Below are 115,343 nucleotides of genomic sequence, written 5' to 3'. Positions count from 1 at the left end.
TCGGTCAGTACCGCGCCAAGCGGAACCTGGCGGTTGCGGTCCATAACCACTACAAGCGCCTGCACCACGCAGCCAAGAACCAGGACGTGGAACTTTCCAAGTCCAACATTCTGCTCATCGGCCCGACCGGTACCGGCAAGACCCTGCTGGCCCAGACGCTGGCGCGCATCCTCGATGTGCCTTTCACAATGGCCGATGCCACCACGCTCACCGAAGCTGGCTATGTCGGCGAGGACGTTGAAAATATCATCCTTAAGCTGCTGCAGTCGGCCGACTACAATGTCGAAAAGGCGCAGCGCGGCATCGTCTATATCGACGAGGTCGACAAGATTTCCCGCAAGTCGGACAATCCTTCGATAACCCGTGACGTTTCGGGCGAAGGCGTGCAGCAGGCGCTCCTCAAGATCATGGAAGGCACCGTTGCCTCCGTGCCCCCGCAGGGCGGCCGCAAGCATCCACAGCAGGAATTCCTGCAGGTCGACACGACGAACATTCTGTTCATCTGCGGCGGCGCCTTTGCCGGGCTCGAAAAGATCATCGCCGCGCGCGGTGAAGGTTCGGGCATCGGCTTTTCGGCCACCGTCAAGGACCCGAACGACCGTCGCGTCGGTCAGGTGCTGGCCGATGTCGAGCCCGAAGACTTGGTCCGTTTTGGCCTGATCCCGGAATTCATCGGTCGTCTGCCGGTTTTGGCAACGCTGGAGGATCTCGACATTCCGGCGCTGATCGAAATTCTGACCTCGCCCAAGAATGCTCTGGTGCGTCAGTACCAGCGCCTCTTCCAGATGGAAGATATCGAGCTGACCTTCCACGAGGACGCCCTCAAGGCCATCGCCGAGAAGGCCATCGAGCGCAAGACAGGCGCTCGCGGTCTGCGCTCCATCATGGAAGCCATCCTGCTCGACACCATGTTCGACCTGCCCTCGCTCGAAGGCGTCGAGGAAGTGGTGATCTCGGAAGAGGTGGTAAAGGGCAAGGACGTCCGTCCGCTCTATATCTACTCCGAGCGCAAGAAGGACGAGACTCCGGCGACCGCCTGATCGAAGCCAGGCAAACCAATCGTTTACGGCCTCCGGTTTAAAAACCCGGGGGCCGTTGCTTTTGATGGCCGTCAGGAGGCGCTGTGGACGCAGCACTGGTTCTGGACATGCCGACGCTCGTGATGGCGCGAGTCGTCAGCATCGTCGTGTTCGCCATTGGCGTGCCCATCATGACTCTACGCAAGGATCGGCCGGAAACGGCAGTCTTTTGCTGGTCTCTGCTTATGGCAATCCTGAGCTGGATTACCGTGATCGCGGCGGTCTTCACGCGGAACCTCTATGTTGTCGCGCTCTATGCCGGCTGCATCAGCGCGACGGTCTCCCTGCAATGGGCGGCGATCGTCATCATGACTGGCCGCAAGGTTCATTCCGCATGGTTTGTGGTGCCGCCGGTCGGCGTGGCGGTTGTGATCATGGCGCTGAGGGTGCCGTCGCCTGAGGCGGCGATTCTGAGTTGCATTGTACTCAGCCTGCAACTGGCTGCTGCATCGGCCTTTGTAATGGTCTGTGGCCGGCAGGTGGTGCGCCCGAGCACGGCGGTCCTTATGGCGCTCGGCTATGCCTTTTCTTTTTGCAGCGCCATTTCCAGGCCCCTCGAGGTGCTGTTCTCTGGCCGCGTCGACCTCTACGCACTATCAGGCGACGCCAGCAACACGCTCCCCTTCTTCGCCAGCTATATCGGGACGACGCTGATTATCCTGTCTTGGCTGGCAGCCCTAAAGGATCGCGCCGAGGCACGATTGGCCCTCCTGGCGTTCCGGGATGAACTGACCGGCTTGGCCAATCGGCGTGCACTCCATGAGCAGGGGCGAAAGCTGTGGTCCCAATCGAGGTGGCAGGGCACTGTTTTTACCCTGGTGGCGCTGGATCTGGACTTCTTCAAAAAGGTCAACGACCGCTGGGGCCATGAAGAAGGCGACCGCGTGTTGGCGGCATTCGGGGACACCATCATGCGGTCCCTGCCAGCGCCCGAGATCGCTGCGCGCATGGGCGGAGAGGAGTTCTGCCTCATCTATGCCGGCGCGGATGCGCGGACCGTACATGACTTTGTGGAGCAATTGCGTGACGACTTTGCGCATCGCCTGCAATTGCCTGATGGAAGCGCGGTGCGTTTCAGCGCCGGAGTTGCCCAGTCTGCTCCGGATGATGACGGCATCCGCTCGGTCTATCGGCGCGCCGACAACGCACTTTACCAAGCCAAAGCCAGCGGTCGCGACTGCGCCATCATCGGCTCCGCCCTGGCTGCCTGATGCGGGCAGCGATTAGGAGGATTTGCTTCTAAATCTTCAAAGGGTCAGCGTTCGCTGTCCGTAACAAACTCCATCGGCCCAGGCTCTTCCCCCATGATTGACCGGCCAAAGAGACTGGCGACAAGGTCGACCATCAAAGTGGCACTCTTGCCGCCATGATCCAGGAAGGGATTCAGTTCCACCACATCGAGCGAACCCACCACGCCGCTATCGTGAAGCATTTCCATCACCAGATGCGCCTCCCGATAGGTGAGGCCGCCCGGCACCAGTGTTCCGCCCCCGGGGGCAATTGCGGGGTCTATGGAGTCGACATCAAAACTGACATGCAGATGCGCGCCATCGGCCTTGGCCTTGTCGATGACCTTTTGCATTGTCGCGACCACACCCATCTGGTCGAGTTTGCGCATATCGATCACCTCGACGCCGCGCGCCTGCACCAGTCGGCGCTCCTCCCGATCAATTGATCGCGCGCCAAAGATCGTCACGTTGCGCGGGTCGATTCGGCCCAGCCATGGCCCCTTGTAGCTCTCGTCGAATTCCGGTTCGCCGCACAGCAGGGCCAGCGGCATGCCATGCAGATTGCCGGACGGCGAGGTTTCAGGGGTGTTGTAGTCGGCATGGGCATCGATCCACAGCACATGCACAGGCGTGTTTTGCGTCGCGCAGTGCCGCGCCACGGCTGATACAGTGCCTATGGCAATCGAATGGTCACCGCCCAGAAATACAGGGAAGTTGCCTTCTGACAGGATGTCCAGACCCGCGTCGCTGGCCCGCGCAGCTAGGTCAAGCACATCGGCCTTGCGCTCTTCTGGCAGGCGGGTGCTGGCAGGATTAGTGGACATCTCCGGGTGCTGCCGCCTGAGGTCACCATGGTCTGCAATGGCATGATCAAGCTCAATCAACGCCTCCACAAGCCCGGCAACCCGCAGCGCCTCAGGTCCCATGCCGCAGCCGCGCACGGAAGCGCCCGATGCCGTCGCAATACCCAGAATGTCGATACGCCTTGGGCGGGGAAGGGGTGTCATGCGAGGCTCCCTGTAGGTCAAGTCCGAGTCGGAGCATATGCGATCATGCGCGAACGGCCCACTGGACGTATTCATTGTGAAGCCAAGGCACACTGGTGTTGCTGGCTTGGGCACATATCTCCTGTGCGAAGTAACCGTATCAGTCACAAAAGCGCAAAGGTTGACTTGCGGCTCGGGTGGTCCACCCTATTTATTAACCTGAATCGCCCAGCCTTTTCGGATTGGGCAGTCGCAATACGGGCGCGCTACCAAGTCCTCCCTCCGGCGCGCCCCGGAAAGGAAACGTGATGTCGGAAGTTACCTCCACCGGCGAAACAAGCCGGGATCGGGTTTACCCGGTCCTCCCCCTGCGCGACATCGTCGTCTTCCCCGGCATGATTGTGCCGCTGTTCGTTGGCCGCGAGAAATCGGTCAAGGCGCTGGAAGAGGTCATGCGCGACGACAAGCACATTCTCGTCGTGACGCAGAAGAACGCACAGGATGATGATCCGGCGCCGGATCAGATCTATCCCACGGGCACCATTGCCACCGTTCTGCAACTGCTGAAGCTTCCCGATGGCACCGTAAAAGTGCTTGTCGAAGGGCTTAACCGCGCAACCATCGACCAGTATCTTCAGACTGACGACTATTTCGAGGCCGAAGCCTCGATCCTGCCCGAGCCTGAAGAAGACGCCACGGAAACCGAGGCGCTTGCCCGCTCGGCTCAGTCCGAGTTCGAAAATTACGTCAAGCTCAACAAGAAGATTTCGGCTGAGGTAGTTGCTGCCGTCGGTCAGATCGACAATGCCAGCAAGCTAGCAGACACCATTGCCAGCCATCTCGTTATCAAGATTCCCGAGAAGGAAGATCTCCTGCTCACCGTCTCGGTCATCGAGCGGTTGCAGAAGGTCATCGGTCTCATGGAAGGTGAGATCGGCGTGTTGCAGGTGGAAAAGCGCATCCGCTCCCGCGTCAAGCGTCAGATGGAAAAGACGCAGCGCGAGTATTATCTCAATGAGCAGATGAAGGCGATCCAGCGCGAGCTGGGCGACGGCGAAGACGGCGCCAACGAGATCACCGAACTCGAAGAGCGCGTCGCCAAGACCAAGCTGTCCAAGGAAGCCAAGACTAAGGCCGAAGGCGAGATCAAGAAGCTCAAGGGCATGAGCCCAATGTCGGCCGAAGCCACGGTCGTGCGCAACTATCTTGATACGCTTCTCGGCCTGCCATGGGGTAAGAAAAGCAAGGTCAAGCGCGATTTGGCCCTGGCCGAAAAGGTGCTCGATGCCGACCACTACGGCCTCGAAAAGGTCAAGGAACGCATCCTCGAATACCTGGCGGTGCAGGCCCGGACCGGCACGCTCAAGGGCCCGATCCTCTGCCTCGTTGGCCCTCCAGGCGTCGGCAAGACCTCGCTCGGCAAGTCTATCGCCAAGGCGACTGGACGCGAGTTCGTGCGCATGGCGCTCGGCGGCGTTCGTGACGAAGCCGAAATCCGTGGCCATCGCCGCACCTATATCGGCTCCATGCCTGGAAAGATCATCCAGTCACTCAAGAAGGTGGGCAAGAACAACCCATTGTTCCTGCTCGACGAAATCGACAAGATGGGCCAGGATTTCCGAGGCGATCCGTCGTCGGCGCTGCTCGAAGTGCTCGACCCGGAACAGAACAACACGTTCAACGATCACTATCTGGAAGTCGACTTCGACCTCTCGGATGTGATGTTCGTCACGACCTCGAACACGCTCAACATTCCCGGCCCGCTGATGGACCGCATGGAGATCATTCGCCTTTCGGGTTACACCGAGGAGGAGAAGCACGCGATTGCCAAGCAGCACCTGATGCCCGAGACCGCCAAGGAAAACGGCCTGGCGCACGGCGAGTTCGTGCTGTCCGATGAGATGCTGATGAAGGTTGTGCGCGGCTATACCCGCGAGGCCGGCGTCCGCAACCTCAAGCGCGAAATCTCCAAACTGATGCGCAAGGCGGTTACCGAACTCGTCCGCACCAAGGCGAAGTCGATTGAGATCACTGAAGAAAAGCTCGCCGAATATCTCGGCCCGATGATCTTCAAGCATGGTGAGATCGAAGCCGAGGCCCAGGTTGGCCTGGTCACAGGTCTGGCATGGACGTCGGTTGGCGGCGAGATGCTGACTATCGAAGGCGTGATGACGCCGGGCAAGGGCCGTATGTCGGTCACCGGCAACATCAAGGAAGTGATGAAGGAATCACTGACGGCCGCCCAGGCCTATGTGAAGTCCCGTTGCATCGACTTCGGCATCAAGCCGCCCATGTTCGACACGCGCGACATCCACGTTCACCTGCCCGAAGGCGCTACGCCCAAGGATGGTCCCTCGGCGGGCATTGGCCTGGCGACCGCCATCGTCTCGGTAATGACCGGTATCCCGGTGCGCAATGATGTTGCCATGACTGGCGAAATCACGCTGCGGGGCAGGGTACTGCCCATTGGCGGCCTCAAGGAAAAGCTCCTCGCGGCCCTGCGTGGCGGCATCAAGACGGTGCTGATCCCGGAAGAGAACGTGCGCGATCTCCAGGAAATCCCGGATATCGTCAAGCAGGGCATGGAAATCGTGCCGGTCAGCCGCATGGATCAGGTGATCGAGCGCGCCCTGGTGCGTAAGCCCGAGGCCATCGAGTGGAACTTCGACGCTGAGCCTGCGGTGGCGGCCAAGGTCGATCCTGCTGACGATGCCGGCGTTAGCGTCACGCACTGATTGCCGGGCGAATGAACTAAAATGGCGGCCTTCGGGTCGCCATTTTTGTTTAGGGCTGAGCCAGTCGTGGGTCCTGGGCGCGCGCGATGAACAGATGCTGAACACCAACCCATGCCGGCACATATTTGCCCCGATGCAGCCAGAAAGACTCGCCGCAGACGTCATGGGCCATCTCGATCATGGCGTGCATCTGCGCGGCGTTGCGCGAGGTCATCTCCACCCACACGAACCCCCGGTTGGTCTCCGGTTCACGGGTGAAGCGCACGCCGATCCCCTGGCCAGGATGAATGTTCATGTCGGGCAGGCCGCGGCGTAGCCGCTCGAAAAACTCCGGCGCCAGGGTGTCTGGCAAACAAAGCTCCATATTGCGGATTCGCCGCTTGCCGTTCCTGAACAGATTGCCCACCAGATGCTTGGCGGGAACACCCTTCCACGGTGCCAGAACCTGCTCCGTTGTGCCTACGATGCGAAGGCGTCCACGTAGTCTGAGGCTGAGCAGCAGTTTCTGGATAGGGGCGGGTGAACCGCGCATCGGCGCAAATGGTCCGCGATCCTTGGGGTGATGTTCACCCACCGGATTGACGTTGTAGACCATGAGCTCGCGTCCGCGCGGATACCAATGCACCGTAGTGCTGAAATTGGCGCGATAGCCGCCCTCGATATAGGGACGCAGGTGGCTGTCGGGGTGCCATTCGATGACATTGGCCAACCGCTGGTCCGGCACGCAGCGAAAGGTGACTTCCGTGACCACGATGCTACTGTCGGCCCGCAGTCTGTCCCAGGCTGCATCATCCCGCCGCGAGAAGACCTCGTCGCCATGTCGGTCGACATAGCGGATTGCGGAGATCAAATCGTAGAGCGAAATATATTCGCTGCTGCTGCCATGGACCTCTGCGAAAAAGCAGGCCCCCGCCGAGATATCGACGAACTCGGGCAAGGTCGCGAGGGTAAGCCCCTTGGGCTGCAGATAATCGAGAATGGCGCGGAGGGTCGTGCCCGAGCGAACACTCAATTCTGTCCCTTCAAGTCCGACCACCCCGGCATAGTGCTCCATCACCAACTGATCTGTGCTCAGTTGGTCATTGAACCAAAGGAAATAGCCTCGCCCGATGGTGTGGAAGGGGCGTCCGGCGCTCGCGATGCCTCGAATGACAGTGAGATCGTCGGCCGCCACGGCGCGCGCCGGCGCTTCAAAAAACTCACCCAAAGCTCGATTTGGGGCGATGCCGCTAAGCCGGCGGACCTTTTCCGTATTGACCCGCACATCATGCGCCAGAAACCAGAGCGTCGATGGAATGGCCTTGCCGGCAAAGCCAGCCAGCCAGTTCGGGACGAGGAATATTGGGCGTCTGGCAAGCCCAGCGGCGTGACGGAAATAGTCGCCCGAGGACACGTCGAGGTCACCCAGATTGACCACCTCATTGGCGACGCCGCTTTCGATCAGCGTCAGTAATTGGCGGCTGAGATCTTCGACATGGACGAGATTGAAGGTCCGGCCCTTGAGGCCAACCGGCGCCCAGCGCATTGCATCGACAATGCCGCTGGACCATTGCATGTGCGGCCCCATCACGACGGTCGGGCGAACGATGAGGTAGTCCACGCCCTTGTCTAGGCAAACCGACTTGACCCTCTGCTCGTCGGCCAGCTTCAGCCGCGTATAGGCGTCCAGCCGGCCGCTTTCCGACAAGGGGAGGTCTTCGGCCTGCACCGGGTGTTCGACTGGGTCGAGCGCCGAATAGACAACCTGCGAGCTAAAATAGACGAAGAGCCGGCATGTCTCTGGCTGGATGAGCGCCAGCAGCGTCTCCGTCATGGACCGGTTCGCGTCGATAAAGGCCTGTCCACCCACCTTCGTATTGAGCGCTGCGTGAACCACCACGTCCGACTGGCCAATGACCCGCGCCAGGCCTTCTGCGTCGCTGAAAGCCAGGACGTTGGTCGCTGCAAGGGGCGGCAGGCTGCGGTAGACGGCGCTGACTGTGTGGTTGGCAGAGAACGTCTTCAGCAATTGGCGGCCGATGCCGCCTCCTGCTCCAACCAGGCAGATATTCACCGCGCTATCCCCTTCTCGGTCTTGTGCCGGGTGAATCTACCGACGTTCAATCTGGATGATGCGACATCAGATCGTTGCTGAATAGCGCCGTGCCCCGGCCTTGGCCGCATCGATGGTTGTTTCGATGAAATTGACTGCCGTGGTCAGCCCGTCTTCGGCCGTCAGAGCCTCGCCGATCCTGGCAGCATTGGCGGCCATGGCTGGATTGGTCGTAAGCTCATGTAGGGCATGGGCCAGAATTTCCGGCGTTACGGCACGAAGCCGCACAGGTGCAGGACCGCAACCAAGCGCGCGCACACGGCGGCCCCAATAGCGCTGGTCATAGGCCTGGGGCAGGGTGAATGTCGGCTTGCCAGCCCTCAGACCGGCCGCTGTCGTGCCGGCGCCGCCGTGATGGATCACCGCAGCGCACAGCGGGAAGAGCTTGTCATGCGGCGTATCGGATACGGCGAAGACTGTGTCAGGCAGCTCGTCGACATTGATGCCGCCCCAACCGCGCGAGACAATGGCTCGGCCACCCCACATTTCCAGAGCTTCGCGGAGAATCTGGGTGTTGCGATCAGCCCCGAAAGGCATTGAGCCAAAGCCGATATAGACCGGCGCAGGACCGGCATCGAGGAAGCGCTGCAAGTCGTCAGGCGGAACCCAGCCCGAATCGTTATCGAGGAACCAGAACCCTGTGACCACCGCCGTCTGCGGCCAGTCACGCGGTCGCGGCGAGACAATCGAGGAGAAATTGTAGAGTGTCGGCAGGTTGTTGCCGTGGCTGTCCTTGAACAGGCCGCCGCGCTTGCGCGGCCCCAGTCCCATGAGCTCCTTGCGCACACGGTCGCGCGGCAGGTCGTAATAGCCCTGCTGGATGTTCATTGCGATATAGCTGAGCTTGTTGAAGGTCGGCCCGAGATCGGGCACCTCATAAGCGCAGATGGGGAATTCCCGCGTGGGATTGAGTGGCTGCATCGCGGTCATGATGACCGGAATGTCCAGCGCTTCGGCGATATCGATGCCAAAACTAGTATTGATATTGACCACCACCGCATCGGCGCCCTGCGACATGACCCAGGCATTGCGCGCCGCCCGCTCAACCAGCGCCTGGCCCTGGCGCAGCAATTGCGGGAAGTGGTGAATTTTCATCTGGCTGATGGCGGTATCGAAGCGCGATTCCTGCAGCCAGGTCTGGATATTGGTCCCCAGAGTATGGAATTCGATTCCGTGCGCGGTGACCAGATCTTCAAAGTCGGAATTGGTGCCCAGGACAACGTCATGCCCACGGTTCTTGAGCGCGATGGCGAGTGCCAGATAGGGTCTGACATCACCCGCAGTACCGATTGTGGCGATTGCGACGCGTTTGCTCATGCACCTATCCGAGGAAGCGATACTGCCGCGGCAGCGAACCCACTACATGTAAAGGCGCAGCGGCATTTACAAGCTTGATCAGAAAACATATTAGGGGTTTGGCCACGCTCGCGTGTGGTAGCAGAAGTCAATTCGCAAGGGCAAGAGACATGGCGTCCCCGTTCACTGTTGCATGGTTTGGAGCACTGCTCGCCGGCAATCGCGTGGCGGCCCGTTTGGCAGCGGCGGCAAGCGCCCGATAGCTCTTCCCATTTGGCCGCAGCGGGCCGGGAAGAGCCGAAAAAATACTGTCACCGGCCCCATTAGTGCGGCCGCTTAACCCGTATAAAACCATAATTCCGCGATAATCAGCCTCATACATCGAGGCGTGGCGCTTTGGCGCGTCGCGGCCAGATACAGGCCCAAACGGCCAATCGAGGATCATATGAGCGAAGTCTTCCATCGCATCCGTCGTCTGCCCCCTTACGTGTTCGCCCATATCGATCCGATCAAGGCCAAGGCACGTGCCGAAGGCGTGGATATCATCGACCTGGGCATGGGCAATCCTGACATGCCCACCCCCGAGCACATCGTGGCCAAGCTGCAAGAAACGGTGAAGGACGGTCGCACGCACCGCTACTCCACCTCGCGCGGTATCCCCGGATTGCGCAAGGCCCAGGCCAGCTATTATGGCCGCCGCTTCGGCGTGAAGCTCAACCCCGACACCCAGATTGTCGCCACCCTTGGCTCCAAGGAAGGCTTTGCCAATATGGCTTCGGCCATCACAGCTCCAGGCGATGTGGTGCTGGTGCCCAACCCGACCTACCCGATCCATTCCTTTGGGTTCATCATGTCGGGCGGCGTCGTGCGCTCCATGCCGGCTGATCCCAATGAAGACTTCATGCGCTCGCTGGATCGGGCCGTGCGCCATTCGATCCCGAAGCCGATTGCGCTGGTGCTGAACTATCCGGCCAATCCGACCGCCTACACGGCCGACCTCGATTTTTACACCGAGGTGGTCAAGTACTGTAAGGCCAATGACATCTTCATCCTTTCGGATCTCGCCTACTCCGAGATCTATTTCGATGAAGACCAGCCGCCGCCATCGGTTCTGCAGGTGCCCGGCGCCATCGACATCACTGTGGAGTTCACCTCCATGTCCAAGACCTACTCCATGCCCGGTTGGCGAGTGGGCTTTGCGGTGGGCAATGAGCGGTTGATTGCGGCTCTCGCCCGCGTCAAATCCTATCTCGACTACGGCGCCTTCACGCCGATCCAGGTCGCCGCCGCCGCGGCGCTCAATGGCTCTGATGACGTGATCGACGAGGTCCGCAAGGTCTACAAGCACCGTCGCGATGTCATGGTGGAAAGCTTCGGCCGTTCGGGCTGGAACATACCTGTGCCTAAAGCCACCATGTTCGCCTGGGCGCCCATTCCGCCCCAGTTCGCTGATCTCGGCTCGCTCGAGTTCGCCAAGCTGCTGGTGCAGGAAACCGGCGTGGCCGTCGCGCCGGGCGTCGGCTTTGGCGAATATGGCGACCAGTACATCCGCCTCGCCTTTGTCGAGAACGAACAGCGCATTCGTCAGGCGGCCCGCAATATCAAGAAGCTGCTCGGCTCCAAGCCAGGGCAGGGCAATGTAGTGCCGCTTTCCACGGCGACGAAGTAGATCGGCTTGAAGGAGGCGGAGATTCCGCCTCCTTCAGTTATGGGATAGTCCGGGGGATGCAGGTGTGACGACCGCCATGCAGTGCGACTATTTCGATGGGGGTGTTTGCCGCTCCTGCACCCTCATGGGCACCCCATACGACACGCAGCTCATGGCCAAGATGGAGCATGCTCGCGGACTGCTCGCCGCGTGGCCGGATGCACGCTGGCTGCCGGCCATGGCGAGCAGCGACAGGGGCTTTCGCAACCGGGCCAAGATGGTCGTGGGTGGGACCGCCGACAATCCCACTCTGGGCATTCTCGACCAGTCACAGCGCGGCGTTGATCTGACATTGTGCGGCATCATTTCCGCCGGGCTGCGTGCGGCCATGGCGCCCATCGTCTCTTTCATCGCGCTGGCCCGGATTGTCCCCTACGACGTCCCCGCGCGCCGCGGAGAGCTAAAGCACGTCCTCCTGACGGAATCCCCGGACGGCGCCTTGATGCTGCGTTTCGTGCTGCGGTCCACCGAAGCTCTTGGCCGCATTCGCAAGCATTTGCCCAGTTTGCTCGCCGAGCTGCCCCAGCTCAAAGTCATCACCGCCAACTTGCTGCCCGAACACAAGGCGGTGCTCGAGGGCGACGAAGAAATTGCGCTCACCAGCGGTGAGACCCTCACCATGCCCCTCGACGGCGTGCTTCTGCACCTGCGGCCCGGCAGCTTTTTCCAGACCAACACACAAATTGCCATGGGTCTATATGCACAGGCCAGGGAATGGATCGACGAGGTCGCGCCGCGACTTGTGTGGGACCTGTATTGCGGCGTGGGCGGGTTCGCCCTGTATGTCGCCGCACCCGGACGCCGCGTCCATGGCGTGGAAGTGAGCGCACCGGCCGTTGAATCTGCACGGCTGAGCGCATCCGGGGCAGGGCTCAAGGATGTCACCTTTGCGGTGGGTGATGCGACAGCATTGTCCACGGCTGAAACACCAGATGCGATCATCGTGAACCCGCCTCGCCGCGGCCTCGGCGAGAAACTGTGCGCAACGCTGGAGGCCTCCGGCATTCCCACAATAGTTTATTCGAGCTGTAACGCCGTCACTCTCGCCCAGGATATTGCCGCCATGCCCGGCTATGCGCCGCAGCGTATCCGCCTGTTCGACATGTTTCCGCAAACCGACCACTACGAGACGATGGTGCTGCTGACCCGCCGCTGATGTCGGAGGGACCATGCCGATGCTTTACGCCCGGGGCATGAGTATCCGGCCCGCCGAAATATTACATGACATTACAAGTCACCTTTTGTATGGAGAGCTATCTCCAAGCAAAGGGTGACACATGTCCATTCGCTCCCTCGTACTTTCCGCCGCCGTTGGCCTCGCCATGGTGGTCGCCGCGCAGGCGCAATCCTTCCCCGTCACCATCGAGCATGCCTATGGCCAGACGACCATTCCTGCCAAGCCGCAACGTATCGTTACCTGGGGCTGGGCCGCGCAGGACGCCGTCATCGCGCTGGGCGAAGTCCCGGTCGGCATCCCCCATTTCAGCTATGGTGGCGACGAGAACGGCGCTCTGACCTGGACCAAGGATGCCGTGGCGGCACTTGGTGCTGACTTCCCCACCATATTGCCAGATGGATTTGAAGCGCCTGTCGAAGCCATCGCCGCATTGGAGCCAGACCTCATCATTGCTGTCTATTCCGGCCTTACTGCCGAGGAATACGACGTTCTGAGCGGGATCGCGCCGGTGGTCGCATTCCCGGAGACCGCCTGGAGTACGCCCTGGCAACAGACCATCACCATCACCGGCCAAGCCATGGGCAAAAAGGCCGAAGGCGAGGCGCTGGTGGCCGAGCTTGAGCAGTTCATTGCCGATGAAACGGCCAAATACCCCGAGTTGGCCGGGGCCAGCTTCGCGACCGTGGCGGAATACAATGGCGAGGTCGCCGTCTATGCCAATCTCGACAGCCGCGTGAAGTTCCTGGTCGATGCCGGCATGGTGTCGTCTCCGGCAGTCACCGAACTGGCGCAGGGCGAGAGCTTCTATTTCTCGCTCAGCTACGAAAGCTTCGAGCAGCTGACGGCCGACGTCCTTGTCTCCTATTTCGAGACCGCCGACGCCGACGCCAGCTTCTTCGGCAATCCGGTCATTGCCCTTCATCCGCAGGTGCAGGAGGGCGCAGTGGCGCATGTGGTCGGCGCCGAGCTGATCAATTCGATCTCGCCACCGAGCGCCCTGTCGCTGAAATGGGGCTATCCCCAATACATCAAGCTGATTGCCGATGCGGTCAAAGCCGGCAAGGCAGAATGACCTGAAATGGGTCGGCCCTTGGGTCGACCCATTTTCCTTTGCAAACTCCTATTGACGGCTAGGCGAATTCCTATGCACATGTCGCCACCATGAGCGATATCCAGTCTTTCCGCCAAGCCGTCGAAACCTTCATCTCCGCAAGAGGTTGGACCCCAACACGTTTTGGCCGCATCGTTGCGGGCGATCCGCTGTTCGTGTTCGACCTGCGCGATGGCCGCGAGCCGCGGAGCGAGACCCGCGCGCGCATCATGAAGGCCATGGCCGAATTCGGCGATGCCGACCGGCAGGCGCCACTGCGCGTCGGGGTAGCCGGACTGGGCAATGTTGGCGCCACGCTGGTGCGCATCCTGCAGAAGGATGGAGCCGAACTGACGCGAAAATTGGGGCGGCAGCTGGAAGTGGTGGCCGTCGCCGCCCGTTCCCGCTCCCGCGACCGTGGCATTGATATTTCGGGCCTTGAATGGTTCGACGACCCGGTGGCGCTGGCCAAGTGGGACGGCATCGACCTTTTCGTTGAACTGATCGGCGGCGAAGACGGCCCGGCCTTTGCCGCCGTCAAGGCCGCCCTCGAAATCGGTCGCCCGGTGGTTACGGCCAACAAGGCGCTGCTGGCCAAGCACGGCGTCACCCTGGCGCGGCTGGCCGAAGAATCAGGCGCCCAGCTCGGGTTTGAAGCGGCGGTTGCGGGCGGAATTCCCGTAATCAAAACGCTTCGCGAAGGTCTTGGCACGGCCCGGATTGCCAAGGTCTTTGGCATCATGAACGGCACCTGCAATTACATCCTGACGCGCATGGGCAATGAAGGAATTTCCTTTGCCGATTGCCTCAAGGACGCGCAGGCGCTCGGATATGCCGAAGCCGACCCCACATTCGACGTGGAGGGTTTTGATACCGCCCACAAGCTGTCCATTCTCTCGACGCTCTGCTTCGGCTACGAGATTGCGCCCGACAAGATGCGTGTCGAGGGCATTTCCAACATCACCCAGCACGATATCCAGGTCGCCGCCGATCTCGGATACAAGATCAAGCTGCTCGGCATTGCCGAGCGCACCGACGATGGCATCGAACAGCGCGTCCACCCCACCTTCGTACCAAAGGGCAGCGCCATTGCCGGGGTCGATGGGGTGATGAACGCGGTAGCGCTCGAAACCGACCATGTGCATGAACTGCTGCTGGCTGGTCCCGGCGCGGGTGGCCCGCCCACCGCGTCCTCTGTGCTGTCAGACATTCTGGACATCGCCCGCGGAACCCGCGTGCCGCCGCTTGGCGTGCCCAGCGATGAACTGCTCCCCTATCGTGAGGCGCCCCACCGCCCCCATGAGGGCGGCTTCTACATTCGCCTCAGCGCCAAGGATGTGGCTGGTGCCCTGGCTGCCATTGCCACCCGCATGGGGGAAAAGTCGATTTCTATCGACAGTGTCATCCAGCGGTCGGATCTGAGTGCAAAAGCTGTGGCGCCCGACGGGTCGCCCACGCGTACGGTGGTGATGATTACTCAACAGACTTTGGAATCATCGGTGCGCGAAGCGCTTGCACAGATCGCCGCAGATGGGTTCATAGTCGGCGAACCACAATTGATCCGCATAGAAAAGCTCTGACCGTTGCAGGGCTTCGGGGGGAACCATGAAGCTCAGCAAAGTCGAAATCGGTAAGGACCCGGCCAATCTGCATCGTACCCTGACGCTGGAGATGGTCCGTGTCACCGAGCGGGCGGCCATTGCAGCCGCCGAATGGCGCGGCAAGGGCAATGAAAAAGCCGCCGACGAAGCGGCGGTCGCCGCCATGAAGGCCGAGCTGGATCACCTGTCCATTTCCGGCCGCATCGTCATTGGTGAGGGCGAGCAGTTCGAGTGCGACGATCTCTATGTCGGCCAGGCGGTTGGCGAAGGGGAGGGGCCGGAGGTCGACATCGCCGTCGACCCGCTCGAGGGCGTAACCCTTGCGGCCAAGAACCAGCCCGATTCTCTGGTGGTGCTGGCCATGGCCGAGCGCGGTGGCCTGCTCAACGTTGCCCGCAACGTCTATATGCACAAGATCGCCATCGGCTCTGAATATGCCCCCGAGACGGTCCATATCGAGTGGTCGGCCACGGAAAATGTGACCGCACTGGCCAAGGCCAAGGGCGTCCCGATCTCGGAAATAACCGCAATAGTGCTGGATCGCCCGCGACATGGGGGCCTGCTCGAAGAGCTGCGGACGGCCGGCGTGTCGGTTAAGCTGCTCAGTGACGGCGACATTGCCGGCGTCATCCATGCGGTCAATACAGCAGACACTGGCGTGGACATCTATCTGGGCTCCGGCGGCGCCCCGGAAGGCGTGCTGGCGGCGGCTGCACTGCGCTGCATTGGCGGCCACATGCAGGGCAAACTTATCCTCGATACCCCCGACAAACGCCTTCGCGCCAAGGAAATGGGCATTACCGATGCCAACCGCATCTATGACGTCACCGAACTGGCTGCCGGCGATGTCCTTTTTTCCGCCACCGGCGTTACCGATGGTTCTCTGGTCGAGGGTGTGAAATTGCGCCGGGGCACGGTTGAAACCTCCACTGTCGTGATGCGCAGCTGGAGCCAGACCACCCGCTGGATCAGGGCCCGGCACGCACGGTAGCGGCCAAGTTCCTTTCCCCTTTTTGGGTTAGATTTCGGCGTTCAGCAGAAAACCAGTGCTCGTGAGCGCCACGCGCGCATCCCATGCCGTGCAGCAGGTGTCGAAGAAGGGCGTGGACTCTCGGTGCCCCTTCCCACCCCGCGCAAAATCCCCTAACCCTCACTCATGCCCGAAACCCCGCGCGCCTTTCTCGACATCAGCAACTCGGTCACCGGTCGAGGCTGGGTAGATCGGCTGGACGTGGTTGCGGCCCGCAATGCCACGGCCATCGGCCAGCGGACGGGTATTTCGGACATTCTGGCGCGCATCATGGCGGCGCGCGGCGTGGGGCTTGAGGACGCGGAAGGCTATCTTGAGCCCAGTATTCGCAACCTCATGCCGGACCCATCAACGCTGACGGCTATGGACGAACTGGCCGAGCGACTGGCCAAAGCCATCGCTGACAACGAATCCATCGCCCTGTTTGGCGATTATGACGTCGATGGCGCCTGCTCCTGTGCCCTGATGACGCGCTACCTCAGGCACTTCGGCATTGAGCCGCAAGTGCATATCCCGGATCGCATTTTTGAAGGCTATGGCCCTAATATTGCGGCCATGGATAAGCTCATCGATGCTGGCGCCACTTTGATCATCACGCTCGACTGCGGCACAACCAGCGATGGCCCCATCGGTCATGCGCGCAGCCGAGGTGCCGATGTGCTGGTCATCGACCACCACCTTTCCGACCATGACCTGCCGCCGGCCAATGCGCTGGTCAATCCCAACCGCCCGGACGACATATCCGGTCTCGGCTATCTCTGCGCGGCTGGTGTTACCTTCATGGTGCTGGTCGCGGTGAACCGTACATTGCGTAACCGCGGCGATACCGGTCTGCCAGATTTGCTCAAGCTCCTCGACCTTGTCGCCCTGGCCACGGTTTGCGACGTGGTGCCTCTCACAGGCCTAAATCGGGCATTTGTTGTCCGCGGGCTTGAAGTGGCGCGGCGCGGCGAAAAGCCGGGTCTGTCGGCTCTGGCATTGGCCGCGCGCGCCTCTGGCCCGCTCAATCCCTATCATTTGGGCTTTCTCATCGGGCCACGCATCAATGCGGGCGGGCGCATCGGAGACGCGGCGCTCGGCACCCGGCTACTGGCCCTCGATGATGAACATCAGGCCATGGTGATCGCCGCCCAGCTCGACGAGCTCAATGGTGAACGTCAGCGCATCGAGGTGGAGGCCGTCGAAGAGGCAACGGCCACTGCGGAGGCGGAAATCGGCTCCGGCGAAGGTCCGCCAGTGCTGGTGCTGGCCTCGGCCAACTGGCACCCCGGCGTTGTGGGTCTCGTTGCGGCGCGGTTGCGCGAGCGCTTCGAGCGCCCGAGCTTTGCCATTGCGCTCAACCCCGACGGCACCGGGACCGGTTCTGGCCGCTCGATGCCGGGCGTCGATCTGGGCAGAGCCGTTATCGAGGCTGTCGAGACCGGGCTGCTGCCAAAGGGCGGCGGCCATGCGATGGCCGCGGGCGTCACACTCCGGTCAGGCGACCTTGGTCCTTTTCGGGCCTTCCTGGTCGATAGGCTCAGCGCCAGTGTCACGACCGCCCGAGCAGCATCTGCTCTCAAGGTGGACGCGGCTCTGACAGCGCGCGGCGCCACCGTTGACTTGCTGCACAATCTTGAAAAGGCAGGGCCCTATGGGGCCGGAAATCCCTCCCCGGTCTTTGCATTTCCGGCGCACCGCGCGCGATATCCGCAGATTGTTGGCAAAGGCGGGCATGTGAGTTTTACCTTGGCATCCGACGATGGCGCCAAGCTCAAGGCCATCGCCTTCCGTGCCGCCGGCACGGCTCTGGGCGATACGCTGATGCGCGACAATGATCAGCCGCTGCACTTCGCCGGTGGCCTGTCGCTTGATCACTATCAGGGGCGGGAACAGGTCCAGTTCCGCCTCATCGATATTGCTCGACCGCCACGCTGAAATAATCTGAGATCCAATTCTTGCCTTGATCCGTAGTACCTTGGCGTTGGCCGTTGCGGGATGAGGCCGCTTGCATATCCAATTGTGAGCGCTAAACTATCCAGCGGTGTCCTGTGGGAGGCGACGCCTCGCCGGCAGGACCTATCTGACGCTCCGTGTTTGGCGGCAGGCTCAAGCCGTACCGCCGTTTCTTGCGATAGTTGGACCAAGCGGCACAATGACAAAAACAGCCGTCGAACAGACACAGACTGGCGCTTCGGCGTGGACGCATTTCACCTCTTGGCTCGTCGAGCGGATAGGGGTTTCCCTGATTGGCAAGCCGCGTCACGGTTCGCTGACAGTGGTCTTTCCCAATGGACGGACGCGGACGGTCGGACAGGGGAATGCCGGCGAGCATGCGACGCTCCGACTAAACAATTTCAAGGTCATCTCCGAGGCCATGCAGCGAGGGACCGTTGGCTTCGCCGCGGCCTATATGAATGGCGATTTCGATTCCGATGACCTGACGGCGCTGTTTCGGTTTTTCCTGCAAAACCGCGATATGTTCGACGCCGCCGGGCAGGGGTTTTTCCGCCGCGCCGCTGGCGATCTCCATTACCATATCTCGCGCCGCAACACGCTCGAAGGCGCCAAGAAGAACATTGCCGAGCACTATGACCTTGGTAACGATTTCTACGGCCAGTGGCTCGACCCATCCATGACCTATTCCTCGGCTGTGTTCACCTCGGGGGACCAGAGTCTGGAGGAAGCCCAGCTGGCCAAATATCGGCGCGTCGCCGATATGGCGGGCATCACCGAGGGCGCCTCAGTTCTGGAAATCGGCTGTGGCTGGGGCGGTTTTGCCGAGACCGTGGCCCGTGACTACAAGGCAAACCTGCGCGGCATCACCCTTTCGGCCGAGCAACTCAGGTTCGGGCTGGAACGCCTGTCGCGCCAGGGGTTGGATCAATATGCGACGCTGGTCTTCGAGGACTACCGCCATACAGAGGGCCAGTTTGACCACATCGGCTCCATCGAGATGATCGAGGCGGTGGGCGAGGATAATTGGCCGAGCTATTTCCAGACCCTGCATGACCGCCTGAAGCCGGGAGGCACCGCCGCCATTCAGGCCATCACCATCCAGGAGCGGGATTTTGACCATTATCGCGCCGGCCCCGATTTCATCCAGCGCTACATATTCCCGGGTGGGATGCTGCTGACCAAGACCGTGATGAAGGATTTCGGCGAGCGCTATGGCTTGGTTCTCGAACAGGTGGAAACCTTCGGGCTGTCCTATGCGCGCACCCTGCGCCTTTGGCGCGAACGCTTCCTTGAACGCTGGCCCATGATTGCGCCGCTTGGCTATGACGAGGTCTTCAAGCGCAAATGGGTTTACTACCTCTCATATTGCGAGGCTGGCTTTGCGGAGGGCGCAATCGACGTCGGTATCTACCAGTACCGCCGCCCTGCCTGATCGGATGCCCACAGGGTGGGCTCAAGAATAGTCGGCGTTGCCAATAACATGACTTGACCACTCACCTTAGCGGGTCTAGGGAACGGAAAATTTCCCGTTCCCGGAAGGTCATTTCATGTTTCGTCCCCTTGCGCTCGCGCTGACCCTTTTGGCGACCACTGCATGGCCTGGCTATGCCCAGGCCTGGGACTATCTTGGTGGCGACGGCGAAACCGTCACGCTCGACGCCGTGCCTTTGCGGATCATCGCAAGCCAGGACGCCGCCGCAGGCCTGATTCCGCTCGGCATCCGTCCCGTCGCCATCTATGCCGATAGCGCCGTATCCGATGCCAAGGCATTGCAGGGGCTCGATCTTTCCGGCATCGAGATCATCGGCCAGGCTTGGGGCGAAGTGGACATCGAAAAAGCCGCTGCCCTTGAACCCGACCTGATCGTGGCTGAATACTGGCCGCTCGAAACAACCTGGTCCGGCGGCAATGACGTTGTTGCGGCCCTGTCGCCGCTGGCACCAATCACCGGGCCGAAACAGGGGGCCTCAATCCTCACGCTGATCGAGGATTATGAGGCCCTGGCGGCCAGCCTCGGCGCCGATTTGACTGCATCTGATATCGCCGCCAGCAAGGCGACCTTCTCGGCCTCGCTGGAAGCCTTCAAGGCCGCAGTCGCAGCCAAGCCTGGCTTGACCGCAATGGCCGTATGGGCCGGCGCTGACGCACTCTATGTGGCCGCCACCGCGGGCTCGTCCGAGCTGATGGATTTTGCCGGCTGGGGCCTCAAGCTCATCGATCCCGAAGTCGCCGACGATCGCGGCTATTGGGAAACGCTTTCGTGGGAAAATGCTGACAAGTACCAACCGGACCTGATCATGGTCGACAATCGCGCCGACGCGACCATGGGTACCGCATTGGCCCAGCCCACATGGACGCTGATGAAGGCCGCCGAGGCCGGTCAGGTGACCGACTGGCCGGCATTCTGGCTGCGCAATTATGGTGCCTATGCCAGCGAACTCGACAAGCTGACCGCTGCCATCAACGCAGCGGACGCCGGCCTGGCTCCGTGACCCGGTTGATGGCCGAGGCGATCAATATTCGCACGCATAAGGCAGTCCGGCTGACAATCGGGCTGCTTGTGCTTGGCGCTGCGCTTCTGGCTATCACCATGCTATCATTGACGACCGGCGCGCGTGCCATTCCGCCTGAACACGTCTGGGCAGCGCTGACAGCCTTCGATCCCAGCTCGACCGAGCACCGCATTGTCCTGGACTTGCGCCTGCCGCGAACCATTGTCGGCCTCATGGTCGGAGCCGCCCTGGGGCTGTCTGGCGCCGTGCTGCAAGGCGCGACCCGCAATCCACTGGCCGACCCGACCATTCTGGGCATCAACGCTGGCGCCTCGCTGGCGGTGGTGCTGGGTGTCGGGCTTATGGGCGTCAGTCAGCTTTCCATTTACGTCTGGCTGGCATTCGCCGGGGCAGGGGTCGCCATGCTGGTGGTTTATGCCGTGGCTTCCCTTGGGCGTGAGGGCGCGACCCCAATCAAGCTGGCGCTCGCAGGCGCCGCCATCACCGCGGTCCTCCATTCCATCATCAACGCCATTCTGCTCACGAGCCCGCGTACGCTCGATGAAGTCCGGTTTTGGCAGGTGGGTTCGCTCTCAGGCCGCACGATCGACATCGCCATCCAGGTTGCGCCGTTCATGGTGTTGGGCATGGTGCTGGCTCTGGCGACCGCGCGCCTGCTCGATGGCCTCTCCATGGGTGACGACGTGGCCCGGGCGCTGGGTCAGCGCATCGGCCTGTCGCGGGGCATGGCCGGTCTGGCCGCTGTCATCCTGGCGGGTGCAAGCACTGCCGCTGCCGGCCCCATCGCCTTTGTAGGCCTCACCGTTCCCCATGTGGCCCGCGCCATCACCGGTCCCGGCTATCGCTGGATTTTGCCCTATTCCATGCTGATGGCGCCGATCCTGCTGCTGGGTGCCGATGTTCTGGGCCGCATCATCGCGCCGCCCGGCGAGGTGCAAGTGGGCATCGTCACAGCCTTCCTCGGCGCCCCCTTCTTCATCGCCCTGGTGCGACGCCGCAAGCTGGCCGCGCTATGACCACCACCACCGCCGACATCACCCGCATTGTTGCGGTACGTCGCGCCGCTGCGACCCGTCGCCAAGGCGTTGCCGCCGGGCTTATCCTGGCGCTGCTCGCGGCCTTCGCGATGGCGCTCTATCTGGGCGATTATCCGGTTGCGGCGCAGGGCATCATCCAGTCGCTGCTGTCGCCCTTGACCGGGCTGGCTGATCGGGGCGTGGATTTCATCGTGTTGCAGGTGCGCTTGCCGCGTGCCGTGCTGGCCATTCTCGCTGGCGCATCCTTTGCGCTGGCCGGAATCATTTTCCAAACTCTTCTGCGTAACCCCTTGGCCAGCCCAGACATTATTGGCATCGCCCATGGCGCCAGCGCCTCGGCGGTGTTTTGCATCATCATTCTGGGCTGGTCCGGTCTGGCCGTGTCCCTGGGCGCCTTCGCGGGTGCCGTTTTGACGGCCCTGACCATCTATCTGCTGGCCTGGCGCAATGGCGTCACAGCCTTTCGCGTGGTGCTCATCGGCATCGGCATGGCGGCGATGTTAGCCGCCGTCATTTCTTACCTCTTCACCCGTGCCCGGCTCAACGAGGTGCAGCAGGCCATGGCCTGGCTGGTGGGCAGCCTCAATGCCGCCCGTCCAGCCGACTCCATCGTGCTGGGCGGCGCCATGCTGGTACTGGTGCCTCTGATGATTGCCCTGTTGCGCGGGCTCGATGCCATGGAACTGGGGGACGATACCGCGCGCGCCCTGGGAGCAAAGGTGGAGACCACGCGTCTGGGGCTCATGCTGGTGGCGGTCGGCTTTGCCGCCTTCGCTACGGCGGCCGTCGGGCCGGTGGGTTTCGTGGCCTTTGTGTCGGGGCCGTTGGCCCGCAGCCTCCTCAAGGGGGCAGGGCGCGGGTTTCTACAGGCGGCCCTCGTTGGGGCCCTGGTCATGTTGGTGTCCGACCTTGTTGCCCAGCATCTGCTGCCGACGGTGCAATTGCCCGTTGGCGTTGTCACCGGTGCCTGCGGCGCCCTGTTCCTGCTATGGCTGCTGATGGCTTCGGGCCGCTCTGGCCGCGTGAATTGATCTCGAGAGAACCGCCGATGTCCGCCCACCACCAATTGCTCGCCGCCGGTCTCGACCTTGCCTATGGTGATCGCCAGATTGTTTCGGCGCTGGACCTGACCCTGCCACCCGGCAAGTTGACGGTGATCGTAGGCGCCAATGCCTGCGGCAAGTCCACGCTGCTGCGCGGCCTGGCGCGGCTGCTGACGCCGACGCGCGGCGCGGTCTATCTCGATGGCAAGCCAATCCACCAGCTGCCGACGCGCGAAGTCGCCACGGTGCTCGGCGTGCTGCCGCAAAGCCCCATTGCGCCGGACGCCATTTCGGTGGTCGATCTGGTGGGGCGCGGCCGCTATCCGCATCAGGGCTGGTTCCGTCGCTGGACGCCAGAGGACGACGCCGCCGTTGCCGATGCCCTTGCCGCCACCGACACGACCGATCTGGCCGACCGCCCGGTCGACGAACTTTCCGGCGGTCAGCGCCGGCGTGTGTGGATCGCCATGGCCCTGGCGCAGGAAACCGACGTGCTGCTGCTCGACGAGCCCACGACCTTTCTTGACATCAACCATCAGGTGGAAGTCCTCGACCTGCTAACCGATTTGGTCAAGCAGCGCGGCCGCACGGTCGTTGTGGTATTGCACGACCTCAACCTTGCCTGCCGCTACGCTGACCACCTCGTGGCCATGAAGAGCGGCAAAATCATCGCCGAAGGTCGCCCCGTCGCAGTGATGACCGAAGAGGTGGTGGAGGACGTCTTTGGCATGACCTCCCGCATCGTTCTCGATCCGGTGTCCAACACCCCCATGATCGTGCCAATCGGCCGACATCATGCCGAGCAGACCGTCACCTAGCGGGCGGCGACCCGCTGCATCCAGCGGACAGTTTCCGTAGCCATTGTCGCCAGATGGTCTTTCGCCGAAAATCCCGACACGGATTTGCGCGGTTTGAGATCGTGGTCACCATCTTCGAGCCACAACAGCTCAATGGAGGGCGACAAAGCATAGCCGCTGACTTCTTCGCGGGTTCCGAATGGATCGCGCGTTCCCTGGACGATCAGTGTCGGCGTCTGCAACGCCGCCAGATGGGCCGTTCGCAGCTGTTCCGGGTTTTTGGGTGGATGAAACGGATAACCGAGACAGAGGAGACCAGCCACTTGCCCGGCCGCGCGGAGTGGGTCGGCAACTATGCTGGCGACCCGCCCACCCAATGACCGGCCGCCGATAAACAGCGGAGCACTCACGGCGCCCAGAGTCTTTAGCGCTGCCAGATATTCGGGCATGAGCTTCTCGGCCTTGGGCGGCGGCTTGCGACCATCCCCGGTTCGCCGCTCAGCCATATAACCAAACTCGAACCGGACCACCCGGACGCCTGCACCGCCAAGCGCCAAAGCAGCTGCATTCATCGATGCCGAATCCATCGGAGCGCCAGCGCCATGCGCCAGAAGCAGCGTCATAGCTGCATCCTCGGGGCCGTCAAAAAGAAACTGTGTTGTCATGACATTCCTCGTCAGCGCTCGGTTCACATGCCGTCACCGTCCGCCGCAACAAAACAGCAGCCGGGATCAAGGTAGTGAGAGGAGACTGGTACGCCCAAGGGGAATCGAACCCCTGTTCCCGCCGTGAGAGGGCGGTGTCCTGACCGCTAGACGATGGGCGCGGAGCAAGGAACTCTATGCTGGACTATCGCGTCCCACCAGCATGGGAAAATGGTACGCCCTAGGGGAATCGAACCCCTCTCTGCACCGTGAAAGGGTGCCGTCCTAACCGATAGACGAAGGGCGCATCAGCGCGATGGCCGTCGTATAATGGGGTGCTTTTGATTGCGCAACCCCGTTTGCATTGAAGCCGTGAGGTTTTTTTGCCGACACCGACTTTTCAACAGCCCTCGAACGTCACTGGACGCCGGTAGCCGCGCGGGCGATCGCGAATGTCCACGTGAATAAAGGTGCGGCCAGGATAGCAGCCCAACCCGCCCACACCGTCAAGGGTCATGGCGAAGGCAATCAGGTCCTGCTTGGGCACCCCGGGAACGTAGAAGTCAGCCGCCATGCACTTGGTGTGGTAGGAATTGTCAGCGCCACCGACCGAGGCATTGTGGAAAGCATTACGATAGCCCGAATTCATCACCACGCGCTTGCCGAAACGCCCCTCAAACTCCCAGATGACAAAACGCAGCTTGGGTGAGATGCACAATGCGTTGACATTGCTGGAGGTGACATAGGTGCCCCAGTCCTGCTTCAGGCCGGAATAGCCAGCACCGCCGCCGCTGGCAAACATGGCCATGGGCAGGCATCCGGCGAGCACCAGAGCGGAAACGGCGGCAGCGGCGAGGGACCGTAGAAATCGAGGCATAGCGACCTTCCCGAGGCTCATGTCGCGCTTTGGCAACAGGCAATGGGGATTGGAGTGTAGTCGCTAAAATTAGAGCGGTTTCGCTAACCCGGTGCTAAGCGGCAAGGTTAGCGAAACCTTAAGCGTGTCAAGCTGTTACCAGCTGCCGGTGTTCGGCATCGAGGCCCAGGGTTCCTGCGGAGGCAGGTGTCCGTCCTGGATCAGTTCGATGGAAATTCCATCGGGGGAGCGCACAAAGGCCATATGGCCGTCGCGGGGCGGGCGGTTGATAACGACGCCCATGTCCGACAGGTGCTGGCACAGGGCATAGATGTCATCGACCCGATAGGCCAGGTGCCCGAAATTGCGGCCGCCGGCGTAGGGTTGGGGATCTGGATCCCAATTGTAGGTCAGTTCGACCTCACCACCCTTGTCCCCGGGAGCGCTGAGGAAGATCAGCGTGAATCGGCCCTTCTCATTGTCGGTGCGGCGCACTTCCTCAAGGCCGAGGCCCTGGCAATAGAATCGGAGGCTTTCCTCGACATTGGTGACGCGCACCATGGTGTGCAGATACTTCAAGGCTGGTCTCCTTTGGCTGTTCGTCGCGCATGGCCTAACAAGCTCAGGGCACCCCTGCAAGAAGTGCGCAATTGAGCTGTCAACAAAATCGCAACACCTTCTTAACTTTTGCCGTTGAATCGGCCAGACTGATTTGGTCTTGTGAGGAGTACCCGCATGCGGCGGGCGAGTGAAAAGGCGTTGGAATTATGGGGGCTAAGGGCAACGGCGATGACGGCGGCGCCGTCAACCTGAACGGACCGGGAGCCGATCTGCACGGCGACTTCGCGCAGAACAGCGCACAGCCGACTGCAGACACCATTGAGGTGGCCGGAACCATCAAGTGGTTCGACGCCGGCAAGGGCTTTGGTTTCATTGTGCCTGACAATGGCATGGCCGATGTTTTGCTGCACGTGACCTGCCTGCGCCGCGATGGCTACCAGACCGCCTACGAGGGCGCGCGGATCGTCGTGGAGGCGTTGAACCGCCCTGGTGGCCTGCAGGCCTTCCGCGTTGTTTCGATGGACGAATCGACCGCGCGACACCCATCGCAAATGCCTGCACCGCGTACCCATGTTACGGTCGAGGCGACCTCTGGCATGGTTCGGCTCGAAGTGAAATGGTTCAACCGCATCCGCGGCTTCGGTTTCCTTTCGGCCGGCGAGGGCACCCCAGACGTTTTCGTGCATATGGAAACTCTGCGTCGCTTTGGCATCACCGAACTGCGTCCGGGCCAATTTGTCCTGGTGCGCTATGGAAATGGTCCCAAGGGCCTCATGGTCGCCGAGATTCGCCCGGATGGTTGGGGCGATGCACCCTCGTCGCACTGAAAGCAGACATTTCATGAATGAAGATCGCTGGTCTGGCGCCAGCTTGCCGCGCCCCGCGCGGGCCACGCTTGCCGCTTTCGCGCTGGTCATCGGGTTGCCACTGGCGGCCTGCAGCAATGAAGCGCAACTGACCATTCGCGCCGCCGGCGGCGATCATGTGTTCACGGTAGAAGTGGTCGATACGCCGGAAACGCGCGCCAAGGGCCTGATGTATGTGCAGGAGTTGGCGGACGACGCCGGCATGCTGTTTGACTTCAAGGAGGAGCGCCCAGTCTCGTTCTGGATGCGCAACACCTATATTCCGCTCGACATGCTCTTCATCGAGGCGGATGGGACAATCCTCAACATCCACGTCAATGCCCGCCCGCATGACACCACGTCCATACCTTCGGCTGGACCGGTGCAGTTCGTTCTGGAGATTCCTGGTGGGCGTTCAGTGGAACTGGGCATCGAGGCCGGCGATCAGGTCGAGCACGCCCGGATTACAGCCGCGCAATAACCATGCAGTCGAGCACGGCCCAAAGGTGAAGGCTCGCGCCCGCCACCACAAACACGTGCCAAAGGGCGTTCTGGAACTTCAGCTTTTCCCACAGATGGAAAATGATGCCGGCGGAATAGGTCACGCCTCCGGCCAGCAACAGCCATAGTGTGGTGGGCGGCAGCGCCTGGCCAAGTGACTGGAACACCAATATGCCGCTCCAGCCGATAGCCAGATAAAGAACAATGGCTACGCGCCCGAAGCGCTGCGGCACAATCAATTTCAGTGCCACACCGACCAGCGACGCACCCCACACGAAACTCATCATAACGACGCCCGCCGACGTGCCGCCAAGCACTGCGAGGAACGGCGTGTAAGATCCGGCGATGAACAGGAATATGGCCGCCTGGTCGAGCCGGGCCAGATATTGCTTGACCGGCGAGGCCGGCCACATGTTGAAGGCCAGCGATACCCCCAGCACCACGATGAGGGTGGCGACATAGACGATGAGGGCAGGGAAGGCCTCGGGGGCCGTGTGAAGCAGCGCCAGCGCCAGGAGCACGGAACCAGCCGCTATCGCGACAACCAGGCCGAAGATGTGGACAGCCGCATCAACCACCAGTTCGGCAGTCGAATAGCGGCGGCGTTCCTGGACCTGGGTCTCTCCCGGCAGCTTGGTGGCGCTTGTCATCATCCGTCCTCCTTGCCGTCATCGTGTGGCGTGGATGTGACCAATACCTTTCTCCGCAATGACTTTTACCACCATCGTGAAGTGTCGCCGAAGATTTCTGGTGAACAAGCTCTTAGCCCAGCCTCATGCGGCTTGACGGGTAACGCTGGCGTTACTTTAACCGCAGTCATGACCCGCAAGCCCAAGCCACCCATCGCCCTCTATTCCGCTCTCGCCGATGCCACGCGGTGTCGGATCATCGAGATCCTGCTGGCCGGGCCCATTCCCGTCCACAAGCTGTCCGATGCCTTTGCCATCAGCCGTCCGGCTATCTCGCGCCACTTGCGGGTGCTAAAAACCGCCGGACTGGTGGCCGAGGTCAAGAAGGGGCGAGAAAATCTGTACGCCCTGCGCGCCGCCAAACTGAGTGGCGCCATGGCCTGGATCGAGACGGTCGTGTCTCCGCAGGCGCCCGAAAGCGCTGCGCAGCCCGTCGCCGAGACAACCTCTGCGCCGCTGCCGGCCGCGGCCCCAAAGACGATCCGCATCCGCCGCAACACTGCAACTGTGCCGGAGGTCGCTGAGGCACTTGCAACGCCACCTGCGGAAATCAAGCCGGAAAAACCCCTGCGGCCTGCCAAGGTGGAGCCACCAGTCAACCAGATGGGTTTTGACTTTTAGAAGGCTACAGCAGCGGCGCGGGCAGGGGATCGATCAGTGATCGCTCGATCCCGTCCGGCTCAAACGCCGCCGCCACGGTGCGCTCAAAATCGAGAGCCGACCACATGATCTGCGCCGGTGCCAGTCGGGCTTCAACTGCGCCCAGGGCTGCGCGCGCACCGAGGGCGATGGGGCGCACGGCATGTCCAATCGCCTGGGACGCCGCCACTGCGGCGCCGATGTCCTTGCGCTGATCGCCGATATACCAAATCACATCATTCCGCCGCAGCTCGCGGCCGATCCCGTCAAGGGCCGCCAGCAAGGAATCCGGCCAAGGCTTGCCCCGAGCCACATCCTCGCGAAACACCGCAGTACTGAAATATTTCTTGAGATCGAATGCCTCGAGCACATCATGCCCGTAGCCGCGGCCGAGCCCATTGCTGACGACGCCCATTGCAACGCCTTCGGAACGCAAGCGCTCGAGAACGCCGCGCATGGTTTCGCAGGGGACCAGCATTTGCTCGACGCTCTTGCGGCGAACCTTGTGGATGGCCTTGTGAACCAGGAGCTTGGGAGCCGGCTTTTGGACAGTCCGGCCTCGGCGGGCCAGCCGGAAGCGCGCTACCAGACGACCGCCGCGGTGCGAGCAATCGTCCAGGAATTCCAGCATCTGCAGCACGCGCGGATTGACGTGATGCACCAATGTTCCATCGAGATCGAAGAGCACGATGGTCGGTCGGTTTGCGGTTTCAGGCAGTGGATCAACCCCCGTTGGTCGACACAAATTGGCCCAATTCGTCCGCCCGTACAAGCCTTGCTCGCCATCGGCACCCAGATGGGGCGGACTTCAGCGCGCAAAAATACGTGCAAAGTTTTGGTCGCTCGGGGAAAAATTGGCGATCCCGACAGGACTCGAACCTGTGACCTTCAGCTTAGAAGGCTGCTGCTCTATCCAGCTGAGCTACGGGACCGCACGGCGCCTGTGTAGCGCATTTTGGCGCCGAATCCATACCCCTCAAAAATCCTGAATGGAGTCAGAACTCGCTGTGAGGGTGGCCTGTGCTTTCGCGCACTATGAGTTCGGAATTGAGCACGATACGGAGCTGCCGCTGTCGTGGCTCGACCTGCTCAAGCAGATCCATCAGGGCCTCGGCCGCCATGCGCCCCAGCATTTCGCGCGGTTGCCGCATGGTGGTCAGGGGTGGCGTATAGTGGGCGGCAACGCCCAGATCGTCAAAACCCACCACCGAGATATCGCGCGGACATTCTATGCCGTGCTGCCGCAAGCCGGACAAAAACCCGATGGCCGATTCGTCATTGGCTGCGAACACGGCGCTCGGGCGTTCGTTCATCGACATGAAATGCGCGGCGGAGGCGAAGCCGCTTTCCATCTCGAAATTGCCCCGCAGCAGCCAGTCCTGCCGCAGCGGCAGGTTGCTCATCCTGAGCGCCGCACTGAACCCGGCAAGCCGGTCGCGGGCGACAACATTGTGCTCCGGGCCGAGCAGATGCCCGATGTTGCGATGACCCAGGTCAATCAGATGGCGCGTTGCGCGCTCGGCGGCCCGGACATTGTCGGTGAGCACTGTGTGAAAGCCTGAGTTCGGAATTTCTTCGCAGGCGACGACCAGCGGCACGGAATAGGGGGGCATTGCCAGGGACTGCAGGGTCGGCACGTCCAGAGACCCATCAAGCAGCAGCAGACCATCGGCCCGGTTCGACAGCATGTATTCCTGCAGCCGTTGTGCCGGCGCCTGCGCCAAAAAGAGGTTGGCCACCAGCACGCCGTAGCCGCGATTCGTCGCCTCGCGCTCCACCGCGTCGAGGATGGATGAGAAGAACGAATTGCGGATGTCAGGCAACGCCACGAGGATCGTTCGGGCGGTTCGCTGGCGGAGCGATCGCGCCGTTTGGTTGAGTGTGTAACCGGTTACACGAACCGCCTCGGAAACGCGCGCACGGGTGCCCTCGCTGACCCTGTCGGGGCTCGACAAGGCGCGGCTAACTGTAGCTGTAGATACATTGGCAAAGCGCGCAACATCTTGAATTGTCGGCGTTTTTCTTATCTCTGTCATCGCTGGCAGCGCCCCCTCTCGCTGTCAGTAACCCAAATGGTCTAAATCGATCTTGACAGGTCCGCAAGGGTTGTATGAAACTCCTGAAATCGATTGCACAACCAATTTGGAACGTGTAGTGCAATCGATTACACACAGTCGTGGCTTGCTCTTTAGGAGGAACTGCTATGCGACTGGTGCATCGCTGGGGCGCAAGCTCCTCGTGTTCGTTGGGAGGACAACTTATGAAGAAATTTGCAGTGGTTGCCGCAATGGCAACCGCTTTCCTCGGCTCCACGTCTGCTTATGCGGTGGATCTGGAAGTGACCCACTGGTGGACTTCGGCTGGTGAAGCTGCGGCCATCGCCGAATTCGCCAAGCTCTTCGAAGAGAAGACCGGCAATACCTGGGTCGACTCGGCTCTGGCAGGTTCGGGCACCGGTGCGAACCCCGTCATCATCAGCCGCATTATCGGTGGTGATCCGATGGGCGCTACCCAGATGAATACTGGCCGCGACGCCGAGGAGCTCATCCAGGCTGGCCTGATGCGCGACCTGACCCCGATCGTGGAAGAAATGGGCGGCCTCGACTTCTACGTCGATCAGTCCCTGCTCGAAGCTTGTAAGTATGAAGGCGGCCTCTACTGCCTCCCGATCAATATTCACTCGTGGGATTGGCTGTGGCTCTCCACCGCTGCTTACGAAAAGATCGGTCAGCCCGTCCCGACCAACTGGGATGAGTATGTCGCATCGTGGCCCGCTCTTGAAGAAGCCGGTATTCTGCCGTTCGGTCTCGCGACCGGTTGGCCGATCTCGGGCGTCCCGGGTGTGCTGATGTCGGGTATCGGTGGTTCGGACCTCGTCCTGGCCGTCAACCGTGACAAGAGCGGCGACGCTGTTCGTGGCCCTGAATTCCGCAAGGTTGCCGAAGCCATGGACTCGCTCCGCAAGGTGATCTCGCCCGAAATGATGGTCCCGTCCTTCGGTGACGTGGGCAACCAGATCCTGTCCGGCGAAGCTGCTGGCAACATCCACGGCGACTGGCTCGCTGGCGATCTGCAGGTTGCAGGTGGTGTTCCGGGCGAAAACTACGAATGTCTCCCCGCTCTCGGCATGGGTGACCAGCTGACCGGTGGCGGCGACTCGTTCTACTTCCCGGTTCTTCCGGAAGGTACCGATCCGGCCGTGATCCAGGCTCAGACCGATCTGGCCAAGATCCTGATCTCGCCCGAAGGCCAGCTGAACTTCAACATGGTCAAGGGCTCCATGCCGATCCGCACCGACATCGATCTGTCGAATGCCAATCCGTGCATGCAGAAGGCCATCAAGATGCTCGGCAATGGTCTGCTGCCGTCGGGTGACTTCGCGCTCTCCAGCGATACCCAGCAGCAGATGCAGGATCTCAACATCGAGTTCCTCGATGACGACAGCATCACCGTCGACGATTACATCGAGCGTTATGCCTCGATCATCGAGTCGGCTGACTGATCCTGACATGTTTGGCGGGGCCATGGCCCCGCCTCTGAAATCCGGTGGTCGGCCTTGCATCGACAAGGTCGGCCACCGTCTTATGGAGAGCCCAAATGGCGGATACTGCCGTTCGGATGGAGGATGGGGCAGGGGTATCGACCCGACCCGGATTCTTGTCCAGAATCTTTTTACACAATCTGTCCGCCAAGTTTGCGGCGCTGCCCATGGTGATCACGGTCCTCGTGGTTTTTGTCGGCTGCACGATCTGGACGATCTATTACTCCTTCACCAATTCCAAGCTTCTGCCCACGGGCAAGTTCATCGGCTTTGACCAGTACGAGCGCCTGTTCGCGACCTCGCGCTGGAATGTTTCGGTGTGGAACCTGTTGGCCTATGGGGCCATGTCCCTGGTCTTTACCCTGGTGATCGGCTTCATCCTGGCCGTCCTCATCGATCAGAAGGTTCGCTTTGAAAGCGCCTTCCGCACGATCATGCTCTATCCCTTCGCTCTCTCGTTCATCGTGACGGGCCTGGTCTGGCAGTGGATCATGAACCCCACCCTGGGTCTGCAGGGAACAATGCGTAAGCTGGGTTGGGACTGGTTCAGCTTCGACTGGATCGCCAATCCCAAGATGGTGCTGTTCGCGCTGCTGATCGCCGGTCTCTGGCATGGCACTGGCTTCTGCATGGTGCTGATGCTGGCGGGTCTGCGCGGCGTTGACGAGGAAGTCTGGAAGGCTGCGCGCGTCGATGGCATTCCCACCTGGCGCACCTACTTATCCATCGTCCTTCCCATGATGCGCGGCGTGCTTGTCACCGCCGTCGTGATCATCGGTTCCGGCATTGTCCGTCTCTATGACCTTGTCGTGGCGCTGACCAATGGCGGCCCCGGCATCTCCTCCGAAGTGCCCGCCAAATACGTGTTCAACTACATGTTCTCGGGCGGCAACATCGGCCAGGGTCTGGCCGGTGCGACCATGATGCTGCTGACGGTTCTGATCATCATGATCCCGTGGGCCTATCTTGAATTTGGTGGAAAGGGTCGTCGCTGATGAGCCAGACAGCAACCATGGCCAGTACTCCTGTAACCGGCAGCCAAGCGGCAGTGGAGCCCAGCGGCCCCCGTCCCAAGCCGTTCTTCACCCCCAAGAAGATCATTCTCTATACCACTCTGGTCTTCTTCTCCCTTTACTACCTGTTTCCGCTCTACGTGATGGTCGTGACTTCGCTCAAGACCATGCCGGAAATCCGCTTTGGCAACATCTTTGCCTTGCCCCAAACGCCAAACCTGGATGCCTGGGTGCGGGCGTGGACCAGCGCCTGTACCGGTTTGACCTGTGAAGGTCTGGCCCCCGGCTTCTGGAACTCGGTAAAGATCACCATTCCCTCCACCATCGTGTCGATTTTCATTGCCGCGGTGAATGGCTATGCGCTGGTCAACTGGCGCTTCAAGGGCTCGGAAGTCTTCTTTGCCATCCTTATCTTCGGCTCGTTCATCCCCTATCAGGTGATGCTCTATCCGCTGGTGATGATCACCCGTGAGCTCAAGATTTTCGGCACCTTGCAGGCCGTCATCCTGATCCACACCGTGTTCGGCATGCCTATCCTCACACTCCTGTTCCGCAATTACTTCGCGTCCTTGCCGCAGGAATTGTTCAAGGCGGCGCGCGTCGATGGGGCAGGGTTCTGGCGCATCTTCTTCGAGATCATGCTGCCCATGTCGCTGCCGATCTTCGTTGTCGCGCTCATCCTGCAGGTTACCGGCATCTGGAACGACTTCCTGTTCGGCGTCGTCTTTGCCGGCACGCAGAATTATCCGATGACCGTCCAGCTCAACAATATTGTCAACTCGGCCCAGGGCACGCCCGAATACAACGTGAACATGGCCGCCACCGTTCTGACTGGCCTCGTGCCGCTCACGGTCTATTTCGTATCCGGCAAGTGGTTTGTCCGCGGCGTTGCCGCCGGTGCGGTGAAGGGGTAACCGAATGCAACACAGCGTTTCCATCCGCGATCTGTCGCTCAATTTCGGCAATGTGAAGGTTCTCGAACATCTGAACCTGGACATCGCCCAGGGTGAATTCATCGTGCTGCTCGGGCCTTCGGGTTGCGGCAAGTCGACCCTGCTCAACTGCATTGCCGGGCTTCTCGATGTCTCCGGGGGCCAGATCTTCATCTCGGGCAAGAACGTCACCTGGGAAGAGCCCAAGGACCGTGGCATCGGCATGGTGTTCCAGTCCTATGCACTCTATCCGCAGATGACGGTTGAGCGGAATCTGAGCTTTGGCCTCCGCGTTGCCGGCATGCCCAAGGCGGAAATCGAACAGCGCGTGAAGCGCGCTGCCGAAATCCTCCAGATTGAGCCCCTTCTGCAGCGCAAGCCGGCCAACCTTTCAGGTGGCCAGCGCCAGCGCGTTGCCATCGGTCGCGCCCTGGTGCGTGATGTGGACGTGTTCCTGTTCGACGAGCCGCTGTCCAACCTCGATGCCAAGCTCCGTTCGGATCTGCGCGTCGAGATCAAGCGCCTGCACCAGCGTCTCAAGAACACCATGATCTACGTGACCCACGACCAGATCGAGGCCCTGACGCTGGCCGACCGCATCGCCATCATGAAGAATGGTGTGATCCAGCAGCTTGCCGATCCGCACACCATCTACAACAAGCCAGTCAATCTCTATGTTGCCGGCTTCATTGGCTCGCCTTCGATGAACTTCATCGAAGGTACGCTTGATGGCGCGAACTTCACCGCCAATGACGGCACAGTCATTCCGGTCGGCTCGTACGAATATGTGGCAGGGGCTCCTGCTGGGGCCGCCAAGGCAGTGCTGGGTGTCCGTCCCGAGCACATCTTCCTCGGCGCCGAGGCTGAAGCCATGCCCTACAAGGCGCAGGCGGAAATCGAAATTGTCGAACCCATGGGTTCCGAAACCCTGGCCTGGACCAAGGTTGCCGGCATTCCTGTGACCTTCCGCTGCAGCAGCGATATCGTGATCAATGCCGGTGACAAGGTCACCGTCGGTTTCGACATTGCCCGCGGCTCCATGTTCGACGCGACCACGGAAGAACGACTCTAAGGTCCAAACTGCATCAAGGGACAGCGCCCAAGGGCGCTGTTCCGCCGTTCCCGGCACCCACATTACTTTCGCGGCAGTCGATCTGCCCGGGCGCGGCGACGCCAGCCCCAGGCCAGGCTATTGCCCTGTCCGACGCGACACCGCATTTCAATTTCCTAGATGAGGCCAATCATGGACTTTTCGTACCAGCTCTATAGCGCACGCAACGAGGCGTCTCTGGACGACACTCTCAAGACCCTCTCGTCCCTGGGCTATACCCAGGTCGAAGGCTGGGGCGGCCAGTTCGCCGATCCCGCCGCCCTGGCGCAGAGCCTGAAGAATGCCGGCCTGACCATGCCGACCGCACATATGGGTTACGGCCAGCTCGAAGACACTGACGCGGCCCTGCGCATTGTAGAGACCGTCGGCATCCAGACCGTTTATTGCCCGGCCCCACCCTCCGAAGCGTTCCGCACCGGCGCTGGAAATTGGCAGGAATTCGCCGAGGGTCTGGCCCGCATCGCCGCGGCCTTCAAGGCAGCCGGCAAGGGCTTTGGCTACCACAACCATCACTGGGAGTTCGGCAAGGACGCCAGCGGCAAGACGCCGATCGAGCTGATCCTCGACGCCTCGCCCGATACACAGTGGGAAATGGATCTGGCCTGGGTCGTTCGTGCCAATGAAGATCCGATCTTCTGGATGGATAAGCTGGGCAGCCGCATCACCGCGGTTCACGTCAAGGACATCGCTCCCGCCGGCGAAAAGGCCGACGAAGATGGCTGGGCCGACGTCGGCACCGGCACCCTGGACTGGCCGAATTATATCGCTCAGATCAAGGCCAAGACAAAGGCGCGCTACTTCGTGGCCGAGCATGACAAGCCGAGCGATGCCATTCGCTTTGCTCGCAATGCCGCGGCTGCACTCAAGGGTTACGGAGTCTAAACCATGGCAAAGACCTATGGCGTCGGCATCATGGGTGCCGGCAATATTTCGGCGGCCTATCTGCGCCTCGCGCCCCTGTTCAAGGGGATCGAAGTGCGTGCTGTGGCCGATATCCTGCCCGAGGCGGCCCAGAGGCGCGCTACCGAGTTCGGTGTCGCCGCACAGACCCCCGACGAGCTGCTCAAAAACAGCGAGATCGACGTGATCGTGAACCTCACGATCCCATCAACCCACTACAAGGTGTCCTCGGACATCATCTCTGCTGGAAAGCACTCTTATTCGGAAAAGCCCTTCGTGCTGAGCGTGGAAGAGGGCCTGGCCCTCAAGAAGGCTGCCGACGAGCGCGGTCTCAAGGTTGGCTCGGCGCCCGATACCTTCCTCGGTGGCGCGCACCAGCAAGCCCGCGAAATCATCGACTCGGGCAAGCTCGGCAAGATCATGAGCGGCACCACCCACGTCATGAGCCGCGGCATGGAGCATTGGCACCCCAACCCGGACTTCTTCTTCCAGCCCGGCGGTGGCCCGATCCTCGACCTCGGACCCTATTACATCACCGACCTTGTGCATCTGCTCGGGCCCGTGAAGCGCCTGTCGGCCTTCACCAATATGGCCCGCACGGAGCGCCTGGTAACGGCCGAAGGTCCGTATAAGGGCACGTCGGTCAAGGTGGGAACGCCCACGACCATCCATGGCGTGCTTGAATTCCACAGCGGCGCCATCATCACGATTGGCGCCAGCTGGGACGTGGCGGCGCATGGCCACCACAATATCGAGCTCTACGGCACCGATGGCTCCATCTTCGTGCCCGATCCGAACTTCTTCGGTGGTGATCTTGTCACCACCGGCATCGAAGGCATCCGCACGCCGGTTTCGCCTTGGGATCACCCGTTTGGCAAGCCCAACCAGGATCTCGACAAGGAGACGCCGCGCGCCAACTATCGCTGCGCAGGCCTCGCCGACATGATGCTGTCCATCGAGAACGGCCAGAACGCACGGTGTGGGCTCGATGTGGCTCTGCACGTCGTGGAAGTGATGACCGGGCTGCTCAAGGCCGGCGAGACTGGCGAAGTGCTGACGCTGACGACCACATGTGAGCGTCCGCTTGCTCTGGGGATCGAAGAAGCACGGGCACTGCTCAAGGCTTGATGAGCGTACCTCATTGACAGGCAATTCTGCCCGGTCAAAACTGGTGCCTAACATGTCAGGGCGGCGAGAGATCGCCGCCCGTGATACATGCGGGACAACATAACCCGCGGAAAAATCATAGGTATTGGCCCTGGCGGTGCGGCCTCTGGGGCCCAAGAGGAGAGACCAAATGGCTACTACGATCAAGGGTCCGGCTATTTTCCTGGCGCAATTCGCCGGAGACGCAGCCCCATTCGATACGCTCGACAACATCTGCAAATGGGCCGCCGGCCTCGGCTATAAGGGCGTGCAGATCCCGACCTGGGTCTCGAGCTTCATCGACCTTGAAAAGGCAGCCACCTCCAAGGCCTATGCCGACGAAATCAAGGGCGTGGTCAACAGCCACGGCCTCGAAATTACCGAGCTGTCGACCCACCTGCAGGGCCAGCTGGTTGCCGTGCATCCCGCCTATGACGCTGCCTTCGACGGGTTCGCGCCGGCCAGCGTCCGGGGCAATCCCAAGGCGCGCCAAGAATGGGCCGTCCAGACCATGATGCATGCCGCCAAGGCCTCGCAAAATCTTGGCCTCAGGGCCCACGCGACCTTCTCGGGCGCGCTCGCCTGGCCCTATCTCTACCCCTGGCCGCAGCGCCCGGCAGGCCTGGTCGAAGAAGCTTTCGACGAACTGGCCCGCCGCTGGACCCCCATCCTTAACGCCTTCGATGACGCCGGTGTCGACGTCTGCTACGAAATCCATCCGGGCGAAGACCTGCACGATGGCATCTCCTACGAGATGTTCCTGGACCGCGTGAAGAACCACCCGCGCGCAAACCTGCTTTATGATCCGAGCCATTTCGTGCTGCAGCAGCTCGATTATCTCGACTACATCGACATCTACAAGGACCGCATCAAGGCCTTCCATGTGAAGGACGCCGAGTTCAACCCGACGGGTCGCCAGGGTGTATATGGCGGCTTCCAATCCTGGGTCGACCGGGCAGGGCGCTTCCGTTCTATCGGCGATGGTCAGGTGGATTTCCCGGCGATTTTTGCCAAGATGGCGGCCAATGACTTCCAGGGCTGGGCCGTGCTCGAATGGGAATGCGCCCTCAAGCACCCCGAGGATGGGGCTCGCGAAGGCGCCGAGCTCATCCAAAGCTACATCATCCGCGTAACCGAAAAGGCCTTTGACGATTTCGCCAGCGGCGGCACCGACAAGGCGGCCAATCGCAAGATGCTTGGCCTGTCGTAACGCCTTCGGATCAGGGAGACTAAAATGGCTGAAAACGGCGCAAAGCGCATTCGCCTGGGCATGGTTGGCGGCGGCACAGGAGCCTTCATTGGCTATGTGCACCGGGTCGCGGCTCGGATTGACGGGGACTTTGAACTCGTGGCTGGCGCGCTGTCGTCGCGCCCCGAGGTCGCCAAGGAGTCAGGCCGCAATCTTGGTCTGGCCGATGATCGCGTCTATACTTCCTACGAGGAAATGGCCCGGGCCGAGGCGGCACGCCCCGACGGTATCCAGGCGGTATCCATCGTCACGCCGAACCACATGCATTTCGGTCCGACCAAGGCGTTCCTCGAGGCCGGTATCCATGTCATCTGCGACAAGCCGATTACTTCGACTTTGGATGATGCGCGCAAGCTGCTCGACATCAAGCCCAAGAATGGCGCTAAATTCCTGCTGACGCATAATTACACCGGTTACCCGCTGATCCGGCAGGCGCGCGAACTCGTGGCCTCGGGTGCCCTCGGCAAAATCCGCGTTGTCCAGGCCGAATACGCCCAGGACTGGCTGACCGAAGCTGCCGACGAAGACAACAAGCAGGCAGCCTGGCGCACCGATCCTGCTCGGTCTGGTGCTGGCGGCTGCATTGGCGACATCGGCACCCATGCCTATAACCTTGCCCGCTTTGTCATCGGCCTCAAGACTGAGGCGGTTTCGGCCGACCTCACGGCCTTTGTGCCAGGTCGCCAACTCGACGACAATGTCCACATCATGCTGCGCTTCGAAGGCGGGGCCAAGGGCATGCTCTGGGCCAGTCAGGTCGCGGTGGGCAAAGAGAACGGCCTGCAATTGCGCGTTTATGGCGACAAGGGCGGGTTGGAGTGGAGTCAGGAGAACCCGAACTACATGTGGTTCAGCGAGTTCGGCAAGCCGCGCCAACTGCTCACGCGCGGCGGATCGATTTCCGTTCCACCGGCGGCATCCATGAACGTGCGTATTCCCGCCGGGCACCCGGAAGGGTATCTGGAGGCGTTCGCAACTCTCTACAGCCAGTTTGCTGCAGTCATTCGCGGCGACGGCACTGAATACGAAGCGCTGCTGCCGACCATGGCTGATGGTATCGAGGGCATGCAGTTCATCACAGCTTCGGTCAAATCGAGCCAGAACGATAGCAAGTGGACGCGCTTCACTGACGTCTGATCGACACCAACAGGGTCGGCTCAATGCCGGCCCACCAATTACCAAAAATAAAAGCGCCGCAATCACTTGCGGCGCCAATTGGATTCAAGATGACAAGGACGTTCAGTGCGTCCAGGGCGTCTTGCGGTCGGACCGGAAATTGTCGGGATAGCTGACGCGCTTGGGGGTCGGCTCATGCGCCGGCTGCACGGAGTAGGGAATGCCATTGCGCTGTGCATAGGCTTCCGCTTCTTCCTGTGTTTCGAACGACAGGCGAACCTGCTGGTTCATGTCGGAGCTGGAAGTGTAGCCCATCAGCGGATCAATGCTGCGCGGCGTGGTCGCTTCGTGAACCAATACCCACTGCTTGGATTTGCCCTTGCCGGATTGCATGGCATTGCGGGCTGGGCGGTAGATACGGGCGGTCATGCAAAGTCCTCAACACGATGCGGGCGATTGGTCGGAGTACAAAGATTCGAACTTTGGACCCCCGGTTCCCAAAACCGGTGCTCTACCAGGCTGAGCTACACTCCGAAATCGCGCCCCTCCGTTAGCCTGTTCGGAAACAAAGGGCAACCCCGCATGCAGTTTGCCCTACGACTTGACGAGACGAATGTGGACGGAGGACAAGATCGCCATGTTTGATCTCGAAAAACCATGGCCTCTTGGCCTTAGTCGCCGGTCATGGCCGCTGTTTTTGGTTGGCATGGCCGCAATTCTTGCGCTGTTCGCAAGCGTGGATGTCGCGGCCTCTCGCGGCGCAATTGCCTGGCCCGACAACTGGCGCGCACCGTTTTTCTTTATCACCGATTACGGCCTGTCTGACTGGGTGCTCATTCCTAGCCTTGTGCTGATGATCCTGCTGCGACTGGCCATGTTTCCTATGCAGGGACTCTGGCGAAAGGCGACTGGGGAGTTGGCCCTGGTGTCCGCTTTCATTTTCCTTGGCGTTGGCGTGCCTGGCCTGCTGACCAATCTACTCAAGCGCGTTGTTGGGCGCGGCCGACCGACGGAATTCGACGCATCAGGGGCGTTCTCCTTCCAGAACCTATTCAACGACTGGACCTTCCAGAGCTTTCCTAGCGGTCATTCTGCAACGGCGACCGCAATGGCGTTCACAATCGGCTTTCTCTGGCCACCGCTGTTCCCGATCCTGCTGGTCGTCGGGATCGTTGTCGCCATGTCCCGCGTGCCCATCGGCATGCATTATCCAACCGACGTTTTTGCCGGCATCGTCGTCGGCATGCTTGGTGCCTATCTGGTGCGCAATTTCTTTGCCCGCCGGAACTGGCTGTTCATGCAAATGCCTGATGGGCGTATGGTTCTCAAGCCGCTCGATGGCTTGCGGCAGTTGGTTCAGCGGGCCAAAGCGTAACGCTCCAGTGCCGCAGCCAGATCAGACTTCAGGTCTTCGACGCCTTCAAGGCCGATATGCAGTCGGAGCAGATTGCCCTCGTCGCTCCATGGCCGAACCGAGCGCGCGTTTCTGATCGCCACGGGCAGGCAGAGGCTTTCGTAGCCACCCCATGAGTAGCCCATGGTAAATAGTTCAAGGTGATCGACAAAGGCCGCCACGGCCGCCCGGGGAGCCGGCTTTAGAACGACGCCAAAGAGGCTACCTGCACCCGTGAAATCGCGCTGCCACAAGGCGTGGTCGGGGTGACTGGGCAGGGCAGGGTGGAGAACCGAAGTTACCTCTTCGTGCTTCTCCAGCCACGCCGCGATTTCGAGAGCTCTCTGCTGATGCTCCTTCATGCGGATGGCCAGCGTCCTGAGGCCTCGCGCCACCAGATAAGCGTCATCGCCCGAGGTGAAGAAGCCGAGGAGTGCGCGCACGCGCTCCACATCGGCCCAGGCCGCCTCGGTGGTGGAAATTGTGCCGGCAAAGGCGTCGGAATGGCCGACGAACATCTTGGTGCCCGCGTGAACTACGATATCAGCGCCCAGCGCCAGCGGGCGGTGATAGAGCGGGCTGGCCCAGCTGTTGTCGACGATCAGGCGGGCGCCACCGGCATGGGCCACCTGGGCCAGCGCGGGAATGTCCTGCACCTCAAAGGTGAGCGATCCCGGACTTTCAGCAAGGACGGCTTTGGTATTGGGCCGCATCAGAGCGGCCAGACCTGCGCCTATGCGCGGATCATAATAGCGCACGCTGACCCCCATGCGCTCCAGGAACCCATCGGCGAATTTGCGGCCGGGCTCATAGGCACTGTCGGTGATGAGGATATCGTCGCCGGCCTTGACGCAGGACATCACCGCTATGGTGATGGCGGCAAGCCCCGAAGGGACCAGCCTAGTCCTGTGGGCGCCCTCCAATTCGGTGACGACTGATTCGACAGAGGCGGTCGTAGGGTTGCCGGCACGGCCATAAAGATAAGGTTGGGCCTGTGCATCCAGATCGGCCAGGGTTTTGAACAGGATCGTGGAGCCACGATAGACCGGGGTGTTGACGAAGCCGAATTGGTCATCAGGCTCCCGCCCCGCATGGGTCAGCAAGGTTTCCAGCGAAAATTGGGGTGTTTTGGTGCGGGAAGCGTCGGACATGGTCTAAAACTGCTCAAAAACGGTTCACGTCAGGCGCTTGGCTAAAAAAGAGACAGACGCGCTGTCCCAACATGCCTTCTGCCCTTGACGTTAGGGACAATAGAAGGTTGCATGCTTACCAGCATCCAAACCGCCAGACAAAGGGTGGTGGTGCTCTCGGGGCCGCGGGAAACTTTGGTCGGTTCCGAAACACAGGGTCAGAAAACAAAAGGCAAAAAAATGCAAAAAGCGCTCGTATCGATCGCAATCGCGGCCTCGCTGGGCCTCGGCGCGACGGCTGCAAACGCAGCTATCCTCGACGATGTGAAGGCGAAGGGTTACGTGCAGTGCGGTGTTACCGGTGGTGTTCCGGGGTTCTCCGCTCCCGATTCCAACAATGTTTGGACCGGTATTGAAGTCGACTACTGCCGTGCTCTGGCCGCAGCGATCTTCAAGGATGCCGATGCCGTCCGCTATACGTCACTGACCAGCCAGGAGCGTTTTACCGCTCTGTCCGCCGGTGAAATTGACGTTCTGTCGCGCACGACCACCTGGACCATGAGCCGCGACACCCAGCTGGGCATCAGCTTCGTCGGCACCATGTTCTATGATGGCCAGGGCTTCATGGTTCGCAAGGAAGACGGCATCGAATCCGCTCTCGACCTGAGCGGCGCCGCCATCTGTATCGAATCCGGTACCACCACCGAACTGAACGCTGCTGACTACTTTGCTGCCAACGGCATGGAATTCAACACTGTCGTGTTTGTGGACCAGGACGAAGTCGTGAAGGCCTATGAAGATGGCCGTTGCGACGTGTACACCACTGACTCGTCCGCTCTGGCTGCTGAACGCTCCAAGTTCGCCAATCCCGATGATCACATCATTCTGCCGGAAATCATCTCCAAGGAGCCCCTTGGGCCGTCCGTCCGCGCTGGTGATACTGCATGGTTCAACATTGCTCGCTGGACCTACTTCGCACTGCTCGAAGCTGAAGAACTGGGCGTGAGCTCCGCCAATGTCGATGAGATGCTTGGTTCGGACAATCCGGCCATCAAGCGCCTGCTCGGCGTTGAAGGCGAGTTCGGTGCTCCGCTCGGCCTTGAAAATGACTGGGCTTACCAGATCGTCAAGCTGGTCGGTAACTACGCCGAGTCCTACGAAAAGAATGTTGGTCCTGCCACGCCGATTGGCCTGGAACGCGGTCTGAACGCTCTGTGGAGCGACGGCGGCATCCAGTACGCCCCGCCGATCCGCTAAACTGATCAAATTGGCCCGGCGCTCCACATTGGAGCGCCGGACTTTTTGCTCTGTCACTGACCGCCCTTTGGCGTGCAGAGGCTCGTTGCGGCCAAGGGACAGCCACACATGACGACATTTGACACGGGGCAAAAAATTGCCCCAAGGGCCAGCTTTTTCAACGATCCGGTGATCCGTGGGATCATCTACCAGATCGTCGTGGCAACACTGCTGATCGGATTCATTCTCTGGATCATCGGAAATACCGCGGCCAATCTGGCGGCTCAAAACAAGACGACCGGCTTTGACTTCCTTTGGAGGACCGCCGGTTTTGACATCAGTTTCTCGCTCCTGCCCTGGACACGCGCTTCTTATTATTGGGAAGCGTTCCTGGTGGGGCTGCTCAACACCTTGCTGGTCGCTGTGATCGGCATTTTCTTTGCCACGATCCTCGGCTTCACGATTGGTATCGCGCGCCTGAGCTCGAATTTCATCATTTCGAGTCTCGCTACCATCTATGTTGAGCTCATTCGCAACATCCCGCTGCTGCTCCAGCTTTTCTTCTGGTACTTCGCCGTTCTCAAGGCGATGCCGGCGGTTCGCGACGCTATCCAGCTGCCATTCGATACGTTTATCAGTCAGCGCGGCATCATGGTGCCAAAGCCACTGCCTGATGAGCAATTTGTCTTTGTCTGGATTGGCCTGGCGCTTGCTATCGTGACGGTCATCGCCCTGCGCTACTGGGCCAAGAAGCGCCTCGAAGCCACCGGCAAGCGCTTCCCGGTCTTCCTGACCTCGATAGTCATCCTGCTCGGCCTCACATCTCTGGTCTATGTGATCAGCGGTGCCAGCGTTTCCTTCGAACTGCCGGTGCTGGAGCGCTTCAACTTCCGGGGTGGCCTGCAATTGCCGCCGGAATTCGTGGCATTGGCCTTTGGCTTGACCATCTACACGGCGTCATTCATCGCCGAAACGGTTCGCGCCGGTATCCTGGCCGTCAACAAGGGGCAGACCGAGGCGGCCCAGTCGCTCGGTCTCAAGGAAAATGACCGTCTTCGCCTGGTGATCGTGCCCCAGGCGATGCGCGTCATTGTCCCACCACTGACCAGCCAATACCTGAACCTGACCAAGAACTCATCTCTGGGCGCCGCCATAGGCTATCCCGAGTTGGTGAACGTGTTTGCCGGAACGTCGCTGAACCAGACCGGCCGAGCCATCGAGTGTATTGCCATTACCATGGCGGTTTATCTGATCTTCTCGCTGCTCACCTCGGCGATCATGAACTGGTACAATGGCCGTGTCCGGCTTGTGGAACGGTAGGGGGTTGCCATGACAGATATTGGTTACGTCCGGTCCGACATAGTGGACGCCCGTCCTGCTCCGAACCGCACCAGCGGCCCGGTAGCGTGGATGCGCACGAACCTGTTTTCGACGCCGTTCGACACAGTGCTGACTGTCCTGGGCATACTGTTTTTGCTCTGGGTGGTTCCGCCGCTCTATGGCTTCTTCTTCGGCAATGCGGTTGGTCCCAACGGCACCGTTGAAGAGTGCCGGATGATCAATGCCGGCGCGTGCTGGGCCTACATCTCATCTGAGATGGAGTTCTTCATCTACGGGTTCTACGACATCCCCGAGCAATGGCGACCAAACATCGTCTTTGCGCTCGGTGCTCTGCTGCTGACGCCGCTGCTGATCCCCAGGATGCCCTTCAAGCGCACAAACATCGTGCTGTTCCTGGTCATCTACCCCATCCTCAGCTATTTCCTGCTGGCAGGCGGGGTCTTTGGGCTCAAGGTAATCCCCACCGAGAAGTGGGGTGGCCTGCTGGTCACGCTGATCATTTCGGTGATCGGCATCACCCTGTCCTTTCCGCTGGGCATCATCCTGGCGCTGGGACGGCAATCCCAGATGCCGATCATCAAGACAGTATGCGTTGGCTTTATCGAGCTGATCCGCGCCGTGCCCCTGATCACCATCCTCTTCATGGCATCGATCATGCTGCCGCTGTTCATGCCGCAGGGCACGACGGTGGACAAGTTCCTCCGGGCGCTCGTGGGTGTGACGCTGTTCACCTCCGCCTATATGGCCGAGGTGGTGCGCGGTGGCCTGCAAGCTATTCCGAGAGGACAATATGAGGCCGCCGAGTCGCTCGGCATGGGCTATTGGCAACGGATGTGGTTCATCATCCTGCCCCAGGCGCTCAAGCACGTCATCCCGGGCATCGTGAACAGCTTCATTGCTTTGTTCAAGGACACGTCGCTCGTCTACATCGTCGGCATGAAAGACCTGCTTGAAGCGGTCAAAACCAAGAACGACTCCGCGCTTGAGTGGCAGTCGGCCAATACGGCGACCACCGGCTATCTGTTCGCCGCGATGGTTTTCTGGGTCTTCTGCTTCGGCATGTCTCGCTACTCCATCTACATGGAGAACCGACTTAACACTGGCTACAAGAGGTAGCTCCATGTCACAGCCTTCTGAAACCACCGTTGAGCGCAGCATCAACACCAGCCACATGCAGATCTCCCAGACCGATGTCGCGATCGATGTGATCAACATGCACAAGTGGTATGGCGACTTCCACGTGCTGCGCGACATCAACCTCAGGGTCATGAGTGGTGAGCGCATCGTCATCGCCGGCCCTTCCGGCTCGGGCAAGTCCACGCTGATCCGCTGCGTTAACCGCCTGGAAGAGCACCAGGAAGGGCAGATCATCGTCAATGGCACCGAGCTGACCGCCGACCTCAAGCGCATCGACGACGTGCGCCGGGAAGTCGGGATGGTGTTCCAGCACTTCAACCTGTTCCCGCACCTGACGATCCTTCAGAACCTGACGCTGGCCCCGATCTGGGTACGCGGCACGCCCAAGGCAGAGGCCGAAGCGACGGCCATGCACTATCTGGAGCGGGTGAAGATCCCCGAGCAGGCCCACAAGTTTCCGGGCCAGCTCTCGGGTGGCCAGCAGCAGCGCGTGGCCATTGCGCGCTCGCTTTGCATGCAGCCCAAGATCATGCTGTTCGATGAGCCAACTTCGGCGCTCGACCCCGAAATGGTCAAGGAAGTGCTGGAGGTCATGATCAGTCTGGCCGAAGAGGGCATGACAATGATCTGCGTGACCCACGAAATGGGCTTTGCACGCCAGGTCGCCAATCGGGTCATCTTCATGGACCAGGGGCAGATCATCGAGCAAAACGAACCAGAGGCGTTCTTCTCCAACCCGCAGCATGAGCGCACAAAGCTGTTCCTGAGCCAGATCCTGCACTAGGGCTGGCAAAGCCAACACAGCGCTTCCCGCGGCGATCTGCGTCGTCGGGCGAATATATGGGGGTCGAGCCGCGCTGCGGCTTGACCCCTTGTTCTTGCCTGCCAATATGGCCCGGGGGAGTGGAAAGTCATTCTGTTGACCAAGCTGCTAAAGCCATTGCTGTTTCTGGCCGCCATGCTGTGCGCCCTGGTGGCGGCGCCTGCTGGCGCCCAGACTTTGGACGCAATGCGGGAGCGCGGTTTCCTCATTTGTGGGTCCAGCAATCCACTTGCGGGCTTTTCCCAGCAAGACATTGACGGTCGCTGGTCGGGCTTTGACGTCGATCTTTGCCGTGCTTTAGCCGCCGCCGTATTCGGCAATCCCGACCTTATCGAGTTTCGCTCCTATCGTGGAGAAGCCCGTTTTGCGCCGCTCGAAACCGGGGCTGTGGATGTGCTGGTCCGCAATGGTGCCTGGACTGCAGGGCGCGACACACGCTACGGCGCACGCTTCGTCACGCCGGCCTTTTTCGACGGACAGGCCATCCTCGTCCCCAATGCGCTGGGCGTCGTCTCGGCCTACGAGCTGGATGACGTCAGCATCTGCGTCACCGATGGCGCTGGTGAGTTGGAAGCGCTCGACGAGTTCTTCTTTTCCAACCAGACTCAGTTCCGCAGCGTCACCTACGAGGATGTTGCCGATCTAGCCACCGCGTACCGGGCGGGCCTCTGTCAGGCGATCTCGGCCTCTGGCCGGCAGCTGCAAGCGATCCGGCGCGAACTGCCCGACCCCAATCTGCACCGCATTCTGCCGGAGCGCATTTCCAAGGAAGTCCTGGGGCCGGTGATCCGAAATGGCGACGACTTGTGGTTCAAGATCGTGCGCTGGACCATTTTCGCACTGATCAACGCTGAGGAAGTCGGGGTCACCAGCCTCAATATCGACTCGCTGTCAGCCGCTCGCACACCGGCAGTGCGGCGCATTCTGGGCGTGGAAGGCGATTTCGGCACCGGCCTGGGCCTGCGCCCGACTTTCCTCGCGGACGCGATCAGAGCTGTTGGGAATTACTCTGAACTCTTTGATCGCCATTTCGGTCCGCAAACGGGCGCCGCCATGCTGCGGGGACAAAATGCCCTTTGGGGCAATGGCGGCCTGCTGTACGCGCCACCGGTCCGCTAGGGCCGCCCTGATCAGGCAAAGTGCAGGCTGACCCGTCGGTTCTGTTTGCCCTTCTTTTCTATCTTTCCCAGAGCGAGCCGGCCGATTTCCGCAGTGCCCGCCACATGCGTGCCGCCGCAGGGCTGCAGATCGACGTCACCAATCCGCACCAGCCGGACTCGCCCCTGACCCATGGGCGGCTTGACCTTCATGGTTTTGATCAGGTCCGCCTGGGCTTCCATTTCGGCGTCGGTGATCCACTCGGTGGTGACGAGATGGTCGGCGTCCACCATGGCGTTGAGTGTCGCTTCGATGGCTTCAAGGTCCTCGGGAACCTCTGGCATGTCGAAGTCGAGGCGCCCCTTATCTTCGCCGATTGAACCGCCGGTCACCGGAAATGGCAGTACCACTGAAAGCAGGTGCAGCGCGCTGTGCATGCGCATGAGCTTGTAGCGCCGGTCCCAGTCAAGTTCGGCCCGCACTTCCTCACCCAGGCGGGGCAGGGACTGGCCTTCCTTGGGAATATGCAGGATAGCCGTCTTGTCGCCGTCAGGATGAATGGCGCTGGAAAGGACAAGAGAGGAGTTGTCCGACAGAACGAGAATGCCCGTGTCCCCTGGTTGCCCGCCTGACGTTGCATAAAACACTGTCCGGTCGAGGACGATTCCGCCCTCTGGGGTGATCGCCACCACCTTTGCCTGCGTTGACTGGAGATAGGCGTCGTCGCGAAACAGGAACTCGGTCATCAGGTCACTCACAATACGGGAGAAAGCAGCCTCGCTGCCTGGCTTGCCAGGTAGAGCGGCCACGGGCGTGTTTCGACTTCAGACAATCCCACCTGCCGGCATGATTCCAGGTCTTTGAGCAGCATGGTCTCAACGGCGCCGATGGGCTCATCGTCGGTGAACCAGAGCGTGATCTCGAAGTTGATGGCAAAAGATCTATTGTCAAAATTGACGCTGCCCACCGTCGCCATCTGGTCGTCCATCAGCACCACCTTTTGGTGCAGGAACCCATCGGTGTAGCGATACACGGCTATGTCATGCTGCACCATGCTGTCAGCATGCGCCATGCTCGCCAGCCAGACCAGCGCGTGGTCGGGATTGTCCGGCAGGACAATGCGCACATCGACTCCGCGCAGCCGCGCCGCGAACAGGGCCGTGCGAATATCGGTGTCCGGTACGAAATAGGGACTGACGATCCACAGGCGCTCGCGCGCCCGCCCGATCAGATCGGTAAAGGCAATGGCGCATTCCTCGAGCTTGTCGGCGGGGCCGCTGCCCATCACCAGTACCGAATTCTCGCCAAAGGTTTCGAGGGCGGCAGGGGGCCTGTTGGGCAGCCGTTCGCCTGTGGCCCATTCCCAATCTTCGCGAAACAGCAAGGCGCATCCCAGCGCCGCTGGCCCGGAAACCTTCACATGGGTGTCGCGCCAGTGCCCAAGCTTTGGATCTTCGCCCAGATATTCGACGCCGACATTGTGGCCACCCACCCAGGCGTGCTTGCCATCGGCAACCACGATCTTGCGATGATTGCGATAGTTGATGCGCGTCGCGCCGAACACTCGCAGGAACTTGTGGCGACGGTTGAAGCTCGACACCTTGATGCCCGCCTCGCGCAATTGCCGCCGATAGCGCCTGGGCATGCCGGTGCTGCCAATATCGTCATAAAGCAAGAACACCGAAACGCCGGCCTTTGCCTTGGCTATTAAACGTTCTGCGAGTGCCTGTCCCAAGCGGTCGTCGCGTACGATGTAGAACTGCACCAACAGATATTCCTCCGCCGCGTCGATCCCGGCAAAGATCGAATCGAAGGTCGCCTGGCCGTCGACCAGCAGTTCCACAGCATTGCCCTTGAGAAAGGGCAGTTCCGAGACGTGCACCTGCACTGGCCATTTGGCATCGGTCTCCCGGTCGATCAGCGCCAGGTCCTTGGCCCGCAACGGCCGGTCAGCGCGACCGTTCTGCATCCGGTCGGTGGCGTAATCATCAAACAGCTTCCAGCCAAATATCAGGTAGAGCAGCACCGTGGGGACGGGTAGCAGCAGCAGCGACAGCAACCAGGCAATCGAGCCCTGCGAAGTACGCGAATTGAGAATCTCCCTGACTGCGCAGACAACCGCCAACAGGTAGATGCCACCCATGATCAGGGCAACGATATGCAGGTCGGCCACGATAGCGCGCAGGATGTCGTCTATGCCGAACACAATAGTCCTTCAGCCTGATGGGAGCCGCACTCTATCAGGCCGCGAGCGGGCGGCAATGCTTGACGGGAAGCGCCATCGGGCTAATCTTGGAGAACGGCTAGCGCAGCCTGCCGCTCGCGCCCGAAGGGGACGGTGAATGTGCGACAAGTTTATCGGTTTGACCCTCACCAGCGGGCAGGCCGTCAGCAATGCGAGCACTGACCCCACACTGTCCGCCTGAAAGGCTCAAACCATGTATAGCTTCATGGATGCAAAGCTCATGGCCAAACAGCTTCGGCAGGGATTGGCAGAGCGCAACATTGCTGTTTCGCACAGTGATTGCCTGGAGTTGGTTGCGCGCCAGTTCGGTGTCGCCAACTGGAATATCCTGAGCGCAAGAATCGACGCGGCCGCCGCCGAGTTGGCACCCTGGGTCATGCCGGAGGGGTGGCTAGATTCCAGCCTTAACCGAGAAGGCTACTTTCGGATGGGTATCGACCCTGAGCGACCCGGTTGCGCCATCATCCAGAGCACACCGTTGGCGGACCATCAGCCACTGGATCAATTCGGGTCCATGGCTCAGATCATTGCAGCCGAACCGTATCGGGGAGGGGCTGTGCGCGTCGCCTGCCAACTGTCCTGCAAGAACCTGGATGGCGCGGCCACGATGTGGCTGCGCTTGGACGATGCGAGAGGCAAGCATCTGCAGTTCGAGAACCTGCTCGATAGGCCCGGAGTTGCCGTCCGCCAGACCGAAGGCTGGAAAGGCTTCGCGATTACCCTGGATGTCCCGAACACTGCTGAAAGCATCTATTTCGGCTTCCTGGTGAGCGGGCGCGGCACAGGTTGGGCCCGCAATTTCACCGTGGAGCGTGTCGATGCAACCGATGCGCCGGATCGCCGCAAACCGTACCGGTTCGACCGTCCGACAAATCTCGGGTTCAGTGCCTGATTGTTAGGCCGGATCTGCTTCCATCACGCTCGAAATGTCGATGGGTGTCCGGCCTTCCATCCACGGTGGGACCGGCAGGTTTTTGCCGCGCAGGAAGTCGGGATTGAAGATCTTGCTGGCATAGCGATTGCCGTAGTCACACAGCACCGTGACGATGGTCTTGCCGGGACCGAGGTCACGCGCCATGCGCACGGCGCCGGCAATATTGATGGCGCTGGAGCCGCCAAGGCACAGGCCCTCGTGCTCGAGCAGGTCGAAGATATAGGGCAGGGCCTCTGCGTCGGAAATGCGGTAGGGCATATCCACCTTCAGTCCTTCAAGATTCGCTGTAATGCGGCCCTGGCCAATGCCCTCGGTGATCGAGTCGCCTGAGGATTTGAGCTCGCCATTGGTGTAGTATTCGTACAGCGCTGCGCCCTCTGGATCGGCCAGCCCGATCTTGATGTCGGGGTTGCGCGCCCGCAGCGCTTCCGCCACCCCGGCCAGCGTTCCACCCGACCCGACCGCGCAGATGAAACCGTCCACGCGGCCATTGGTCTGCTGCCAGATTTCCGGCCCCGTTGTCTCGACATGGGCGCGACGGTTCGAGACGTTGTCAAACTGATTGGCCCAGACCGCGCCATTGGGCAACTCGGCATTGAGCTTTTCGGCGAGGCGCCCGGAGACCTTGATGTAATTATTGGGGTGTCGATAAGGCTTTGCCGGAACTTCTATCAGCTCGGCACCAAAGAGACGCAGGGCGTCCTTTTTTTCCTGGCTCTGGGTCTCGGGGATCACGATTACCGACTTGAAGCCGAGCGAATTGGCCACCAGGGTCAGGCCGATGCCGGTATTGCCCGCGGTGCCTTCAACGATTGTGCCGCCCGGCTTGAGCTTGCCCGATTTAACGGCGTCATGGATGATGAACAGCGCGGCGCGATCCTTGACCGACTGGCCCGGATTGAGAAACTCCGCCTTGCCCCAGATATCGCACCCGGTCAGCGTCGACACGCGGTTGAGGCGAATTAGCGGCGTGTTGCCGATGGCGGAGATGAGGTCTTCGTGCTTGGCCATGCTCAATTTCTGTTGTTGTCGCGCGGGACGGGCGCTGCGGTTTCGCCAAAGGCGGTCGGGCAAAACCAGACAGATCAGACACTTATCGTAGGGTGGCGATAATGGCGCTGCAAGCGATAAGCATGCCGAGCGGCAGCGCTTTTCCCTCTGGTCGATACCGGCGCAAGGGGTGGTCGCGGCGCCCGGCATCAGGAGAATAGTTTTGCGCGGTCAGTCCGTGGATGAAGCGGTGCCGAGCGCCGAATAGGCGTCGAGGGCTTGCTGCCGGGTTGTTTTCAGATCGACCATAGGCTTGGGATATGTGGTGCCAAGCGTGACCCCGGCGTTTGCCAATACGCTCGATGGAGCCGCAAAGGGCTGATGGATGAACTTGTCCGGCAGGCCCGATAGTTCAGGCACCCATGCGCGAACATAGTCGCCACGAGCATCAAAGCGTTCGCCTTGCGTTACCGGATTGAAAATGCGGAAGTACGGCGCCGCGTCGAGCCCACAGCCCGCCACCCACTGCCAGCTGGCCGGATTGTTTGCTGCGTCGGCGTCAACCAAACAATCCCAAAACCAGCGTTCGCCTTGCCGCCAGTCGATCAGCAAGTTCTTGGAAAGAAACGAGGCGACCAGCATGCGCACCCTGTTGTGCATATAGCCAGTCTCCCAAAGTTCGCGCATCCCCGCGTCGATGATCGGGAACCCGGTCTGCCCACGCTGCCACGCCTGGAGGTGCTTCGGCGCGTGTCGCCACCCGAGTTCGGCGAACTTGTCGTGCATCGGTACATTGGCAATGTCATCGCGATGGTAGAGCTGATGATAGCTGAAGTCTCGCCAGGCCAGTTCCGAGAGGAATTTGTCGACGGCGCCAGCCTGCTCAGGATGGACGTGGGCGAACGCCTGCGCTGCGTGCCAGATTTGCCGCGCGCTGATTTCTCCAAACCGCAGATGCGGGGAGAGTTTTGAGGTCAGCGTCTTGGCTGGGAAATCGCGGCCTTCGGGATAATCTCGAACCACCTCCGCAAGAAAGTCGGTCAGGCGCGCCTGAGCGGCCTGTTCCCCGACTTCCCAATAGTGGGCAATTTTGAGGGCCCAACTGGGTGGCGTGTGGTTGTGCCCTTTGGGCTGAGCGATAGATGGCCCCTCGGGCTTGCCGACAGGGCGGGGTATCTCCGTGCCCTTCAGGGTTTTCCAGAACGGCGTAAATACCGAATAGGGCCTATTCTGCCCGGTCTGGATCAGCCACGGCTCGACAAGCACGTTGCCGGGATGGGATTGCGTCGCGATACCGGCGGCGCTGAAGCGCGTCTTAATGCCGGCGTCGACGCTGCGCTCCGCCGGTCCATAGCGGCGGTTCCAATGCAGGGCGCTCGCGCCAGTCGCCTCGATGGCCTTCGCCAAGACCGCCTCGGCGGAGCCGGTCTCCACGCGCAGCGCGATTCCAATCCCTGCCAGGGCCGCGCCCATATCTTCGAGGCTTCGGTCCAGCCACCATCGCCCTGCAGCACCAATGGGGCGCAGGCTCTCATCGGTTTCGTGAATATAGAGTGCGACGACGTGCTCGGCTTGCCCGCACGCGGCGGCAAGGGCGGGATTATCTTGAAGGCGCAGGTCATTTCGCAGCCAGACCAGGGCAGTGGACAAAATGAACCTCCTTGCATTGGCAGCACTACGGCGGCGTGGCGCAAGAGGTTCAGGTCTATTCCATCAATTCTGCCAGTTCTTCGAGCGCGGCGCTCCAGGCCTCCATCGAAAAGATGCGGGTCTGCGGGTCGGCGTGGGCAAGGCCCCGCTCGGTCAGCGTAATGCTGGTGCTGTCATCCCCGATAGCCTTGAAGACGATATCGAGCACGAAGATCAACTCGCTGTCGTCATCTTCATCCTTGTGAACCCAGGAGAGCACCAGCCGTTCGTCCTCCACGAAGTTCAGCACCTCGCCACTGACCTCATGGTCGGTCTCGTCTTCGTCTTCGGCAAAGGTGACGAAGCGATATTGTCCGCCCTCATAGGCATCAAAGTCTGCCTCGTCAGCTTCCCACTGTTCGATGAGCGCCGGGTCGGTCCAGGCTTTGAACACGTCCGACACATGCGCAGCAATGGTCCGCGTCAGCGTGATCTGGCTTTCGTTGTCAGCGTCCATGCCGTTGCTCATGCCGGCGTCCTTTCAGGGTGAAGTTCGGCCGTCTTGGGCAGAAAGATGGTGAGAATACCCAAAATGGGCAGGAAGGCGCAAATTTGGAACACGGCAATCATGCCAATCCAGTCGGCCAGCGCACCCATTGCGGCGGCACCAAGCGCGCCGATGCCAAAAGCGAAACCAAACACGAAACCGGCAACCATGCCGACTTTGCCCGGCACCAGTTCCTGCGCGTAGACCACCATGGCCGAGAAGGCTGATGACAGTATCAGACCGACCATGATGCTCATCACGCAGGTCCAGAACAGGTCGAGATAGGGCAGGGCCAGGGTAAAGGGCAGGGCGCCGAGAATGGACACCCAAATGACCGCAAGACGGCCATAGCGATCCCCGACGGGGCCGCCAATGAATGTTCCGGCCGCGACCGCACCGAGGAAGGCGAATAGGTAGTACTGTGCTTCCTGGGCCGAGAGCGCGAACTTCTCAATCAGAAAGAATGCGTAATAGCTCTTGAGTCCCTCGATATAGATAAATTTGCTCAAGAGCAGGGCGCCGAGCACCGCAAAGGCAATGATCAGGCGCTGCCGCGACAGGGCAGGCTTATTGAGCTGCACAGCGGGCCTGCTTGCCGACATGCGCTGGTGATCCACGAACCAGCGCCCGACATGGGTCATCAGCACGAGGCCCAATGCAGCAACGATGAGAAACCAGAAAACGCTGGTTTGCCCCAGTGGCAGCAGAATCAGCGCTGCGGCCAGCGGACCCAGCGCGGTGCCGGCATTGCCGCCGACCTGAAATAGCGACTGCGCCAAGCCAAAGCGGCCGCCCGAGGCCATACGCGCCACGCGCGACGCTTCGGGATGGAACAGGGCCGACCCTGTGCCCACAACGACGGCCGCCATAAAGAGCAGCCAGAAGCTGTTGGCCGCTGCGAGCAGCGCAACGCCGGCCGCCACTATGGTCATCGACAGGGCCAGCCAATAGGGCTTTGGCTTGCGGTCGCCCGATAGCCCGAAAATCGGCTGCAACAGACACGCCGTGATTTGCTGCCCTAAAGTCAGCAGGCCGATTTGCAGATAGCTCAGGCCATAGGTTTGTTTGAGCAGCGGATAAAGCGCCGGCAGCAGGAACTGCAGCAGATCATTGAGGAAATGCGCGCCGCTGACGGCCAGAATGATGGTCAAAGCGGTGCGCTGCGCATCCGGCGCAGGGGCGGCGGCAATGGTGGTCATGAAAAATCGCTTCAGGAACGGATTGCAGCCGTCCTACGCCACGATATCGGCAAGAGCAATCGCTCGTGCTCAATATTCAGGCATTTGAGGGGAAATGGCTCCGCGAGCTGGACTCGAACCAGCGACCATTCGATTAACAGTCGAACGCTCTACCAACTGAGCTATCGCGGAACACTTTCGTGCGCCCTCTTGCGAAGGCGAGGTCCGTGTAACCAAACTGATCCGCTTTGCCAAGCCCCGAATGACAGGTCTTGTGAATAAGTTGTCATTACTCGTGCGCGTCGGCCCGTTTCGTCAGCCCGATCAGGTCATCAAGGCCGTTGAGATTGGCAAAGGGATCGAGCTCATGGGTGTCGGACCAGTCGACATGGATTGCGCCCAGCGCCCGCAGCAAGCTTCGGGGACTATTGTGTTCGCCTACTTCAAGGTTCGCCAGATCCGACAAGCGCCAGGCGGCATTGGTGGGATAAAAATTGTCCTTCCATCCGGCATGAGCCGCGGCCGCACCGCTGTTCAGTGCGGCGAGCAGTCGCGGCGCGTAATCAACAGGAAGAAATGGCGTGTCCACGGCCACGGAGATCACGATCGTTGCCGGGTCGACCTGCCCGGCAAGGTGGTGCGCGGCCGCCATGAGCCCGGCCAATGGTCCTGCCAATGGCAGGTCAAGATCAGGCACGCTGGTGCCGAATTCGCCGAAGCTGTGGGTGTCGCGCCCTGTTGAGATCAGTATAGGCGGCTCAAGGTCCTCAAGTCGGGCAACAACCCGTTCAATCAGCGATTGTCCGCCGATGCGCAGGGTCGCTTTGCGAACTAGCCCGAGCCGACTGCCCGACCCGCCGGCCAGGATCACGCCAACCGCGCTCACGTCTGGCGGTTCCTTTTGAGCAGAAGCAACAAGACAATACCGCCCACCATGCCCCAAAAGGGCGCGCCGACGCCCACGATGGTGATGCCCGAAGCCGTCGCCACAAACGTCAGGATAGCCGGTAGTCGCGTTTCTTCGTCGGCCAGTGCCGCCGCAAGCGCCGCGGCCAGGCTTGAAAACAGCGCAAGGCCAGCGACTGCCTGGATCAGCAAGGGCGGAGAAGCCGCGATAAAGGCCGCGGCGAGGCTCGCGGTCAGTCCAAACAGAATATAGGTGACCCCAGCTGCAATCGGCGCTGGCCAACGCTTATCCGCATCTGGATGTGCCTCCGGCCCGGCACAGATGGCGGCGGTGATGGCTGCAAGATTGCTGGTCGGCCCGCCAAAGAACGCCGTTGCCGCGCTGGCGACGCCGGTCGCGACAAACAGCGGCGATGGCTGCAGAGTGAACCCGTTACTCTTCATCACGGCGATGCCGGGCAGATTTTGCGAGGCCATGGTGACGATGTAGAGCGGCAGAGCAATGCGAACAATCGCGTCGAGCGAGAACTCGGGCATTACCGGGACGAGCATGGGCCACGCGCCATCGAAGGTGCCTTGCGGCAGTTGTGTGGTGGTCGCCAGGATAATTGCGGTCGTGCAGACGGCAAGCGGCACTGCATAGCGACGCGCGAAGCGCAGGGCCAGCGCCCAGACACACAAAATTGGCAACGTGTGCCAAGGCATTTCGGCGACGGCGTTGATGGGGGCGAGACAAAGCGTCAACAGCATGCCGGCCAGCATGGCATTGGCGATGACCGCTGGTATTGCCGCAATGGCGCGCCCCAACGGGCCAACCATGCCAGTCAGGACAATCATCGCGGCACAGACGAGAAAAGCACCGGCCGCGGCCGGAAACCCGCCCACCGGCTCGCCCACGGTCAATAGAAAGGCCATGCCGGGCGTGGTCCAAGCAAAACTCACCGGAGTTCTGATCCTCCAGGCGACCACCACATTGAGCAGCCCCATGGCGACGCAAACCGAAAGCAGGCCCGATCCAGCCTGCTGCGGCGAAGCTCCCCCGGCGGCCAGGGCCGCAAGGACCAATGTGAATGTACTTGCCGAACCGACCACTGCAGCCAGCATCCCGGCAAAGATCGGCTGGGCATAGTCCCGGCTGGCAAGTGTGGTGACGTCTGCGGACATGCTGATTCCCGAAAACCAAGTTTCGGGACGCTATATCCTGGCAACGCCCGACGCTACCGGCTGGGCGGAATGAGATGCGGGGCTTACCCCCGTCTTCCCGAAGGGCTTGGCCGTTTGAACTGGTCGGTCAGCGCCAGCAATACCACCATGTGCAGGCGTTCGGGTGTGTTCGGCGGCTTGAGGCATTTGACCCGGGACGAAACGGTATATCGGGCGCCGTCCCGTTCCCCCGTGGCGGTGTAGAGCAGATATTTGCTCTCCTCGTCATAGTAGGCCGAGGTCACCTTGAACTGCATTCAGGCTAAGCGCTCCCTGCGCAATTCTCCTACTATCGCACGGCCAGAAGACCGGGCGCGACCAATCGGCCCCCAATTTCAGACGATGGCGACCGCGCAATCAATCTATTCCGGAAGCGATTGCCGTCCAATAGGCGTTTGCGCTCTGAGCGTGGCGGGGTGGTCAGGCGGAGGCTTTCAAACCACCTGCGACTTCACTCTGACGGCGGGAGACTCGCTACCCGTCTGCAAGCCGTCGATATGCATGCTTCACCGTCGTAATGTGGGATCGCATGGACAATTCTGCCCCGGACCGATCGCCACACAGGATGGCTGCAACAACCTTGGAATGCTCTTCGTGGGACTGTCCGAGACGCCCCAGTGTTTCGAACTGCGCGCGGCGAAAGGGCTGCAGGCGCTGGCGCGTGGCACTGGTCAATTCAAACAGGTAGCCGTTGTGAGCGCCATGATAGATCATGGAGTGGAAGAGTTCATTGGCCTCAACATAGGCTTCTGCGTCCCCGTCCCGAACCATGGCCGCCATGGCGGAGTGATGGGTATTCAATGCCTGACGTTCAACCACGCTCATGGTCACCGCCGAAAGTCCGGCGCAGAGGGCCTCGAGATAGGCCATGACCTCGAACATGCCCGCCAGGGTCGCTTCGTCAGGCTTGGCGACCACGGCGCTGGCATGCGGGCGCTGTTCGACCAGGCCACTGGAGCGCAGAAGGCGTAGGGCCTCGCGGATGGGTGTGCGTGACACGGAAAATTCGGTGGCCAGACCCTGCTCATCGAGAGGAGTGCCGGGAGCCAGATCACCATTGATAATGCGCGCCGCAATTGCTTGCCGAATCTGTTCGGCGGACGTGCGGGGAGGACGCTGGAGCAATCGCTAGGTCTTTCTGCTTCAGGTTTTCGGCATCATGCTGACATGGGCAGCGCCGATCTTCCAACCCGCCTCGGTGCGAATCCAGGTTTGTTGCTGGCGACCGACCTGCCCGGGAAAGTCGTTTCGATAGAACATGGTGGAGGCCACCGCAACATCGGGGCCATAAGTAACGATCACCAGCCGTTCCAACCGGCGGTCAAATGGAGACTGCGCCGTGCGAAAGGCGCGCAGCTCATCGATGCCGTATTGCACCTCGCTCACCCCATAGCGGACAATATCGGCGCGATGGAGGAAGAAGGCGTCGAGGACCGCTGTGTCGTTGGACAGCAAGGCCGCCTCATAGGCGTCAAAGGCGGCTTGAACCTCGGAGAGGGTCCGTGGGTCGTTAAAGATCATCACGGGCGGGCACCCGAGACGGCCTGCTCGAGGCTTGCCAATGGCGTTGCCCAGCCCACAATCGCCCCCTGCGCGACGATCATCTCGATGGTCGCAGCCTTGAACTGCGGGAAATAGCTTTCGGTAGCGTCCTCGATAACCAGGCACTCATAGCCCCGGTCGTTGGCCTCGCGCATGGAGGTCTGGACGCAGACTTCGGTGGTGACGCCGGCAAAGACCAGTTGGGTAATGCCCAGTGCCTTCAAGCGCTCGTGAATGCCGGTGGCGTAGAACATCCCCTTTCCGGGCTTGTCGACAACGACTTCGCCGTCGAGAGGGGAAAGTTCGGCAACAATCTGGTTACCGGGTTCACCAGCAATCAGGATACGGCCCATGGCGCCTGCGTCCCCGATGCGCAGGCCCGGTTTGCCGCGATTGCGCTTTGCCGGGGGGCAGTCGGACAGATCGGGCTTGTGGGCCTCGCGGGTGTGGATGATGGGCCAAGCCTGAGCCCGGAACAGTGAAATGAGCGCCGCGGTGGTGGGAATGATGGCTTTGAGGCGCTGCACATCATTGCCCAGCGAATCCCCGAAGCCGCCGCGTTCGATGAAGTCGCGCTGCATGTCGATGACAACCAGGGCTGTGTGCGCCGGATCGAGTTGGAACGGGTAGGGGCGAGCAGGAACGGGTATCATGCAAAGACCCACTCATATGTCACGCGCAGTGCGCTAACCACCTTCTCCCCTTGTGGGAGAAGGTGCCCGAAGCGCGGATAAGGGGGTTGCGATATTTGTATCATCCTCAATGCCCCGCCATGTGCTGACCGATGGTGTTCCGGTCGGTATCTTCGATCTTGCTGACATAGGTGATGGTGCCGCCGCTCATCACCGCCACGCGGTCGGCCAGTTCAAGGATTTCATCAAGATCCTCGGAAACCAAAAGCACGGCCGCCCCCCGATTTCGCTGCTCCATGATCTGGCTGCGAATTTCCGAAACCGAGGCGAAGTCGAGACCGAAGCAGGGATTGGCGACGATCAATACGTCGACATCGCCGCTAAGTTCGCGAGCCAGCACGGCGCGCTGCACATTGCCGCCCGAGAGCGTTTCGATTGGCGCGTCGGGCGAGGTGGTCTTGACGCGATAACGGGCGATCAGTTCCTCTGCCTTGATCCGCAAAGGCCCCGGAGACATCCACCATCCGAATTTTGCCACGGGGGGCTTATCGAACGAGCGGAAAGCAATGTTCTCGGCCACACTCATGCGCGGCACAGTGGCATTCTTGAGCGGTTCCTCGGGCAGGCCAAAGACCTTGTAGCGGTCGAAATCGCCGCGCGTGGGGAAGAAGTTCTGGCCACGGATGCGAATTGCGCCGTCGCTGAGGGCGCGCTGGCCGGCAAGGGCTTCAACCAATGCCGATTGACCATTGCCCGAAACGCCTGCGATGCCGACAATCTCGCCGGCATGAACCTTCAGATTGACTGCCTCGATTGCATTGCCGCCCTCGGCGTGGTCGGCAAAGAGGCCGGCCAGTTCGAGCATTTCCTTTTTGTCATTGTGCTGACGACGCTGGGCGCGCTCGCGGATTTCAGTGTCGCCGATCATCATCTGGCTCATCTCGGCCACGGTCGCGGTTTGTGCGTCGCCAGAGCCGGTGAACCTGCCGCGCCGCAACACGGTGAAACCGTCGCAGAAGGCTTTCACTTCACGGAACTTGTGCGAGATCATGAGCACAGTGATCTCCTTGCGGCTGGCCATGTCGCCCAGGAGGCCAAGCACTTCGTCCGCCTCGCCGGGGGTGAGCACCGAGGTGGGCTCGTCAAGGATCATGAAGCGCTGGTCGAGATAGAGCAGCTTGAGGATTTCCAGCTTCTGCTTTTCGCCGGCCGATAGCGCCGAGACCTGGGCGTCAAGCGGTACCCGGAACGGCATCGTCTCCATGAATTGGGCCAGAGCCTTTTTCTCTTTGCGCCAATCGATCACGGCGGGTGCGTCGGCGCGGGAGATGACAAGATTTTCGGCGGCGGTCAGGCAGGGCACGAGGGTAAAGTGCTGATAGACCATGCCAATACCGTTGGCGCGGGCATCTCTTGGAGTGCGGATGGCGACTTCTTTACCATCGAGCAGCACCTGCCCCTTGTCGGCTGCGTAAAAGCCCATGATCGACTTGACCAGCGTAGACTTACCAGCCCCGTTCTCGCCCAGCAGCGCATGGAATGCACCGGCGGGAACGTTGATGCTGACATCATCGAGGGCGACCAGTGGCCCGAAGATCTTGGTCATGCCGACCGCTTGCAGCGACGGGGCGCGGCCGACGGCAGCAACCGGAGCAATGGCGTTCATGGCAACGCCTCGATCAGGGCTGCCGACGTGGACACGGCGCCGAAAACGCCGCCTTGCATCTTGATCATATCGATGGCGGCGAGGTGGTTCTCGACCTTGGTGGCCGCGCAGCAATCCTCGAGCAGCAGGCATTCATAGCCGCGGTCATTGGCGTCGCGCATGGTGGTGTGGACGCAGACATCGGTGGTGACGCCGGCAAAGATGATGTTGCGAATATTCTTCATGCGCAGCACCAGTTCGAAATCGGTGGCTATGAATGTGCCCTTGCCGGGCTTGTCGATTATCTGTTCGCCGGGCAGGGGCTGGAGTTCGGGGATGATTTCCCAGCCCGGCTCGCCGCGCACCAGGATGCGACCGCAAGGCCCTTGGTCGCCGATACCCGCGCCGATGCGTTGCGAGCGCCAGCGCTTGTTGGCGGGGAGGTCCGAGAGGTCGGGTTTATGGCCCTCGCGTGTATGGATAACGGTGTAGCCCTTGGAGCGAGCAGCGGCGATCATGATGAAGAGCGTGAGGATGTAGGGGGCGGCGTTGAAGAAGTAATAGCCCTGGGAAATGCCGACCGACTGCAGAGACGGTCCGATGGCGCCGGCGGCTCCGAACAAAAGGGCGGCCCAGATGCAGCGGATCGGGTCCCAGCGGGCAAAGATCACGAGGGCCACGGCCATAAGGCCTTGACCGGAACTCAGGCCCTGGTTCCAAGATCCGGGATAGTAGAGCGAGAGGAACGCGCCGCCGATGCCGGCGAGGAAACCGCCGGCCGAAGTGGCAAGCAGGCGAACCAGATCGACCGAGACACCCATGGCTTTGGCCGAGGCGGCACTGTCACCGGTCATGCGGACGATAAGGCCCCAGCGGGTATTGGCAAAAGCCCAACTCATGGCGATGGCGAGCAGGATGCCGACGAAGAACAGTGGATTGACCTGGAGGGCTTGGGCCAACGCCGGGTTGCCAGTCCAGTCACCGAGCGGGATAGCATCGAGCCGGGGCGCGGAGGGCTGAATATAGGGCTTGCCAAAGAAGAAGGCGACGCCGGTGCCAAAGCTCATGATGGCAATGCCCACGGCGATGTCGTTCACCCGCGGCAGCTTGCAGATATAACCATGCAGTGCTCCCAACAGGAGGCCTGATCCGCCAGCGGCGATGACGCCGATCCAGGGATTGCCGGTGTGGAAGCTGATGGCGTAGGCGACCATCGCGCCGAGCACGAGATTGCCTTCGAGCCCCAGATTGATGCGGCCTGATTTTTCAGTCAGGCACTCGCCCAGGGCCACGAACATGAACGGGGTCGAGACGCGAATGGCGCCGCCCAGCATGGCAATGAAGACCGTGAGGATCCCGGCGTCGCTCATGTGCGGTCTCCTCGCAAATCGGCTTGGAAGAATTTTATCCGTCCATAGAGCGTGTCGCTTGCAAGCAGCACCACGAAGATGATGCCTTGAAGCACCAGCACAGTTGCATCGGGCATGCCCATACGGCGCTGCACGAGGCCTCCGGCAGCGGCGAGAGCGCCGAACAGGATGGCGATGGGTATGACCATCAGCGGATTATGACGGGCAAGGAAGGCCACGAGAATGCCGGTGAAGCCATAGCCGGCCACCAGCGAGGCATTGGCCTGTCCGTGAATGGCGGCAACCTCGAAAAACCCGGCAAGCCCGGCGCAGGCCCCCGCAATGACGCAGCAGGTGACCATGAGGAAGCCCACCGGCAGGCCCTGGGCCTGGGCGGCGCGAACATTTCCCCCGGTCATGCGAGCAGCAAAGCCGAAGGTGGTGCGGCTCATCAACACCCAGAGCGCTATTGCCGCCAGAATGCCCGCAGCGAACCCCCAATGCACGTCAGTGCCAGGGATGGCGCCGATGCGGTAGGCATCGCCAATGGGCATGGTGGATGGCTTGTTGGCCGAAGCCGGATCGCGCAAGGCGCCTTCAACGAAAAAGTTCATGATGGCAATGGCGATGTAGGAAAGCAGCAGCGAGGAGATGGTTTCGTTGACGCCGCGATAATGACGCAACCAGCCGGCCAGGCCGATCCAGAAGCCGGAGGCGGCCATGGCGGCCAGCGCCATGAATATCCAGGTGATGGGAACCGGCGCGCCGCCGGAAACCAGTGGAATGGCCATGGCGGCCGCACTCAGGCCACCCAGCACCAGGGCGCCTTCGGCCCCGATGATGGTCAGGCCGATGCGCGCCGGAATGGCAAAGGCAAGACCGGTCAGGATCAGCGGTGCTGCCCTCTGCAATGACTGCTGGAGGGAGAAGGACGAGCCGAACCCTCCGGTCCAGATCAGGGCGAAGAAATCGAGCGGCGATTGGCCAATCACAAGAAGGAAGAGCGAGAAAATCAGCGCCGAAGCAATGAGCGCCACCACAGGCACGAAGATGGCCTCGGCGAGCTTTAGCGTTCGCACGCTCGTCGCGCGGTGAATTGGAACTGAGGGGCTGGCAACGGTCATTCTGGCCTCGCTGAATTCACTGTGATCTCCCCTCTCCGTTTACGGGAGAGGGGAGAGGAGAGTGGTGCGCGATCAGGTGATCGAACCGACGACGCCTTCGAGCAGGTAGCTCATGCCGTCGAGGACCGGATCGTAATTGTCCATTTCGCCTTCAATGACGACATTGCCGGCATTGTCTTTCAGCGGGCCGACATAGATGGGCTTTTTGGCAACCAGATCGGCAATGGCGGCATCCGCTGCCGCGATGGCCTCGGGCGTGGCGCCCGCGCCGTAGGGCGTGTTCTGGATCATGTCGTTGTGGTAGCCGCCGGCGACGAAGTTGGGCAGCGGCTCGCCCTTTGCCAGGAGGTCGGCATACATCGAGTAGATGGTGGCCCATTTGTATTCGGCGCCGGTGATGAAGCCATTGGGTGCCAGCGGGGCCTGCGAAGCGTTGTGGCCGCAGGTTTTGACGCCACGGCCTTCAGCTGTCTCGACCACCACCTTGGGGCCGTCAACGTGGCATGTGATGACGTCGCAACCGGCATCGACCAACGCATTGGTCGCCTCGGCCTCGCGCACCGGCATCGACCATTCACCGGTGAAGATCACCTGCACGGTTGCATTCGGATTGGTCTTCCTGGCGCCGAGCAGGAACGAATTGATGTTGGAAAGTACCGAGGGGATCGGCTTGGCGGCCACAAAGCCGAGCTTGCCGCTTGGCGAGGCGGCACCGGCGGCGACGCCGTCCACATAATGCGCCTGGTTGAGATAGCAAAAATAGGAACCGGCATTGGCGGGGTCTGCATCCGTCCAGAGCGGGGCTGCGTGACGGAATTCGACATCGGGGTATTTCTTGGCCAGTTCGACCACGAAGGGGCTGTAGTAACCGAAGGACGTCGCCAGAATCAGATTGGCGCCATCGAGATTGATCATGGATTCCATCGATTGGCTGACGGCATCGGTCTCGGCGACATTTTCTTCTTCAATGACGGTGACGCCCGGCACCTTCTTGAGAATTTCCATTGCGACCGAGTGTGCCTGGTTCCAGCCGAAATCATCGCGCGGACCGACATAAACAGTACCAATGGTGAGCGGCGATTGCGCCTGGGCCCAGCCGACAGGCAAAGCAGCGGCGGCGAGACCCGCGGCACCGGCTTTAAGCAGCGAACGACGGGACAAATTGATGTGCGACATTGTTTGAGCTCCCTCGATCCACCCTGAGGACGAGTGGCGGAGACAATGTAGCAAACACTGTGCCAGACGGGCCTTTGCTCGTTAAGCTCTTGTTAATAGGATCATTTCACGAAAAATGGACGTGACATCGCCGCGGCACGCTTTGCAATATTGCATACATTACGAACATGAATGCCTATAAATAAGGCAAAAACTTTCAACTGCATACAAAATCCTCGGACGCAAAGCTGGCGGCAAAACAGCCACTGGACTTTTGCCCAGACTGCCATTTTGCCGAACATTGCTGCGCTGCAACGCATTTGCCCCTCCTGGGCTACCGTCGCGACAGTATGCCGAGGATCAGCAGCGGCCTGCGCGGTCCTTGGAATTGCTATTCACCAAGGACGCGCCGACGTTCCTCATAATCGGCCTTGTCGATCTCCCCACGCGCAAAACGCTCTTTGAGGATGTCGAGTGCGGTTCGCCCAGGTGCCTGGGGCGTGCCCTGCCAAGATCCGACTGGCCGACGCACCAGATGGGCTATGGCTGCGACGACCGCGACCACGATCAGCAGCATGAATAGCGGCCCGAAGAACATGCCATCCCAGCCGCCACCCCACCACCCCATGTGTGGTCCGTACTGGTACTGGCCGGGCGTCGTGGGTGCCTGCGCCATGGCCGTGCTGACAAGGGCGGTCGCGGCACCACAGGCGGTGACCGCCCGGACTAGTGATCTGTGCATCTGCTTGCTCCTTCTAATGGCAGCGCCCGGCATCGAACACTGTCGGTTCCTGATTGACCCATCCTACGCCCCCGCGCCGCGCGGCACCTTGTTTCAGATCAAGAACGGCACGTCTCGGCCGGTTCTGTATGCATGGCCGAAGGATCGCTCAGGCCCGCAGTGTGTTTCACTTCTCTCGTGGTGCTCCCGAGGTCCTGTACCGCGCCATTGGCAACGTCATGGAGGGCGGTGAACTGTTATCTCGTCGGGTAAGCCTCACACCTGCCGCAGGTGATTGTCCCAAGCAGCCTCCGTCACCGCCAGGGTGACGCCGCGCAGATCGGGCCAGAAGAAGATTGTTTCGAAGCGGTTGTCCGAAATCAGTGGACCGAAGCGGAGCACCGAAAGGCGCCCCCAACTCTCAACCATCTCTCCGAATTCCGCTTGCGCCTGTTTTAGCGCCAGCGCAGGTCAGCCCGAGAGCGAGATCGCATACGGAGAGCAGGCGCCACAGCTCACGCGCCGGGCAACAGCTCTTATTCGCAACATCACTCCGCCCCGCCGGCCTCAAGACCAGTCCATCCGAATGGACCGCTGGCTGACACCAATTGCCGATGAAGCTCGTCGATCAGCACTGCCTTGGCGCCGGATCGCGACTCGATAAGGCCGATTTGTCGAAAGACCTGCGGATTGCCGAAGGGCGCTGTGACCAGCGGCACGCTGCTTTCAGCAACCGCAATCTGCGGCACGACTGATACGCCCAGCCCATTGATGACACAGGCCGTGATCGAGGAGACCGTGTCCATCTCGGCGACCTCGTTGAGCATCACATTCATCCTGGCCAATTCGCGGTCGATCATATGGGCCAGAGGCACATTGCTGCGGAACCGCACGAAGGGAAATTTCGCCAGCAAGTCAGAGGCCGACCCCGGCGCGGTGCCGGGTGGGGCGATTACCAGCAGGGGTTCGCGCAGAAATGGTCGCCAACGCAAGGTGGATGGAAATTCATTGATCTCGGCCACCATCGCTGCATCGAGCCGACCCACCACCACATCGGACATCAACGACTCGGACATGGAAACGCGCAACTTGGTGCGCACTTGCGGATAAAGTGCGCTCAGGCGCGTGATGGCATTGGGCAGAAGGCCAAGTGCGCTGGTGCGTACCGACCCCAGGGACAAGGTGCCGCTGATGCTTGTCCCGTTGATCGCATCCACTGCTGTGTCTGTGAGGCGGAGCACTTCCTCGGCAAGGCTGACCATCTGCATGCCCGCCGGCGTGAGGCTGGGCGGGCGGCTGGAACGATCAAAAAGAGACGCTCCGACTTCCGCCTCAAGTGACTGTATTTGTTGACTAACCGCTGATGGGGTCAGGTTGACCAGCTCGGCCGCTCTGGCAAAGCTGCCGGTGCGGGCAATGGCCGTCAGGGACTTGAGTTGCCTTGTATCCACATTAAGTTTTCCTAATTTTCTACAAAAGAATTACCCGCTTTGAATTAGATCGTCTATTGATATGTTTCCTCCCAGACCGGCGAAAGGCCGGCTAGGAGGATTTATGGGCAAGACTATCCTGATCACCGGACCGAGCCTGGCCCCGGCGGCGGTGGCGGTGTTGAGCGAGGCGGGCTATGAGCCGGTCTATCTCCCGCCCTACGCAGACGCGGCTGTGCTCATGTCCCATGTGGTCGAGCACCGGCCGGTCGCGATCATCTCCCGTATGGGTCGCATTGAAGCCTCGATCTTCGAGGTCGCGCCGCAACTCAGGATTGTCTCCAAGCATGGCGTGGGCGTCGACAATATCGACATCGACGCAGCAAGTGCCCATGACGTTCCGGTCATCGTCGCCTCCGGGGCCAATGCCGTTTCGGTTGCCGAGCATGCCATGGCCTTGCTGTTCGCCGTGGCCAAACGCGTGGTGCCACTCGACCGGAGCTTGCGGGAAGGGCGCTGGGAGAAACCTAACTTCAAGGGTCGCGAATTGTCGGGATCGACTATGGGTTTGGTTGCCTTTGGTGCCATTGCCCAACATACGGCCCGCCTTGCCAAGGCCTTCGACATGTCCATTATCGCCTACGATCCATTCGCTGCCGACGAGACATTTACGCGATGCGGCGTGCAGCGGGCGTCCTCGCTGGAGGACCTGCTGCGGCAGTGCGACGTCATCAGTCTCCATTGCCCAATGACGGAGCAGACCCGCGGTCTCATCAATCACGAAACGCTGTCCCTGATGCGGGAAGATGCAATCCTCATCAACACTGCGCGGGGCGGGCTCATCGATGAGCCGGCCTTGGTTAAAGCGCTCGATGCCGGTCAAATCGCCGGCGCGGGCCTCGATACCTTTGCCACGGAGCCGCCTGCGGCAGACCATCCGTTCTTTGCCAGCGACCGAGTGGTTCTTACGCCGCATATCGGTGGTGTGACTGCTGCAGCCAATGTCCGTGTCGGCGTCGAGGCTGCGCAGGGCATCGTCGACTATCTCGCCGGCCGCCCGCTGGCTGCCAGTCGCATTGTCAATCGCGCCCAGTTGTCAAAGCTCGCCCAACCCCAATTTGCAGGAGAACTGCATTGATCCCCGGATTCCGAGTTCTCAAGCGCGAACGTCGTGTCTCAGCAGACCTGATCGAGCAGTTTCGTGTCCTGCCCGTGGCTAATGTCAGTGACAGTATGCATCGCATGACCGCTGCTGGTCCGCGTCTCACGATGATGCATCGGGATGGACAAATGGCCGGCCCGGCCCTGACCGTGAAGACGCGTCCAGGCGACAATCTCATGCTTCACAAGGCCATCGATATGGCGGAGGCGGGCGACGTCATAGTCGTTGATGCGGGCGGCGATCTTACCAACTCGCTGATGGGCGAGTTGATGCTGGCCTATGCAGTCCGGCGCGGCGTAGCCGGGTTTGTCATATACGGCGCCATTCGCGACGCCGATGCCTTCCTCAAGGTGAATCTGCCGGTCTTTGCTGCCGGGGTGACCCACCGTGGCCCCTACAAGGATGGCCCAGGTGAGATCAACGTCCCCATCGCTCTTGAAGGCATGGTCATTCATCCGGGCGATCTGGTGATCGGCGACCGCGACGGCGTACTCGGGGTGCCGATGGATGCAGCACAAGCGGTGCTCGCGAAGACCCTGTCCAAGCAGGACGCTGAGGTCCGCCAAATGGCGGCCATCGAAAACGGAACAAACGACCGCTCTTGGGTCGATGAAAGCCTCAAGCGCCTCGGCTGCTCCATGCCGTAGGCGGCCGCTTCGCGCGGAGCCCAGTGATCCGGGGTCAAACGGGTTTTGAAATGGGCCGCAATGCGAGAAACTCGCCGGCCTCAAGGGAGAGAGACTATGAAGAAGATCCTTGCGACATCAGCTCTGGCACTGTTGGCTGCAACAGGCAGTGCACAGGCCGAGTGGCCTACCGACCGTCCGATCGAACTGATCGTGGCCTTTGCTCCGGGTGGTGGCACGGACATCATGCTGCGCACCCTCGCGCCGTATCTGAAAGAAATACTCGGGGCGGAGATTCCCGTCCTCAACCGTCCCGGCGCGTCGGGCGAAATCGCCTACACCGCGCTGGCGCAGTCCAATCCCGACGGCTACACGCTCTCATCGCTCAACACGCCCGGTTTCCTGACGATGCGGATCGGCCGCGAGCTCGGATTTGACCCGGCAGCAATCTGCCCGATTGCCCGCATCGTTGAAGACCCGGGCGCGCTGATCGTACAGGCGAATTCGCCTTACCAGACCATGGAAGAGCTGGTGGCCTACGCCAAGGAAAATCCCGGTGCAGTCTCCATGGGAACCACGGGTGTGGGCACCGACGAGCATCTGGCGATGCTGCAGCTCGAAGAATCCGCAGGCATAGACCTCACCGCCATTCCCTTCGCCGGGGCCAATGAGGCAAAAACCGCGCTGCTTGGCGGGCACGTCACGGCAATCGGCCTCAATGTGGGAGAATACAGCACGGCCGACCAGAATGCGCTCAAGGCCATAGGTCAGTTCGCCGAGGAACGTTCAGTATTGGCGCCAGATCTGCCGACCGCCAAAGAGCAGGGCTTTGACGTGATCCAAAGTTCGGAGCGCGGCCTTGCCACGCGCTGCGATGTGCCAGAGGAGATCCGTGCCAAGCTTTCGGATGCGGTGGATCAAGCCTTGGCCGATCCGGCCTTCCTCGAACAGGCCGGGCAGATGGCTCTGCCGTTGTCTTACCTTTCGGGCGCCGAATGGGTCGAACAGATGCCGGGTCGTCTTGAGCGCTATACCGAGATCTTTTCGCTGATTGAGGCTGGACGCTAATGTCTGGATCCAAGAGCAGCGCCCGGGGCGACCGTCCTGACCTGCTGACGGCGGCGATCTTCGTTGGCGTCGGTGCGCTCGGCCTGTGGGCCGGGCGCACCCTGGACTTCGGATCGCTGGCATCGATGGGCGCCGGCTTCGTGCCGACAATTATCTGCTGGCTTTTGATCGTCGTTGGACTGTGGGTCGGTTTCCTCGGACTGCGCCGTGCCTATGCGCCAATCGAACCTGCCAAGTTGCGACCGATCCTTGTCATCACGGCATCCATTATCGGATTTGCGTTTGTTGCTGCCTGGCTTGGATTCGTTGCAGCAAGCCTCTTTCTCATTGTGACCAGCAGCATTGCTGACCATGAGGTTCGGATGTTCGAGACTTTGCTGCTGGCTGTCGGCCTGAGCATTTTCGGCGCCCTGGTCTTCGTCGTCGGTCTGGGCGTCCAGATCAAGCTTTTGCCGTTCTAGACCCTTTTCGACTTTTTTCTTGCTGGCCGCCCTCGGGCGCGCGGGAGTGTCACCATGGAATTCCTGGATCTTCTAGCCCTCGGCTTCGGTGCCGCCCTTACCCCCGAAAACCTGGCTTTCTGTCTGCTCGGCGCGCTGCTTGGTACTTTGATCGGCGTTCTTCCGGGCATCGGGCCGACGACGACAATTGCTGTCCTGCTGCCAGTGACGTTCTTTCTGCCGCCATTGGCCGGGATCATCATGCTCGCTGGCATTTACTACGGCGCCCAATATGGTGGCTCGACCACTGCGATCCTGGTCAATCTGCCCGGCGAGGCCTCGACCGTGGTTACGGCTATCGACGGCTACAAGATGGCACAGAAGGGCCGCGCCGGCGCAGCCCTTGCTGTCGCGGCGTTGGGATCATTTTTTGCCGGCACCGTTGCAACCTTCGGCCTGGCGATTGCCGGTCCGACCCTGTCCGGTTTCGCGCTGTCTTTCGGTCCCGCCGAATACGTTTCCTTGATGATCTTCGGCCTGCTGGCCGCCACAATCCTCGCCCGGGGCCCCGTTCTCAAGGCAATTGGCATGATCCTGATCGGCCTCCTGCTTGGGACAGTGGGCACGGATTTGAGCACCGGAGCGTCCCGAATGACGTTCGGCGCCATCGAACTGTTTGACGGCATCGACTTCATTGTCATCGCAATTGGTCTTTTCGGCTTCTCGGAAATTATCGAGAACCTGGAAAAGACCGGCGCCAGCGGGGTCAAAGTCGCCAAGATCACCCGGCTCTGGCCGACACGGGAAGATTTCAAGCGCGCCTGGCCGGCCGTCCTTCGCGGCACCGGCGTCGGCACTTTCCTCGGCATTCTCCCGGGCGGTGGAGCTACGTTGGCTTCGTTCAGCGCTTACTCTCTTGAGAAACGTGTCTCGAAGCGCCCAGCCGAATTCGGTGAGGGTGCTGTGGAAGGCGTCGCTGGGCCGGAGGCTGCCAACAACGCTGGCGCCCAATCGTCGTTCATTCCGCTGCTGACATTGGGCATCCCGTCCAACAATATGATGGCGATGATGCTCAGCGCCTTCGTGATTCACGGGCTGACACCCGGGCCGCAGATACTGCAGTCACAGCCGCAGATATTCTGGGGCCTGGTGGCCAGCATGTGGATCGGCAATGCCATGCTTCTCGTGATCAACCTGCCGCTGATCGGTCTGTGGGTTCGGCTGCTGACGATCCCGTACAGACTGCTCTATCCGGCGATCCTGCTGTTCTGCTGCGTCGGCGTCTACAGCCTTAACAATCGCATCTTTGACGTGGCTTTGGCCGCCGGTTTCGGCCTCGTCGGCTACCTCTTCCGCAAGGCCAAGTGCGAACCTGGCCCTCTACTCCTCGGCTTCGTCCTCGGCCCCCTGCTCGAAACCAACCTGCGCAGGACCTTGCTCATCTCGCAGGGCGACGCCAGCGTGTTCGTCGAAAGGCCGATCAGCCTGACGCTGCTCGTTGCCACCGCACTTCTGCTGCTCATGATGATCGTGCCCAATTTCCGCAAGAATCGCGAAGAGGCGTTCAAAGGTGAAGAAGCCTGACATCTGAGGAATACTTCATCAGGTGGGCGGTCATTGGCCGCCCATTATCTTGAAGTCTGCCGGGGCGAGGGGGCTCGGTGGAGGATCGGGCTTTCAGGTGTTTGGCTGTCTGGGCGAACAGCTCAGAACCGGCGCGCTGGCGCGCGACGCTTGACACGACCAGGTGCGGTCATTATCACATTCAATGAAAATATTGAATGTATGGCTTTGGCCATGGTCAAAGAAGGTCCCAGCAATGATTGTTCGTCAGTTCCTGCACACCGATCCAGTCGGTGCCTCCTATCTTCTCGGCTGCGGCGGCAAGGCCTCCGGCGCTGTCATCGACCCCATCGGTCCGATCGCGCCCTATCTGGAGGCTGCCGAGCAGACCGGCATGAAGATCCTTTATGTCATTGACACCCATGTACATGCTGACCACATCTCGACAGGCCGTGAACTGGCCGAGGCGTCGGGCGGCAAATATGTGCTGCATGAAAGTGCCGATGTGACCTTCGACTATCACGGCGTCGCCGATGGCGACGTGCTCGAATTGGGCAATGTCACGCTTGGTGTCATGCATACGCCCGGTCACACGCCCGAACACATCTCCCTGCTTGTCACTGACCGGACGCGCACCAAAGAACCCTGGTTCGTCGTCACCGGCCACACCTTGATGGTCGGCGATCTTGGTCGCACAGAATTGGCCAGCAGCGCCGAGGAAGGTGCACGCGCTCTCTTTGCCAGCGCCCAGCGGCTCAAGTCCCTCCCTGATCATCTCGAAGTGTTGCCGGGTGCCTTTTCCGGCTCGGTCTGTGGGCGCAAGCTGTCCGGCAAGCCCTCTTCGACGATCGGCTTCGAGCGTCGTTTCAATTCCGCCTTTGCCATTGACAACGAGGCCGATTTCATTGCCGCAATGGTCGCTGATATTCCGCCGCCCCCGCCCGGTGCCGCACAGACCCGTGCCCTCAACGCCGGCCGCAGCTAAAGCACAATGACAGCCATCACGCACCAGTTCGGCATTGCCGAAAATCGCCACCAGTTTGTCCACCAGCTCGTCCAGGTGCTTCTGGTCGGCTTTGCCATCGGCATGACCCGAACAGTTGTTCCAGCGCTGGCCGAAAGCGAATTCGGCCTCGAGCGTGGCTCCTTCGTGCTGCTGTCGGCCTTCGTCATCGCCTTCGGGGTGGTCAAGGGCGTTCTTAACTTTGTTGCCGGCCGACTATCCGAGCGGATCGGGCGCAAGAGGGTTCTGGTGCTAGGCTGGCTGGTGGCGCTGCCCATTCCGGTAATGATCGCACTTGCCCCCAATTGGAACTGGATCGTCGCCGCGACCGTGCTGCTCGGCGTCAATCAGGGCCTCTGCTGGTCCATGGCACAAACCTCCAAGCTCGACCTCACGCGGGCCAACCAGCGGGGTGTCGTCATTGGGCTCAACGAGTTTGCCGGCTATGTGGGCGTGGCCCTCGCCGGGATCATTACCGGCTATGCCGCGACCATTATGGGACCGCGAGAGGGTCTGCTGAGCTTCGGTCTGATCGTTATCGGACTGGGTCTTTTCCTCTCGGCGTTCTTTGTCCGCGACACTCTTCCCTGGGCGCATGCTGAAGCCAAGGCCACCGCCGCGACCGCACCCCTCTCGACCTGGGAGGTCTTCGCATTGATGTCCTGGCGGGACCGCAGGCTTGCCGCCATTTCGCAGGCTGGACTCGTTGAAAAATTCGTCGATGCTCTGGTGTGGGTCATTTACCCGGTCTTTTTGTTCTCGCGTGGCCTCAGCCTCCCGGAAATCGGCTGGGTCGTGGGCATGTACGGCATGGTCTGGGGTGGCTCGCAACTCGTCACCGGGCCATTGTCAGACAAGATCGGCCGCCATTGGCTCAATGTTTTGGGCATGTGGGTCTGTGGCGGTGGCGTGGCCATGATGGTCGTTGGAGACGGTATTGTCTGGTGGTCATTCTCGGCGGCTGTCTCTGGCCTGGGGATGGCGATGCTCTATCCCAACCTTTCAGCGGCCGTGGCCGATATCGCCTCGCCGACCTGGCGCGGATCGGCCATTGGCATTTACCGCTTCTGGCGCGATCTCGGCTACGCAATCGGCGCCCTTGGTTTTGCCCTGGCCGCAAACCTCTCCGGCCAGATTGAGGCCGCGTTCTGGTTTGTCGCCATTGCCATGCTCATTTCAGGAGCCGTGTTGCTGGTCTGGGGCGAAGAAACCCGCCCGCACTGAGCGTTCTATTGATGCCGGCCGGCGGTTGGGAACGTGTCACGTTGTCAAGCGGCCGAACGAAGGCTCGACATCGCTCCGCACCAAACGTGCTTCGTCAACAATCACCGGCGGTCAAGATTTAGGCGCCGTTGGAGATTCAGTGACGAGCAAGGTCGAGCGCAGGCGCACCAATTCGCGCACGAGCAGGTCGAGGTCGGACCTTCGCGTGCGATGATTGGTGATAGCCACGCGCAGGCAATGTCGGCCCTTGACGGTTGTGTCGGAAAGGACGGCGATGCCCTCTTCCTGCAGCCGCAGCATGGCTTCGATGTTTACCCGCTTGGCCGCTTCAGAATCGTTTCCGGCTATTTTGATTGCGAAGCAGACAATGTTGATTGTGGTCGGCGCCACGCGTTCCAGGCCCGGCTCGGCGTCGATCAGGCCGCTCAAATAAAGTGCCTGGTCAATGTTCTGGTCAATCAGACGGCCGAATTTTTCGATGCCGTGTTCTTTGATCGCCATCCACACCTTGAGGGCGCGGAAGGCCTTTGTGGTCTGCAAGCCATATTCATGCAGCCAGGGTGCGGCGGCCAGGCCGCGCGGCGACGCTTCGAGATATTCCGGGGTGACGGCAAAGGTCTTGTGCTGTGCCTGAGGGTCTCGCACCAGGGCGCAACCGACCTCGAAAGGGGCATGCAGCCATTTGTGCGGGTCCAGGGCGACCGAGTCAGCCCGTTCGATGCCGGCGACTAGATTGCGGTTACGCGGAGCGATGGCGACGAGGGCGCCAATACACCCATCGACGTGGAACCAGAGGCCTTCCTCGGCGGCCAGGTTGGCCAGCGCCTCAAGATCATCGATGGCGCCCGAGTTGACGGTCCCGGCCGTGCCGATAATGCAGGCCGGGTTAAGTCCCGCGGCTCGGTCTTCGGCAATCGCCCGGCGCAGCGCCTCTATGTCAATGGCCATTGCATCATTGCTGGGAATGCGCCGCAACGCCTGGTTCCCAAGCCCCAGAGCCTCCATCGCCTTGCGGTGGCACGAGTGGGCCTGGTCAGATGCGTAATAGCGCATTGGTCGGGGCAGGGCGGCTACGCCAAGTTCTCGAATATCGGCACCGGCCTTGACGTTCCGCGCCACGGTCAGCCCGATGAAGTTGGCCATGGAGCCACCGCTTTCGAGCGATCCGGTGGCACTGGCCGGAAACCCGAGCATCTGTTTGCACCAGCCCACGACCTGCTGGTCCATCAGGGCGGCGGCGTGATTGCCGCCACCGAGATTGGACCCCTGCACCGCGGCGATAAAATCGCCGAGCGCGCCCGTCAGGTTCGACGACCCCATGTACCAGGACCAGAAGCGGGGATGGATATTGCCCATGGGGTAGGGCATCAGGCTGTCCAGCACCGCCTGATAGACTTCGGCCAGGTCCGTTGGCTCAGATGGCAGAGGTTCCGTGAAGGTTTCACGGACACTGTGCGGCATGTCCGTCCACGGCGCCCGATCCCGCACATCCCGCAGATAGGCGACCGCGTCGCCCACAATGCGGTGTGAGATGGCCTCAGCGGTTGCCCAGTCGTCGGGATCGAGCGTTTCCTCCGGGCCGTGAACCTGGCCGTGCATCACACGGTCTCGAGCTGATAGCCCGGCGTAGAGAGCGAGAGTGCAACCTCCTCCGCACTCATTTCTGCTTCGATTGACTCGAACAGTGGAGTGGACAGGTAGCGCTCTCCCGTGTCGGGCAAGATGCATAGGATGACTGAGCCGGGTTCGGCGCGTTCGGCAACCTGGTGCGCCACGCCGAAGCTGGCCCCACCGGAAATGCCGGTCAGGATACCTTCCTTTTGGGCCAGCTTCTGGGCCCATGCGATGGCGTCGGGACCCGCGATGGGAATGAGTTCATCATAGCCCTTGGTATCGACAGCTTCCTGCAGCACCAATGGGATGAAATCGGGCGTCCAGCCCTGGATGGGGTGCGGCGTGAATGCGGGGTGGCTCGCGGCAGGCGCGCCGCCGGCCCCGCGCACCTGCTGCTCGCCACTCGCCAACAATTGCGCATTTGCCGGCTCGCTGAGCACGATCCGGGTATCGGGACGTTCACGGCGGAGCACACGCGCTATGCCGGTCACGGTGCCGCCAGTCCCATAGCCGGAGACAACGTAGTCGAGCCTTGAGCCTGCGAAGTCATTGATGATCTCGCGTGCCGTGGTGGCCTCGTGAATATCGGCATTGGCCTCGGTTTCAAATTGCCGCGCGAGGAACCAGCCATTGGCCTCAGCCAGCTCGACGGCCTTGTTGTACATGCCGAGGCCTTTCTGGGCCCGCGGTGTGAGCACCACGCGCGCGCCGAGCATCCGCATCAGGCGGCGTCGTTCGATAGAGAAGCTGTCGGCCATGGTCACGACCAGGGGATAGCCCTTCTGGGCACACACTATCGCCAGACCGATACCGGTATTGCCGCTGGTGGCTTCCACAATGGTCTGGCCAGGCTTGAGTGCGCCACTGCGCTCCGCTGCTTCGATAATATTGAGGGCGAGCCGGTCCTTCACCGACGCGCCCGGATTGAAGAACTCTGCCTTCACGTAAAGTGTTACGCCAGGAACGGCGAGATTGTTGACGCGGATTGCGGGCGTATCCCCCACGGTCTCAAGCACACTGTCGAACAGCTTGCCACGACCTTTAGTGGTCCTGATTTTTGGATCATTCATGGTGCGATTCTCCTCGCGGTACTCCGGTAAAGACCCCGGCTGCATGTCTCAGCATTCAATGTTAGACTGTTGCTCGCTCGGCGAACATGGGAGGAAGCGTGGAAATGTCCGTGGAATCCACCATGCTGGATCCTGCTGAACAGTTTTCGGGCCTCGCCATGGCTATGCTCGGACCACTGGCATTGTCACGGGGCGGCGAACCCATTGCCTTGCCGCACTCGCGCAAGACCCGCGCCCTTTTGGCCTATCTGGTACTCAGCCCCCATCCGGTCAGCCGCGACCATCTGTGCGAACTACTCTGGGACGTGCCGAACGATCCGCGCGGCGAGCTGCGTTGGTGCCTTAGCAAGCTCAGGGGCCTGCTCGATGAGCACGGGCTGCGTCGCGTGCAGACCGAGGACGATCGCGTCTGGCTGGACCTGACAGCGTGCCAGGTTGATCTGGCGGTGCTGAAATCGGGTGCCCCGGACGTCCTGCAACATGCCGAGGATCTGTGGACAGGGGAGTTTCTGGAGGGCCTGCACATTGATCATGGTCCGCGGTTTCAAGCCTGGCTGACCGCGCAGCGCTGGCATTGGCGATCGGCCTATATCGATCTCATCGAGCGCATTATTTCCGATCCATCGACCGATGCCGCACGGCGGCGTTGCCTGATCGAACGGTGGGTGACGCTCTCTCCCTTCGATGAGCGGGCTCATGTGCTCCTGCTGACCGAACTGAGGCAATCTGGTGCCGCCGATGCCGCTGCCGCCCACCTGCGCGCCACCATGGACCTGTTTCGGAGCGAAGACCTCGATCTCCAGACGCTGCGGAACTGGCGTGCTTCACACGCTATGTCATCGCCGGCCCGGCCTGCCCAAGAGCCCGTACGCGCTGAGGTGCCGTCTGCCCATGAGAGGGCAGCCCTGGCGGTCATGCCCTTTGTGGAAACGGCCGGCCCCAGCTTTGGTGGTGGCCTGGGGGCAGGGCTCACGCAGGACATTATCACCAGGCTGGCCCGGCTGCGCAGCCTTTCGGTGATCGCCCGAGGCTCCGTCTACGCCCTTTCGGAAGCCGGTTTGGGGGATATGGATGCCGCCCGCAAACTCGGCGTCGCCTACATGGCGGGAGGGACGGTCAACGTGCGTGGCGGGCGCCTCAAGGTGGAGGTCGAACTGGTGGATGTGCGCTCAGGACGCATCGTCTGGAGCGACGTGTTCGAGCGAGCGGCGCTGGCTGCGTTCGACATGCTAGAGGACATCGGCGACCAGATCGTGTCGTCCATCGCCAGCGAAATCGAGACGGTCGAGCGAAACCTTGCCATTCTCAAGCCGCCGAACTCGTTGACGGCATGGGAGGCCTATCACCGCGGGCTCTGGCACATGTATCGCTTTACCAAGGCGGAGAACGAGACGGCGCGCCAGTTTTTCCAACAGTCCGTGACGCTTGACCCGACATATGCCCGGGCCCATGCCGGGCTGTCCTTTACACATTGGCAAAGCGGCTTCCAGCACTGGGGTGACCGCGAGGAGCAACGGGAATTCGCCTATGCAGCAGCGAGCGAAGCCGTGCTGGCTGATGATCATGACCCAGCAGCCCACTGGGCCATGGGGCGCGCGCTCTGGATGCGTGGCCAGGACGATCGGTCCGTGGTGGAACTGGAGCAGGCCATCGCGCTGAGCCCGAACTTTGCGCTCGGTCACTACGCCCTGTCTTTCGTCGGCTCGCAATCTGGTGACCCGCTGGGGGCCATCGTTGCGGCCGATCATGCACGACGCCTGAGCCCCTTTGATCCATTGCTCTTCGGCATGTTGGGGACGCGCGCTATTGCCCATGTGCGGCTGGGTCAGTTCGCAGAGGCCGCTGAATGGGCGGCCAGGGCCGCTGCCAGACCCAATGCCCATTACGCCATCCACGCCATTTTGGCCTATTGCCTGGCGCTGGCCGGACAAATCGACCCGGCACGTGTCGCCATGGCCGGCATTCACGCCGGCCTGCCGGCCTACGGTGTTAACGACTTCCTCCAGACCTTCCGCTTCGCGCCCGAAGCAGAGGCTGAATTTCGGCGCGCTGCCAAGTTGATTGCCGGCTAGGTTCTCGGGAAACGTTCTGGTCGCCAGCGGCCGCCGACTGTAATTCGGCGGTGAGCCAACAATGCAAGACCCCATCATCAAAGCGGCCGTTCCTGCACGCCCCCCTTTTCGACAGGCTTAGTCAGGTCGCTCGCCGCCGCCGTAACGCGTGTGCAGGCTGCCTGCGATCTGATCGACAAACTTTGAAGCAGCCACGGAAAGTGATCGGCCTCGCAGCTGGCCAAGCACCAGTTGGGTCATTGGCAAGTCCCGGTGGTCGATCTCGCGCGCCACCAAGTTGCCGCTTGCTTGCGGGATGCCGGCCCGTATCTGGAAGGAAATGACCTGCTCCCCCCCGGCATAGCTGCGCAGAACCTCGAAGGAGTCCGACTCAACCACGGTATTGACGGGCAGGGCGGCGCGGACAATGGCACCTTGAAGCAGGTGACGGATGGCCAGCGAAGGACCAGGCATGGCGATCGGGTATTCAAGAACTTCCCGCAATCGAAGGGTGCGCGCCGCCGCCAGGGGGTGGTCCTTGCTCATGAGAGCGCAGAGCGGCTGGTGGATGACCAGCAGCGGCTGAAACTCTGGTGCCGGCGGCGGGGCGATGACCAACGCGACGTCGGCCTCGAAGGCGGCAACCGCCTCCACCGCATGGATGTGGTCGCGCACCAGGACCGAAAATGAGACCAGCGCGTGCTGGGCGCGGTAGACAGCGATTTCGTAGGGGATGAGATCGTGGGCGAAAGCCTGGCTGGTCGCGATGGTCACATGGCCGCGGCGAACCCCTGAGAGATCAGCGATCTGCGAGCGCAATCGCTCGAAATCGGAGAGCTGCGCCCGTATGTGGCGCAGCACCAGTTCTCCTGCCGCGTTGAGCCGCATTCCCTGCGGCATGCGCTCGAAGACTGGCGTGCCCAATTCAGCCTCAAAATCCTGAATTCGGCGGGTCAGTGCCGATGGCGTGATCGACAGGCGTTCGGCGCTTCTGCGGATCGAGCCGCTGCCGGCCACATCGTCAATGCACTGCAGTGTCTTGAGGTGCTTCATCTGGTTCGGCCCTATGCCTTGCGTTGACCATATTGCAACACGGCAGTCAAAAACTAGCAATAGACGGCAACGCGCGCTCCGCTACGGTAGGTGCAATACACCGACAGGAACTGCCGCCTTGACCAGTCTTGCAACAACATCATCTGCTCTGTTTTCTGAAATCTGCGAGCAGGTTGCAGCTTATCGCGCCGGTCGCGATGCTTTTCGCGATCTGGACGCCACCCTTGACGCAATAGAGACCGATGGGCGTCCGGTTTGGATATCCGTCATGCCTCGCGACCAGGCCCATGCACTGCTGGCGGCGGCCAAGGCGCGGCTCGATGCGGGTGAGGACTTGCCACTCTTCGGCATCCCGTTCGGCGTCAAGGACAATATCGATGTTGCGGGTCTGGAGACCACAGGTGGCTGCCCCCAGTTTGCCTTTAAGCCCCAGGCCTCTGCATTCGCGGTCGACCGGCTGATCAAGGCCGGGGCGATCCCCGTGGGCAAGACCAATCTCGACCAGTTCGCGACCGGGTTGAATGGCACGCGGTCGCCCTATGGCATTCCGTCCTGTGCCTTCGACGCAAACTATATCTCCGGGGGCTCCAGTTCAGGTTCGGCGGTGGCGGTTGCCAAGGGGTTGGTTCCCTTTGCTCTGGGTACCGATACCGCCGGATCGGGCCGGGTGCCGGCCGGCTTCAACAATATTGTGGGCATGAAGCCGAGCAAGGGCCTGATCAGCACGCGTGGCGTTCTGCCTGCGTGCCGCACACTGGACTGTGTGTCGATCCTGGCTTGCACGACGCAAGATGCCCTTACAGTTCTACGCGCTGTGTCCATCCCGGACGACAAGGACGCCTATTCGCGTGCCAACGATGACGCCGCCGTTGCCAAAAGCCTGAACGCCTTCCGTTTTGGTGTAATAACCCCAACCGTCGTGGCGCGCTGCGCGCCGGGTGTGACCAAGCGCTACGCCGCAGCCGTTTCCAGTCTCCAGGCTTTGGGAGGCAGCCCAGTCGAGATCGACTACGCGCCGTTTGAGGCGGCCGCCTCACTGCTCTATGCCGGCCCCTGGGTGGCCGAGCGCTACGCTGCCATTAGCGATTTTGCAGAGAGTCAGCCCGAGAGCATTCATCCGGTCGTGCGGGAAATAGTGACATCGGGCACCCAATACTCAGCCGTAGATGCCTTCACTGCGCAATACAGCTTGGCGGACCATGCGCTGAAGATACGCACTGCGCTGAACAATATCGATTTTCTTCTGGTTCCTACGGCGCCCGAACACCCGACGATCGAGGACATGCTGGCCGATCCGGTGGCCCTCAACTCAAAACTGGGTCTGTTCACCAACTTCGTGAACCTGATGGATATGGCAGCAATCTCCGTTCCTTTCGGTTGGGGCGATGGCGGGCTGCCTGTCGGCGTTACCCTGATTGGTCCGCAGTTCAGCGATGGTATGCTTGCTCACATCGGGGACCGCCTCCATCGCACGGATCCGGGGGCAAGGCTCGGTGCCGGCTCGACCCCACTCGCGCAGACCAATGCTGTCGTCGCAGCGGCCAGCGAGATGGAAAGCGTTCGTCTCGCTGTGGTCGGCGCGCATCTGCAGGGCCAGCCCCTAAACAGGCAGCTGACGGACCGCGGCGCGAGCTTGGTCCTGACCACGCGCACGTCAGCCGGCTACAGCCTCTATTCACTGCCAAATTCGAGCCCAGCCAAGCCAGGCCTGTCGCGTGATGGTGGGCCTGGAGGCATAGAGATCGAGCTGTGGGACGTGCCGGTGCGGGAATTCGGAAGCTTCGTTGCCGCCATTCCTGCCCCGCTCGGCATCGGCTCGGTGGAGACCGAGGACGGCACCGTCGTCAAGGGTTTCATCTGTGAACACCATGCCCTTGCCGACGCCGAGAACATCACCGCATTCGGAGGCTGGCGGCGCTATCTCGCCGCCCGCTCGGCCAATCAGAACACCCCCGCAATCGCCATTGCCGCTCAGGAGACCAGGCCATGATGAATAGACGCAAATTTCTCGCAACCACCGCCGCTGGTGCCGCTGCCGCCGCCCTTATGCCCATGCCGTTTGTGCGGGCGCAGTCGGAGACGGTGATCAAGATGGGTGCGCTTAAGCTCATCCATTCCATCGCTCCACACTTCTACGACCAGTTTACGCCGGCCGGCTACAAGGTCGAGGTCATTCCCTTTGAAAGCCCGACGGAAGGCAAGAATGCCGTCGTCACCAAGTCGGTCGATTTCGGCATGTTCGGCATTGCGGCGGCAACACTGGGCGCGGCAGCAGGCGAACCGATCGTCGTCATAGGCGGCGCCTGCAACAAGGGCATGGGTGTGGTGGCCGGCAAGGACAGCCCCATTGCGAGCATTGCTGATCTCAAGGGCATGCGGGTTGCGATCTGGCCCGGCTCGACCCAGGAGGTGTTCATCCTCGAGCGCCTGCGCATGGAAGGTCTCTCGATTGCCGACATCACGCCGGTGCGTATCTCGTTCAGCGAAATGCACCTGGCGTTGGCCCGCGGAGATGTCGATGCCTATGTCGGGGCCGAGCCGGCGCCTGGTATCAGCTTGGCGACCGGGGTCGGCAAGATCGTCGAATATCCCTATGGCACCGCTATGGGTGCGCTCAACATGATCTTCGGGGCGCACCGCGACACCCTCAGCGAGCGGCCGGAACTGGTGGAAGTCATCCTCGACATTCACCGCCAGGCTTCTGAATATGCCATGGCCAACCCCGAGGCGATGGTGGCGATGGCCGTGGCGAAGCTGGGCCAGGACCGGGCCGCAATTGAGCTTTCTGCTCCCAATGTGGAACTGACCTGGAAATTCGGAGAAACCGAACTGACCCAGTCAAGGACCTATGCCGAACACATGGTCGAACTCAACCAGATCCAGGCTCTGCCGGATTTTGAGACCCTGTTCGACACCAGCTTTGTCCAATCCCTCGAACAGAAGGTCTAGGCCATGACCATCGCGGCCGACCGGACCCAGACCCCGCCAGCCGCAACCGTCCCTCGGAGGCATTTCGCCTTCGAGGCCGGGCGGCTAAAACAACCCGCCCTGGCCCTAATTCTACCGGCCCTGCTGCTCACGTGGTGGCATTTTGCGACGTCCGGCCAAGTCTACAGCTTGATCCCGCCTCCAGCACAGGTTGGCTTGGCCTTCTATGACCTGGCTGTTGGCGGCATCCGCAACGACTTCTTCAGCGGCACACTGGCGACCCACGTGGTCGCCTCGGTGACGCGTGTCTATAGCGGCTTTTTCCTAGCTGTCATCGTTGCCCTGCCGTTAGCACTGATGATTGGCCGCATCCCGGCTGTTCGGCAGATGTTTGACCCGCTGTTGCAGATTCTTCGGCCCATTCCGGTGACCGCATGGCTGCCGCTGGCCATGATCATCTTCGGCATCGGCCCGACCTCGGCGATTTTTCTGGTATTTCTGGGTGCCTTCTACCCGATCCTGATCAACACCGTTTTCGGGGTGCGCTCGGTGGAGCCGCGCCTGTTTGAAGCGGCCAGCATGCTGGGCTGCTCTCCCTCGGCGCAGTTCGCCCGAGTTGTCCTGCCCGCCGCGCTTCCGGCGATATTCACCGGCCTGAGGCTTGGTCTTGGCTTTTCCTGGATGGTTATCGTCATCGGCGAAATGACGGGCGTGCCGACCGGCTTGGGCGCCATCATCATGGAAGCCCGCCAGCTCTCGCGCACAGAAGTCGTCATCTGCGGCATGATTGCCATCGGCGTTGCCGGCTTCATCTCCGACCGCATCATCCTCCTGATCGGTCGCAAGCTCTTGTCCTGGAGCCCCAACCATGTCTGACGCCCCCACCATTCTGTCCCTGCGCAATGTCGGCAAGACATTTGAAGTGCAGGGCCGCCGTATCGAGGCCCTGCACGACGCCAGTCTCGATGTGAAACGCGGCGAATTCGTCTGTCTGCTCGGTGCCTCAGGTTGCGGCAAATCCACCCTGTTGCGCATCGTCGCCGGGTTCGAGACCGCAACCACGGGCGAGGCGCTGATGTGGAACCGACCCATTGAGGGGCCCGACCCCAGCCGCGGCATGGTGTTTCAGGATTACGGCCTGTTCCCCTGGCTGACGGTGCGCGACAATATCGGCTTCGGGCCCGCGTCGCGTCGCCGCCCGGCCCGGGAGATTCAGGAGACGACGGACCACTACATCGATTTGGTCGGCCTGGGCCGCTTTGCCGATGTTTATCCGCACCAGCTCTCGGGCGGCATGAAGCAGCGTGTTGCCATTGCCCGGGTGCTCGCCAACGAGGCAGAAATGGTGCTGATGGATGAGCCGTTCGGTGCGCTCGACGCCATGACGCGCGAGCGCCTGCAGGATGAGTTGCTGGGCCTTTGGGAACGCACGAAACTCACCGTGCTTTTCGTGACGCACTCCATCGAGGAGGCCGTGGTACTCTCCAACCGGGTGATCGTCATGAGCGCCGGGCCGGGCCGGATTGACAGCGACCTCACCGTCGATCTGCCTCGCCCACGCGATGTGTCCGGCACCGACTTCAACGACCTGCGGCGGTCGCTTTCGAGCAAGCTGCATAGTCACCATGGCAAGGTGGCGGCGTGATTCTGGACGGCTTGGATGCGCCGGCGCCAAAGGCGGTATGGCGGGGCATGGACCGCCCCACACTCGACGCCGCCTATAACAACAGCGGGGCGGTTGCGGCCAGCGCTGGGTATCTGGCTGACTGGACCATGCGCAGCGCCAAGTTGCGGGCGCAGGATGGGCATAGTCTCGATTTGCCCTATGGCCCACGCGAGCGGAACCGGATGGACATCTTCCGCAGCGGTGCGGCCGATGCGCCAATCCTTGTTTTCGTCCATGGCGGATACTGGCAGCGCAATTCCAAGGATGTTTTCTCCTGCATGGCCGAAGGCGCGTTGGCGGCGGGCATCGATGTGGCGGTGCCGGGCTATACGCTGGCGCCGGCCGCGAGCCTGGGCCAGATCATGGACGAAATCGCTGCGGCTCTTGCCTGGCTGCGCCAGGAAGGACCAGCCATGAGCGTTGCGGCTGGACGATTGATCATATCGGGGTGGTCGGCCGGCGGGCAGCTGGCGGCAAGTGCCATGGCGCTGCCCCAGGTCGATGCGGGACTGGCCATTTCGGGCATATTCGATCTGGAACCGATCCGGCTGGGCGAGCTCAACGACAAATTGGGCCTGACCGGTGCTGATGTGCAGCATTTGAGCCCTATCCACACCATCCCGCCCTCGTCGGGACCCCTGGTGATGGCCTATGGCACCGCTGAATTGCCGGAATTGCGGCGCCAGTCGATCGAGTACGAACAGGCCTGGCGGGCGGCGGGCCGCGACGGCGAAATCCTGCCGCTCGCACAGGAAGATCACTTCTCCATCCTCGAACAGCTGGCCCGGCCAGGTGGTGTCCTGTGCGAACAGGTGGTCGAGCTGGCCGGCCGGGCCTGAGAGAGGCACAGGCACTTGAAACGGAATACAGAGCTTTGACAATTGTCAGTTTGCCGCGCGTCCATGTGATTGTTCTGGGCGGCACCATAACCATGATGCCTGAGCCGCACGGCGGGATCGTCCCGGTGCTGGACGGTGCCCGATTGATCGCCGCGGTCCCGCGACTGGCCGAGATTGCCGCCATCACCGTGGAGACACCGTTTCTGGTGCCGGGCGCGTCGCTGAGCTTTGCCCAACTGCGCCATGTGTCCCGATGCGTAGCGGCCGGCATCGCCTCGGGCGCACAAGGTGTGGTGGTGGTCCAGGGCACCGACACGATTGATGAAACCGCTTTTCTGCTGGGCTTGGCTCATGCTGAAGACGCACCGCTGGTGGTCACGGGGGCTATGCGCGGCGCCGCAGCGGCGGGTGCTGACGGCCCGGCAAACCTGCTCGCTGCCATCAGCGTTGCTGCCGCAGAGACTGCTCGGGGGTTGGGTGCCCTGGTGGTGCTCAACGACGAAATCCACGCCGCTGCGCTGGTGGAAAAATCGCACAAAAGCCTGCCATCGGCCTTCACCAGCCCTTCGGCGGGGCCACTGGGCGCGGTGATCGAAGATCGCGTGCGCATCCTGCTCCGGCCGCAGCATCCCCAACCCCTCGGCGCCATGCCGGAACTGGCGCGGGTGGCCATGCTCAAGCCGGGCTTGGGCGATGACGGCGAACTCATCAAGGCGGCTGCCGCGCTTGGCTATGCCGGCCTCGTCATCGAGGGCATGGGCGCCGGGCATGTGCCGGCAGCGCTGTTGGCCGCCTTGGAGGCGCTGCCCGCGTCCCTGCCCATCGTGCTTGCGTCACGCGTGCCGGCTGGTCCGGTTTTTGAGAAGACCTATGGCTTTGCCGGCTCCGAGCGCGACCTGATTGCCCGCGGGCTCATTCCCGCGGGCGTGCTGAGTGCCCCCAAGGCGCGGCTGCTGCTCGCCTTCCTTGTGGCGCAGGGGCGCGACCACCTCGCTATCGCCGAATTTTTTAGCCGCTATGCCTGAGAACAAGATCATGACCGAGCCCGACATCGACCCCGCCATTATCCGTAGCCGGCTCGACTATTCCCCCATCGTCAAACGGCCGAAACTGCGCCTGCCCAAAGGGGAGCGCATCGCGGTCTGGACTATTGTGAACGTCGAGAACTGGTCGCCGGCCGGCGCTATGCCGCGGGCCGTGCTGCCGCCGCCGATGGGACAACCGCTGCTGCCCGACATTCCCAATTGGGCCTGGCATGAATATGGCATGCGGGTAGGCTTCTGGCGGTTTCTCGAGGTGCTGGGGAAGCGCAATCTGCGCGCCAGCTTCGCCGTGAACGGCTCAGCCTGCAGCGTCTATGAAGCGGCCTGCCGCGCCGCCTATGCGGCTGGCTGGGACTTCATCGGCCATGGCTTCGAGCAGCGGCCGATGCACCGCGTCGAAGACCAGGCCAAGGCGATCAGCGATACCATTGCCGCCATCATCGCTTTGACCGGCGCGCCGCCACGGGGCTGGGAAAGCCCCGGACTGACCGAAACGCTCGATACGCTCGACCTGCTGGCGGCGGCCGGCATTGAATATGTCTGTGACTGGTGCCTTGACGACCAGCCGGTGACGCTAAAAACCACAACGGGCCCCATCGTCTCGGTGCCCTATACAGTCGAGATCAATGATGTGGTCATGTCAGCGGTGCAGGGGCACCGGTCAGACGAAATCTACAAGCGCGGCGTCGACCAGTTCGACCGGCTCTATCTCGAGGGGAAGGAACACCCCCGGGTGATGGCCATATCCATTCATCCCTATCTGACAGGCGCCCCACACCGCATCAAATATCTCGAAATGCTCTACGACTACATCCTGAGCCACGAAGGTGTGGCCATGTTGACCGGCTCGGAAATTCTCGATTGGTTCAAGTCCCAAGACCCTCAAGACTAGACCGTTTCACGTTTAGCTGAACGCGCTGCCCTCTTTCCTCCCTCCCCCTTGTGGGGCGGGTAGCGACGCTAGGCCGACAGTCCATAGCCGAGCTGGGGTGGGGGTGACGCGACCTCCCAAGGCTCCGAGCAAGAGGACATGCCGACACCCCCACCCCCGGACCTACTCCCCGCACACCTCTCCCCCGGAGAGGTTTGCCCCTCGCGACGGGTCGAAGCCCACCCGGGGGAGGGAGGCGATGGAACCGCGTCCGCCTGAGTGTGAAATGATCTAGATACTTGGGGCGTCACACTCAGGTGCCGGTGAATGGTCAAGGAAGGATCAGCCTGAACAGTCGCAATTCGCCCCTGGCGACATGCTTAGCGCTCCAGGATCGCCACGAATTCTCCCGCCAGCCGCGCTGCAGGCTCTCCATTAAACACCAGCGCGGCGTTGACCTTGAGCCGCGCCTTGCCGCGACGGTCCAGCGTATGAAGGAAGCTGGCCCAGTCCGCGCCTTCCAGCCGCGCCACGGCCTGCGCCGTCCCGGCAATCGGCTTGAGATATTCCATCTCGGTGCGGTGAATCACCAGTTGATTGGAAATGCCCTCGGCCTCCAATCGCAGATGCAATACCGACCAGGCCGCGAGCAGACCAAGTGTGGCGGCGCTGCCGCCAAACATGGTGCCATGCACATTGATATTAGGCTCGAGCGGCGCCTCAAGCACCACTTCTTCGACGCTGGCCCTGACGGCGGTGACATTCATCGCCCGGGAGAGCGGAATGTGTTCGTGCAGGAAGTCGGCCAGCGCCGCCGGAGTCATGCCCAGGCCTTGAGGTCTTCGAGCGCCCGCCCGGTTATCGCCCGGCGCTTGGCCATGGTCTTTTCCGGGCCCCGCCACCGTGTTGCTCCCTCAGGCTTGGTGATTGTCACCTCGGGAAACAGGCCGAAATTGACATTCATTGGCTGGAAGCTGCGGGCTCCGCTGTAGCTCTCGGCCTCGATATGCCCGCCGGTGATGTGCCCGATGAGAGCGCCCAGTGCCGTTGTGACCGGAGGCGTATCCATCGATCCGCCCAAGGCATCGGCGGCGGTCATGCGGCCGGTTATCAAGCCAACGGCGGCGCTTTCCACATAGCCTTCAACGCCAGTCACCTGACCCGCAAAGCGGATGCGTGGATCAACCTTCAGTTTAAGGTCCGGTGAGAGAACCTTGGGTGAATTGATAAAAGTATTGCGGTGCAGCCCGCCCAAACGCGCGAACTGTGCCTGTTCAAGCCCCGGGATCATGCGGAACACCTCCGCCTGGATGCCGTAGCGCATCTTGGTCTGGAACCCCACCATGTTCCAAAGCGTCCCCAGGGCATTGTCCTGACGCAGCTGCACGATGGCATAGGGTTTGACCGTCGGATTGCGCGGATTAGTCAGGCCTACCGGCTTCATTGGTCCATGGCGCAGCGTTTCGACGCCGCGTTCCGCCATCACTTCGATGGGCAGGCAGCCGTCGAAATAGGGGACCTTTTCCCAATCCTTGAACTCATGCAGCGGCGCGGTCTTCAGGGCTTCGACAAAGGCGAAGTACTGGTCCTTGTCCATCGGCAGATTGAGGTAATCGGCGCCTGTACCGCCAGGACCGGCCTTGTCATAGCGCGATTGCTTCCAGGCAATGTCGTGGTTGATGCTGTCATAGTGCACGATGGGGGCAATGGCGTCGAAGAAGGCCAGCGAATCCTCGCCGGTCTTTTCGAGCACCGCCTCGGCGAGTGCCGGAGAGGTGAGCGGGCCGGTGGCAATGATAACGTGCTTCCAATCAGCCGGAGGCCAGCCGGCCACTTCTTCGCGGACGACCGTGATATTGGGGTGATTGTTGATGGCCTCGGTAACCGCCCCGGAAAAGCCATGGCGATCAACGGCCAGCGCGCCGCCAGCGGGTAGCTGGTGCTGGTCCGCGGCTCGCATGATCAGCGAGTTGCAGCGTCGCATCTCCTCGTGCAGCAGGCCAACGGCGTTCTGTTCGTGGTCGTCGGAACGGAAACTGTTGGAGCAGACCAGCTCGGCAAAGGAGTCGGTCTCATGTGCGTCCGTGCCTTTGACGCCGCGCATCTCATGGAGAATGACGGTGGCACCGGCCTCGGCGGCTTGCCATGCGGCTTCAGAGCCCGCAAGGCCCCCGCCGATGATATGAATGGGTTCTTTTGACATGGGCAGCGAGATACCAAGCCCGCAGCTCGGGAGCAATCGGCGTTTACGTCGCGCGCATCGTCATTAATGCCTAAGAATCAAAACGCCCGCATCTCAGAGAGAGGCGAGCGTTCGGATTGTAGTGATTGGGCAGACGACGCGATTACAGTGCGTCGGCATGATTGCGAGCAACGCGGCTGATGTCGGTGCGCGAAATGCCCAGGTCATTGAGCTGACGGTTGTCGAGAGCGGCGAGCTCACGCACGGTCTGCTGGTAGGCGGCCCATTTCTGGAAAGTCTTGCGGATGTCCATTGGAAGTCTCCTTTCGTTTGCAGGAACACATATAGCCTCCGCTATCCCGAGCGAGCAGATAGAGAATGATCAAACTTGCCATGCGTTTTGTGCAAGGCTTGGGCAATGCCCATTCATTCATCATTCATATCCAGGACAGCAAAGTGGCCGCCGGATGGCATTCCGGCGGCCACGCAGGATCGGTCTAGGATTAAGGTCGGTCAGCGGTCGAACAGCGACCGCGTCATCTTGGAGAAGTCCGGGCCGGAAATCCCCAGAATATCGGCATCGCGCGTTGAGGGAACGTCCATTTCCCGCAACGTCTGCTTGATGTCGACCAGGCGCTTCAGGCGCCAGACGGCACGAACAAACATGGGCATAGTCCCTTTGCGGTTTTCATAGAGCCATTTGACGATGCGCTGATTTCCGCAGCCGAGCTATCCCCGATCCGGAAGGCGGATCATGCGTTGGCAGCATGGATGTTTCATCATAATGACGCAAATGATGCCCCCATCGCGCCGGCGCTGAGACTGGCAACAGCATTCTTGCCAGGCTCTATCGCAGAGCTGCCATGTTTTTCCTTGTGCGACGCGTGCCAAATCAACACACTCCGGCCAACTGATTTGGGGAGTCGACTGTGCGGCAAGGCGCGCATGTCATTGTTGTTGGCAATGAGAAGGGTGGTTCGGGCAAATCGACCACGGCCTTCCACCTGGCTATTTACCTCCTCTACCAGGGACACAAGGTGGCCTCTATCGATGTCGACAGCCGCCAGCAAACACTGACTCACTATGTCCGCAACCGGCGTGACTGGGCGCGTTCCAAGGGGCTCAGCCTGCCGCATACCACGCATTATCATCTGCCGCTGGCCCGCGGTGATTCCATGCGGGAAAACCACCGCATCGAGTTTGACCTGTTTCGCCAGGCTATAAGCGAAGTCGAAGGTCGCTCCGATTTCATCATCATCGATACACCCGGTTTCGACACCAACCTCGCGCGTCTCGCCCATTCGTTGGCGGATACGCTGGTGACGCCGGTCAATGACAGTCTGATCGATCTCAGTGTCATGGCGCAGATAGATCCGGTTACCGGTGAGCCGCGCGAGTTGAGCCACTATGCGCGGCTGGTGCAGCGCGCGCGATCCGAGCGCCTGTCGATTGACGGCAAGAACATCGACTGGGTTCTGGTCCGTAACCGCATCTCCATGCTGTCATCGCGCAACATGCGCCAGGTGCAGACCATGCTCGAGCGGATCGCCATGCGCCTAGGTTGCCGGGTGGCAGATGGCATAGCCGAGCGCGTCATCTTCCGTTCGCTGTTCGCCACCGGCATGACCGTGTTCGATCCGCTGGATGATGAACTGCTCGGTGGCGTGCCTTCCATGTCTCATATGAGCGCGCGTCAGGAATACCGGGCCCTGGTCAATGCCCTGAACCTGCCGTCCAGCCAACGCACCGAGGCGCGCGCAGCTGTCCTGGCGACCCCGCCCAGGGACGTCAATCGCTTCGCCCATATGGCGCACAACGATTCCTGATTGCCGATCTAGCCGCGCGCGTAGGCGACTTTGCGTGTCGTTTCGGCCGTGATTGCGTCTTCCCTTGCGTCATAGACGGCCCGTGCATCGACGATGGCGTGATGATTCTCCGCCGACCAATCCCACAAGGCGCTGATGGGCTCCTGCAAGGTCTTTCCCAGTTCGGTCAGCCGATATTCCACTCGCGGCGGAACTTCTGGGTAAATGGTTCTGGTTACGAGGCCATCCCGCTCCAGATTGCGCAGGGTCAGCGTCAGCATGCGCTGCGAAACGCCGTTAATCAGGCGCTTGAGCTCGTTGAAGCGCAACGTTCCATTCCGGCCCAGCATGCCGACCACCATGACGCTCCATTTGTCGCCGATGCGGTTGAGCACATCGGACATAGCCGAGCAATTGGCGTGCTGCGATGTATCGGACAGTGACATGGGTGTGCCTCCTTGCATGCGTAACTCAGTCACTAATATAGAGGCAGTTACTTGTTGTGCCTAGTGTGGCAGGCAGTCACGGGGAGGGGGGAAGCCATGAGCCAAACGAATAGCGTCAAGGGATGGAACATTGCCTTGTGGGGAGGGCAGCTGGTGCTGGCCGTTTTTTACGGAATGGCGGGCTTCATGAAGCTCTCCCAGACCATTGAGGCCCTGGTCGCTTCCGGCATGAGCTACGCCGGCGACTACCCCGAATTGTTGACGCGCTTCATCGGCACCATGGAAATTCTGGGCGCAATCGGCATCATTCTGCCTGCGGCCACTCGCATCATGCCCCGCTTGACGCCGCTGGCAGCGCTGGGTTTTGCGGCCATTCAGGTTCTGGCCATGGGCCTGCATACCATGCGCGGCGAATATGGCATCCTGCCCTTCAATGCCGTCCTGCTGGCACTCTCTTTATTTGTGCTCTGGGGCCGTACGCGCAAGGCGCCCATTGCACCGAGGTAAAGCCGTTCTGCCGTTGTAAAACGGTTGACAGTTTGCGGCTGGACTGGCCATCTCCGGCAAAAATCTTTGCCGGAGGAAGCACCCCATGAGCAGCCGTATTGAGCAACTGCTTGCCGAGCTGACGCCTGAAGAGAAGGTCTCGCTGCTGTCCGGTGAAGACTTCTGGTCGGTTCCAGCGGTTGAACGCCTGGGCATCGGCAAATTGCGGGTAACCGACGGTCCGAATGGCGCACGCGGCGGCGGGTCGCTGATCGGCGGTGTCAAATCAGCCAGCTTTCCTGTCGGCATCGCCTTGGGCGCCACGTGGAATGTTGGTCTTGTCACCGAGATCGGTGCGGCTCTGGCCGACGAGGTCAAATCGAAGGGCGCACATGTGCTGCTCGCCCCGACGGTCAATATCCATCGCTCCGTAACCAATGGCCGCAACTTCGAGTGCTACGCCGAAGACCCGATCCTCTCGGCCGAACTCGCCGTCGGTTATATCAAAGGTCTCCAGGGGCAGGGGGTCAGCGCCACTATCAAGCACTTTGTCGGCAATGAAAGCGAGATCGAGCGCACCACGATCTCCAGCGAGATCGGTGAACGAGCCCTGCGCGAAATCTACCTCATTCCCTTCGAATGGGCGGTGAAGAAGGCAGGCACGTGGGGCGTCATGAGCTCTTACAACCGTCTCAATGGCACCTTCACGTCCGAGCATAACTGGCTGCTGTCCACGGTCTTGCGCCAGGAGTGGGGCTATGACGGCATCGTCATGTCCGACTGGTTTGGTTCACACTCGACCGCGGCCACGGTCAATGCTGGTCTCGACCTGGAAATGCCCGGCCCGGCGCGTGATCGTGGCCAGAAGCTTGTTGCTGCTGTCAACGCCGGTGAGGTCTCGGTGGCTATGCTCGATCAGCGGGTGCTGGCCATGCTCCGGCTGATGGAGCGCGTGGGTTCTCTTGATGATCATCGGACATTCCAGGAGCACGCCAATGACCGCCCCGAGCACCGCGCCCTGATCAGGCGCGCCGGTTCGGAAGCGGCGGTGTTGCTCAAGAACGACGGCATTCTACCCCTGGCCGGTTCGGGCAAGATTGCGGTGATCGGCCCGAATGCAAAGACGGCTCAGATCATGGGTGGCGGCTCCGCACAGCTTAATGCGCATTATCGGATCTCGCCGTGGGAGGGCCTTGCGACGGCGCTCGGTGAGGATCGCCTCTCCTTTGCGCCCGGCTGCACCAATCATCGTTTCGAGCCGGTGCTGCGAGGGACGTTCAAGGTCGAATATTTTGCCAATCAAACTCTGGCGGGCGAACCGGCACATATCGGATCGATGGACGACGCCCAGGCCTTCTGGGTGGGCCATGTTGCCGATGGCAAGGTTGACCCGCTGCACTTCTCGGCACGCATATCCGGCGTGTTCACACCCGAGGAAACCGGCGAACACCGCGTCGGCATCTACGCCGCGGGATTTGGGCGTGTTTTCATCGACGGCAAGCTGATCGCTGACGCCTGGACCGGCTGGACCAAGGGGCGCACCTTTTTCGAGGAAGGCTGTGATGAAGTTGTCGGAACGATCAACCTCGAGGCAGGCCGCGCCCATCAGGTTGCGATCGAGTTCTCAACCAAGGAATTCGCAACTCTTGGCCTCGCCGCATTCGCGGTCGGAATTGGCCTGCCTCTGGGCGATGCCGCAATCGCCCAGGCGGTCGACGCGGCCCGTGACGCCGAAACTGCGGTGTTGTTCATAGGGCGTAATGGCGAGTGGGACACCGAAGGCAGCGATCTGCCGGGCATTCTCCTGCCGGGGCGCCAGAACGAGCTGGTCGAGGCCGTTGCCGCTGCCAACCCGCGCACCGTGGTTGTTCTGCAAACAGGCGGACCCATTGAAATGCCATGGGCCGATAAGGTCGCCGCGGTGCTGGAGGCCTGGTATCCGGGGCAGGAGGCCGGCAATGCCATTGCCGACGTTTTGACCGGCGCCGCCGAGCCGGGCGGCCGCCTGCCGCAGACCTTTCCGGTGCGCTGGGCCGACAATCCAGCTCACAGCCAGGACCGCGAGGTTTATCCTGACCTCGAAGGCAAGGTTCGCTACGAAGAAGGAATTTTCGTCGGCTATCGGTACTATGATCGTGTCGGCATGACCCCGCTTTATCCCTTTGGCTATGGCCTGGGATACACCAGCTTCGAGCTCAACGATCTGGTCATCGACGATAGTGGCTTTGAGAGCGACGGAAAGCTGATTGTCTCACTCGCTGCCACCAACACCGGCGATCGGCCCGGCTCGACCGTCGTTCAGCTCTACGTCAGCGACGACAAATCGACCGAGCCGCGCCCGGTTAAGGAGCTCAAGGCTTTCGAAAAGCTCCATCTCGAGCCTGGCGAACAGCGGTCGGTGTCGTTCCTCCTCGATGCGCGGTGTTTCGCCTGGTATCGCGAGGCCGCACACCACTGGCTGGTTGAGGCCGGCGGCTTTACCATTCGTGTCGGCCAGTCATCGGCTGACCTGCCGCTGACTGGCTCAGTAACGCGCTCGACCACGCTGATGCTCGCCGTTTGAGCTAAGCCGCCTGGTGTTCGGCGGCATAGAGTCCGAGATAGAAATCGAGGTCGCCGGTCCGCAGGCCAAGAGACTCAAAAACCGCGCCCATGAAACTCACCGGCGCGGTTCCGGGCGCCGTGACAATGCGTCGATCCAACACCGCGCGGGGAGACCCCACATAATGTGCCGCACCGCCATAACCAGTCGAGGGCAGGCTCTCTGGGCCATTTGCTGTGTGGCGCACGCTGTCCAACAGCCCCGCCCGGGCCAGCGCTATCACGCCGTCGCAAATGCCACCCACCGTTTTGTCGGCGCCATGGGCCGATTGCAAAAGCCGGGTCAAGTCTGGCGCATCCGGGGTCGACCAGATATTGCCACCATTGACCAACAGGGCGTCGATGGCGCCGATATTGATCTCTTCAATCGCCATGTGCGGCATCACCTTGAGACCACCCGCTGAGGTCACCGGATCGCCACCGGGCGTCGCAAACCGGGTTTCCAGGCGATAATAGTCGCGTGCGCCTGCGTTGAGCAGGGCCGTTTCCCAATCGGCAAAGCCGGGCGTCAGTATCGTCACCAGAGTCGTCATCGCGGTTCTCCATTAAGCTGGTGTGAGCTTGCGGGAGCGCGGTGACAGGGCGTGTCAGCACCTTCAAATGCCTGTTAGAGCGCCGCGCCTTTCTTGAGATTGACTGGTCCGGCTGCTAAGAGGGGCGCCGTTCCCGACCGATCCGATCTGGAGTCTACCCCTCTTGACGTTCTTGCGCCGTCTCGCCCTCGTTCTGCTCGTGTCCTTTGCTGGTCTCGCCCAGTCCTTGGCCAATCCCATTCTGGTCGTCGATCGGGCGACCCTTGAGGTGCTCTACGCTGAAGATGCTGGCCAGCCCTGGCATCCGGCATCGCTTACCAAGTTGATGACGGCCTATGTGGTGTTCGAGGAACTCGCCAAGGGCACTGTCACGCTGGAAACACCGGTCAGGATTTCGCGCAACGCCTTCAACCAGGCGCCAAGCAAGTCCGGTCTGCCGGTCGATAGCGCGGTCAGCCTCAAGGATGCGCTCTATATTCTCGTGGTGAAATCGGCCAACGACATCGCCGTGGCGATTGCCGAAACAGTCGGCGGCAACGAAGCCAATTTCGTGGCCATGATGAACAATGCGGCCCAGCGCATGGGTCTGTCGGCCACCCATTATGTCAATCCGCACGGCCTGCATGATCCGGCGCAGGTTACCAGCGCCCGCGACCTGGCCATTGTGGGTCTCTATATCGAACAGTCTTTCCCCCAGTACATGCCCATGTTCGCCACCGGCGTGGTCAATCTCGGCAAGGCGCGGCTGGAGTCCAACAACGGGCTACTCGAAGGCTTTGTTGGCACCAACGGCATGAAGACCGGCTATGTCTGCGCCTCTGGCCTCAACATCGTGGCCACTGCGGACCGCAATGGCCGACGGTTGATGGCCGTGGTGCTGGGAGGTTCCTCGGCCCGTGATCGCAATGAACGCGCGGCGGGCCTCATGCTGGATGCCTTGGCGGGTCGGTTGCGACCCACGGGCCAGAGCGTCCTCGCGCTCGCAAATGCTACCGGCGTGCAGCCGGTCGATATGCGCCCGCGCATCTGTGGAAAGGAAGCCAAGGCCTATGTTGCGGCACAGGAAGCCGCTTTTCCGATGGGACTGAAGGACCAGCCGACCTATCTGTCGGACGAAATCATGCTCAGTGAGTATACGGCGGTGGATCTGGGGCGCATCCGCACAGGCATCGCGCTGCCGCGTCCTCGCCCGGCGCATATCCCGACGGTCAGCGCTGGGTCCACCGTCGAAAGCGCGGCCATCGAAGACGTTCTGCGTCCTGGCATTCCGGTTGGCGGTCTCAACATTGCCTTCCCGCGCCCCCGGCCATCCGATCTCTAGTCGCTGCCAGCCTTGGTCACGGTAAATCGAACAATGCCATCCGCATCGTCTTGTATGTAGGCGTGCCCATTTTGCCGGCAATGGAGCGGAATATCGATCTTGGCCATCGGATCGGTCGTCACCACCACGACCACCGCACCGGGATGAGCATGCGCCAGCTGCCTTTCAAGCTTGAGAACGGGCAGGGGGCATTTCAGCCCCCTTGCATCAATTTCGACGACGTTAGTTGCCAAGGACCAGCACCCAGTAGACGCCATAGCTCGATGAGGGATTGAAGGCGACGGCAACACCGGCCTTGCTGGCCGGAGCGGCAAGGCCCACGGCATCGGCTGCATTGTTTCGCCAGCCGGAGAAGGTCTCGGCAAAGGTCGCATAGCCAGCGCTGAGCTTCATCTGCGCCAGCGCCTGCGGCTTGGTCGGCGCAGTGCCGGTCTGGGCATATTGGCTGGCCAGGGCCTGTGCTGTGCCATTGAGGCCGGCATCCGCAACCAGGGGCGGCATGTTGCGGCTGGCGCGATAGGCATTGATCAGGCCGATAGCCTGCTGGCTGTCCAGCGTGGCATTGGGCTGGTCCATGCGCGCTGAAAGTCCGGCAGATAATGCCGTCGGCGATGCAGCGCCGCCGAAGGATGAACATCCGGCAAGTGCCAAGGTGAGGGCGCCAGCGGCCAGCATCATAGTGAGTTTGGTCATGTCATTCCTTTCGGGCGCCCAGGTGCCGTAGCCCTATCAGTCGCCGCCTTCCTTTGCATTAACGTCGCCAGCCGTCGGGCGCCAAGTTGGCAAAGCAGCCTTTTTGTCTGCCGCGCGTTACTTGCGGGCAGCATCTGTGTGGGCAATCCACTTTGCGTGGCAACGAAAGCCTGCAAAAAAGGGCAGCATTGTGGGGGAGGTGACGCTGGCTGGGGGCAAAAAGGTTCGGTTTGGCGAAGTGCGAGCGACAACCGTCGCCATCACCTTCGTTCTGTCGTGTATGGCGATATTCGCCGGCGTATTCGCATTTTTTGTATTCCAGGCCGTAGGCCAAACCCGCGTGCGGCTTGAGGAGCGATCACAGGCCGCCGCGCAGGTTGTGGCGACCAACGCCGGTTGGGTCGCTCAGGTGGCCAACCAGACCTTGCGCCGGCTCGATGCAGTGCTCGGGCCGGAATTGTCGGGAAATAGCGAAACATTGCAGGCCGCCGTCGAGGGCTTGCCCGCAGACATCGACGTCTACATTATCGACGCCCAGGCCAATACCATCTTTTCCACCCTCCCCGGAGCCGAAGCGGTCAGCGTTGCTGACCGGGAGTATTTCACCGCCCTGCAGGACGGCGCCGCGTTCTACACCTCAGGACTTTTGGTCAGCCGTCTGACCAATCAAAGTATTTTCGTTTTCTCCAAGCGGATCGAGCGGGCCGGCGACTTTGCCGGCGCCATCATGGTCTCGTTCAGCGACGATCTGGTACAGACCTTCTGGTCCTACCTCGATCTTGAGGAGGGCTCCACTGTGAGCCTGATCCGACGCGACGGCCTGCTTATGGCCCGCCACCCTGCAGTTGACGAAGCTGTCGATCTCTCGCAACACCCCCTGATCACACAATATTTGCCCCAGGCAGAGGCCGGTACCTATTTCTCCGAGGCGTCGCCGGTCGATGGGCTTGCTCGGGTTGTCAGTTATCAGAGCGTACCCGGCACCCAGATTATCGCCCTCGCATCGATTGCGTCCAATGCCACTTGGGATGGTCTGCGCAGCGCCATTGTGACCGTGATGATCATTGCCGCGCCAATTCTGCTGGGCCTTTTGGCGGGAGGGATATGGATTGTCTTGCTGCTGCGGCGCGACGCAATAAGGCGCACCGAACTTGAGACTGCCAATGACACCAACATCCTGCTGTTCCGTGAAATCCACCATCGGGTGAAGAACAATTTGCAGTCGGTGCAATCACTTGTCCGCATGCAGGACATGCCGGCCGGGGCCAAGATTGACCTTCAGAGCCGGCTGAGCGCCATGGCGGCCATGCATGAGCACATCTATCAACATGACCGCTACGAGGACATCGACGCCCATGATCTGGTGCAAGTGATCGTGAACGAGGTGGTGCATGCCTATGGCATTGACGCCGAGATCGACTTTGAGCTGGACCACGTTCCGGTGGATCGTGACCACGCGACGCCTCTGTCATTGCTGCTCAGCGAGCTGGTCACCAACGCCTTGAAATATGCCTTCGCAGACGGCCGAGAGGGGACAATCAAGGTCGTCCTCAAGGACTTGGGTGGAGGCCGTGGCAGGCTGGTCGTCGCAGACGATGGAATTGGCATCGGCGAGCTACCTGAAGCGCCGGCCAGCATGGGTCTGCGGCTCGTTCGTGGAGTCGTCTCGCAAATGGGCGGTTCATATCGCTTCGTGACCGACAACGGCACGCGCTTTGAAGCGGAGCTGGCTTTGGCTGTCGCCGGACATCCGACGCGCCAATAATCCCACCACCGGCTGCAACCCATATTTGTGCTTGTGGCGGAGACGCAGATCGGGCATTTGGTAACCGGATGTTTTTAGTCAAGTTATCATGCTCAAGCGGTACTTTTCCTTTCACGCGCCCCATAAGGGCCTCTTCGCCCTCGCGTTCAGCAGTGCCGTCATTTCCGGGCTACTTGCGCTGGCCCTTTCAACGCGGAGCGCGGCATGAATCAGGTCTTCTTTGAGGCGAAAGTGCTCGCTCGTCGCCCGCTGACCCCCGGCATGCTGCGCCTCACCTTCGGTGGCGCAGGCCTCGCGGACTTTCCTGGGTCAGGCACGCCGGACGAATATCTGCGGCTGTTCTTTCCAAATGAAACAACCGGCCGTTTGCATCTGCCCCACATCGACGATCAGGGCCGCTGGACCTATCCCGATGGTGGGCAAGGGGCGATCCGGTGCTCGACCTATACAGTTCGCAGTCATCGGCCTGAAACCAATGAGATCGACATCGACTTTGTCGTCCATGCAGGTGGTCTCGCCAGCGAATGGGCCCGGCGGACCAATCCCGGCGACGTGGTCACCGTCAATCGCCCGCACGGCCTCTACAGGCCGCCCGAGGATTGTGCCTGGCAATTGCTTGTCTGTGATGCCACAGGCCTTCCTGCCCTGTCGCGCATCCTCGAAACGACCCCGATGCACGTGCATTCGCGCGTCTTTGTCGAGATCGCGGCGCCTGAACACGAGCAGCCCCTGCCACCCCACCCCAATGCCACCGTGACCTGGCTGCACAGGAGTGGCAACGGCATCGCGCCGAGCCGCATGGCAGACGTGGTTCGCGCCGTGCCGCTGCCCGCGACGCCGGGCTATGTCTGGGTCGCCGGTGAGCAGAAGGCGGTGCGCGCCATCCGCAAATATGTACGGCAGGAGCTTAACTTGCCTGCCGACCGCTACGAACTGGTCGGATATTGGATTCACGAAGGTGAAGCCTGGGAGGCGAAGTGGGAAGCACTGCCAGCCGAGATCAAGACGGCTATCGAAGCTGGCTGGTCCTCCGGTCGTGACCGAGAGGTGGTGCGCGACGAATATGAGGCAACCCTTGAGAAGTTCGGGCTCTGAATTCACGGGCGGGCCGTCTTGTGTCCCGCATGATCTGGCGCTACCAGCGATCCATGGCAAGTCTTGGCTTTTTGGGGGCGATGAACCGCGACTTGGTCGTGCAGCACGCCGCCGTGCCCACGCTATCGAGTCTCGGCATTGACGCGGTTCCTCTGCTCGAGACAGCGGTTACAGATGCCACCGCCCAAGGAGGCGCCGAATTACTCGACGCTATGGGCGCTGCTGCCTATCTTGGCGGCTCCGCTTTCAATGCAGCCCGCGTCGCAGCGCTACTGAACGCTGATGACGCCCTCGACCTCGCCTTTTTCGGCATCGCGGGAACGGTCGGCATGCTGCATCCACACATTGATGCCCTCAAAGAATGGGATATCGACACTGCTGGCGTGACCAAAAGCCCACTGCCACCCGCGACCTGTCTCGCCATGGTCGAAGCCGCCGGCCGTACCCTGCTGACGGCCACCGGCGCAAATGCGGGTGTCATTGCTTGGCTCCGCCAGAACCAAACCGCGCTCGCGGCCTCGGTCGCGCGGTGCGATGTCATCCACATCACCTCATTTCTTGACCCAGAGGCGCCCACGGCCGTCGCAGATCTGCTCCAACAGGCCATCGCCTACAATCCGGCGCTTACGGTGTCACTGGACCCAGGCATGGCCTGGATCGGCCCTGGAGGTCCCGGCCTCGAAGGACTCCTGCGCCACACCCATGTGCTCCACCTGAACGCCGAAGAATATGCGCTGCTGTGCGGCGCATACAATGCGCCCGGGATCGGGACGAGGCTTGCCCCCAACTGGCTCATCGTGGCGCGCAGCCATAACGCGGTGACGCTCCATTCCTCGTCTCCCGACGGCCCGACCGAGCAACACTTGCCGTCTCAGCCGCTTCCTTCAGGGTTCACGGTGATCGACGCAACCGGGGCCGGGGATACCTTCTGCGGCGCCTTCCTATCGGCCTATTGCCGGCAGCCCGATCGGCCTCTGCACGCGGCAAGGCTGGGATTTGCGCTGGCGCGCCTCAAAATTGGAATAAACGGACCTCTGGTCCTGACCGACGCGGTTCGCGACACACTAGCTGCCCACAACCAGACGGTACGCTGGTGACCCCGGCGGGATTCGAACCCACGACCCCAGGATTAGGAATCCTGTGCTCTATCCTGCTGAGCTACGGGGCCAGCCATTGACCGAACTACCAGCAGGGGGCTGGACTTGCAAGATGGGCGAAAGGAATGCCGGCCATGAGCGATAGCGACAATCCATTTGTCATTTACCCCGACCCGCGCCTGCTCGAACCCGCCATGGCGCGCCCGGTTGATGCCGCGTTGTGCAGCATCGGCGCACGGCTACTTCAGGCAGGCCGCGAGGTTCAGGCCTATGGTCTGGCCGCCGTGCACATTGGTCACGTCGCGCCTGTTGTACTGGTCAGCGTCGCCGACCCGTCGCACCGCGACTACAGGCTTCTCTACAATCCGCGCATCCTCCAAACCGGCGGCGATGATGTCATTGGCAAGGAGGGCTCCGTATCCATGCCTGGCATTGAGATTGATGTCAGCCGTCCCAATGTAGTCAACGTCGGCTACGATGATGAACAGGGCCAACCGGCAACCCTCGACCTCACTGGCTTTGCAGCCCGCGTGGCGCAGCACGAAATCGACCAGGTCAATGGCATCTTCTTCCTCAGCCGCGTTTCGCGCCTCAAGCGCGAAGCGGCCATCAAGCGCTTTTCCAAGCTTGGGCGTCGCATGGGTTGATCCCCCCGGCCGGCTCCGTTAAACGGGACGCCACAAACCAAGGAAGAAAAATGCGTACGGAAATCGAAAAGACCGTCGCCGAAATCGAGCAGGTTCTGACCCTGCTGAGGAGGCATCTTTGACTGGGATACAGCACAACTCCGCCTCGACGCGCTGAACGCGCAAACCGAATCTCCCGATTTCTGGAACGACCCGGAAAAGGCGCGTGTCGCCATGCGCGAGCGCGACGAGCTTGACGTGGCCGTCAAAACGGTGCGCGAACTGGAATCAGGCATTAGCGACAATGTCGAGTTGATCGAACTGGGCGAAGCCGAGGGCGACGCCGATATCGTGCGCGACGCCGAGAATGCGCTGCTTGAGCTCAAGCAGACGGCGCGCCGCACCCAGATCGAAACCCTTCTGTCCGGCGAAGTCGACAGCAATGACTGCTATGTCGAAATCCACTCTGGCGCCGGTGGCACCGAGAGCCAGGATTGGGCTAACATGCTCTTGCGCATGTACACGCGCTGGGCCGAACGCCGGAAGTTCAAGGTCGAAGTGCTCGAAATGCACGATGGCGAAGAAGCCGGCATCAAATCGGCCACCGTGGTGATCAAGGGTCACAATGCTTACGGTTGGCTCAAGACCGAAAGCGGCGTGCACCGCCTGGTGCGCATCAGCCCCTATGACTCGGCAGCGCGCCGGCATACCAGCTTCTCCAGCTGCTGGGTCTACCCGGTCATCGACGATTCCATCGACATCGAGATCCGCGAAGCCGACCTCAAGGTCGACACCTATCGCGCCTCAGGCGCCGGCGGCCAGCACGTCAACACCACGGACTCGGCAATCCGCATCACCCACGTGCCCTCGGGCATCATCGTGGCCTGCCAGCAGGAGCGTAGCCAGCACAAGAACCGTGCGACGGCCATGGCCATGCTGAAATCCCGTCTCTACGAGATGGAGATGCAGAAACGCGAAGAGGCGGCCAACGCCCAGGCGGCCAGCAAGACCGACATCGGCTGGGGCCACCAGATCCGATCCTACGTGTTGCAGCCCTATCAGATGGTCAAGGATCTGAGGACCGGCGTCGAAAGCGGCCAACCGTCGGTCGTGCTTGATGGCGATCTGGACCAGTTCATGGAGGCCGCACTGGCGCAGCGCGTCGGCGTGGCCACCGACGTGGCGTCGGACTGATCGGGCCCCACCAAAATCAGAAAACCCGGCCATTGGCCGGGTTTTTTGTTAATTGGCATATTGCTCCAACATCCACGGCATCGCCCTCGGGCCTGACCCGGGGCCGCTCACCGCATCCGCGAGCCGTGAACAGGTTCGGTATCTGAATGCAGAATAGCCAAACCCAAGTTAGCCAAGCATCGCGATGATGCGCTTGCCTGTTTCGAGGAACGGCTTGGGGTCGAGGCTTGTGTCGGCGCGATGCACCTCGAAATGCAGATGCGGCCCGGTGGAGCGTCCCGTGGAGCCAACCTTGGCAATGGGCGTGCCGGTGAGCACTTTTTGACCCTTCTGAGCGATGTAGCCACTCAGATGCGCGTAGCGCGTCATGAGGCCGTTGCCGTGCTCGACTTCCACCACCTTGCCATAGCCAGAGCGCTCACCCACAAAACTCACGACGCCATCGGCGGCGCTCAACACCGATGTACCGGAGGGTGCCGCGAAATCGAGCCCCGAGTGAAAGGCGCGGTTCCCGGTGAACGGGTCCTTGCGATTGCCATAGCCTGAGCTCTGACGGAAATTACCGGTGATCGGCATGTGCACGGGCGCCAGCTCCAGGCTATCGCGTGCCGCCTTGTAGAGCATCAGCGCCTGCATCACGGCATTGGCGTCCTCAATCATGGGCGACGTGGCTGCTGCCCCCTCGTTGGCTGCCAGCAGCGGGCCGCCGACACCATCCAGCGGCGCAACCGGCAGGTTCAAGGCGATGCCGAGCTTGCTCAACTCGCTCACGATGTTTTCGGTGCGCTCAGAAGCAGCAACGGCAATGCCGGTCATCGCCTGCTGGGTCTCGGTCATCATCTGGGTGACGCTTGCCGAGGTTGCCGCCATGTCGGGATTGCCCGAATGCGTTGTCACCATGGACAGTTCCATGTCACCCGATACAGGCGTGGCAACCGCGGCAATGCCGAGCTGATCAGCCTTGGTTACCAGCGCGCGCACCAATTGGTGCTGTTCGAGCAGCACTTCCTGCTGTTGCGAGAGTTCTTGCAATTGCAGATTGATGTCGCCGGCCTGCGCATAATTGCGCGAGTGCAAGCGGTCGATTTCAACGCGCATCTGCGCCAGCCGGTCCTCATAGGCCGACAGCACCAGCTCGTTTTGCCCGCCCAGCAGCCGGGCGATGTCCGGCGCCATAAGCAGGCCGGTTGCCGAAATGGCATTGCCACCAAGCAGCAGCGCAAACATCCCGTAGAACAGGGCAGGGTGGACGCCGCGGCGACCGGGTTTTTGTCCCTGGCTTTCCAGTTTGGCTGACTGACGCAACGCCACGACCCCCGAAACACGCAAACTATGGTTATCGGAGTGTGGACGAGCTTGGTTAAGAAGCCGAAAACATCAGGCGGATTGCCCAGCTTTCACCAATTCTTCGAGGGCCGTCAGCACCTTGGCTGCATGTCCCTTGATGCGCGTGGCCCTTATGATCGCCGCGACGCGACCATCTGCGCCAATGATGAAGCTGGTCCGCACCAGGCCCATGAATTCTCGCCCGTAGAGCTTCTTCATCTGCCAAAGTCCAAAGGTCTCGATAGTCTGGCGCTCAGGGTCTGCCCCCAGCGGCACCACAAGCCCATATTTGGCCCGAAATTTCCGATGGCTCTCGAGTGTATCGGGGGACACGCCCACCAGGATAGCGTTTTGAGCCGCAAAGGCCTCGGCCAGCGCCGAAAACTCCTGGTTCTCGTCAACGCAGCCGCCCGAGTCGTCCTCAGGGTAAAAGAACAGCACCGCTGGCCTGCCCGTGAGGTCGGCTTTGGTGAGCACCGTGTTATCGTCGCGTGCGAGCGAAAAGTCGGGTGCTGGGTCGCCGGGTTTGAGATGGGTCATCGCTGTTCCTGGGTTGAGCCTTGAATAGAGGGTGTCAGCGTCACATTCCAGCCGGTATCATCATCCAATGGACCGCCTTGGGCGGATGATTCTGATCGTGGCAGGGGCCCATCTTACCTGCCAATCATCGGCGTGGCGGCAGTGAACGAAACGACAAGTCCAACACCTTCACCAGAGATACCGCCGTCTCCGCCCGCGCGGTCCGTAATGGCCCGGTTCAGGCGAATTGCGATCTGGGCTCTTGGGGTGCCCAGCCTGGTGATGCTGGTGCTCTATGTCGTGATGCTGATCACCCCAATTCGAATCCCCTTCACCGGCCAGGCGATCCGCTCGTTCGTGCAGAATTTCGTCCCTGAAACGGCGGACCTGCAGATGGGCGATATGGCGCTGGCGCTGGAAAATGGCATTTGGCCCGTCATCCAGTTTGCACCCGTCGCCTTTACGGACAGCAAGTCCGGCGCCCAGATCAAGATGGAGGCGCTTGAAGTAGGGTTCTCGCCGGCGCGCGCGCTATTCGGCCAGCCGGGCACGACCATCACGATTGTCGGTCCCCATGTACAGATTGTTCAGGACCTTTATGGACCGCGGCCGGGCAGGCTGGAGATCGTGGAAGATCCATCCGGCGGCCCCGCCACAGTCCGGGTGCTGGAGGGTGCAGACGCCTTCCCTGCCGCCGCAATTTCGTCTGAAGGCATTGCGTTCGATCTCGGCACGGCGCCGCCCATGCGCTCGGACAATGACTGGTTGATCTACAATCTGGAAGCCAGCGAGCTGGCCATTGCCGATCTGGTTGAACAGACCGAACAAGGACGTTTCTCACGCCTGATCGTGCGGGATGGCCGCATCGACATGGCCGATCCCCTCTATGGGCTGTTTCGCCAGTTCAAGGCGGTCTCTCTCGAAATCGGTCCCGTGCCGGGTGAGCAGCGGGTCACCGGCGAATTCAGTGCGCTCATCGGCGCACAGACTGTTGTGGGCTCCATTGAACGCTCGCTCGATCCCGATGGCACCCGCCGCCTCCAGGCCGATGTTACCAACCTCGATTTCTCTGCCTTCGTGCCATTTATCGACGACCGCGACAGTCTTGCCGCAATGCGTGGAGCGGGCGCCGTCTCGGTGGACGTGACCTTCACCCCCGACGAAGGCAAGATCATTGGCGGCGCGTTTAAGCTGGACCTGACCGGCCTCGACCTGCGGTTGGCCGATGATTATTTTCCGGTCGCCAGTTCAATTCTGGACGTGACCTGGCAGCCCAAGCTAGGCCAGTTCCAACTGGCTGAGGGGGCTCTGCGGATCGGGAAAAGCAGCGCCCAGGTTGCAGGCGTGTTTGCACTCGGCCTGGACCCAACCTATGGCCCTACCATCGGCATGTCTTTGAACGCCCGCGACGTCGCCATTCACCCCGACGACATGAACGCTCCCGCGGCGCCGTTTGACACGGTGGAGTTCTCCGGCTGGTCAACCCCGCTCTATGGAGCCGTCGGCATAGACCGCCTGACGGCGCGGCGGGGAGATGCCGTCGTTGAAACGGCTGGCCGGATGGACCTGCTCCAGACCGGCATCGGCCTCGACATGACCATCGCCGGGCAGGGCGTGTCCGCCGACGATTTCAAGCGTCTCTGGCCTTACATCATGGGTGGCGAAAGCCGTGACTGGTTCGTTGCCAATGTCACCGAAGGCCGGGTCAAGGACGCGCGCATGCGGTTCCAGTTTCCCGTGGGCACGCTGGCCATTGGCGATGAGGCCGTGCCGATTCCTGAAAACAGCATGCAGATCGAGATTGTCGGGGAGGGCGTGGCGATCAAGCCGACCGCGGAGATGTCGGCCATTGTCATTTCCGGCGAGACTCGTTTGCGGGTCGACGACGAAAATGTCTCGATTTCCGGCGGCGGTGGGACCCTGGACACCGATGGTGGTGCCATTCAGGTCACGAGTCCTGCCCTCGTCATGGACAATTCGGTGCCGGGTGAAAGCATCGTGGAAATCTCGGGCGACCTCAACGCCCCCATTCCGGCGTTGCTCGCTCTTATCGAGCAGCAGCAACCCGACGCCATTTCCAACGCCAACCTGCCCATCGATCTGCAAAGCCTCAAGGGAACGGTGGATCTGGGTCTGGTGGCCACCATTGCCCTCGGCGACGAAGCGACGGGCCGGGAGATGGACATCGATTACGTGGTCAATGGCCAGGTCGAGGATTTCGCCAGTGCCGAACCCATCCAGGGCCGCAGCATTGGCGATGGGCAATTGTCTTTCTCGGCCTCCCAGGACGGCTACCAGCTCGGCGGCACCGCAACCATCGATGGCATGGATGCCGAAATATCGGTGGAAGGCGCCATGGGGTCAGATCCGGTTTTTCGCTTGCAATCCACCATCGCCGTCGCCGACCTTGCAGACATGGGCTTTGACGCCTCCGAATTTCTCAGCGGGCAGGTGCAATTCGTCGCGCAGCCGCTAGCGGAAGGCGCGCTCCACATGACTGTGGACCTCAAGGACGCCGCACTGACAATTCGCGATCTCGGCATTTCCAAGCCTGTTGGCACGCCCGGTCTGCTGACCGCCATCATCCGGCCGGATGGGGATGTGACCCATCTCGAGGATATTGCGCTTTCCTTCGGCAATGTCCGTCTCAATGGCCTGATCGACTATCACGCCACTGACGGCCTGGTGGCAGCGAACTTCACCAACTTCGCCCTGAGCCCGGGCGATAGCGCGACCGTCGATCTCACCCCCATCCAGGGCGGTTTTGCCGTCCGCGTCCGCGGGGCGCAACTGGACTTGAAACCGGTGCTCAGCCGTTTCTTCAGCCTCGCCCAGGGCAGCGGCGGCGTCCAATCGACCCAGTTCGACCAGTCGCTTTCCCTCGACATCGAGCTCGACCGGGCCATTGGCTACTATGCCACCACCGCCTTCAATCTCGATCTCGACATGGCGCTACGTGGCATGAATCTCACCCGCGTGGCCCTTGCTGCGCAGTTTGATGAAGGCAATGCCATTTCCATCACCACCAATCCGGCCCCGAACGGTCGGACGCTCTCCATGGCCTTCAACGACGCCGGCACCGTGTTGCGCCTGCTCGGTATCTATTCGCAACTGGCAGGCGGAGCGGGCAGCCTGGTCATGACAACCGACCGATCAATCGATGCTGAAGCCGGTCGGCTGGTGCTGCGCAATTTCGCCATCGTGGACGAAGGCAATGTCGTCCAGGTCCTGGGCAATCACACTGATTCCCGCGCTGCCATTGCCTCCAGAAATCGCCTCGACTTCCGCGCCGGCGAGGTCGATTTCGTCCGCCGCAGTGACCGCGTCGAAGTTACGGATGCGGTTCTGGCCGGTGATACTGTCGGTGGCACCATGCGCGGCTTCATCTACACAGACCGCCGCCAATACGACTTGACCGGCACCTATGTGCCGCTGTTCGGTCTCAACAATATCTTTCAGCAACTCCCGATCCTGGGGCCGCTGCTCGGTGGTCGCGACGGCGAGGGTTTGGTCGGCGTGACTTTCGCGGTGCGTGGCCCGCTTGATAATCCACAATTCCTGGTCAATCCGCTGTCGCTCCTGGCGCCCGGCATTTTCCGCGAAATGTTCGAGTTCCGCGCGCGCGAACTGCCGCCGGCCCCCGCGCAATAAAAAAGGCACCGCCTTTGGCGATGCCTCATGCTCAGGTTCCGATCGCTGATCAGACCGGCTTGATCAGCGCGTGGCGCTTCTTGCCCACTGAAAGCTTGATCACCCCTTCGGACAGCAGGGCATTGTCGCCAAGGTTCAGCTTGTCGTCGTCGATGACGGCGTCATTGACCCGCACCGCACCGGAGGCCACATGCCTGCGCGCCTCGCCATTGGATGCGGCAAGCCCCGCCTTAACCAGTGCATTGAGCACCCCGATGCCCGCTGCCAGCTCGGCATGCGTCACCTCGGCGGTCGGCAGGGACAGATCCAGCCTGCCAGTCTCGAACGTCGCCCGCGCCGTTTCAGCGGCACCTTCAGCAGCCTCGCGACCACGGAGCATCGCCGTCACTTCCGTCGCCAGGCGCTTCTTGGCCTCATTGATATCATCGCCCACGATGCGCGCGATCTCATCAAGCGGCAGCGTCGTGTAGAGTTTAAGGAAGCGCTCGACGTCGGCGTCCTCGGTGTTGCGCCAATACTGCCAGAAATCATAAGCGGACAGCATGTCCTCGTTGAGCCAGATGGCGCCATTGAGCGACTTGCCCATCTTGGCGCCCGACGCCGTGGTCAGCAGCGGCGAGGTCAGTGCGTACAGCTGCGGCGTCCCCATGCGGTGGCCCAGGTCAATACCATTGACGATATTGCCCCACTGGTCGGAACCGCCCATCTGCAACGTCACGCCATAGCGCTTGTTCAACTCTACGAAATCGAAGGCCTGCAGGATCATGTAGTTGAACTCGAGGAAGCTCAGCGATTGCTCGCGATCCAGCCGTTGCTTGACCGAGTCAAAGCTCAGCATCCGGTTGACCGAGAAATGCTGGCCGACGTCGCGCAGGAATTCGAGGTAGTTGAGCGGCATCAGCCACTCGGCGTTGTTAAGCATCAGGCTGTCCTTCGGCCCATCGCCGAAAGTCAGATAATTGGCGAAGACCTGCTTGATGCCGTCGATATTGGCCTGGATGGTGTCCGTGGTCATCAACTTGCGCGCCTCGTCCTTGAACGAGGGATCGCCCACCATGCCGGTGCCGCCACCCATGAGGGCCACAGCGCGATGGCCGGTTTTCTCCAGCCAGTGCAGCATCATGATCTGGATAAGGCTTCCCACATGCAGCGACGAGGCTGTGGGGTCAAAGCCGATATAGGCGGTGACCGTCTCGGTGGCGAAGAGCTTGTCCAGCCCCGCGTCATCGGAGGTCTGGTGGATGAAGCCGCGCTCCGAAAGTGTGCGCAGGAAGTCGGATTTGAAAGTGGTCATCTTAGTGCGATCCAGGTGTCGCCCGACCCACAGGGTCATTCCCGCAATGGCGGGATCCCCTGTTTGTGGGCGTCGGTAAAGAACGGCACATTCTATTTTTGCCGGAGGTCATCCGGCGGGAATGTCCCGTGGGTGAGGACGATCGCCTCTTGCGCCCCAGATTAGCGCCCGCCGCCGTCCGCGATCTCCTGACGGCGACGGTCGAGATACTCGGCACAGGCGCTCGTCAATTCATCGATCTTGCCCTCGTAGAAGTGGTTGGCCCCTTCCACGATCTGCTGCTCGATGGTGATGCCCTTCTGGGTCTTGAGCTTGTCGACCAGCTTCTGAACCGACGTGGGCGGGGCGACGCGGTCCTTGTCGCCATGGATGATCAGGCCCGAAGACGGGCAGGGGGCCAGGAACGAGAAGTCGTATAGATTTTCCGGCGGCGATACCGAAATGAAGCCCTCCACCTCGGGGCGGCGCATCAGCAGCTGCATGCCGATCCAGGCGCCAAAGGAGAAGCCGGCGATCCAGCAGCCGCGCGACTCGCGGTTGATGATCTGCAGCCAATCGAGTGCCGCTGCGGCGTCCGAAAGCTCACCAATGCCGTGGTCGAACACCCCCTGGCTGCGCCCCACGCCACGCGAATTGAAGCGTAGAACGGAAAAGCCGCGCTCGGCGAACATATAGAAGAGATTGTAGACGATCTGGTTGTTCATCGTCCCGCCAAACTGCGGGTGGGGGTGCAGCACGATGGCGATGGGAGCATTTGGCTCCTTGCCTGGCTGGTACCGGCCTTCCAGACGCCCTTCCGGGCCATTGAAGATCACTTCTGGCATATGATTGTTCCGGCCTTTTCTGGCTCTGTCCGTTTGGTGTTCCGCCAGCCTGGAAAGGGCGCTCACGGCTTGACTAAGCGTGGGCCGCTCCCTAAAACATGGGTCCGAAACACCAGTTTAGAATTATTCGAAACTCGGTTTTTGGGCCGTCATGCGGCCCATTGGAGCGCCCCTTGTAATGAAGTTGGGCGTAAAATTTCAAGAAGTGTTTGGTGGCGGGGTCGCGGAAGCGTCCTGCGGCAGGCATGGAAGCTATATTGGCCACGGTTGGCCCGGAAGGCGCAATGACGAGAGAGACGGTCTATCTCGATCACAATGCAGCGTCCCCGCTTCGTCCTGAAGCGCGGGCGGCGCTGCTTGCCGGCCTTGAATTGACCGGCAATCCGTCCTCCGTTCACGCCCATGGGCGCGCTCTGCGCAATCTCATCGAGACCGGCCGCCAGCAGGTTGCGCGGCTTGCCGGCGCCGAGCCCAAGCAGGTGGTTTTCACCGGCTCGGCTACCGAGGCGATCACCCAGGCCATTGTGGGCGGCGCTAAGGCGTTTGCAGCAGGCGCCGTCGCCTTCAGTGCGGGGGAGCACGCCGCAGTTGGCAAAGCGGCCGAGGCCACGGGCCTGCCACACTGGACAATCGGTCTGGACGCAGACGGTCGCATTGATCTCGATCAACTCGCCGCTGTTTTGCGTCGCGCCGACGACGAGAATGTCGCGCTGCTGGTGGCTGTCCACTGGGTCAACAATGAAACGGGCGTCGTCCAGCCAATCGAGCGGATCAACGCCTTGGTTGGCCCGACACGTCACACCCTGTTCGTCGACGCGGTCCAGGCTTTGGGCAAGCTCCCTCTGGAATTTGCCGCCTCGGCACCCGACATGATGGCAGTGAGTGGTCACAAGATTGGCGCTCCTGCTGGCATTGGGGCCCTGCTGGTCAAGGCGCATGCGGACGTTGTTCGCCTGATCCCAGGCGGCGGCCAGGAGCAGGGCCGACGTGGTGGCACGGAATCGGCGGCCCTGATCGCAGCGTTTGGCGCGGCAGCTGACGCCACTCACTATGACAACGCGACGATGTCGGCCATGACCGCCGCCCTCGAAGCCGGCTTGAAGCATCTCGCGCCCGGCACTGTCGTTTTCGGCGAACACGCCTCGCGTATCGGCAATGTTACCAATTTTGCCGTGCCCGGCCTCGGCAATGCCACGGCCATGATGGCGCTGGACCTCATGGGCCTGTCGGTCTCTTCGGGTTCGGCTTGCTCATCTGGCAAGGTCGGCGCCAGCCATGTGTTGGCCGCCATGGGCGTGCCCCGGGATCTGGCCAATTGCGCCTTGCGTGTCAGCTTTGGCTGGAATTCCACCCCGACCGACGTGGATGCGTTCCTCGCCGGTTTTGAAACACTTCTTTCCCGCCAGAAGCGGGGAGGGAAAGCGGCCTGACCGCCAGACTAGTTTTCGTTCACGACGGCCTTGAACCGTCGAGGGACTTTGAAGGAGAAGCCGTATGGCGGACTACGATATTCCGACCCTCAAGGAAGAAATCGACCGGGAAACCGTTGAGCAGGTGCTCGCCCTCGACGTCGACAAGTACAAATACGGCTTTGAAACCGACATTGAATCCGACGTTGCGGCCGTGGGCCTAAGCGAAGACACCATCCGCTTCATCTCCGCCAAGAAGGAAGAACCGGAATGGATGCTGGAATGGCGTCTTGAGGCTTTCCGCCGCTGGCTGACCATGGACGAGCCCAATTGGGCCAAGGTCCACTATCCCAAGATCGACTTCCAGAACATCAGCTACTACGCGGCGCCAAAGTCCTTCAAAGGCCCCAAGAGCCTTGACGAGGTCGATCCCGAACTGCTCCGCACCTATGAGAAGCTTGGCATTCCGCTCAAGGAACAGGCGATCCTGGCTGGCGTCGAAGGCGCTGCCGAATCCGTTGGCACCCCTTTTGGCGCCAATGTCGCGGTTGACGCAGTCTTCGATTCCGTTTCGGTCGTGACGACCTTCCGCGCCGAGTTGGCCAAGCAGGGCATTATCTTCTGCTCGATCTCCGAGGCGATCCGCGAATATCCTGAGCTGGTTCAGAAATATCTCGGCTCGGTCGTACCGGTTTCGGACAACTACTACGCCACGCTCAATTGCGCCGTCTTCACGGATGGGTCCTTCGTTTATATCCCCAAGGGCGTCCGCTGCCCGATGGAGCTGTCGACCTATTTCCGCATCAACGAGAAGAAGACCGGGCAGTTCGAGCGCACGCTGATCATCGCCGACGACGACAGTTACGTTTCCTATCTCGAAGGCTGCACCGCCCCGATGCGCGACGAGCACCAGTTGCACGCCGCCGTGGTGGAGCTGGTTGCCCTCGACAATGCCGAGATCAAGTATTCTACCGTCCAGAACTGGTATCCGGGCGACAAGAACGGCAAGGGCGGTATCTACAATTTCGTCACCAAGCGCGGCGATTGCCGCGGCGTCAATTCGCACATTTCCTGGACCCAGGTGGAAACCGGCTCGGCCATCACCTGGAAATACCCCAGCTGCATTCTGCGCGGCGACGGTTCGCGTGGCGAATTCTACTCTATCGCCATTTCCAACGGCTATCAGCAGGTGGATAGCGGCACCAAGATGATCCATCTGGGCAAGAACACGTCCAGCCGCATCATCTCCAAAGGTATTGCCGCCGGCTTCTCGGACAATACCTACCGCGGTCAGGTCTCGGCCCACGCCAAGGCCAAGAACGCCCGCAATTTCACCCAGTGCGACTCGCTGCTTATCGGCGACAAGTGCGGCGCCCACACGGTTCCCTATATCGAGAGCCGCAATGGCACGGCCGTGTTCGAGCATGAAGCCACCACGTCCAAGATTTCCGACGACCAGATGTTCTATTGCCAGCAGCGGGGCCTCTCCGACGAGGAAGCCGTGGCGCTGATCGTGAACGGCTTCGTCCGCGACGTGCTGCAGCATCTGCCCATGGAATTCATGGTCGAAACCCAGAAGCTGATCTCGATCAGCCTCGAAGGCAGCGTGGGCTAGTCCTCGAAACCGCAACTTGCTCCCACCTCTCCCTCTGGGGGAGAGGTCGCCGAAGGGCGGGTGAGGGAGCCTTACTCAGATCACCGGCGCCGGAATGGCAGCCGAACCGGAGCTAAAAATGACCACTCCCGTTCTTGAAATCCGCAATCTCCATGCCCGCATCGAGGACCGCGAAATCCTCAAGGGTGTCAATCTCATCATCCCGCCCGGCGAGGTCCATGCAATCATGGGACGCAATGGTTCGGGCAAGTCGACGCTGAGCTATGTCCTGGCCGGTAAGGAAGATTACGAAATCACCGAAGGCGAAGTCCTGCTCAACGGCGAGAACATTCTTGAACTGGGTCCCGACGAACGCGCCGCCGCTGGTCTGTTCCTCGCCTTCCAGTATCCCATCGAAATTCCTGGCGTCGCCACCATGACCTTCCTCAAGGCGGCCCTCAATGCCCAGCGCAAGGCGCGTGGCGAAGAAGAGTTGAAGACCCCCGATTTCATGCGCCTGGTCAAGGAAGCTGGCAGCCAGCTCAATATCGACAGCGATATGCTCAAGCGCCCACTCAATGTCGGTTTCTCCGGTGGCGAAAAGAAGCGCGCTGAAATCATGCAGATGGCACTGCTCAAGCCATCTCTGGCCGTTCTGGATGAAACGGATTCCGGTCTGGACATCGATGCGCTTCAGGTTGTCTCCAAGGGCGTCAACGCCCTGCGCGATGGCCAGCGCTCCATGCTGGTGATCACCCACTATCAGCGCCTACTGAATCACATTGTGCCCGACGTGGTGCATGTGTTCTCCGATGGCCGCATCGTCGAGAGTGGCGACAAGGACCTGGCGTTGAAGCTCGAAGCTGAAGGCTATGCCAATTACGGTGGGGAGGCCGCCTGATCCATGCGCGCCAATTTCCCAGTCCGCCTCGGTCCGGCCGAGGACACTCTCATTGCCCAGCTCAAGGCTGCCGGCGCCGATCAGGCCGCTGAGCGCATAACCGTTGCCGGCCTGCCGACCCGTCGCGTCGAGAGTTATCACTACACTGACCTCAAGACCCTGCTGCGGACCATCCCGCCGCTGGCGACTGCCGCCAATGAAGCCAGCGCTCCGGCCCTGCGCATTCCGGGCGCCTACAATCTGATGATCGCCAACGGCGCCATCCAGAATGCCTCGACGGCCCCGGCGGGTATCATCGTCGGCAGGACGCAGGGCGGCGTTCTGACCACGCGCGACGATGTTCTGGTGCATGTCAACAATGCGCTGTCCGGCGAGGCGCTGACCCTGACCCTTGAGAGCTCTGTCGATCCGGTCATCCAGATTGAGCGGCGCATCGAGGGCGAGGCTGCCCACGTTGCTGACGCCCTGAAGGTTTTCCTTGCCGATGGCGCAACCGCCACCATCATCGAAACCTTCTCGGGCTCCGATGCCGCCCACGTTGGCAATCACGCGACCTATATCGCCCTCGGCAAGGATGCTGTGCTCACCCACATCACTCTGGACCTGAGCGCCCGCGCCACTTCACATTTCGCCACCAATGAGTACCATCTTGCTGATGGTGCCAAGCTACGCACCCTGATTATCCACCTTGGCTCGGGTCTGGCTCGCACCAATGTGTTTCCGCGCATGGATGGCGCCGGTGCCCATGCCGACGTGACCGGGCTCAACCTTGTGTCTGATGGCCAGCACGCTGACATCACCATGGAAACCCTGCACGCGGTGCCGCACACCTCTTCGCAGCCGCTGTTCAAGTCGATCAGCCGGGGTCGCTCCAAGGCCGTGGTACAGGGCAAGCTGGTGGTCGCCCGCGACGCCCAAAAAACTGATGCCAAGTTCATGCATCAGGGCCTGATGCTATCCGACGAGGCCGAAATCCTCTCCAAGCCGGAGCTGGAAATCTACGCTGACGACGTCGTCTGCGGTCACGGCTCGACCTGCGGCAAACTCGATGAGGATAGTTTGTTCTACCTCCTCAGCCGCGGCATTCCCAAGGCCGAGGCCGAAACCATGCTGGTCCGCGGCTTCATCGCCGAACTTCTCGATCCGGTCGAGGACGCCGAACTCAACGAAGCCCTGCAAGGCGTCGTCGACGGCTGGCTGCTGGGCGGAATGTAAGCGAAAAAGCCTCTTCACCTCTCCCTTCGGGGGAGAGGTCGGTGCGCAGCGCCGGGTGAGGGG

106 protein-coding genes, 6 tRNA genes and 3 pseudogenes (1 of these 115 running past the window's edge) are annotated in these 115,343 nt (G+C 61.3%); 62 read left to right on the top strand and 53 right to left on the bottom strand.

Annotation, left to right across the window (positions count from 1 at the left end; all coding sequences use genetic code 11):
• Together clpX and NIM87_RS18700 are read left to right on the top strand one after the other, a co-directional pair.
• Positions 1–1,040, top strand: partial view of an ATP-dependent Clp protease ATP-binding subunit ClpX gene (clpX, locus tag NIM87_RS03075; RefSeq protein ID WP_254673140.1) — the 3' portion only. It extends 238 nt beyond the left edge of the window; the window shows 1,040 of its 1,278 coding nt (coding positions 239–1,278); the start codon falls outside the window, past its left edge; it ends in the stop codon at positions 1,038–1,040.
• An 83-nt stretch (positions 1,041–1,123) separates the two neighbouring features.
• Entirely contained in the window at positions 1,124–2,290 is a 1,167-nt protein-coding gene (locus NIM87_RS18700; RefSeq protein ID WP_254673139.1) for a GGDEF domain-containing protein, read from the top strand.
• A gap of 44 nt (positions 2,291–2,334) precedes the next feature.
• Here NIM87_RS18700 and rocF read toward each other — a convergent pair whose 3' ends face one another.
• Positions 2,335–3,315, bottom strand: a complete 981-nt coding sequence (gene rocF / locus NIM87_RS03065) for an arginase (RefSeq protein ID WP_254673138.1) — start codon at positions 3,313–3,315, stop codon at positions 2,335–2,337.
• 287 nt (positions 3,316–3,602) lie between these two features.
• On the opposite strand from rocF, the gene lon reads away from it, so the two are divergent.
• Positions 3,603–6,029 carry an endopeptidase La gene (lon, locus tag NIM87_RS03060; RefSeq protein WP_254673137.1) on the top strand — a complete coding sequence of 809 codons (2,427 nt, stop codon included), beginning with the start codon at positions 3,603–3,605 and terminating at the stop codon, positions 6,027–6,029.
• A 49-nt stretch (positions 6,030–6,078) separates the two neighbouring features.
• Here the strand turns inward: lon and NIM87_RS03055 are convergent, their stop codons facing one another.
• Together NIM87_RS03055 and NIM87_RS03050 are read right to left on the bottom strand one after the other, a co-directional pair.
• Entirely contained in the window at positions 6,079–8,082 is a 2,004-nt protein-coding gene (locus NIM87_RS03055) for an NAD-dependent epimerase/dehydratase family protein (protein WP_254673136.1), read from the bottom strand.
• Positions 8,083–8,148: 66 nt separating this feature from the next.
• Positions 8,149–9,438: a glycosyltransferase gene (locus NIM87_RS03050; RefSeq protein WP_254673135.1), complete on the bottom strand. Its 1,290-nt coding sequence runs from the start codon at positions 9,436–9,438 to the stop codon at positions 8,149–8,151.
• Positions 9,439–9,862: 424 nt separating this feature from the next.
• Between NIM87_RS03050 and NIM87_RS03045 the strand changes: the two genes are divergently transcribed.
• The 11 genes from NIM87_RS03045 (at position 9,863) to NIM87_RS02995 (ending at position 23,372) form a co-directional block, all read left to right on the top strand.
• Positions 9,863–11,086, top strand: a complete 1,224-nt coding sequence (locus NIM87_RS03045; RefSeq protein WP_254673134.1) for an LL-diaminopimelate aminotransferase — start codon at positions 9,863–9,865, stop codon at positions 11,084–11,086.
• Positions 11,087–11,150: 64 nt separating this feature from the next.
• On the top strand, positions 11,151–12,281 hold the full coding sequence (rlmC, locus tag NIM87_RS03040; protein WP_254673133.1) for a 23S rRNA (uracil(747)-C(5))-methyltransferase RlmC: 1,131 nt from the start codon (positions 11,151–11,153) through the stop codon (positions 12,279–12,281).
• 121 nt (positions 12,282–12,402) lie between these two features.
• Entirely contained in the window at positions 12,403–13,374 is a 972-nt protein-coding gene (locus NIM87_RS03035) for an ABC transporter substrate-binding protein (RefSeq protein WP_254673132.1), read from the top strand.
• Positions 13,375–13,631: 257 nt separating this feature from the next.
• On the top strand, positions 13,632–14,972 hold the full coding sequence (locus NIM87_RS03030; protein WP_254673313.1) for a homoserine dehydrogenase: 1,341 nt from the start codon (positions 13,632–13,634) through the stop codon (positions 14,970–14,972).
• Between the two features lie 25 nt (positions 14,973–14,997).
• Positions 14,998–15,984 carry a class II fructose-bisphosphatase gene (gene glpX, locus NIM87_RS03025; protein ID WP_254673131.1) on the top strand — a complete coding sequence of 329 codons (987 nt, stop codon included), beginning with the start codon at positions 14,998–15,000 and terminating at the stop codon, positions 15,982–15,984.
• A gap of 165 nt (positions 15,985–16,149) precedes the next feature.
• Positions 16,150–17,940 carry a single-stranded-DNA-specific exonuclease RecJ gene (recJ, locus tag NIM87_RS03020; protein WP_254673130.1) on the top strand — a complete coding sequence of 597 codons (1,791 nt, stop codon included), beginning with the start codon at positions 16,150–16,152 and terminating at the stop codon, positions 17,938–17,940.
• Positions 17,941–18,157: 217 nt separating this feature from the next.
• Positions 18,158–19,393 (top strand): SAM-dependent methyltransferase, encoded by a 1,236-nt coding sequence (locus NIM87_RS03015; RefSeq protein ID WP_254673129.1) that lies wholly within the window; start codon positions 18,158–18,160, stop codon positions 19,391–19,393.
• 115 nt (positions 19,394–19,508) lie between these two features.
• The gene (locus NIM87_RS03010) at positions 19,509–20,453 is read left to right on the top strand and encodes an ABC transporter substrate-binding protein (RefSeq protein ID WP_254673128.1); all 945 of its coding nucleotides are present in this window, start codon (positions 19,509–19,511) and stop codon (positions 20,451–20,453) included.
• A complete protein-coding gene (locus NIM87_RS03005; protein WP_254673127.1) occupies positions 20,450–21,490 on the top strand; it encodes a FecCD family ABC transporter permease in 1,041 nt (346 codons plus the stop codon). The genes NIM87_RS03010 and NIM87_RS03005 overlap by 4 nt, the downstream gene beginning before the upstream one ends.
• On the top strand, positions 21,487–22,542 hold the full coding sequence (locus tag NIM87_RS03000) for a FecCD family ABC transporter permease (RefSeq protein WP_254673126.1): 1,056 nt from the start codon (positions 21,487–21,489) through the stop codon (positions 22,540–22,542). The genes NIM87_RS03005 and NIM87_RS03000 overlap by 4 nt, the downstream gene beginning before the upstream one ends.
• A 17-nt stretch (positions 22,543–22,559) precedes the next feature.
• Positions 22,560–23,372, top strand: coding sequence for an ABC transporter ATP-binding protein (locus tag NIM87_RS02995; RefSeq protein ID WP_254673125.1), 813 nt, complete (start codon positions 22,560–22,562; stop codon positions 23,370–23,372).
• Here the strand turns inward: NIM87_RS02995 and NIM87_RS02990 are convergent.
• The 5 genes from NIM87_RS02990 to NIM87_RS02970 form a co-directional block, all read right to left on the bottom strand.
• A complete protein-coding gene (locus NIM87_RS02990; protein WP_254673124.1) occupies positions 23,369–24,016 on the bottom strand; it encodes an alpha/beta hydrolase family protein in 648 nt (215 codons plus the stop codon). The genes NIM87_RS02995 and NIM87_RS02990 overlap by 4 nt on opposite strands.
• Positions 24,017–24,102: 86 nt before the next feature.
• Positions 24,103–24,177: transfer RNA gene (locus NIM87_RS02985), tRNA-Glu, on the bottom strand.
• Positions 24,178–24,227: 50 nt separating this feature from the next.
• A tRNA-Glu gene (locus NIM87_RS02980) sits at positions 24,228–24,302 on the bottom strand.
• A gap of 93 nt (positions 24,303–24,395) precedes the next feature.
• Positions 24,396–24,872, bottom strand: coding sequence for a YcbK family protein (locus tag NIM87_RS02975; RefSeq protein WP_254673123.1), 477 nt, complete (start codon positions 24,870–24,872; stop codon positions 24,396–24,398).
• A 135-nt stretch (positions 24,873–25,007) separates the two neighbouring features.
• Complete coding sequence (locus tag NIM87_RS02970; RefSeq protein WP_254673122.1) at positions 25,008–25,430, bottom strand: VOC family protein; 423 nt, start codon at positions 25,428–25,430, stop codon at positions 25,008–25,010.
• Between the two features lie 188 nt (positions 25,431–25,618).
• On the opposite strand from NIM87_RS02970, the gene NIM87_RS02965 reads away from it, so the two are divergent.
• Positions 25,619–26,239: a cold-shock protein gene (locus NIM87_RS02965; protein ID WP_254673121.1), complete on the top strand. Its 621-nt coding sequence runs from the start codon at positions 25,619–25,621 to the stop codon at positions 26,237–26,239.
• Between the two features lie 13 nt (positions 26,240–26,252).
• Positions 26,253–26,738: a DUF192 domain-containing protein gene (locus NIM87_RS02960; RefSeq protein WP_254673120.1), complete on the top strand. Its 486-nt coding sequence runs from the start codon at positions 26,253–26,255 to the stop codon at positions 26,736–26,738.
• Here NIM87_RS02960 and trhA read toward each other — a convergent pair.
• Positions 26,722–27,408: a PAQR family membrane homeostasis protein TrhA gene (trhA, locus tag NIM87_RS02955; RefSeq protein ID WP_254673119.1), complete on the bottom strand. Its 687-nt coding sequence runs from the start codon at positions 27,406–27,408 to the stop codon at positions 26,722–26,724. The two genes, NIM87_RS02960 and trhA, sit on opposite strands and share 17 nt — an antisense overlap.
• Before the next feature lie 36 nt (positions 27,409–27,444).
• Here trhA and NIM87_RS02950 point away from each other — a divergent pair, with 36 nt between their 5' ends.
• Entirely contained in the window at positions 27,445–28,068 is a 624-nt protein-coding gene (locus tag NIM87_RS02950) for an ArsR/SmtB family transcription factor (RefSeq protein WP_254673118.1), read from the top strand.
• A gap of 4 nt (positions 28,069–28,072) precedes the next feature.
• On the opposite strand, the gene NIM87_RS02945 is transcribed toward NIM87_RS02950, so the two are convergent.
• The 4 genes and pseudogenes from NIM87_RS02945 to NIM87_RS18790 all read right to left on the bottom strand — a co-directional run.
• The gene (locus NIM87_RS02945; protein ID WP_254673117.1) at positions 28,073–28,774 is read right to left on the bottom strand and encodes an HAD hydrolase-like protein; all 702 of its coding nucleotides are present in this window, start codon (positions 28,772–28,774) and stop codon (positions 28,073–28,075) included.
• 167 nt (positions 28,775–28,941) lie between these two features.
• Positions 28,942–29,018 (bottom strand) — tRNA-Arg (locus NIM87_RS02940).
• Positions 29,019–29,081: 63 nt separating this feature from the next.
• Positions 29,082–29,915 (bottom strand): substrate-binding domain-containing protein, encoded by an 834-nt coding sequence (locus NIM87_RS02935; protein WP_254673116.1) that lies wholly within the window; start codon positions 29,913–29,915, stop codon positions 29,082–29,084.
• Between the two features lie 63 nt (positions 29,916–29,978).
• Positions 29,979–30,122 (bottom strand): annotated as a pseudogene (locus NIM87_RS18790) (LacI family DNA-binding transcriptional regulator); the annotation flags it as partial.
• A gap of 224 nt (positions 30,123–30,346) precedes the next feature.
• Here NIM87_RS18790 and NIM87_RS02930 point away from each other — a divergent pair.
• From NIM87_RS02930 to NIM87_RS02895, 8 genes are all read left to right on the top strand, one after another.
• A complete protein-coding gene (locus tag NIM87_RS02930) occupies positions 30,347–31,588 on the top strand; it encodes an ABC transporter substrate-binding protein (protein WP_254673115.1) in 1,242 nt (413 codons plus the stop codon).
• 116 nt (positions 31,589–31,704) lie between these two features.
• On the top strand, positions 31,705–32,622 hold the full coding sequence (locus NIM87_RS02925) for a carbohydrate ABC transporter permease (protein ID WP_254673312.1): 918 nt from the start codon (positions 31,705–31,707) through the stop codon (positions 32,620–32,622).
• Positions 32,623–32,639: 17 nt separating this feature from the next.
• Positions 32,640–33,554 carry a carbohydrate ABC transporter permease gene (locus tag NIM87_RS02920; protein WP_408640045.1) on the top strand — a complete coding sequence of 305 codons (915 nt, stop codon included), beginning with the start codon at positions 32,640–32,642 and terminating at the stop codon, positions 33,552–33,554.
• Between the two features lie 4 nt (positions 33,555–33,558).
• The gene (locus NIM87_RS02915; RefSeq protein WP_254673113.1) at positions 33,559–34,644 is read left to right on the top strand and encodes an ABC transporter ATP-binding protein; all 1,086 of its coding nucleotides are present in this window, start codon (positions 33,559–33,561) and stop codon (positions 34,642–34,644) included.
• 171 nt (positions 34,645–34,815) lie between these two features.
• Positions 34,816–35,565 carry a sugar phosphate isomerase/epimerase family protein gene (locus NIM87_RS02910; RefSeq protein WP_254673112.1) on the top strand — a complete coding sequence of 250 codons (750 nt, stop codon included), beginning with the start codon at positions 34,816–34,818 and terminating at the stop codon, positions 35,563–35,565.
• 3 nt (positions 35,566–35,568) lie between these two features.
• The gene (locus NIM87_RS02905; protein WP_254673111.1) at positions 35,569–36,711 is read left to right on the top strand and encodes a Gfo/Idh/MocA family protein; all 1,143 of its coding nucleotides are present in this window, start codon (positions 35,569–35,571) and stop codon (positions 36,709–36,711) included.
• 169 nt (positions 36,712–36,880) lie between these two features.
• On the top strand, positions 36,881–37,939 hold the full coding sequence (locus NIM87_RS02900) for a sugar phosphate isomerase/epimerase family protein (RefSeq protein WP_254673110.1): 1,059 nt from the start codon (positions 36,881–36,883) through the stop codon (positions 37,937–37,939).
• 24 nt (positions 37,940–37,963) lie between these two features.
• On the top strand, positions 37,964–39,115 hold the full coding sequence (locus tag NIM87_RS02895) for a Gfo/Idh/MocA family protein (protein ID WP_254673109.1): 1,152 nt from the start codon (positions 37,964–37,966) through the stop codon (positions 39,113–39,115).
• Positions 39,116–39,217: 102 nt separating this feature from the next.
• On the opposite strand, the gene NIM87_RS02890 is transcribed toward NIM87_RS02895, so the two are convergent.
• Together NIM87_RS02890 and NIM87_RS02885 are read right to left on the bottom strand one after the other, a co-directional pair.
• Positions 39,218–39,523, bottom strand: a complete 306-nt coding sequence (locus NIM87_RS02890; RefSeq protein ID WP_254673108.1) for an ETC complex I subunit — start codon at positions 39,521–39,523, stop codon at positions 39,218–39,220.
• A gap of 28 nt (positions 39,524–39,551) precedes the next feature.
• Positions 39,552–39,628, bottom strand: a tRNA-Pro gene (locus tag NIM87_RS02885).
• A gap of 103 nt (positions 39,629–39,731) precedes the next feature.
• Here NIM87_RS02885 and NIM87_RS02880 point away from each other — a divergent pair.
• Positions 39,732–40,469 carry a phosphatase PAP2 family protein gene (locus tag NIM87_RS02880; RefSeq protein ID WP_254673107.1) on the top strand — a complete coding sequence of 246 codons (738 nt, stop codon included), beginning with the start codon at positions 39,732–39,734 and terminating at the stop codon, positions 40,467–40,469.
• Here the strand turns inward: NIM87_RS02880 and metC are convergent.
• Positions 40,451–41,638 carry a cystathionine beta-lyase gene (gene metC, locus NIM87_RS02875; RefSeq protein WP_254673106.1) on the bottom strand — a complete coding sequence of 396 codons (1,188 nt, stop codon included), beginning with the start codon at positions 41,636–41,638 and terminating at the stop codon, positions 40,451–40,453. The two genes, NIM87_RS02880 and metC, sit on opposite strands and share 19 nt — an antisense overlap.
• 219 nt (positions 41,639–41,857) lie before the next feature.
• Here metC and NIM87_RS02870 point away from each other — a divergent pair, with 219 nt between their 5' ends.
• The 5 genes from NIM87_RS02870 (at position 41,858) to NIM87_RS02850 (ending at position 47,273) form a co-directional block, all read left to right on the top strand.
• On the top strand, positions 41,858–42,874 hold the full coding sequence (locus NIM87_RS02870; protein WP_254673311.1) for an amino acid ABC transporter substrate-binding protein: 1,017 nt from the start codon (positions 41,858–41,860) through the stop codon (positions 42,872–42,874).
• A gap of 108 nt (positions 42,875–42,982) precedes the next feature.
• Entirely contained in the window at positions 42,983–44,173 is a 1,191-nt protein-coding gene (locus NIM87_RS02865) for an amino acid ABC transporter permease (RefSeq protein WP_254673105.1), read from the top strand.
• A 9-nt stretch (positions 44,174–44,182) separates the two neighbouring features.
• Complete coding sequence (locus tag NIM87_RS02860) at positions 44,183–45,310, top strand: amino acid ABC transporter permease (RefSeq protein WP_254673104.1); 1,128 nt, start codon at positions 44,183–44,185, stop codon at positions 45,308–45,310.
• A 55-nt stretch (positions 45,311–45,365) separates the two neighbouring features.
• Complete coding sequence (locus tag NIM87_RS02855) at positions 45,366–46,115, top strand: amino acid ABC transporter ATP-binding protein (RefSeq protein ID WP_254673310.1); 750 nt, start codon at positions 45,366–45,368, stop codon at positions 46,113–46,115.
• Between the two features lie 135 nt (positions 46,116–46,250).
• Positions 46,251–47,273, top strand: coding sequence for an amino acid ABC transporter substrate-binding protein (locus NIM87_RS02850; protein ID WP_254673103.1), 1,023 nt, complete (start codon positions 46,251–46,253; stop codon positions 47,271–47,273).
• 11 nt (positions 47,274–47,284) lie between these two features.
• Here NIM87_RS02850 and NIM87_RS02845 read toward each other — a convergent pair whose 3' ends face one another.
• Positions 47,285–47,998, bottom strand: coding sequence for an alanyl-tRNA editing protein (locus tag NIM87_RS02845; protein ID WP_254673102.1), 714 nt, complete (start codon positions 47,996–47,998; stop codon positions 47,285–47,287).
• A gap of 8 nt (positions 47,999–48,006) precedes the next feature.
• Positions 48,007–49,458 (bottom strand): cardiolipin synthase, encoded by a 1,452-nt coding sequence (gene cls / locus NIM87_RS02840; RefSeq protein WP_254673101.1) that lies wholly within the window; start codon positions 49,456–49,458, stop codon positions 48,007–48,009.
• 232 nt (positions 49,459–49,690) lie between these two features.
• On the opposite strand from cls, the gene NIM87_RS18785 reads away from it, so the two are divergent.
• Positions 49,691–50,389, top strand: coding sequence for a glyoxalase superfamily protein (locus tag NIM87_RS18785; protein WP_408640040.1), 699 nt, complete (start codon positions 49,691–49,693; stop codon positions 50,387–50,389).
• Between the two features lie 3 nt (positions 50,390–50,392).
• Here NIM87_RS18785 and NIM87_RS02830 read toward each other — a convergent pair whose 3' ends face one another.
• The 19 genes and pseudogenes from NIM87_RS02830 to NIM87_RS02740 form a co-directional block, all read right to left on the bottom strand.
• Entirely contained in the window at positions 50,393–51,442 is a 1,050-nt protein-coding gene (locus NIM87_RS02830) for a cysteine synthase A (protein WP_254673100.1), read from the bottom strand.
• 210 nt (positions 51,443–51,652) lie between these two features.
• A complete protein-coding gene (locus tag NIM87_RS02825; protein WP_269467851.1) occupies positions 51,653–53,071 on the bottom strand; it encodes a cryptochrome/photolyase family protein in 1,419 nt (472 codons plus the stop codon).
• Positions 53,072–53,126: 55 nt separating this feature from the next.
• Positions 53,127–53,579: an SRPBCC family protein gene (locus NIM87_RS02820; RefSeq protein ID WP_254673099.1), complete on the bottom strand. Its 453-nt coding sequence runs from the start codon at positions 53,577–53,579 to the stop codon at positions 53,127–53,129.
• A complete protein-coding gene (locus tag NIM87_RS02815; RefSeq protein WP_254673098.1) occupies positions 53,576–54,796 on the bottom strand; it encodes an MFS transporter in 1,221 nt (406 codons plus the stop codon). Before NIM87_RS02815 ends, NIM87_RS02820 begins: the two co-directional genes overlap by 4 nt.
• A gap of 95 nt (positions 54,797–54,891) precedes the next feature.
• Positions 54,892–54,967, bottom strand: a tRNA-Asn gene (locus NIM87_RS02810).
• A gap of 97 nt (positions 54,968–55,064) precedes the next feature.
• Positions 55,065–55,661 carry a molybdenum cofactor guanylyltransferase gene (gene mobA, locus NIM87_RS02805; protein ID WP_254673097.1) on the bottom strand — a complete coding sequence of 199 codons (597 nt, stop codon included), beginning with the start codon at positions 55,659–55,661 and terminating at the stop codon, positions 55,065–55,067.
• On the bottom strand, positions 55,658–56,845 hold the full coding sequence (locus NIM87_RS02800) for a benzoate/H(+) symporter BenE family transporter (RefSeq protein ID WP_254673096.1): 1,188 nt from the start codon (positions 56,843–56,845) through the stop codon (positions 55,658–55,660). Before NIM87_RS02800 ends, mobA begins: the two co-directional genes overlap by 4 nt.
• A gap of 83 nt (positions 56,846–56,928) precedes the next feature.
• Positions 56,929–57,141: a hypothetical protein gene (locus NIM87_RS02795; RefSeq protein WP_254673095.1), complete on the bottom strand. Its 213-nt coding sequence runs from the start codon at positions 57,139–57,141 to the stop codon at positions 56,929–56,931.
• 217 nt (positions 57,142–57,358) lie between these two features.
• Positions 57,359–58,009, bottom strand: a complete 651-nt coding sequence (locus NIM87_RS02790; protein ID WP_254673094.1) for a GntR family transcriptional regulator — start codon at positions 58,007–58,009, stop codon at positions 57,359–57,361.
• 18 nt (positions 58,010–58,027) lie between these two features.
• Positions 58,028–58,405, bottom strand: coding sequence for an oxalurate catabolism protein HpxZ (hpxZ, locus tag NIM87_RS02785; RefSeq protein ID WP_254673093.1), 378 nt, complete (start codon positions 58,403–58,405; stop codon positions 58,028–58,030).
• Positions 58,405–59,079, bottom strand: a complete 675-nt coding sequence (locus NIM87_RS02780; RefSeq protein ID WP_254673092.1) for a cysteine hydrolase family protein — start codon at positions 59,077–59,079, stop codon at positions 58,405–58,407. The genes hpxZ and NIM87_RS02780 overlap by 1 nt, the downstream gene beginning before the upstream one ends.
• Before the next feature lie 106 nt (positions 59,080–59,185).
• A complete protein-coding gene (locus NIM87_RS02775) occupies positions 59,186–60,724 on the bottom strand; it encodes an ABC transporter ATP-binding protein (RefSeq protein WP_254673091.1) in 1,539 nt (512 codons plus the stop codon).
• Positions 60,721–61,212 (bottom strand): annotated as a pseudogene (locus NIM87_RS02770) (cysteine hydrolase family protein); the annotation flags it as partial. The pseudogene NIM87_RS02770 and the gene NIM87_RS02775, both read right to left, overlap by 4 nt.
• A pseudogene (locus NIM87_RS02765) lies at positions 61,198–62,073 on the bottom strand (ABC transporter permease); the annotation flags it as partial. The pseudogenes NIM87_RS02770 and NIM87_RS02765, both read right to left, overlap by 15 nt.
• The gene (locus NIM87_RS02760; RefSeq protein ID WP_254673090.1) at positions 62,070–63,176 is read right to left on the bottom strand and encodes an ABC transporter permease; all 1,107 of its coding nucleotides are present in this window, start codon (positions 63,174–63,176) and stop codon (positions 62,070–62,072) included. The pseudogene NIM87_RS02765 and the gene NIM87_RS02760, both read right to left, overlap by 4 nt.
• Before the next feature lie 72 nt (positions 63,177–63,248).
• Complete coding sequence (locus NIM87_RS02755) at positions 63,249–64,352, bottom strand: BMP family ABC transporter substrate-binding protein (RefSeq protein ID WP_254673089.1); 1,104 nt, start codon at positions 64,350–64,352, stop codon at positions 63,249–63,251.
• 370 nt (positions 64,353–64,722) lie between these two features.
• Complete coding sequence (locus tag NIM87_RS02750; protein WP_254673088.1) at positions 64,723–65,073, bottom strand: SHOCT domain-containing protein; 351 nt, start codon at positions 65,071–65,073, stop codon at positions 64,723–64,725.
• A 255-nt stretch (positions 65,074–65,328) separates the two neighbouring features.
• Complete coding sequence (locus tag NIM87_RS02745; RefSeq protein ID WP_269467881.1) at positions 65,329–65,517, bottom strand: imelysin family protein; 189 nt, start codon at positions 65,515–65,517, stop codon at positions 65,329–65,331.
• 83 nt (positions 65,518–65,600) lie between these two features.
• The gene (locus tag NIM87_RS02740) at positions 65,601–66,503 is read right to left on the bottom strand and encodes a LysR substrate-binding domain-containing protein (protein ID WP_254673086.1); all 903 of its coding nucleotides are present in this window, start codon (positions 66,501–66,503) and stop codon (positions 65,601–65,603) included.
• A 103-nt stretch (positions 66,504–66,606) separates the two neighbouring features.
• Between NIM87_RS02740 and NIM87_RS02735 the strand changes: the two genes are divergently transcribed.
• From NIM87_RS02735 to NIM87_RS02705, 7 genes are all read left to right on the top strand, one after another.
• Positions 66,607–67,620: a hydroxyacid dehydrogenase gene (locus tag NIM87_RS02735; RefSeq protein WP_254673085.1), complete on the top strand. Its 1,014-nt coding sequence runs from the start codon at positions 66,607–66,609 to the stop codon at positions 67,618–67,620.
• Positions 67,617–68,291, top strand: coding sequence for an RraA family protein (locus NIM87_RS02730; protein WP_254673084.1), 675 nt, complete (start codon positions 67,617–67,619; stop codon positions 68,289–68,291). The genes NIM87_RS02735 and NIM87_RS02730 overlap by 4 nt, the downstream gene beginning before the upstream one ends.
• Positions 68,292–68,387: 96 nt before the next feature.
• Positions 68,388–69,338, top strand: coding sequence for a tripartite tricarboxylate transporter substrate binding protein (locus tag NIM87_RS02725; protein ID WP_254673083.1), 951 nt, complete (start codon positions 68,388–68,390; stop codon positions 69,336–69,338).
• Complete coding sequence (locus tag NIM87_RS02720) at positions 69,338–69,799, top strand: tripartite tricarboxylate transporter TctB family protein (RefSeq protein ID WP_254673082.1); 462 nt, start codon at positions 69,338–69,340, stop codon at positions 69,797–69,799. Before NIM87_RS02725 ends, NIM87_RS02720 begins: the two co-directional genes overlap by 1 nt.
• A gap of 54 nt (positions 69,800–69,853) precedes the next feature.
• The gene (locus NIM87_RS02715) at positions 69,854–71,362 is read left to right on the top strand and encodes a tripartite tricarboxylate transporter permease (protein WP_254673081.1); all 1,509 of its coding nucleotides are present in this window, start codon (positions 69,854–69,856) and stop codon (positions 71,360–71,362) included.
• Positions 71,363–71,597: 235 nt separating this feature from the next.
• The gene (locus tag NIM87_RS02710) at positions 71,598–72,326 is read left to right on the top strand and encodes an MBL fold metallo-hydrolase (protein WP_254673080.1); all 729 of its coding nucleotides are present in this window, start codon (positions 71,598–71,600) and stop codon (positions 72,324–72,326) included.
• A gap of 6 nt (positions 72,327–72,332) precedes the next feature.
• A complete protein-coding gene (locus tag NIM87_RS02705) occupies positions 72,333–73,568 on the top strand; it encodes an MFS transporter (RefSeq protein WP_254673079.1) in 1,236 nt (411 codons plus the stop codon).
• Positions 73,569–73,679: 111 nt separating this feature from the next.
• Here NIM87_RS02705 and NIM87_RS02700 read toward each other — a convergent pair whose 3' ends face one another.
• Positions 73,680–75,167 (bottom strand): pyridoxal phosphate-dependent decarboxylase family protein, encoded by a 1,488-nt coding sequence (locus tag NIM87_RS02700; RefSeq protein ID WP_254673078.1) that lies wholly within the window; start codon positions 75,165–75,167, stop codon positions 73,680–73,682.
• A complete protein-coding gene (locus NIM87_RS02695; RefSeq protein WP_254673077.1) occupies positions 75,167–76,252 on the bottom strand; it encodes a PLP-dependent cysteine synthase family protein in 1,086 nt (361 codons plus the stop codon). The genes NIM87_RS02700 and NIM87_RS02695 overlap by 1 nt, the downstream gene beginning before the upstream one ends.
• A 104-nt stretch (positions 76,253–76,356) precedes the next feature.
• Here NIM87_RS02695 and NIM87_RS02690 point away from each other — a divergent pair, with 104 nt between their 5' ends.
• Positions 76,357–78,324 carry a BTAD domain-containing putative transcriptional regulator gene (locus tag NIM87_RS02690; protein WP_254673076.1) on the top strand — a complete coding sequence of 656 codons (1,968 nt, stop codon included), beginning with the start codon at positions 76,357–76,359 and terminating at the stop codon, positions 78,322–78,324.
• A gap of 117 nt (positions 78,325–78,441) precedes the next feature.
• Here NIM87_RS02690 and NIM87_RS02685 read toward each other — a convergent pair whose 3' ends face one another.
• On the bottom strand, positions 78,442–79,356 hold the full coding sequence (locus NIM87_RS02685; RefSeq protein WP_254673075.1) for a LysR family transcriptional regulator: 915 nt from the start codon (positions 79,354–79,356) through the stop codon (positions 78,442–78,444).
• A 118-nt stretch (positions 79,357–79,474) separates the two neighbouring features.
• On the opposite strand from NIM87_RS02685, the gene atzF reads away from it, so the two are divergent.
• The 7 genes from atzF to NIM87_RS02650 are packed head-to-tail and all read left to right on the top strand — an operon-like array spanning position 79,475 to position 86,724.
• Positions 79,475–81,346, top strand: coding sequence for an allophanate hydrolase (gene atzF / locus NIM87_RS02680; RefSeq protein WP_254673074.1), 1,872 nt, complete (start codon positions 79,475–79,477; stop codon positions 81,344–81,346).
• On the top strand, positions 81,343–82,305 hold the full coding sequence (locus NIM87_RS02675; protein WP_254673073.1) for an ABC transporter substrate-binding protein: 963 nt from the start codon (positions 81,343–81,345) through the stop codon (positions 82,303–82,305). The genes atzF and NIM87_RS02675 overlap by 4 nt, the downstream gene beginning before the upstream one ends.
• Positions 82,306–82,308: 3 nt before the next feature.
• Positions 82,309–83,160, top strand: coding sequence for an ABC transporter permease (locus tag NIM87_RS02670; protein WP_254673072.1), 852 nt, complete (start codon positions 82,309–82,311; stop codon positions 83,158–83,160).
• The gene (locus NIM87_RS02665) at positions 83,153–83,929 is read left to right on the top strand and encodes an ABC transporter ATP-binding protein (protein ID WP_254673071.1); all 777 of its coding nucleotides are present in this window, start codon (positions 83,153–83,155) and stop codon (positions 83,927–83,929) included. Before NIM87_RS02670 ends, NIM87_RS02665 begins: the two co-directional genes overlap by 8 nt.
• Positions 83,930–83,976: 47 nt before the next feature.
• The gene (locus NIM87_RS02660; RefSeq protein ID WP_254673070.1) at positions 83,977–84,789 is read left to right on the top strand and encodes an alpha/beta hydrolase; all 813 of its coding nucleotides are present in this window, start codon (positions 83,977–83,979) and stop codon (positions 84,787–84,789) included.
• A gap of 35 nt (positions 84,790–84,824) precedes the next feature.
• Complete coding sequence (locus NIM87_RS02655; RefSeq protein ID WP_269467853.1) at positions 84,825–85,814, top strand: asparaginase; 990 nt, start codon at positions 84,825–84,827, stop codon at positions 85,812–85,814.
• Positions 85,815–85,824: 10 nt separating this feature from the next.
• Entirely contained in the window at positions 85,825–86,724 is a 900-nt protein-coding gene (locus tag NIM87_RS02650) for a polysaccharide deacetylase family protein (RefSeq protein WP_254673069.1), read from the top strand.
• Between the two features lie 359 nt (positions 86,725–87,083).
• Here NIM87_RS02650 and NIM87_RS02645 read toward each other — a convergent pair whose 3' ends face one another.
• From NIM87_RS02645 to NIM87_RS02635, 3 genes are all read right to left on the bottom strand, one after another.
• Entirely contained in the window at positions 87,084–87,527 is a 444-nt protein-coding gene (locus tag NIM87_RS02645; RefSeq protein WP_254673068.1) for a YiiD C-terminal domain-containing protein, read from the bottom strand.
• Complete coding sequence (gene trmFO / locus NIM87_RS02640; RefSeq protein ID WP_254673067.1) at positions 87,524–88,906, bottom strand: methylenetetrahydrofolate--tRNA-(uracil(54)-C(5))-methyltransferase (FADH(2)-oxidizing) TrmFO; 1,383 nt, start codon at positions 88,904–88,906, stop codon at positions 87,524–87,526. The genes NIM87_RS02645 and trmFO overlap by 4 nt, the downstream gene beginning before the upstream one ends.
• Before the next feature lie 142 nt (positions 88,907–89,048).
• On the bottom strand, positions 89,049–89,198 hold the full coding sequence (locus tag NIM87_RS02635) for a DUF1127 domain-containing protein (protein ID WP_183309465.1): 150 nt from the start codon (positions 89,196–89,198) through the stop codon (positions 89,049–89,051).
• Positions 89,199–89,263: 65 nt separating this feature from the next.
• On the opposite strand from NIM87_RS02635, the gene NIM87_RS18540 reads away from it, so the two are divergent.
• Positions 89,264–89,386: a hypothetical protein gene (locus tag NIM87_RS18540; RefSeq protein WP_269467854.1), complete on the top strand. Its 123-nt coding sequence runs from the start codon at positions 89,264–89,266 to the stop codon at positions 89,384–89,386.
• A gap of 12 nt (positions 89,387–89,398) precedes the next feature.
• Here the strand turns inward: NIM87_RS18540 and NIM87_RS02630 are convergent, their stop codons facing one another.
• A complete protein-coding gene (locus tag NIM87_RS02630; protein ID WP_254673066.1) occupies positions 89,399–89,551 on the bottom strand; it encodes a hypothetical protein in 153 nt (50 codons plus the stop codon).
• 263 nt (positions 89,552–89,814) lie between these two features.
• Between NIM87_RS02630 and NIM87_RS02625 the strand changes: the two genes are divergently transcribed.
• On the top strand, positions 89,815–90,711 hold the full coding sequence (locus tag NIM87_RS02625; RefSeq protein ID WP_254673065.1) for a division plane positioning ATPase MipZ: 897 nt from the start codon (positions 89,815–89,817) through the stop codon (positions 90,709–90,711).
• 8 nt (positions 90,712–90,719) lie between these two features.
• On the opposite strand, the gene NIM87_RS02620 is transcribed toward NIM87_RS02625, so the two are convergent.
• Positions 90,720–91,136: a winged helix-turn-helix transcriptional regulator gene (locus NIM87_RS02620; protein ID WP_254673064.1), complete on the bottom strand. Its 417-nt coding sequence runs from the start codon at positions 91,134–91,136 to the stop codon at positions 90,720–90,722.
• 96 nt (positions 91,137–91,232) lie between these two features.
• Here NIM87_RS02620 and NIM87_RS02615 point away from each other — a divergent pair, with 96 nt between their 5' ends.
• Together NIM87_RS02615 and NIM87_RS02610 are read left to right on the top strand one after the other, a co-directional pair.
• Positions 91,233–91,643 carry a DoxX family protein gene (locus NIM87_RS02615; protein WP_254673063.1) on the top strand — a complete coding sequence of 137 codons (411 nt, stop codon included), beginning with the start codon at positions 91,233–91,235 and terminating at the stop codon, positions 91,641–91,643.
• An 85-nt stretch (positions 91,644–91,728) separates the two neighbouring features.
• Positions 91,729–94,185 carry a beta-glucosidase gene (locus NIM87_RS02610; RefSeq protein ID WP_254673062.1) on the top strand — a complete coding sequence of 819 codons (2,457 nt, stop codon included), beginning with the start codon at positions 91,729–91,731 and terminating at the stop codon, positions 94,183–94,185.
• A gap of 1 nt (position 94,186) precedes the next feature.
• Here the strand turns inward: NIM87_RS02610 and NIM87_RS02605 are convergent, their stop codons facing one another.
• The gene (locus tag NIM87_RS02605) at positions 94,187–94,756 is read right to left on the bottom strand and encodes a DJ-1/PfpI family protein (RefSeq protein ID WP_254673061.1); all 570 of its coding nucleotides are present in this window, start codon (positions 94,754–94,756) and stop codon (positions 94,187–94,189) included.
• Positions 94,757–94,919: 163 nt separating this feature from the next.
• On the opposite strand from NIM87_RS02605, the gene NIM87_RS02600 reads away from it, so the two are divergent.
• Positions 94,920–96,077, top strand: a complete 1,158-nt coding sequence (locus NIM87_RS02600) for a D-alanyl-D-alanine carboxypeptidase family protein (RefSeq protein WP_254673060.1) — start codon at positions 94,920–94,922, stop codon at positions 96,075–96,077.
• Here NIM87_RS02600 and NIM87_RS02595 read toward each other — a convergent pair.
• Positions 96,074–96,310: a sulfurtransferase TusA family protein gene (locus NIM87_RS02595; RefSeq protein ID WP_254673059.1), complete on the bottom strand. Its 237-nt coding sequence runs from the start codon at positions 96,308–96,310 to the stop codon at positions 96,074–96,076. The genes NIM87_RS02600 and NIM87_RS02595 overlap by 4 nt on opposite strands.
• Positions 96,300–96,770, bottom strand: a complete 471-nt coding sequence (locus NIM87_RS02590) for a CAP domain-containing protein (protein ID WP_254673058.1) — start codon at positions 96,768–96,770, stop codon at positions 96,300–96,302. Before NIM87_RS02590 ends, NIM87_RS02595 begins: the two co-directional genes overlap by 11 nt.
• 199 nt (positions 96,771–96,969) lie before the next feature.
• Between NIM87_RS02590 and NIM87_RS02585 the strand changes: the two genes are divergently transcribed.
• From NIM87_RS02585 to NIM87_RS02575, 3 genes are all read left to right on the top strand, one after another.
• Positions 96,970–98,535 (top strand): sensor histidine kinase, encoded by a 1,566-nt coding sequence (locus tag NIM87_RS02585; protein ID WP_254673057.1) that lies wholly within the window; start codon positions 96,970–96,972, stop codon positions 98,533–98,535.
• 204 nt (positions 98,536–98,739) lie between these two features.
• Positions 98,740–99,630 (top strand): siderophore-interacting protein, encoded by an 891-nt coding sequence (locus NIM87_RS02580; protein ID WP_254673056.1) that lies wholly within the window; start codon positions 98,740–98,742, stop codon positions 99,628–99,630.
• 29 nt (positions 99,631–99,659) lie between these two features.
• The gene (locus NIM87_RS02575) at positions 99,660–100,727 is read left to right on the top strand and encodes a carbohydrate kinase family protein (protein WP_254673055.1); all 1,068 of its coding nucleotides are present in this window, start codon (positions 99,660–99,662) and stop codon (positions 100,725–100,727) included.
• On the opposite strand, the gene NIM87_RS02570 is transcribed toward NIM87_RS02575, so the two are convergent.
• Positions 100,722–100,798: transfer RNA gene (locus tag NIM87_RS02570), tRNA-Arg, on the bottom strand. The two genes, NIM87_RS02575 and NIM87_RS02570, sit on opposite strands and share 6 nt — an antisense overlap.
• Positions 100,799–100,861: 63 nt before the next feature.
• On the opposite strand from NIM87_RS02570, the gene NIM87_RS02565 reads away from it, so the two are divergent.
• Positions 100,862–101,374, top strand: a complete 513-nt coding sequence (locus NIM87_RS02565; RefSeq protein WP_254673054.1) for a peptide deformylase — start codon at positions 100,862–100,864, stop codon at positions 101,372–101,374.
• Positions 101,375–101,424: 50 nt separating this feature from the next.
• Positions 101,425–102,547, top strand: a protein-coding gene (gene prfB / locus NIM87_RS02560; RefSeq protein ID WP_254673053.1) for a peptide chain release factor 2 whose coding sequence is annotated in 2 segments (ribosomal slippage) — positions 101,425–101,493 and positions 101,495–102,547 — 1,122 coding nt in all. Because the reading frame shifts where the segments join, the coding sequence is not laid out codon by codon here.
• 168 nt (positions 102,548–102,715) lie between these two features.
• On the opposite strand, the gene NIM87_RS02555 is transcribed toward prfB, so the two are convergent.
• Both NIM87_RS02555 and NIM87_RS02550 read right to left on the bottom strand, forming a co-directional pair.
• Positions 102,716–103,852: a M23 family metallopeptidase gene (locus NIM87_RS02555; RefSeq protein ID WP_254673052.1), complete on the bottom strand. Its 1,137-nt coding sequence runs from the start codon at positions 103,850–103,852 to the stop codon at positions 102,716–102,718.
• Positions 103,853–103,924: 72 nt separating this feature from the next.
• Positions 103,925–104,413, bottom strand: coding sequence for a peroxiredoxin (locus tag NIM87_RS02550; RefSeq protein ID WP_254673051.1), 489 nt, complete (start codon positions 104,411–104,413; stop codon positions 103,925–103,927).
• Positions 104,414–104,620: 207 nt separating this feature from the next.
• Here NIM87_RS02550 and NIM87_RS02545 point away from each other — a divergent pair, with 207 nt between their 5' ends.
• On the top strand, positions 104,621–108,043 hold the full coding sequence (locus NIM87_RS02545; protein ID WP_254673050.1) for an AsmA-like C-terminal domain-containing protein: 3,423 nt from the start codon (positions 104,621–104,623) through the stop codon (positions 108,041–108,043).
• Positions 108,044–108,092: 49 nt separating this feature from the next.
• On the opposite strand, the gene tyrS is transcribed toward NIM87_RS02545, so the two are convergent.
• Both tyrS and NIM87_RS02535 read right to left on the bottom strand, forming a co-directional pair.
• Positions 108,093–109,337 (bottom strand): tyrosine--tRNA ligase, encoded by a 1,245-nt coding sequence (tyrS, locus tag NIM87_RS02540; protein WP_254673049.1) that lies wholly within the window; start codon positions 109,335–109,337, stop codon positions 108,093–108,095.
• A 161-nt stretch (positions 109,338–109,498) separates the two neighbouring features.
• The gene (locus NIM87_RS02535) at positions 109,499–110,161 is read right to left on the bottom strand and encodes an alpha/beta hydrolase (protein WP_254673048.1); all 663 of its coding nucleotides are present in this window, start codon (positions 110,159–110,161) and stop codon (positions 109,499–109,501) included.
• Between the two features lie 284 nt (positions 110,162–110,445).
• Between NIM87_RS02535 and NIM87_RS02530 the strand changes: the two genes are divergently transcribed.
• From NIM87_RS02530 to sufD, 4 genes are all read left to right on the top strand, one after another.
• Entirely contained in the window at positions 110,446–111,591 is a 1,146-nt protein-coding gene (locus NIM87_RS02530) for a cysteine desulfurase family protein (RefSeq protein WP_254673047.1), read from the top strand.
• 64 nt (positions 111,592–111,655) lie between these two features.
• Positions 111,656–113,185, top strand: coding sequence for a Fe-S cluster assembly protein SufB (gene sufB / locus NIM87_RS02525; RefSeq protein ID WP_254673046.1), 1,530 nt, complete (start codon positions 111,656–111,658; stop codon positions 113,183–113,185).
• Positions 113,186–113,303: 118 nt separating this feature from the next.
• On the top strand, positions 113,304–114,065 hold the full coding sequence (gene sufC / locus NIM87_RS02520) for a Fe-S cluster assembly ATPase SufC (RefSeq protein WP_254673045.1): 762 nt from the start codon (positions 113,304–113,306) through the stop codon (positions 114,063–114,065).
• A 3-nt stretch (positions 114,066–114,068) separates the two neighbouring features.
• On the top strand, positions 114,069–115,280 hold the full coding sequence (sufD, locus tag NIM87_RS02515; protein ID WP_254673044.1) for a Fe-S cluster assembly protein SufD: 1,212 nt from the start codon (positions 114,069–114,071) through the stop codon (positions 115,278–115,280).
• Positions 115,281–115,343 lie beyond the last annotated feature (63 nt).

This window comes from Devosia ureilytica (assembly GCF_024273195.1).
Lineage (GTDB): Bacteria > Pseudomonadota > Alphaproteobacteria > Rhizobiales > Devosiaceae > Devosia > Devosia ureilytica.
This window is presented reverse-complemented; position numbering and strand designations above follow the sequence as displayed.

Coding starts and splice junctions, on each gene's coding strand:
- NIM87_RS02920 (WP_408640045.1), top strand. CDS start 32,640: ATGGCCAGTACTCCTGTAACCGGCAGCCAAGCGGCAGTGGAGCCCAGC.
- NIM87_RS02755 (WP_254673089.1), bottom strand. CDS start 64,352: ATGTCGCACATCAATTTGTCCCGTCGTTCGCTGCTTAAAGCCGGTGCC.
- NIM87_RS02695 (WP_254673077.1), bottom strand. CDS start 76,252: ATGAATGATCCAAAAATCAGGACCACTAAAGGTCGTGGCAAGCTGTTC.
- NIM87_RS02545 (WP_254673050.1), top strand. CDS start 104,621: ATGGCCCGGTTCAGGCGAATTGCGATCTGGGCTCTTGGGGTGCCCAGC.
- rocF (WP_254673138.1), bottom strand. CDS start 3,315: ATGACACCCCTTCCCCGCCCAAGGCGTATCGACATTCTGGGTATTGCG.
- NIM87_RS02815 (WP_254673098.1), bottom strand. CDS start 54,796: ATGACCACCATTGCCGCCGCCCCTGCGCCGGATGCGCAGCGCACCGCT.
- NIM87_RS02830 (WP_254673100.1), bottom strand. CDS start 51,442: ATGGCCAAGCACGAAGACCTCATCTCCGCCATCGGCAACACGCCGCTA.
- NIM87_RS03010 (WP_254673128.1), top strand. CDS start 19,509: ATGTTTCGTCCCCTTGCGCTCGCGCTGACCCTTTTGGCGACCACTGCA.
- NIM87_RS02660 (WP_254673070.1), top strand. CDS start 83,977: ATGGACCGCCCCACACTCGACGCCGCCTATAACAACAGCGGGGCGGTT.
- NIM87_RS02865 (WP_254673105.1), top strand. CDS start 42,983: ATGACGACATTTGACACGGGGCAAAAAATTGCCCCAAGGGCCAGCTTT.
- NIM87_RS02860 (WP_254673104.1), top strand. CDS start 44,183: ATGACAGATATTGGTTACGTCCGGTCCGACATAGTGGACGCCCGTCCT.
- NIM87_RS02975 (WP_254673123.1), bottom strand. CDS start 24,872: ATGCCTCGATTTCTACGGTCCCTCGCCGCTGCCGCCGTTTCCGCTCTG.
- NIM87_RS02780 (WP_254673092.1), bottom strand. CDS start 59,079: ATGATACCCGTTCCTGCTCGCCCCTACCCGTTCCAACTCGATCCGGCG.
- NIM87_RS02895 (WP_254673109.1), top strand. CDS start 37,964: ATGGCTGAAAACGGCGCAAAGCGCATTCGCCTGGGCATGGTTGGCGGC.
- NIM87_RS02960 (WP_254673120.1), top strand. CDS start 26,253: ATGAATGAAGATCGCTGGTCTGGCGCCAGCTTGCCGCGCCCCGCGCGG.
- NIM87_RS02880 (WP_254673107.1), top strand. CDS start 39,732: ATGTTTGATCTCGAAAAACCATGGCCTCTTGGCCTTAGTCGCCGGTCA.
- NIM87_RS03045 (WP_254673134.1), top strand. CDS start 9,863: ATGAGCGAAGTCTTCCATCGCATCCGTCGTCTGCCCCCTTACGTGTTC.
- NIM87_RS02735 (WP_254673085.1), top strand. CDS start 66,607: ATGGGCAAGACTATCCTGATCACCGGACCGAGCCTGGCCCCGGCGGCG.
- NIM87_RS02650 (WP_254673069.1), top strand. CDS start 85,825: ATGACCGAGCCCGACATCGACCCCGCCATTATCCGTAGCCGGCTCGAC.
- NIM87_RS02820 (WP_254673099.1), bottom strand. CDS start 53,579: ATGAGCAACGGCATGGACGCTGACAACGAAAGCCAGATCACGCTGACG.
- NIM87_RS02670 (WP_254673072.1), top strand. CDS start 82,309: ATGACCATCGCGGCCGACCGGACCCAGACCCCGCCAGCCGCAACCGTC.
- NIM87_RS02530 (WP_254673047.1), top strand. CDS start 110,446: ATGACGAGAGAGACGGTCTATCTCGATCACAATGCAGCGTCCCCGCTT.
- NIM87_RS02665 (WP_254673071.1), top strand. CDS start 83,153: ATGTCTGACGCCCCCACCATTCTGTCCCTGCGCAATGTCGGCAAGACA.
- sufB (WP_254673046.1), top strand. CDS start 111,656: ATGGCGGACTACGATATTCCGACCCTCAAGGAAGAAATCGACCGGGAA.
- lon (WP_254673137.1), top strand. CDS start 3,603: ATGTCGGAAGTTACCTCCACCGGCGAAACAAGCCGGGATCGGGTTTAC.
- hpxZ (WP_254673093.1), bottom strand. CDS start 58,405: ATGATCTTTAACGACCCACGGACCCTCTCCGAGGTTCAAGCCGCCTTT.
- NIM87_RS02685 (WP_254673075.1), bottom strand. CDS start 79,356: ATGAAGCACCTCAAGACACTGCAGTGCATTGACGATGTGGCCGGCAGC.
- NIM87_RS02715 (WP_254673081.1), top strand. CDS start 69,854: ATGGAATTCCTGGATCTTCTAGCCCTCGGCTTCGGTGCCGCCCTTACC.
- NIM87_RS02760 (WP_254673090.1), bottom strand. CDS start 63,176: ATGACCGTTGCCAGCCCCTCAGTTCCAATTCACCGCGCGACGAGCGTG.
- NIM87_RS02965 (WP_254673121.1), top strand. CDS start 25,619: ATGGGGGCTAAGGGCAACGGCGATGACGGCGGCGCCGTCAACCTGAAC.
- NIM87_RS03050 (WP_254673135.1), bottom strand. CDS start 9,438: ATGAGCAAACGCGTCGCAATCGCCACAATCGGTACTGCGGGTGATGTC.
- NIM87_RS02705 (WP_254673079.1), top strand. CDS start 72,333: ATGACAGCCATCACGCACCAGTTCGGCATTGCCGAAAATCGCCACCAG.
- NIM87_RS18540 (WP_269467854.1), top strand. CDS start 89,264: ATGATCAAACTTGCCATGCGTTTTGTGCAAGGCTTGGGCAATGCCCAT.
- NIM87_RS02630 (WP_254673066.1), bottom strand. CDS start 89,551: ATGTTTGTTCGTGCCGTCTGGCGCCTGAAGCGCCTGGTCGACATCAAG.
- NIM87_RS02690 (WP_254673076.1), top strand. CDS start 76,357: ATGTCCGTGGAATCCACCATGCTGGATCCTGCTGAACAGTTTTCGGGC.
- NIM87_RS02750 (WP_254673088.1), bottom strand. CDS start 65,073: ATGCACAGATCACTAGTCCGGGCGGTCACCGCCTGTGGTGCCGCGACC.
- NIM87_RS02590 (WP_254673058.1), bottom strand. CDS start 96,770: ATGACCAAACTCACTATGATGCTGGCCGCTGGCGCCCTCACCTTGGCA.
- NIM87_RS03035 (WP_254673132.1), top strand. CDS start 12,403: ATGTCCATTCGCTCCCTCGTACTTTCCGCCGCCGTTGGCCTCGCCATG.
- NIM87_RS02615 (WP_254673063.1), top strand. CDS start 91,233: ATGAGCCAAACGAATAGCGTCAAGGGATGGAACATTGCCTTGTGGGGA.
- NIM87_RS02535 (WP_254673048.1), bottom strand. CDS start 110,161: ATGCCAGAAGTGATCTTCAATGGCCCGGAAGGGCGTCTGGAAGGCCGG.
- sufD (WP_254673044.1), top strand. CDS start 114,069: ATGCGCGCCAATTTCCCAGTCCGCCTCGGTCCGGCCGAGGACACTCTC.
- NIM87_RS02905 (WP_254673111.1), top strand. CDS start 35,569: ATGGCAAAGACCTATGGCGTCGGCATCATGGGTGCCGGCAATATTTCG.
- NIM87_RS02855 (WP_254673310.1), top strand. CDS start 45,366: ATGCAGATCTCCCAGACCGATGTCGCGATCGATGTGATCAACATGCAC.
- NIM87_RS03000 (WP_254673126.1), top strand. CDS start 21,487: ATGACCACCACCACCGCCGACATCACCCGCATTGTTGCGGTACGTCGC.
- NIM87_RS02800 (WP_254673096.1), bottom strand. CDS start 56,845: ATGTCCGCAGACGTCACCACACTTGCCAGCCGGGACTATGCCCAGCCG.
- NIM87_RS02550 (WP_254673051.1), bottom strand. CDS start 104,413: ATGACCCATCTCAAACCCGGCGACCCAGCACCCGACTTTTCGCTCGCA.
- NIM87_RS03015 (WP_254673129.1), top strand. CDS start 18,158: ATGACAAAAACAGCCGTCGAACAGACACAGACTGGCGCTTCGGCGTGG.
- NIM87_RS02620 (WP_254673064.1), bottom strand. CDS start 91,136: ATGTCACTGTCCGATACATCGCAGCACGCCAATTGCTCGGCTATGTCC.
- NIM87_RS02990 (WP_254673124.1), bottom strand. CDS start 24,016: ATGACAACACAGTTTCTTTTTGACGGCCCCGAGGATGCAGCTATGACG.
- NIM87_RS02580 (WP_254673056.1), top strand. CDS start 98,740: ATGAATCAGGTCTTCTTTGAGGCGAAAGTGCTCGCTCGTCGCCCGCTG.
- sufC (WP_254673045.1), top strand. CDS start 113,304: ATGACCACTCCCGTTCTTGAAATCCGCAATCTCCATGCCCGCATCGAG.
- metC (WP_254673106.1), bottom strand. CDS start 41,638: ATGTCCGACGCTTCCCGCACCAAAACACCCCAATTTTCGCTGGAAACC.
- NIM87_RS02710 (WP_254673080.1), top strand. CDS start 71,598: ATGATTGTTCGTCAGTTCCTGCACACCGATCCAGTCGGTGCCTCCTAT.
- NIM87_RS02930 (WP_254673115.1), top strand. CDS start 30,347: ATGAAGAAATTTGCAGTGGTTGCCGCAATGGCAACCGCTTTCCTCGGC.
- trmFO (WP_254673067.1), bottom strand. CDS start 88,906: ATGTCAAAAGAACCCATTCATATCATCGGCGGGGGCCTTGCGGGCTCT.
- NIM87_RS02610 (WP_254673062.1), top strand. CDS start 91,729: ATGAGCAGCCGTATTGAGCAACTGCTTGCCGAGCTGACGCCTGAAGAG.
- NIM87_RS02775 (WP_254673091.1), bottom strand. CDS start 60,724: ATGAACGCCATTGCTCCGGTTGCTGCCGTCGGCCGCGCCCCGTCGCTG.
- NIM87_RS02995 (WP_254673125.1), top strand. CDS start 22,560: ATGTCCGCCCACCACCAATTGCTCGCCGCCGGTCTCGACCTTGCCTAT.
- recJ (WP_254673130.1), top strand. CDS start 16,150: ATGCCCGAAACCCCGCGCGCCTTTCTCGACATCAGCAACTCGGTCACC.
- NIM87_RS02700 (WP_254673078.1), bottom strand. CDS start 75,167: ATGCACGGCCAGGTTCACGGCCCGGAGGAAACGCTCGATCCCGACGAC.
- NIM87_RS02565 (WP_254673054.1), top strand. CDS start 100,862: ATGAGCGATAGCGACAATCCATTTGTCATTTACCCCGACCCGCGCCTG.
- NIM87_RS02645 (WP_254673068.1), bottom strand. CDS start 87,527: ATGACTCCGGCGGCGCTGGCCGACTTCCTGCACGAACACATTCCGCTC.
- NIM87_RS02925 (WP_254673312.1), top strand. CDS start 31,705: ATGGAGGATGGGGCAGGGGTATCGACCCGACCCGGATTCTTGTCCAGA.
- NIM87_RS02575 (WP_254673055.1), top strand. CDS start 99,660: ATGATCTGGCGCTACCAGCGATCCATGGCAAGTCTTGGCTTTTTGGGG.
- NIM87_RS02845 (WP_254673102.1), bottom strand. CDS start 47,998: ATGACCGAGTTCCTGTTTCGCGACGACGCCTATCTCCAGTCAACGCAG.
- NIM87_RS02635 (WP_183309465.1), bottom strand. CDS start 89,198: ATGGACATCCGCAAGACTTTCCAGAAATGGGCCGCCTACCAGCAGACC.
- NIM87_RS03030 (WP_254673313.1), top strand. CDS start 13,632: ATGGCCGAATTCGGCGATGCCGACCGGCAGGCGCCACTGCGCGTCGGG.
- tyrS (WP_254673049.1), bottom strand. CDS start 109,337: ATGACCACTTTCAAATCCGACTTCCTGCGCACACTTTCGGAGCGCGGC.
- NIM87_RS02720 (WP_254673082.1), top strand. CDS start 69,338: ATGTCTGGATCCAAGAGCAGCGCCCGGGGCGACCGTCCTGACCTGCTG.
- NIM87_RS02900 (WP_254673110.1), top strand. CDS start 36,881: ATGGCTACTACGATCAAGGGTCCGGCTATTTTCCTGGCGCAATTCGCC.
- NIM87_RS02725 (WP_254673083.1), top strand. CDS start 68,388: ATGAAGAAGATCCTTGCGACATCAGCTCTGGCACTGTTGGCTGCAACA.
- trhA (WP_254673119.1), bottom strand. CDS start 27,408: ATGACAAGCGCCACCAAGCTGCCGGGAGAGACCCAGGTCCAGGAACGC.
- NIM87_RS02910 (WP_254673112.1), top strand. CDS start 34,816: ATGGACTTTTCGTACCAGCTCTATAGCGCACGCAACGAGGCGTCTCTG.
- NIM87_RS02870 (WP_254673311.1), top strand. CDS start 41,858: ATGCAAAAAGCGCTCGTATCGATCGCAATCGCGGCCTCGCTGGGCCTC.
- NIM87_RS02795 (WP_254673095.1), bottom strand. CDS start 57,141: ATGCAGTTCAAGGTGACCTCGGCCTACTATGACGAGGAGAGCAAATAT.
- glpX (WP_254673131.1), top strand. CDS start 14,998: ATGAAGCTCAGCAAAGTCGAAATCGGTAAGGACCCGGCCAATCTGCAT.
- NIM87_RS02605 (WP_254673061.1), bottom strand. CDS start 94,756: ATGACGACTCTGGTGACGATACTGACGCCCGGCTTTGCCGATTGGGAA.
- NIM87_RS18785 (WP_408640040.1), top strand. CDS start 49,691: ATGTATAGCTTCATGGATGCAAAGCTCATGGCCAAACAGCTTCGGCAG.
- NIM87_RS02915 (WP_254673113.1), top strand. CDS start 33,559: ATGCAACACAGCGTTTCCATCCGCGATCTGTCGCTCAATTTCGGCAAT.
- NIM87_RS02890 (WP_254673108.1), bottom strand. CDS start 39,523: ATGACCGCCCGTATCTACCGCCCAGCCCGCAATGCCATGCAATCCGGC.
- NIM87_RS02675 (WP_254673073.1), top strand. CDS start 81,343: ATGATGAATAGACGCAAATTTCTCGCAACCACCGCCGCTGGTGCCGCT.